This window comes from Colwellia sp. 5_MG-2023 (genome assembly GCF_030547795.1).
Lineage (GTDB): Bacteria > Pseudomonadota > Gammaproteobacteria > Enterobacterales > Alteromonadaceae > Colwellia.
Genome location: NZ_JAUOPW010000001.1, coordinates 57,672 through 173,014 on the forward strand (window position 1 = coordinate 57,672; position 115,343 = coordinate 173,014).

General features: G+C 35.2%; 92 protein-coding genes (2 of these 92 cut by a window edge). 41 read left to right on the forward strand and 51 right to left on the reverse strand.

Annotation, left to right across the window (positions count from 1 at the left end):
* Window positions 1–401, forward strand: partial view of a proline--tRNA ligase gene (locus Q4496_RS00245; protein ID WP_215972463.1) — the end only. 1,309 nt of this gene lie to the left of the window's left edge; only the last 401 of its 1,710 coding nucleotides appear in the window; its start codon lies beyond the left edge, outside the window; its stop codon occupies window positions 399–401.
* Between the two features lie 206 nt (window positions 402–607).
* Complete coding sequence (locus tag Q4496_RS00250) at window positions 608–1,825, forward strand: pyridoxal phosphate-dependent aminotransferase (protein WP_215972462.1); 1,218 nt, start codon at window positions 608–610, stop codon at window positions 1,823–1,825.
* Window positions 1,826–1,883: 58 nt separating this feature from the next.
* Here the strand turns inward: Q4496_RS00250 and yfbR are convergent, their stop codons facing one another.
* The 3 genes from yfbR to Q4496_RS00265 form a co-directional block, all read right to left on the reverse strand.
* Window positions 1,884–2,498, reverse strand: a complete 615-nt coding sequence (yfbR, locus tag Q4496_RS00255) for a 5'-deoxynucleotidase (protein WP_215972461.1) — start codon at window positions 2,496–2,498, stop codon at window positions 1,884–1,886.
* Between the two features lie 12 nt (window positions 2,499–2,510).
* Complete coding sequence (locus tag Q4496_RS00260) at window positions 2,511–4,052, reverse strand: response regulator (RefSeq protein WP_215972460.1); 1,542 nt, start codon at window positions 4,050–4,052, stop codon at window positions 2,511–2,513.
* 122 nt (window positions 4,053–4,174) lie between these two features.
* A complete protein-coding gene (locus Q4496_RS00265; RefSeq protein ID WP_215972459.1) occupies window positions 4,175–4,738 on the reverse strand; it encodes a DUF4136 domain-containing protein in 564 nt (187 codons plus the stop codon).
* A gap of 511 nt (window positions 4,739–5,249) precedes the next feature.
* On the opposite strand from Q4496_RS00265, the gene Q4496_RS00270 reads away from it, so the two are divergent.
* The 3 genes from Q4496_RS00270 (at window position 5,250) to Q4496_RS00280 (ending at window position 7,858) form a co-directional block, all read left to right on the forward strand.
* Window positions 5,250–6,977 carry an acetolactate synthase 3 large subunit gene (locus Q4496_RS00270; RefSeq protein ID WP_215972458.1) on the forward strand — a complete coding sequence of 576 codons (1,728 nt, stop codon included), beginning with the start codon at window positions 5,250–5,252 and terminating at the stop codon, window positions 6,975–6,977.
* Between the two features lie 85 nt (window positions 6,978–7,062).
* On the forward strand, window positions 7,063–7,560 hold the full coding sequence (gene ilvN, locus Q4496_RS00275) for an acetolactate synthase small subunit (protein WP_303601677.1): 498 nt from the start codon (window positions 7,063–7,065) through the stop codon (window positions 7,558–7,560).
* 88 nt (window positions 7,561–7,648) lie between these two features.
* Window positions 7,649–7,858 carry a DUF1653 domain-containing protein gene (locus tag Q4496_RS00280; RefSeq protein ID WP_215972456.1) on the forward strand — a complete coding sequence of 70 codons (210 nt, stop codon included), beginning with the start codon at window positions 7,649–7,651 and terminating at the stop codon, window positions 7,856–7,858.
* A gap of 39 nt (window positions 7,859–7,897) precedes the next feature.
* Here the strand turns inward: Q4496_RS00280 and Q4496_RS00285 are convergent, their stop codons facing one another.
* The 7 genes from Q4496_RS00285 to Q4496_RS00315 all read right to left on the reverse strand — a co-directional run bounded on the left by Q4496_RS00285 (window position 7,898) and on the right by Q4496_RS00315 (window position 16,008).
* Entirely contained in the window at window positions 7,898–8,167 is a 270-nt protein-coding gene (locus Q4496_RS00285) for an acylphosphatase (protein WP_215972455.1), read from the reverse strand.
* Window positions 8,168–8,258: 91 nt separating this feature from the next.
* A complete protein-coding gene (locus tag Q4496_RS00290) occupies window positions 8,259–9,113 on the reverse strand; it encodes a LytTR family DNA-binding domain-containing protein (RefSeq protein WP_303609733.1) in 855 nt (284 codons plus the stop codon).
* Between the two features lie 44 nt (window positions 9,114–9,157).
* Window positions 9,158–10,222, reverse strand: coding sequence for a sensor histidine kinase (locus Q4496_RS00295; RefSeq protein WP_215972453.1), 1,065 nt, complete (start codon window positions 10,220–10,222; stop codon window positions 9,158–9,160).
* Between the two features lie 121 nt (window positions 10,223–10,343).
* Window positions 10,344–10,694, reverse strand: a complete 351-nt coding sequence (locus Q4496_RS00300; RefSeq protein ID WP_215972452.1) for an HIT domain-containing protein — start codon at window positions 10,692–10,694, stop codon at window positions 10,344–10,346.
* Between the two features lie 205 nt (window positions 10,695–10,899).
* Window positions 10,900–12,201, reverse strand: a complete 1,302-nt coding sequence (deoA, locus tag Q4496_RS00305; RefSeq protein WP_303609734.1) for a thymidine phosphorylase — start codon at window positions 12,199–12,201, stop codon at window positions 10,900–10,902.
* Window positions 12,202–12,257: 56 nt separating this feature from the next.
* Window positions 12,258–12,824 carry a cytidine deaminase gene (locus tag Q4496_RS00310; protein ID WP_368411005.1) on the reverse strand — a complete coding sequence of 189 codons (567 nt, stop codon included), beginning with the start codon at window positions 12,822–12,824 and terminating at the stop codon, window positions 12,258–12,260.
* A 64-nt stretch (window positions 12,825–12,888) separates the two neighbouring features.
* The gene (locus Q4496_RS00315; RefSeq protein ID WP_215972449.1) at window positions 12,889–16,008 is read right to left on the reverse strand and encodes a TonB-dependent receptor; all 3,120 of its coding nucleotides are present in this window, start codon (window positions 16,006–16,008) and stop codon (window positions 12,889–12,891) included.
* 482 nt (window positions 16,009–16,490) lie between these two features.
* Between Q4496_RS00315 and Q4496_RS00320 the strand changes: the two genes are divergently transcribed.
* The 3 genes from Q4496_RS00320 (at window position 16,491) to Q4496_RS00330 (ending at window position 19,814) form a co-directional block, all read left to right on the forward strand.
* Window positions 16,491–17,114: a TetR/AcrR family transcriptional regulator gene (locus tag Q4496_RS00320; protein ID WP_215972448.1), complete on the forward strand. Its 624-nt coding sequence runs from the start codon at window positions 16,491–16,493 to the stop codon at window positions 17,112–17,114.
* A gap of 77 nt (window positions 17,115–17,191) precedes the next feature.
* Window positions 17,192–18,352 carry an endonuclease/exonuclease/phosphatase family protein gene (locus Q4496_RS00325; protein ID WP_215972508.1) on the forward strand — a complete coding sequence of 387 codons (1,161 nt, stop codon included), beginning with the start codon at window positions 17,192–17,194 and terminating at the stop codon, window positions 18,350–18,352.
* A gap of 22 nt (window positions 18,353–18,374) precedes the next feature.
* A complete protein-coding gene (locus Q4496_RS00330; protein ID WP_303609735.1) occupies window positions 18,375–19,814 on the forward strand; it encodes an alkaline phosphatase in 1,440 nt (479 codons plus the stop codon).
* Window positions 19,815–19,900: 86 nt separating this feature from the next.
* Here Q4496_RS00330 and Q4496_RS00335 read toward each other — a convergent pair whose 3' ends face one another.
* The 3 genes from Q4496_RS00335 to Q4496_RS00345 form a co-directional block, all read right to left on the reverse strand.
* Window positions 19,901–21,073: a cystathionine beta-lyase gene (locus tag Q4496_RS00335; RefSeq protein ID WP_303609736.1), complete on the reverse strand. Its 1,173-nt coding sequence runs from the start codon at window positions 21,071–21,073 to the stop codon at window positions 19,901–19,903.
* 220 nt (window positions 21,074–21,293) lie between these two features.
* A complete protein-coding gene (locus Q4496_RS00340; RefSeq protein ID WP_303601671.1) occupies window positions 21,294–21,854 on the reverse strand; it encodes a hypothetical protein in 561 nt (186 codons plus the stop codon).
* A 215-nt stretch (window positions 21,855–22,069) separates the two neighbouring features.
* Window positions 22,070–24,520 (reverse strand): DNA polymerase II, encoded by a 2,451-nt coding sequence (locus tag Q4496_RS00345; protein ID WP_215972444.1) that lies wholly within the window; start codon window positions 24,518–24,520, stop codon window positions 22,070–22,072.
* A gap of 90 nt (window positions 24,521–24,610) precedes the next feature.
* Here Q4496_RS00345 and dinG point away from each other — a divergent pair, with 90 nt between their 5' ends.
* Entirely contained in the window at window positions 24,611–26,740 is a 2,130-nt protein-coding gene (dinG, locus tag Q4496_RS00350) for an ATP-dependent DNA helicase DinG (protein WP_215972443.1), read from the forward strand.
* A gap of 20 nt (window positions 26,741–26,760) precedes the next feature.
* On the opposite strand, the gene Q4496_RS00355 is transcribed toward dinG, so the two are convergent.
* The 3 genes from Q4496_RS00355 to Q4496_RS00365 all read right to left on the reverse strand — a co-directional run bounded on the left by Q4496_RS00355 (window position 26,761) and on the right by Q4496_RS00365 (window position 29,906).
* Window positions 26,761–27,948: a YbfB/YjiJ family MFS transporter gene (locus Q4496_RS00355; RefSeq protein ID WP_303609737.1), complete on the reverse strand. Its 1,188-nt coding sequence runs from the start codon at window positions 27,946–27,948 to the stop codon at window positions 26,761–26,763.
* Between the two features lie 561 nt (window positions 27,949–28,509).
* On the reverse strand, window positions 28,510–29,130 hold the full coding sequence (locus Q4496_RS00360; RefSeq protein ID WP_303609738.1) for a PEP-CTERM sorting domain-containing protein: 621 nt from the start codon (window positions 29,128–29,130) through the stop codon (window positions 28,510–28,512).
* Window positions 29,131–29,276: 146 nt separating this feature from the next.
* Complete coding sequence (locus tag Q4496_RS00365; protein ID WP_303609739.1) at window positions 29,277–29,906, reverse strand: PEP-CTERM sorting domain-containing protein; 630 nt, start codon at window positions 29,904–29,906, stop codon at window positions 29,277–29,279.
* A 673-nt stretch (window positions 29,907–30,579) separates the two neighbouring features.
* Between Q4496_RS00365 and Q4496_RS00370 the strand changes: the two genes are divergently transcribed.
* Window positions 30,580–31,158: a hypothetical protein gene (locus Q4496_RS00370; protein WP_303609740.1), complete on the forward strand. Its 579-nt coding sequence runs from the start codon at window positions 30,580–30,582 to the stop codon at window positions 31,156–31,158.
* A 147-nt stretch (window positions 31,159–31,305) separates the two neighbouring features.
* On the opposite strand, the gene Q4496_RS00375 is transcribed toward Q4496_RS00370, so the two are convergent.
* Window positions 31,306–32,760, reverse strand: a complete 1,455-nt coding sequence (locus Q4496_RS00375) for a hypothetical protein (protein ID WP_303609741.1) — start codon at window positions 32,758–32,760, stop codon at window positions 31,306–31,308.
* A gap of 408 nt (window positions 32,761–33,168) precedes the next feature.
* Between Q4496_RS00375 and Q4496_RS00380 the strand changes: the two genes are divergently transcribed.
* Window positions 33,169–33,366 (forward strand): hypothetical protein, encoded by a 198-nt coding sequence (locus tag Q4496_RS00380; protein WP_215972439.1) that lies wholly within the window; start codon window positions 33,169–33,171, stop codon window positions 33,364–33,366.
* 262 nt (window positions 33,367–33,628) lie between these two features.
* Here Q4496_RS00380 and Q4496_RS00385 read toward each other — a convergent pair whose 3' ends face one another.
* Window positions 33,629–34,624 (reverse strand): helix-turn-helix transcriptional regulator, encoded by a 996-nt coding sequence (locus Q4496_RS00385; RefSeq protein ID WP_215972438.1) that lies wholly within the window; start codon window positions 34,622–34,624, stop codon window positions 33,629–33,631.
* 126 nt (window positions 34,625–34,750) lie between these two features.
* Between Q4496_RS00385 and Q4496_RS00390 the strand changes: the two genes are divergently transcribed.
* Together Q4496_RS00390 and Q4496_RS00395 are read left to right on the forward strand one after the other, a co-directional pair.
* On the forward strand, window positions 34,751–36,412 hold the full coding sequence (locus tag Q4496_RS00390; protein ID WP_303609742.1) for an FAD-dependent oxidoreductase: 1,662 nt from the start codon (window positions 34,751–34,753) through the stop codon (window positions 36,410–36,412).
* Complete coding sequence (locus tag Q4496_RS00395) at window positions 36,412–38,148, forward strand: thiamine pyrophosphate-binding protein (protein WP_303609743.1); 1,737 nt, start codon at window positions 36,412–36,414, stop codon at window positions 38,146–38,148. The genes Q4496_RS00390 and Q4496_RS00395 overlap by 1 nt, the downstream gene beginning before the upstream one ends.
* On the opposite strand, the gene Q4496_RS00400 is transcribed toward Q4496_RS00395, so the two are convergent.
* Both Q4496_RS00400 and Q4496_RS00405 read right to left on the reverse strand, forming a co-directional pair.
* A complete protein-coding gene (locus tag Q4496_RS00400) occupies window positions 38,149–40,173 on the reverse strand; it encodes a tetratricopeptide repeat-containing sulfotransferase family protein (RefSeq protein WP_303609744.1) in 2,025 nt (674 codons plus the stop codon).
* 165 nt (window positions 40,174–40,338) lie between these two features.
* Window positions 40,339–42,990, reverse strand: a complete 2,652-nt coding sequence (locus Q4496_RS00405; RefSeq protein ID WP_215972435.1) for a TonB-dependent receptor — start codon at window positions 42,988–42,990, stop codon at window positions 40,339–40,341.
* A 228-nt stretch (window positions 42,991–43,218) separates the two neighbouring features.
* On the opposite strand from Q4496_RS00405, the gene Q4496_RS00410 reads away from it, so the two are divergent.
* Entirely contained in the window at window positions 43,219–45,168 is a 1,950-nt protein-coding gene (locus Q4496_RS00410; RefSeq protein ID WP_215972434.1) for a choline BCCT transporter BetT, read from the forward strand.
* Between the two features lie 2 nt (window positions 45,169–45,170).
* Here Q4496_RS00410 and Q4496_RS00415 read toward each other — a convergent pair whose 3' ends face one another.
* Together Q4496_RS00415 and pdsO are read right to left on the reverse strand one after the other, a co-directional pair.
* Window positions 45,171–45,668 (reverse strand): MarR family winged helix-turn-helix transcriptional regulator, encoded by a 498-nt coding sequence (locus Q4496_RS00415; RefSeq protein ID WP_215972433.1) that lies wholly within the window; start codon window positions 45,666–45,668, stop codon window positions 45,171–45,173.
* A gap of 158 nt (window positions 45,669–45,826) precedes the next feature.
* The gene (gene pdsO / locus Q4496_RS00420) at window positions 45,827–46,699 is read right to left on the reverse strand and encodes a sortase-associated OmpA-like protein PdsO (protein WP_303609745.1); all 873 of its coding nucleotides are present in this window, start codon (window positions 46,697–46,699) and stop codon (window positions 45,827–45,829) included.
* 301 nt (window positions 46,700–47,000) lie between these two features.
* Here pdsO and pdsR point away from each other — a divergent pair, with 301 nt between their 5' ends.
* From pdsR to Q4496_RS00440, 4 genes are all read left to right on the forward strand, one after another.
* Window positions 47,001–47,720 (forward strand): proteobacterial dedicated sortase system response regulator, encoded by a 720-nt coding sequence (pdsR, locus tag Q4496_RS00425; RefSeq protein ID WP_215972431.1) that lies wholly within the window; start codon window positions 47,001–47,003, stop codon window positions 47,718–47,720.
* Complete coding sequence (gene pdsS / locus Q4496_RS00430) at window positions 47,710–49,929, forward strand: proteobacterial dedicated sortase system histidine kinase (protein ID WP_215972430.1); 2,220 nt, start codon at window positions 47,710–47,712, stop codon at window positions 49,927–49,929. The genes pdsR and pdsS overlap by 11 nt, the downstream gene beginning before the upstream one ends.
* Window positions 49,930–50,044: 115 nt before the next feature.
* Entirely contained in the window at window positions 50,045–51,361 is a 1,317-nt protein-coding gene (locus Q4496_RS00435; RefSeq protein WP_303609746.1) for a 3-oxoacyl-ACP reductase, read from the forward strand.
* Between the two features lie 320 nt (window positions 51,362–51,681).
* The gene (locus tag Q4496_RS00440; protein ID WP_215972428.1) at window positions 51,682–53,202 is read left to right on the forward strand and encodes a hypothetical protein; all 1,521 of its coding nucleotides are present in this window, start codon (window positions 51,682–51,684) and stop codon (window positions 53,200–53,202) included.
* Window positions 53,203–53,330: 128 nt separating this feature from the next.
* Here the strand turns inward: Q4496_RS00440 and Q4496_RS00445 are convergent, their stop codons facing one another.
* The 3 genes from Q4496_RS00445 to Q4496_RS00455 form a co-directional block, all read right to left on the reverse strand.
* Window positions 53,331–54,089, reverse strand: coding sequence for a Nif3-like dinuclear metal center hexameric protein (locus tag Q4496_RS00445; protein WP_303609747.1), 759 nt, complete (start codon window positions 54,087–54,089; stop codon window positions 53,331–53,333).
* 592 nt (window positions 54,090–54,681) lie between these two features.
* The gene (locus Q4496_RS00450) at window positions 54,682–57,093 is read right to left on the reverse strand and encodes a TonB-dependent siderophore receptor (protein ID WP_215972426.1); all 2,412 of its coding nucleotides are present in this window, start codon (window positions 57,091–57,093) and stop codon (window positions 54,682–54,684) included.
* 328 nt (window positions 57,094–57,421) lie between these two features.
* Window positions 57,422–58,207, reverse strand: a complete 786-nt coding sequence (locus Q4496_RS00455) for a class I SAM-dependent methyltransferase (RefSeq protein ID WP_215972425.1) — start codon at window positions 58,205–58,207, stop codon at window positions 57,422–57,424.
* Between the two features lie 80 nt (window positions 58,208–58,287).
* Here Q4496_RS00455 and gloB point away from each other — a divergent pair, with 80 nt between their 5' ends.
* Both gloB and Q4496_RS00465 read left to right on the forward strand, forming a co-directional pair.
* Complete coding sequence (gene gloB / locus Q4496_RS00460) at window positions 58,288–59,103, forward strand: hydroxyacylglutathione hydrolase (protein ID WP_303609748.1); 816 nt, start codon at window positions 58,288–58,290, stop codon at window positions 59,101–59,103.
* A gap of 76 nt (window positions 59,104–59,179) precedes the next feature.
* Window positions 59,180–60,823 carry a LysM peptidoglycan-binding domain-containing protein gene (locus tag Q4496_RS00465; RefSeq protein WP_303601647.1) on the forward strand — a complete coding sequence of 548 codons (1,644 nt, stop codon included), beginning with the start codon at window positions 59,180–59,182 and terminating at the stop codon, window positions 60,821–60,823.
* A 99-nt stretch (window positions 60,824–60,922) separates the two neighbouring features.
* Here the strand turns inward: Q4496_RS00465 and Q4496_RS00470 are convergent, their stop codons facing one another.
* On the reverse strand, window positions 60,923–61,405 hold the full coding sequence (locus tag Q4496_RS00470) for a hypothetical protein (RefSeq protein WP_215972422.1): 483 nt from the start codon (window positions 61,403–61,405) through the stop codon (window positions 60,923–60,925).
* An 880-nt stretch (window positions 61,406–62,285) separates the two neighbouring features.
* Here Q4496_RS00470 and ccoN point away from each other — a divergent pair.
* The 11 genes from ccoN (at window position 62,286) to ttcA (ending at window position 72,698) form a co-directional block, all read left to right on the forward strand.
* Window positions 62,286–63,710: a cytochrome-c oxidase, cbb3-type subunit I gene (gene ccoN, locus Q4496_RS00475; protein ID WP_215972421.1), complete on the forward strand. Its 1,425-nt coding sequence runs from the start codon at window positions 62,286–62,288 to the stop codon at window positions 63,708–63,710.
* Between the two features lie 11 nt (window positions 63,711–63,721).
* Window positions 63,722–64,366, forward strand: coding sequence for a cytochrome-c oxidase, cbb3-type subunit II (gene ccoO / locus Q4496_RS00480; RefSeq protein WP_215972420.1), 645 nt, complete (start codon window positions 63,722–63,724; stop codon window positions 64,364–64,366).
* 10 nt (window positions 64,367–64,376) lie between these two features.
* Window positions 64,377–64,598: a CcoQ/FixQ family Cbb3-type cytochrome c oxidase assembly chaperone gene (locus Q4496_RS00485; protein WP_215972506.1), complete on the forward strand. Its 222-nt coding sequence runs from the start codon at window positions 64,377–64,379 to the stop codon at window positions 64,596–64,598.
* The gene (gene ccoP, locus Q4496_RS00490) at window positions 64,591–65,562 is read left to right on the forward strand and encodes a cytochrome-c oxidase, cbb3-type subunit III (RefSeq protein ID WP_215972419.1); all 972 of its coding nucleotides are present in this window, start codon (window positions 64,591–64,593) and stop codon (window positions 65,560–65,562) included. Before Q4496_RS00485 ends, ccoP begins: the two co-directional genes overlap by 8 nt.
* Window positions 65,563–65,746: 184 nt before the next feature.
* Complete coding sequence (locus Q4496_RS00495; protein WP_215972418.1) at window positions 65,747–66,241, forward strand: FixH family protein; 495 nt, start codon at window positions 65,747–65,749, stop codon at window positions 66,239–66,241.
* A gap of 3 nt (window positions 66,242–66,244) precedes the next feature.
* Window positions 66,245–68,737 carry a heavy metal translocating P-type ATPase gene (locus Q4496_RS00500; RefSeq protein WP_303609749.1) on the forward strand — a complete coding sequence of 831 codons (2,493 nt, stop codon included), beginning with the start codon at window positions 66,245–66,247 and terminating at the stop codon, window positions 68,735–68,737.
* A 27-nt stretch (window positions 68,738–68,764) separates the two neighbouring features.
* Window positions 68,765–68,962 carry a cbb3-type cytochrome oxidase assembly protein CcoS gene (ccoS, locus tag Q4496_RS00505; RefSeq protein WP_303609750.1) on the forward strand — a complete coding sequence of 66 codons (198 nt, stop codon included), beginning with the start codon at window positions 68,765–68,767 and terminating at the stop codon, window positions 68,960–68,962.
* Window positions 68,963–68,997: 35 nt separating this feature from the next.
* Window positions 68,998–69,735 (forward strand): sulfite exporter TauE/SafE family protein, encoded by a 738-nt coding sequence (locus Q4496_RS00510; RefSeq protein ID WP_303609751.1) that lies wholly within the window; start codon window positions 68,998–69,000, stop codon window positions 69,733–69,735.
* An 80-nt stretch (window positions 69,736–69,815) separates the two neighbouring features.
* A complete protein-coding gene (fnr, locus tag Q4496_RS00515; protein WP_215972414.1) occupies window positions 69,816–70,535 on the forward strand; it encodes a fumarate/nitrate reduction transcriptional regulator Fnr in 720 nt (239 codons plus the stop codon).
* A gap of 152 nt (window positions 70,536–70,687) precedes the next feature.
* Window positions 70,688–71,626: a universal stress protein UspE gene (gene uspE / locus Q4496_RS00520; RefSeq protein ID WP_215972413.1), complete on the forward strand. Its 939-nt coding sequence runs from the start codon at window positions 70,688–70,690 to the stop codon at window positions 71,624–71,626.
* A 190-nt stretch (window positions 71,627–71,816) separates the two neighbouring features.
* Window positions 71,817–72,698 (forward strand): tRNA 2-thiocytidine(32) synthetase TtcA, encoded by an 882-nt coding sequence (gene ttcA, locus Q4496_RS00525; protein WP_215972412.1) that lies wholly within the window; start codon window positions 71,817–71,819, stop codon window positions 72,696–72,698.
* 154 nt (window positions 72,699–72,852) lie between these two features.
* Here the strand turns inward: ttcA and Q4496_RS00530 are convergent, their stop codons facing one another.
* The 3 genes from Q4496_RS00530 to Q4496_RS00540 form a co-directional block, all read right to left on the reverse strand.
* Window positions 72,853–74,151 (reverse strand): Ig-like domain-containing protein, encoded by a 1,299-nt coding sequence (locus Q4496_RS00530; protein WP_303609752.1) that lies wholly within the window; start codon window positions 74,149–74,151, stop codon window positions 72,853–72,855.
* Between the two features lie 64 nt (window positions 74,152–74,215).
* Window positions 74,216–74,746, reverse strand: a complete 531-nt coding sequence (locus Q4496_RS00535) for an outer membrane beta-barrel protein (protein ID WP_303609753.1) — start codon at window positions 74,744–74,746, stop codon at window positions 74,216–74,218.
* Window positions 74,747–74,957: 211 nt separating this feature from the next.
* The gene (locus Q4496_RS00540) at window positions 74,958–76,778 is read right to left on the reverse strand and encodes an acyl-CoA dehydrogenase C-terminal domain-containing protein (protein ID WP_215972409.1); all 1,821 of its coding nucleotides are present in this window, start codon (window positions 76,776–76,778) and stop codon (window positions 74,958–74,960) included.
* Window positions 76,779–77,069: 291 nt separating this feature from the next.
* Here Q4496_RS00540 and Q4496_RS00545 point away from each other — a divergent pair, with 291 nt between their 5' ends.
* Window positions 77,070–77,474, forward strand: a complete 405-nt coding sequence (locus tag Q4496_RS00545) for an RNA-binding S4 domain-containing protein (RefSeq protein ID WP_215972408.1) — start codon at window positions 77,070–77,072, stop codon at window positions 77,472–77,474.
* Window positions 77,475–77,502: 28 nt separating this feature from the next.
* Here Q4496_RS00545 and Q4496_RS00550 read toward each other — a convergent pair whose 3' ends face one another.
* From Q4496_RS00550 to zwf, 4 genes are all read right to left on the reverse strand, one after another.
* Complete coding sequence (locus tag Q4496_RS00550; protein WP_215972407.1) at window positions 77,503–78,150, reverse strand: bifunctional 4-hydroxy-2-oxoglutarate aldolase/2-dehydro-3-deoxy-phosphogluconate aldolase; 648 nt, start codon at window positions 78,148–78,150, stop codon at window positions 77,503–77,505.
* A gap of 111 nt (window positions 78,151–78,261) precedes the next feature.
* Entirely contained in the window at window positions 78,262–80,076 is a 1,815-nt protein-coding gene (gene edd, locus Q4496_RS00555; RefSeq protein WP_215972505.1) for a phosphogluconate dehydratase, read from the reverse strand.
* 89 nt (window positions 80,077–80,165) lie between these two features.
* Window positions 80,166–80,861, reverse strand: a complete 696-nt coding sequence (gene pgl, locus Q4496_RS00560; protein WP_215972406.1) for a 6-phosphogluconolactonase — start codon at window positions 80,859–80,861, stop codon at window positions 80,166–80,168.
* Window positions 80,862–80,863: 2 nt separating this feature from the next.
* A complete protein-coding gene (gene zwf / locus Q4496_RS00565) occupies window positions 80,864–82,333 on the reverse strand; it encodes a glucose-6-phosphate dehydrogenase (protein WP_215972405.1) in 1,470 nt (489 codons plus the stop codon).
* A 528-nt stretch (window positions 82,334–82,861) separates the two neighbouring features.
* Between zwf and Q4496_RS00570 the strand changes: the two genes are divergently transcribed.
* Together Q4496_RS00570 and pyk are read left to right on the forward strand one after the other, a co-directional pair.
* Complete coding sequence (locus Q4496_RS00570) at window positions 82,862–83,710, forward strand: MurR/RpiR family transcriptional regulator (RefSeq protein WP_215972404.1); 849 nt, start codon at window positions 82,862–82,864, stop codon at window positions 83,708–83,710.
* 80 nt (window positions 83,711–83,790) lie between these two features.
* Entirely contained in the window at window positions 83,791–85,242 is a 1,452-nt protein-coding gene (gene pyk / locus Q4496_RS00575; RefSeq protein ID WP_215972403.1) for a pyruvate kinase, read from the forward strand.
* Window positions 85,243–85,415: 173 nt separating this feature from the next.
* Here pyk and Q4496_RS00580 read toward each other — a convergent pair whose 3' ends face one another.
* The 8 genes from Q4496_RS00580 to Q4496_RS00615 form a co-directional block, all read right to left on the reverse strand.
* Window positions 85,416–86,873: an NAD-dependent succinate-semialdehyde dehydrogenase gene (locus Q4496_RS00580; protein WP_303609754.1), complete on the reverse strand. Its 1,458-nt coding sequence runs from the start codon at window positions 86,871–86,873 to the stop codon at window positions 85,416–85,418.
* 1,030 nt (window positions 86,874–87,903) lie between these two features.
* Entirely contained in the window at window positions 87,904–88,464 is a 561-nt protein-coding gene (locus tag Q4496_RS00585) for a CBS domain-containing protein (RefSeq protein ID WP_303609755.1), read from the reverse strand.
* Window positions 88,465–88,709: 245 nt separating this feature from the next.
* Complete coding sequence (locus Q4496_RS00590) at window positions 88,710–89,000, reverse strand: hypothetical protein (protein ID WP_215972400.1); 291 nt, start codon at window positions 88,998–89,000, stop codon at window positions 88,710–88,712.
* Between the two features lie 129 nt (window positions 89,001–89,129).
* A complete protein-coding gene (locus Q4496_RS00595) occupies window positions 89,130–90,014 on the reverse strand; it encodes a glucosaminidase domain-containing protein (protein ID WP_215972399.1) in 885 nt (294 codons plus the stop codon).
* A gap of 32 nt (window positions 90,015–90,046) precedes the next feature.
* Entirely contained in the window at window positions 90,047–90,880 is an 834-nt protein-coding gene (locus Q4496_RS00600) for a hypothetical protein (RefSeq protein WP_215972398.1), read from the reverse strand.
* A gap of 118 nt (window positions 90,881–90,998) precedes the next feature.
* Window positions 90,999–91,643, reverse strand: a complete 645-nt coding sequence (locus Q4496_RS00605; protein ID WP_303609756.1) for a LysE family translocator — start codon at window positions 91,641–91,643, stop codon at window positions 90,999–91,001.
* A 15-nt stretch (window positions 91,644–91,658) separates the two neighbouring features.
* Complete coding sequence (locus Q4496_RS00610; protein ID WP_215972396.1) at window positions 91,659–92,249, reverse strand: DUF1415 domain-containing protein; 591 nt, start codon at window positions 92,247–92,249, stop codon at window positions 91,659–91,661.
* A gap of 96 nt (window positions 92,250–92,345) precedes the next feature.
* Window positions 92,346–94,133: an ABC transporter ATP-binding protein/permease gene (locus Q4496_RS00615; RefSeq protein WP_215972395.1), complete on the reverse strand. Its 1,788-nt coding sequence runs from the start codon at window positions 94,131–94,133 to the stop codon at window positions 92,346–92,348.
* A gap of 591 nt (window positions 94,134–94,724) precedes the next feature.
* Between Q4496_RS00615 and Q4496_RS00620 the strand changes: the two genes are divergently transcribed.
* From Q4496_RS00620 to Q4496_RS00630, 3 genes are all read left to right on the forward strand, one after another.
* Window positions 94,725–94,973 (forward strand): DUF3297 family protein, encoded by a 249-nt coding sequence (locus tag Q4496_RS00620; protein WP_215972394.1) that lies wholly within the window; start codon window positions 94,725–94,727, stop codon window positions 94,971–94,973.
* 125 nt (window positions 94,974–95,098) lie between these two features.
* On the forward strand, window positions 95,099–95,404 hold the full coding sequence (locus tag Q4496_RS00625; protein ID WP_215972393.1) for a DUF962 domain-containing protein: 306 nt from the start codon (window positions 95,099–95,101) through the stop codon (window positions 95,402–95,404).
* Between the two features lie 133 nt (window positions 95,405–95,537).
* A complete protein-coding gene (locus tag Q4496_RS00630) occupies window positions 95,538–96,134 on the forward strand; it encodes a 3'-5' exonuclease (protein WP_215972392.1) in 597 nt (198 codons plus the stop codon).
* A 720-nt stretch (window positions 96,135–96,854) separates the two neighbouring features.
* On the opposite strand, the gene Q4496_RS00635 is transcribed toward Q4496_RS00630, so the two are convergent.
* From Q4496_RS00635 to Q4496_RS00670, 8 genes are all read right to left on the reverse strand, one after another.
* Window positions 96,855–97,802, reverse strand: coding sequence for a M14 family metallocarboxypeptidase (locus Q4496_RS00635; protein ID WP_215972391.1), 948 nt, complete (start codon window positions 97,800–97,802; stop codon window positions 96,855–96,857).
* Window positions 97,803–97,836: 34 nt separating this feature from the next.
* Window positions 97,837–98,412, reverse strand: a complete 576-nt coding sequence (gene yeiP, locus Q4496_RS00640) for an elongation factor P-like protein YeiP (protein ID WP_215972390.1) — start codon at window positions 98,410–98,412, stop codon at window positions 97,837–97,839.
* Between the two features lie 252 nt (window positions 98,413–98,664).
* A complete protein-coding gene (locus Q4496_RS00645; protein ID WP_215972512.1) occupies window positions 98,665–98,802 on the reverse strand; it encodes a hypothetical protein in 138 nt (45 codons plus the stop codon).
* A 142-nt stretch (window positions 98,803–98,944) separates the two neighbouring features.
* Window positions 98,945–99,496, reverse strand: coding sequence for a DUF2058 domain-containing protein (locus Q4496_RS00650; RefSeq protein WP_215972389.1), 552 nt, complete (start codon window positions 99,494–99,496; stop codon window positions 98,945–98,947).
* Between the two features lie 406 nt (window positions 99,497–99,902).
* On the reverse strand, window positions 99,903–103,151 hold the full coding sequence (locus tag Q4496_RS00655) for a S41 family peptidase (protein WP_215972388.1): 3,249 nt from the start codon (window positions 103,149–103,151) through the stop codon (window positions 99,903–99,905).
* 544 nt (window positions 103,152–103,695) lie between these two features.
* Entirely contained in the window at window positions 103,696–104,196 is a 501-nt protein-coding gene (locus Q4496_RS00660; RefSeq protein ID WP_215972387.1) for a GNAT family N-acetyltransferase, read from the reverse strand.
* Between the two features lie 354 nt (window positions 104,197–104,550).
* A complete protein-coding gene (locus Q4496_RS00665; RefSeq protein ID WP_215972927.1) occupies window positions 104,551–105,192 on the reverse strand; it encodes an NTP transferase domain-containing protein in 642 nt (213 codons plus the stop codon).
* 107 nt (window positions 105,193–105,299) lie between these two features.
* Window positions 105,300–105,647, reverse strand: a complete 348-nt coding sequence (locus tag Q4496_RS00670; RefSeq protein WP_215972928.1) for a hypothetical protein — start codon at window positions 105,645–105,647, stop codon at window positions 105,300–105,302.
* 222 nt (window positions 105,648–105,869) lie between these two features.
* On the opposite strand from Q4496_RS00670, the gene Q4496_RS00675 reads away from it, so the two are divergent.
* The 3 genes from Q4496_RS00675 (at window position 105,870) to pheA (ending at window position 110,099) form a co-directional block, all read left to right on the forward strand.
* Complete coding sequence (locus Q4496_RS00675; RefSeq protein ID WP_215972929.1) at window positions 105,870–108,305, forward strand: penicillin acylase family protein; 2,436 nt, start codon at window positions 105,870–105,872, stop codon at window positions 108,303–108,305.
* A gap of 74 nt (window positions 108,306–108,379) precedes the next feature.
* Window positions 108,380–108,766, forward strand: coding sequence for an MAPEG family protein (locus Q4496_RS00680; protein ID WP_215972930.1), 387 nt, complete (start codon window positions 108,380–108,382; stop codon window positions 108,764–108,766).
* Window positions 108,767–108,923: 157 nt separating this feature from the next.
* Window positions 108,924–110,099, forward strand: a complete 1,176-nt coding sequence (gene pheA / locus Q4496_RS00685) for a prephenate dehydratase (RefSeq protein ID WP_215972931.1) — start codon at window positions 108,924–108,926, stop codon at window positions 110,097–110,099.
* 505 nt (window positions 110,100–110,604) lie between these two features.
* Here the strand turns inward: pheA and Q4496_RS00690 are convergent.
* Together Q4496_RS00690 and Q4496_RS00695 are read right to left on the reverse strand one after the other, a co-directional pair.
* Entirely contained in the window at window positions 110,605–113,721 is a 3,117-nt protein-coding gene (locus Q4496_RS00690) for an efflux RND transporter permease subunit (RefSeq protein WP_215972932.1), read from the reverse strand.
* Entirely contained in the window at window positions 113,718–114,821 is a 1,104-nt protein-coding gene (locus Q4496_RS00695; RefSeq protein ID WP_215972933.1) for an efflux RND transporter periplasmic adaptor subunit, read from the reverse strand. Before Q4496_RS00695 ends, Q4496_RS00690 begins: the two co-directional genes overlap by 4 nt.
* Window positions 114,822–114,956: 135 nt before the next feature.
* Here Q4496_RS00695 and Q4496_RS00700 point away from each other — a divergent pair, with 135 nt between their 5' ends.
* Window positions 114,957–115,343 carry the 5' portion of a hypothetical protein gene (locus Q4496_RS00700; RefSeq protein WP_303609757.1) on the forward strand. Its footprint extends 357 nt past the window's final position, so 387 of the gene's 744 nt are visible here — the first part of the coding sequence; it begins with the start codon at window positions 114,957–114,959; the stop codon falls past the right edge of the window.

Below are 115,343 nucleotides of genomic sequence, written 5' to 3' on the forward strand. Positions count from 1 at the left end.
AAAACCAAACGTTAACCATGGGTTGTTATGGTATCGGTATTTCTCGTATTGTGGCTGCTGCAATAGAGCAAAATCATGATGAATATGGCATTAAATGGCCTGAAGCTATTGCCCCATTCCAAGCTGCGATTGTGCCAATGAATATGGCAAAATCAGCACGCGTAAAAGAAACGGCTGAAGCGTTATATGAAACATTAAAACAAAACAATATTGATGTTTTGTTTGACGATAGAAAAGAACGTCCAGGTGTTATGTTTGCTGATCATGAATTAATGGGGACACCATATTTATTGATTGTTGGCGAACGCAACCTCGATGCTCAACAAGTCGAATTGAAAAACCGCATTACAGGTGAAAAATCACTGATTGCTATTGATGATGTTATGTCACTTTTTAGTTAAATGTTAGTTATCATTGTGATGTGAATAAAAAGGAGCTTAGGCTCCTTTTTTGTTATGTTAATACCAATAAAATTGCTTTTTATACTGTTTTATACAAAACAATCACAAATTATCATTAAAAACTTACTCTTAGCTATTTCAATGCGTAGCATTTTTAGCAACAATGGACTATACCTTAACCCCTATACAAAAGAAGTACCCTTGCCATGAAAGCTATTATCAAGTCATCTAAATTAAACAATGTTTGTTATGAAATTAGAGGGCAAATAGCAGCCGAAGCGCGTCGCTTAGAAGATGAAGGCCATAAGATTCTCAAATTGAATATCGGTAACCCTGCCCCATTCGGTTTCGAAGCACCTGATGATATATTAAAAGACGTGATCTATAATTTACCTAGCTCTCAAGGATACAGTGAATCAAAGGGAATATACTCTGCTCGTGTTGCTGTTATGCAATATTTTCAACAACAAGGCATTAAAGATGTCAGAGTAGATGATATTTTTATTGGTAACGGTGTTAGCGAGCTTATTGTCATGGCAATGCAAGGCTTGTTAAATAATGGCGATGAAGTCTTAATTCCAGCTCCTGACTACCCATTATGGACAGCAGCAGTTGCTTTATCAGGCGGTACTCCTAAGCATTATATTTGTGATGATGAAAATTTTTGGTATCCAGATATCGAAGATATGGAAAGTAAAATCACAGATAAAACTAAAGCCATTGTCTTAATTAATCCTAATAATCCAACCGGCTCTGTATACCCTGCGGAAGTACTTCAAGGCATTATAGCGCTTGCCAGAAAGCATAGTTTGATTATTTTTAGCGATGAAATTTACGATAAAATATTATACGACCAAGCTAAACATATTCCTACAGCATCACTTGCACAAGATGTGTTGATCATCACCATGGGTGGCTTATCTAAAAATTACCGTATTGCCGGTTTTAGAGCAGGTTGGATGGTTGTTTCTGGTCCTAAAATACATGCTGAAGATTATCTAGAAGGCCTTGATATATTAGCGTCAATGCGATTATGTGCCAATGTGCCGTGCCAACATGCTATTCAAACAGCTTTAGGTGGTTATCAAAGTATTAATGAGTTAATCACCGGAGATGGACGCTTATTAAAGCAACGTAATATTGCTGCAAAAATGATTAATGATATTGATGGTTTATCATGTCACCCTGCGATGGGCGCTTTATATCTTTTCGTGAAAGTAGATGCTGAGAAATTTAACATCACTAACGATGAAAAAATGATTTTAGATCTACTTAAACAAGAAAAAATTCTACTCGTTCATGGTAGTGCTTTTAATATTGAAGCTAATAACTATTTCAGATTAGTATTTTTGCCACATGTAGATGAATTAGTGCCAGCATTAGTAAAACTTAAAAATTTCTTTGCCACTTACCAGCAAGTATAGGGCATAGACTAAGGTAAGCGAAGGTTAACCTTACCTCGCTTACCTTAAAACTTGCTAACTAATCTGGACGAGAAAGTTCATCTAATGTCTGCATACAAGCAGGGAATTGAGATTGGAAATATTCTTTAACTTCTGGCCATTGTTCGCAATGCTTGCTTACTCTACCTTCTAACAGTTTAGCCGCGTCGATAAATTCTCTATTACCCACATTTACTTCTGATAAACTATAATGATATGCAGCTAAATCATCTGCCGATTTAACAATAGCTTTCGTCTGCTTATCTACATTTGCTTGAATCACCAACGGCGCCATAGCTTGGTGTAAATATTCAGGCAACCCTTGGTATACCATAGAGTGCTCAACTTCACTTTCTATTTGCTTTATTTGCTTGGTTAATTCAGGATTATAATATTTTAATGGACTAGGAATATCCCCCACGCCTCCAGATTCACTGGCTTCATGATACAGTGCAGCTAAAGCTATTGCAGAAGGGTCATAAGTTCGTTTAAATTTTATTTTGCCAATTAAAGCAATTTGATGACTAATTAACGCGACTTCAAATGAGTGTTGTGCACAGGTTTCTGGCTCTCTTGAGGCCATTAATGGCCAACGTATTATTTTTCTTAGTCTTAACATCCACGCGCTAAAACTACCTTTTTTGTGGTGAAACATACAATCCTTTAACTAATTATTAGAAAATTTTTCTCTAATTGCAGTGAATTCATCAAAATTTTCAACAATTAAATCAACCAGCGAAGCATCAAACTTCTTATTTTTTTCTGAAATAATAAAGTCTTTTATTCTCTCATCTGACCATGGCTCTTTATAACACCGTTGCGAGCCTAATGCATCAAACACATCTACAACTGCCATAATTCTAGACTCTATAGGAATGCTCTCTCCTTTTAACCCATCTGGAAAACCAGAGCCATCCCAGTTTTCGTGGTGATAATGCGCCAGCCTCGAGGCTAATTTAGACAAGTTTGCAGTAGATTGTTGTAACATATCGCCGCCAATTTGGGTATGGGCTTTCATTATCTCCCATTCCTCATGGGATAAATTTTTAGTTTTAAGTAATATATCTTCTGGCACTGCAATTTTTCCTAAATCATGCAATGGCGCAGCTAAATATAATGCTTTAACAAAAGAATCTTCTAACCCCGCTTTTTTTGCTAATAATTCACAAAGCGATGCCACCCGTTTTACATGTGAGCCGGTTTCTTGACTTCGAGCCTCAACTGCTTCACTAATAATGAACAGTAGCTCTTGTTGTGATTTTTCTATTTCTTTTTGTTTGCTTAAACTTTCTAAGATTAACGCGACATTATTCGCAAATAATTCTGCCAAATTTACATTAAAGTGCTCTTTGTCATTTTCAAACTCGATATACAAAACAGACGCAGCATTACCCGGTGACTGATAATAGCCAACAAAGCAATTTTCATTGCTGTAATGGCTTCTATCTTGAAAGACCTTTTTAATTTTTTCTTTGACATCATCTGGTATATTTGAAGACTCTAGAGAATCAGACTTACTGACATATCGACCAGTACAAGCAAGTATTAAACTCGAAGATTGCAGATCAAAATCAATTTGCGTTCGAGCAATGTATAAAGCAGAGCTATCAACATTCATTAACGATAATAAATGACTTAATGCCGCAGAGCCAAAAGCCTTCAATTGATCTTTCTTAAGTAAATCATGCGTCGCTTCAAGTAACTTTTTAAATGCATCTAAGCTACGTTGAATAGTCATAATATCTCGGTATGCTCGAATACTAGCATACACTGTGGTGATCATTTTATTAGAAGTAAAATCTGTCTTTTCTTTATAATCATTAATATCATATTCTTTAATGACTTTTGCTTCTGGGGCAGTTCCCGCTTGCCCTGTTCTAAGCACTAAGCGTATAGCTTGATTCTTTAGCTCCCTTCTTATCCATTGTACTAAATCTAAACCAGCGTGATCGGTTTCCATCACAACATCAACAAATGCCATACAAAAATCATTATCTGCTAATAATGTTTCTTTCGCTTCCTCCATAGAGTAAACCGACACTATTTCTAATTGGCGATTTTCAATTTCAATTTCATTTAACACCAGCTTAGTAACTTGGTGGACAGAATCATCATCATCAACAACCAAAATGCGCCATTTTTTATTGCATTTATGTCCACTTGCACTTTTACTTGCTTCTGATTCTTCTTTAAAAATAAAATCATTCATAGGGTTAATTTTTCATTTTCCGTTTAGCCTTATTAATCAGTGTAATGCACAAAATAAAAAAAGCATTAAAAATATACAAAAAAAGCGGCAAAAGCCGCTTTTAATTTAAAAACAAAAAGTTATTAATGAAATTGTGCCACTACATCATTGACAACTTCTTGGATATTATCTAAATGTATTTCATCATTGGTGATGCGTTTGGTTGCCCAGCCATGCCATACCGGTTGGTGTAATTTAACATCATATACATCAATACCTAATTTACCTTCAGTATATTGGCGAGCTATCGTTCTATATTCATCTGATCTAAACATACTGCCATAATAACCAGGCCACCAGCCAAAACGAGTACGATAAATTGCTGGGTAATTCATTATTTTAATCTTATCTCTATTACCTACAGTATAAGAAACGGTAAAGTCTGCTTTTTCGGCATCTTCAATCAATTGATAACCTTTCGCAATAAACGCTTTTTCAATCGCTTCATCTACACGAAGTTTCATTACTGGGTTAAAATCTTCACTTGCTGCCATGACTTTCTGTGATGTTAGCCAAGCAAAAGTTTTATAGTCTGCGGTATCAATATTTTCATTCTTATCAGAACCCACTTTTACTTTATAATTACTTGCACAGCTTGCAACAAGTAAAACTAATACAGTAACTAAGGTTACTTTTATAGCCTTCATATTTACCACCTTTTGCTTATTTCAATCAAAGTATAACTACAACATTTAGCACTATTTTAAATACTAACGTAAATACCAAAATACTACTGCTTATTAAATGTAACATTGCGTTAACTATAAAACATTACAAGAGACTAAAACAATCAAATTAAAGAGCGAATATATAATATTTCTTATATTTCAAGTAATTTATAATCGAATATTAAAAAAATATTAAGAAACACTATGCATTATTGTAATTAAAGGTTGACAGACTTTACTAAACCCTTTAAAAATAGAGCCAAGTATTATCTTTTTATAAAAATTAAATTTATCTAAGCATGTATTCAATTAATCAAAACAATAAATTAAATGTCGTCCTCGTGGTCGTAGTGATAGTTAAATCACTCCGAGGATTAGGTTGTTTTAAAAATTAATTTTTAATTAAAGCAGATATACAAATAAATAACCAAACCCTCGCTCTATTTTAGACCGAGGGTTTTTTATGTATTAATCATTAATAGGTATCAATATGACAACAGAACTTTTTACTGGTGCAGAAATGGTAGTAAAAGCATTATCAGCACTAAAGGTTAAATATATTTTTGGCTATCCTGGAGGTTCAGTTTTAGATCTTTATGATGCTATTTTCCAACAAGATGAAATTGAACATATTTTAGTTCGCCATGAGCAAGCTGCAACTCATATGGCTGATGGTTACACTAGAGCGACCGGAGAAGTAGGTGTGGTTTTGGCAACATCAGGTCCAGGTGCTACAAACTGTGTTACAGGAATAGCGACAGCCTACATGGATTCAATTCCAATGGTAGTACTGGCAGGCCAAGTGCCAACAACCTTAATTGGTAATGATGCTTTTCAAGAAACTGATATTGTTGGTTGTACACGCCCTATCATTAAACATAGTTTTAATTGTCGTGATTTAGCCGATATACCTAATGTTATTGCTAAAGCATTTTATATCGCCAGCACAGGTCGACCTGGACCAGTCGTAGTTGAATTACCAAAAGACTTGCTAATACCACAAAATAAAGCCCCTTTTGCTATTGAAACCAACCCGACAATACGCTCTTATAATCCGAATATTAAAGGCCATCCAAAACAAATTCGTAAAGCAGCTAAAGCAATCAGTGAAGCGAAAAAATTAGTGGTTTATTCTGGTGGTGGTGTAGTTATTGCCAATGCTTCGGAACTATTAACAACACTAGTGGAAACATTAAAAGCCCCCGTAACGAATACCCTAATGGGTCTTGGTGGTATATCAGGAACTCATGACAACTTTATTGGCATGTTAGGTATGCATGGTAGCTTAGAAGCAAATAAAGCAATGGCTAATGCTGATGTTATTCTTGCCCTTGGAGTTCGCTTTGATGATAGGGTAACGAATAATGTTGAAAAGTTCTGCCCTAATGCAAATATTATTCATGTCGATATCGATCCAACGTCAATCTCAAAAACTATCAATGCACATATTCCAGTAGTCGGTTTAGTTGATATTGTTATGCAACAATTGCTTGATGAACTTAGCGCAATTAATTTCATACCTGATGAAATAGCTTTAAAAGATTGGTGGCACCAAATCAATACATGGCGCGATGTAAAAAGTGTGAGCTACAAACAAGTTGAAGGTGAAAAAATCAAGCCTCAACGTGTGATAGAAGCTATGTATCGAATTACGAACGGTGAAGCTTATGTGGCTTCAGATGTTGGTCAGCATCAAATGTTTGCAGCCCAATACTATCCGTTTGATAAACCTCGTCAATGGATAAACTCAGGTGGCGCAGGAACTATGGGGTTTGGTCTACCCGCAGCCATGGGAGCTAAGCTTGCCTTTCCTGATAAACATGTTATTTGCATTACCGGTGACGGATCAATTCAAATGAATATTCAAGAGCTATCAACCTGTAAACAATACAATCTACCAGTAGTGATAATTACGTTAAATAACCGATCTCTGGGTATGGTACGCCAATGGCAAGATATGGTTTATGATGGCAGACATGCCTCATCTTACATGGAATCACTACCTGATTTCATAAAAGTTGCAGAGGCTTACGGCCATGTAGGTATTCAAATTGATACTTTAGATGAATTAGAGCCAAAACTAAAAGAAGCCTTTAGTATTAAAAATCAATTAGTGTTTGTCGACGTGTTAGTTGATGAAAAAGAACATGTGTATCCTATGCATATTCGCCAAGGTGGTATTGATGATATGTGGATCTCTAAAGGAGTTAAAGCCTAATGAAATATTTATCAAAATGTAAAAATAACACAAATAATATTGATGACATGTGGGCTGATATAACCACTAAAGGAGATAAGGCATAATGCGACATATTTTAGCCATTTTACTGGAAAATGAAGCCGGTGCTCTATCACGTATCGTAGGGCTTTTTTCTCAACGCGCTTTTAATATAGAGAGCTTAACTGTTGCTCCAACGGATGATAACAGCTTATCTCGAATCACCATTTCAACCATAGGTGATGACAAAGTTTTAGAGCAAATTGTTAAGCAAGTAAATAAGTTAGTTGACGTTATTAAAATATCTGAGCTAACTGATAGAAAACATGTAGAACGGGAATTACTACTGGTTAAAGTTGCGGCTGTAAATGACAAAGCACGCACAGAAGTTAAACGAGTTACAGATATTTTTCGGGGTTCTATTATCGATATTGGTAAACAGGTTTATACAATAGAATTAACAGGGAATAGTGATAAACTTAATGCCTTTATTGAAGTATTAAGTAATGAAACAGAAATCATAGAATCAGCTCGTTCAGGTTGTGTTGGCATGGCACGTGGCGATAAGTCTTTACGAATATAACATTAGCTTAATCTCCTTAAAAATAAGATGTTGTAAAGTATATTTACTTTACAACATTATTTTAACTTTACATTATTGGAAATATTTAATGATTAAATTAGGAAAATATCAACACTTTAAAGGGAATTATTATCAAGTACTTCACCTTGCAAAACATAGTGAAACAGAAGAATATTTGGTTGTTTATCACCCCTTCGACAACGTAGATGATATTTGGGTTCGCCCTTTAGCAATGTTCAACGAAACGATTGTTAGAGATGGAAAAAAAATACAGCGCTTCAAATATATAGAAGAATGATCACTATCTATTGAAAGTGTAGATTACACTTAGCAGCTATTAGCTGATAGAAAAAAAATTATGCTCTTGCCAATCGACTTGTTTGTGTTGAATTTTGGTAACCTCTGCTAGTGTAGGACCAGTTTCTAACCACACTAGCATTTTTTGGACATCAACATCTTTCCCCGAAAGAAAGACTTCTACGTCACCATCAGCTAAGTTTCGAGCATAACCACTAAGTCCATATTCAATTGCCTTTTGTTGACTTGATACCCGAAAGTAGACCCCTTGGACTTTCCCTGATATATGACTAATGTAACTAACATTCATTATGTAGACTCTTTTAATTATATTATTGATACTTACATAAACTAAAGTATAGACGCTAATTTTAAATTAAAAATTAAACTAGACAATAAAATTAGCTATTTATAGCTTGTTTAACTTTTTCTTTATAGCTGCGACTTACCTTTAATTCTTTGCCATTTTTCAATACCAACAAATACTCACCACTTGCTTGGCTACAAAATTTTTCCACATAATCTTTATTAACAATGGTAGAACGATGGTTTCTAATAAACACTTTAGGATCAAGGTGCTCTTCAAGTTGTTTCATTGTTTTTCTTAAGATATGTGTGTTTTCTTGTGGGATATCTTGCGACTGTTGCTGCATAGTATTAGTGGTATGAACACACATATAATCTCCTGCAGCATCGATCCAAATAATATCTTTGACTGGGACTCTGGTCACTTCACCAACATCTTTAATCGCTAATATATCGGAATAATTAGACAAGCTAACAGGCTGATTATTAGTAAGCTCGGTTAAAATCTGTTGGTAATCATTACCGGTAACATCACTGACTAATCGAATCAATTTAGACTTATGCTCTGCATCGGTACTTGATCTGAAGTGTTGTCTAATTTTGTCGAGTGTCTGAGCAAGACGATCTTCATTGGTTGGCTTTAAAATATAATCGAGCGCCAATACTTCAAAAGCTTTAATCGCATACTGATCAAACGCTGTGGCAAACACCACCATTGGCATTTTCAACCCTTGCTTTTCAATTTCATCAATAACCTGAAAGCCAGTTAATCCAGGCATTTGAATATCAAGAAACATTAAGTCGACCTGACATTCTTTTATTGTTTCAATAGCTTTTCTACCATTACTGCATTGTTTAATGATATGGATATCGTTAAAGCTCTGTAGACGTATACTTAGTCCCTTTCGAGCAAGTGGCTCATCATCTACAATAATTGTGCGAAAAATCATAACTCAACCCTGATAATGTGTTGTAAATGGTTTTATTGAACACATTATAATAATTCAAACGGCATACGAATACTTACTTTAACACCAGAAGGAATATTATTAGCAACAACAAGCGAATAATTGTTACCATATAGAGCATTTAAACGTTCACGAGTATTCACTAACCCGACCCCATTTTCTCTATATAAATTACCATCAACTATCTCTGCACCAGGCCCATCATCCGCTAGCTCTATCATTAAATCGTTTGCAAATTTATTTACCGTAATTGTAATACTACCGCCTCGTTCTTGCGTGGCTACTGCATGCTTAATTGCGTTCTCAGCAATCGGTTGTAAAATCATGCTAGGTACTAATGCCTTTTCGCAATTTTCATTGATAGAAATATGAACTTGCAACCGTTCTTCAAAACGGACTTTCTCTATATCCAAATATAGCTCTAGTGCTTGAATTTCACTGTTTAGGCTAACTTTTTTCATCGGATCTTTATCAAGAGAATAACGTAAAAATTCACTTAATCTAGTAACCATGCCATTAGCCGTAGCATTATCCTTTAACAGTATGAGGGTTGAAATAGCATTAAGTGTATTAAATAAAAAGTGCGGATTAAGCTGATATCGCAACATTTTTAATTGAGCTTGATGGGCAACTGAATTTGCTTTTAATACATTTTGCTTTTCAACTTGTAACATTTGATAATACTTAGTACCAAAGTACAAAACACTCCAACTGAGAATAATATAAAATGACCAAACACTTGATTGGGTATACATCAATATAAAATCCGGCTTATAACCATGTTTATATATTTCCCAATAATTTAGGTTTTTAACGACTTGCCATAAAACACCGGTGATGTAAGAAGAAAAAATCACCACCAGCGCTATTTTAAATGGCGGAAGATTCCAAACTCTACGATATATATAGCGAAGAGGAACAGAAAGCAACCAGCCAGCATAAGCATTTAAAAAAATAATAACGACAAATATATCGCGCAAATCATGAAGCAAGGACCCCAAATAATGCACTAAAGCAAAGCCAAACCAACCTGCAGAATGTACAAGCCAGAATAGGCGATTTCGATTTTCGAGCAATGCTTTCCAATTCACATAAAATCCTAGAAAGTATAATATCTACATATACCTTAATTATGCGGTAGCCAACAATTAAGTGCACTGTCTTTAATCTTACCAATATAACTACTTATCGTTTTTCCCACTTAAAAGAGAATCAAAGCGCTAACATTTCACCTAAACGTTGACCTCCAAGTAAATGCATATGAATATGATAGACTTCTTGTCCACCATCTTTATTACAATTTACAATCAAGCGATAACCACTTTCATCAACCCCTTCTTGTTTAGCTAACTTTCTAGCAACAGTGAACATACGTCCCATGGTTAACTCATCAGCGTCAGTAACATCATTAGTGGTCGGGATATGCTTATTAGGTACAATTAAAATATGAGTACTTACGCGCGGGGCAATATCTCTAAAAGCGCTTACTAATTCATCTTGGTAAAGTAATGGGGTTGGGATTTCTTGTCTAATAATTTTAGAAAAAATAGTTTCATCTGTCATAGTGGTCTCTACAATATAAGTTACTTTATGATTTCTTTCTATTTTACGTTAAAACAACGTCCGGTAAACAACTAAATTATCCTTCATAAAAAACATCGGTAAAAGATAAAAATTTTACCCTGATTGCTTACACTCACTGTTCTTTATACAATTTATTTCTACTCAAACGGCAGAGTAGAAATAAAAGTAAATGGTGATTTAAACATTAATAAATAATTTGTGCTTCATCTACTGGCGTATCTGAAAAACTTACTGCATCTGTATATTGTTTACTAGCAAGTTCAGCGCTATCGAGAGAGCTTGCATGCACCCTTGCAATAACATCACCTCGGTTTACACGTGTGCCAATAGGTAAAATACGATCAAAACCAACACTATGGTCAATTTTTTGATCATTACTAATACGCCCACCACCTAAACCAACAACAGAAAAACCAATGTCACGCGTTTGCATTGCTTTAATATATCCATTGCAAGGCGATAATATTTCAATGATATGCTCTGCTTTATTCATTGAACGCCAAGGCTGCTCAAGTAGATCTGTTGGTCCACCTAAAGCACTGATCATTTTAGCAAAAATTTCAGCCGCTTTACCTGAATCTAATGCATTGTCTATTTTTACTTGTGCTTCATCATCACTCTTAGCAAGTTTACTATTGATTAACATCGCTTTAGCTAAAGTTACAACCACTTGATGAAGCCTTGGCTCACGAAGCTTACCCGTTAAATATTTTACGGTTTCATACATTTCTAACGCATTACCCGCAGTATTACCAAGCACTTGATTCATATCAGTAATAATAGCTTGAGTGTTCACCCCTGCACCGTTAGAAACACTGGTAATACTATCTGCCAACGCTTTTGCTTGACTTAAATCTTCCATTTGAGCGCCATTGCCCATTTTTATATCCATGACTAACACATCAAGGCCCGCAGCAAGTTTTTTAGATAAAATAGACGCTGTGATAAGAGGAATAGACGCCACTGTTGCAGTAACATCTCTAATAGCATATAAACGTCTGTCTGCTGGTGCTAAATCAGGAGTTTGAGCAATGATAGCGACACCGAGATCAGCAACAATGCGTTTAAAATCAGATAAATTAGGCTGAACATTAAAACCCGCTATACTTTCAAGCTTATCTGCAGTGCCTCCAGTATGGCCAAGCCCTCGCCCTGATATCATTGGAACATAACCACCACAAGCAGCAACAATAGCTGCAAGCATAAAGCTAACTTTGTCACCAACCCCGCCAGTCGAATGTTTATCAATAACAGGTCCGTCTAAATGCTGCCAAGATAATACCTCCCCTGAATGCATCATGGCTTTTGTTAATTCTACAGTTTCTTGTGGTACTAAGCCTTTTTGAAAAATTGCCATTGCCATTGCGCCAACTTGCGCATCATTAAAATTATTAGATACTAAGCCATCAACAAAAAATTTAATTTCATCTTGTTTAAGTACTTCACCATCTCGCTTTTTAGCGATAATTTCTTGGGGTAATAACATTGTTTAATCCTTTCTGTCTTTTTTAATTATTATTTTAATTCGTTGTTATATGTTTACTAAGTTTTATTGATAAGGTTGTAGGGAGTAAATGCATCTGGCAATAACTCTGCTACCGTCCAGTGCTGCTGTTGATTCAAATGGTTAGCTGCCATAATTAGCGCATCTTGAGGGAAGAATTCAGCAATTACTTGTCGGCATGCACCACACGGCGGCGTCAATATTTCTTGCTCGGTATAAACAACCAATGCCGTGAACTCAACAGTTTTATTACTTGGATTATGAATAACACCTTGAGCAATACAATTACGTTCAGCGCAAACAGTTAACCCGTAAGATGCATTTTCAACATTACAGCCTTGCACTATTTTAGTATCTGTCGTTAACGCGGCAGCACCTACTCTAAACTCACTATAAGGTGCATAAGCTTGCTGGTAAGCTTGCTTTGCATTGTCGACAAGGTTTTGCCAAACACTAGCATCAATATTGTTACTCATTAATTTACTCACTTTTTCTAGCTTAAGAATATTACTTGACCATACGGTCAAGTATTTAGATATACTAACATCAATTATTAAATTTAGTAGTAAATATTTTTCTAAAAATATAATTAAAATAACTAAAATTTAGACATAAAAAAACCGTGCGATAAAGCACGGTTTTTAAAATGACTTTTTTATAAACTAATGATTAGAAATCGTAACTAACACCGATACGAATTTCCCATAATGATGCATCAGTTTGTCTACTTTTGTAACTAGGAGAAGTAAACTTATTATATGAATATTGACCGTCATCAGTAATTGAAGCTTCTACAGCACCTTGTAAGAAGTTACCTTCTTTAAGTACACCCCAATCATCATTTAAGAAGTTACCAACGTTTTCTATTACAAAGTAAGCACTTGCTTTATGATCTTCAGTGAAACCAGGAATTTCTTGCTCTACACGAACATCAAACTTAGTCCACCAACCACCGTCAAGGCTATTACGCTCCATGATTTCACCGCGAGTTAGACCTTCAGAAGCAATAAAGTTGTTAAATGCATCTAAATCAAAATCAGCACCATAAATAACTTTACTATCACTTTCTGTTGGAACATATAATAACTGGCGATTAGAGTCGTTATAACCAAATCCACTTGAGTTATTAGAGAAGTTATAATCATAACCATGAGTTTGCATCGCTTGACCGAACAAACTAAAGTTTGTGTCTAAGCCATCAAAGAATTCATGAGAGTAATGTACATTTAATGTAAATCTATGTGGAACTTCGTAATTTGAAGTTGCAACGCCTGGAGACTGTGGATCAGAAACTGCAATGCCATGGTAGTTAGAAAAGGCAACTGAACTAGTCATTGGGTGAACATCTTTAGCTTCTGTAAACGCATAAGAAGCTGTCATTGATAACCCATTTTCATACTCTTTACTAACACCGAAAGATACAACAGTTGTTTCGCCATCTTGACCACTAACATTTGTTAAGAAGAAGTCATTATCAAAACCACGAGAACTTTCATAGATGCGTCTGCCATCAGGAGCGACATCAGTTACTACTGCTGCTAAATCATTTACAATCGCAGAGTTTTCTTTGTCTGTGTATAAGTAATCTGCTGTGATTACATATTCTGATTCAGTAACATAAGTAAGACCTAATGAATATTTCCATTCTGAAGGAATTTCAAAACCAGGATCAGTTGAGTTTGTGCTTGAATCTGCAGTTCCTGTGCTCACATTGTTAATTGATTGAACAGGAATATCATACCCTGCTTGTCCAGTACCATCAAAAGCAATAGCATCAGGACCCAAAATATATGCATCTCTTACAGAGCTATCTTGAATATTACGAACACCATCATTTGAATAACTATTAGAAATCCAAACGTTTGGATTACCACCAGAGTAAAGACCAGCACCGGCACGAACTTCTAATTGATCATTAACAACCCAATTCAAACCTAAACGTGGTTGAAGTAAATCAATACCATCTAAGTTTTGAGCGTTTGAAAAACCATAACGTGATTCGAAGTTAGGGTTGTAATTTGGTTTATCATCACTTGTATACCAATCATAACGAAGACCAGCAGTGATGGTGACATCATATGACTCTAACTCAAACTTATCTTGAAAGTATACCGTATTTAATGCATAGCTAAATTCACCAGCAGCATCAGCAGGATTAAGTGAAGCCGCATTACCATAGTAAACATCATCAGCTAAACCATTTTCAAAGTCGGTAACATTATTAAAACGCGTTTCAGTTTGAGAATGTTGAACAAATAAATTGAAAACATCAAGCTCTTCTCTTTCAAAGCCAAAATATAACTCATGTTCATCTAGATAATAAGTACCGGCAATTTTTAATGATAGCGTATCGTAGTTCAATTCATTTGATTGACGAGAATCATCTGGCCCTAAATAAACATCAACGCCTCCAGAACCAACATCTTCAATTCTAAACTCACCAAAACCACTTGATTCATCTAAAGACGTTTGACGATTATCTAATTTAGAATAACCTAAACGAAACTCAGTAGAAAAGTTATCTGTCCAATCTGAATATAAAGATGAAACATAAGACGTAAATTCTGCACCACGTTCATAAAAATGGTTAGATAATGATAGTCGTGTAGAACCTTCGTCAGATTGACCAATTTCATAACCATCATTGTAGTTATAAACAAAGTTTAAACGATGTTGCTCATTAATGTTCCAATCTAACTTAACTAAGATTTTTTCATCATCAACTGGAATACTAGGTACCATTGTACCTGGATCATAATTATAATTATCTTTTGATATTTGAATAATGTTATCAATATCACTTTGTGAAATAGCGCCATTATCAAATGCAGTATATTGCATGATTTGAGAGCCATCTAACTTTTCATAAGCAGCAAAGAAGAATAATTCATCTTCTATTAATGGGAAGCCAACATTAAAACCATAACGTTTTTCGTTATAACTACCTGTATCAATAGAATCGCCTTCTAAACTATCACCTTTTAACGAGTCGCTTGTGTAATCAACAAAAACACTACCATGTAGCTCATTACCACCAGATTTAGTTACAGCATTAATGTTACAAGAGGTAAAGCCACCATATTGAACATCAAAAGGTGCTAGCTCAACAGAAACTTGATCAATTGCATCATATGAAAATGGAATACGAACTGTTGGATAACCATTGCCATTCAAACCAAAGTTATCATTCATACGTGCGCCATCAACAGTTAGACTGTTAAAGCGTGGATTACCACCGGCACAAACAATTGCATTTGAGCTAGATTCATTAATATATACACGAGGATCAACACGAATAACGTCTTTCAGATCACGATCAACGCTTGGTGCTAGTTCAATATCTTGTAAATTAAAATTAGAAGCAGGACTAGTGCTACCATAATTACTATTAACTACACGTCCCGTTATCTCGATAGTTTCTATAGATTGTTGCGCTTCTAATGAAACACTAACAGGGTAAGTTTCACCTAAGGTTAAAAATACATTCGATAACTCAGTATCTTTAAAGCTATTTGAATCAATAATAATGTTATAAGGTCCGCCAACACGTAGACCCTTAGCAGAGAATTGACCTGATTCATTTACAACGGCTGTTTTCGTCGTTCCTGATGGTACATGTACAATCGTAATTTTTGTACCAGCAGCAGCATTGCCGTTAGGACCGACAATTTGACCTTTAATACCCGAAGAAGTTGTGTTTGCAGCAACATCTGTTGAAATAACAGAGGTTGACAAACCAAGCGCAACAACAAGGGCGCCCGCTATTCGAGAGATAGAGTGGGTTTTCATGTTAATATTCCTATGTGTTTTATGTATAAATTATTATTTTCTTCAGACAATACTCATCTAAAGTTTGTTTACCGTTTTTATCTGACCTAAAGCAATGTAGTCAATTTAACCAAAGTTTCATTACATTTTTATTACATACCTGTATAAATTAACTCAATTTCACTTAAAAAAAAAGCGTTATGATAAAAAACGAACCAAAAGGTCAGCTTTTTGCTTTTTATAGACAAGATCTATAGGATTAGCAGATTATTTAGAAATAAATAAATAGACCAACAGGACAAGAAACTAAAAATAGTCAGAAATATAACCACTAAAAAAGTACATATTATTGGTATTGATTATGGTAGATGTAACCATAAAAATCCCCTTTAACTTCAGTGTAACCTTGCTATGATTTAATGGAAAAATGGTTAATAATCACCAGTAAAAGTTATGTAATCTCTTATGAAAAATAGTCAATATTAGTTAAAAATCAAATAAAAATGAATAAAAACTCTAAATCACAAAAAATACGAACAATCAGTACCGATAAAATACTGATTGCCGCTCAAGACGAATTTATATTACAAGGATATAAAGGAGCCACTGTGCAATCTATCGCAGATAACGCGGGGTTACCTAAAGCTAATGTTTTATATTACTTTAAAAATAAAGAAAATATATATCATGCTGTTTTAGAAAAAACCCTTAACATGTGGGATGAAGGCATCGGTGATATTTTACTCGAAGATGGTCCAAAGCTTGCGATAGAAAAATTTATTCGGGCTAAAGTTGCTATGTCTTTCAATAACCCAAAAGCGTCTAAGATTTATGCGATGGAAATTATTCAAGGTGCTCAACACCTAAAAGATTTTGCCCGCACCTACCTTCGTCAATGGGTGAGAGAGAAAGCAAAAATATTTCAGCACTGGATTGATAACGGTGAAATGCATGCAGTAGACCCAGTCAACTTAATATTGCTTATTTGGTCGTCAACTCAACACTATGCTGATTTTGACAATCAAATATTAACCATTATGAATCGTGCTGATTATGAGAGCGATGATATTGAACATGTTACAAATTTTCTGACAGATATAATTTTACGAGGCTGTAAATTAAAATGATAAAAAACTTTTTTAAGTTAAATGGGTTAATACTATTTAGTGCTTTTCTATTAAATACAACTATTGCGAGTAAAGCTATGGCTGCAAATAACACACAACTAAATACAGAAGCAACAACTAAACTACGTATCGCAACCTTCAATGTCAGTATGGAAGCATTCAACTATGCAAAACCGTCACCGAATAGAACACCTAACGTAACAGGTGATGAACTTACGCAAGCGTTAAGAGGTAATAATCCACAAATTAAAAATATTGCTGAAATAATCCAACGTGTTAATCCTGATATCATTTTACTAAATGAATTTGATCATGTAGATAAAAATCATGAAAACATTCTTTATTTTATGAAGAACTATTTAGGTAATGGACAGAATAAACAAAACGAGATTCATTACCCTTACTTTTATCAAGGTACTGTTAATACCGGTGTAAAAGTAAACAAAAACACCAATAATGACAATAAAGATAATCAACCAACCACGAATAATTTACATGGTTATGGCTATTTTGAAGGTCATTATGGCATGGTATTATTATCAAAATACCCTATTGATGAAAAAGCAATTAGAACTTTCCAGCTCTTCAAATGGCGTGATATGCCAGGCGCTTTGAAGCCAATTGATCCAAGTACTAAAGAGCCTTGGTTTAGTGAAGATGTTTGGAGTAACTTAAGGTTATCATCAAAATCACATTGGGATATTCCAGTAAATATTAATGGCCAGACAGTGCATGTTCTAGCTAGCCACCCGACACCACCTGTGTTCGATGGCCCAGAGAATCGTAACGGTAAACGTAATCATGATGAAATTCGTTTTTGGTTTGATTACATTAATAACACACAAGCTAGCTACATCTATGATGATAATGGCAACAAAGGTGGATTATCCCCTAATCAACCTTTTGTTATAGTAGGCGATCAAAATGCCTCTAGTGTTGAAGGTGACGCAATTAATTCGAGTATTGAAGCGCTAATTACCGACAGTAAATTACAAGATCCTATGCCAACAAGCTTAGGTGGCCAGTTACATAAAAGTGATAATATAAATGCTAAATATCATACAGCATACTGGGGAATGCGAGCAGATTACGTTCTTCCTTCTGTAGTTGGCTTTACAATTAGAGATTCTGGCGTATTTTGGCCACAGAAAAATGACGAAGCTTTTCGATTAATCAAAGATAGACAAGCTTCATCAGATCATAGACTTGTCTGGGTTGACCTTGACTTAACTAAATAATTTTTTATAAACAGGAAAAAAGATGAAACTATTTTTATCCGCTATTTCACTGTCATTACTTTGTGTTTCTTGTGCGAACACGGCTCACGTTAATGACAATATAGCAGCGCAAGAGACAACGAACACACTAACAACGGTCATGCCAGCTAATTTACCCAAAAATATTATTATGGTGATTGGTGATGGTATGGGACCAGCTTACACAACTGCTTACCGCTATTTTAGTGACAACCCAAAAACAACAGTTGTAGAAGAAACAGTATTTGATCGCCACCTTAAAGGTTTATCAAGTACCTACCCTGCTCCGGTTTCTGGTGTAGTCACTGACTCCGCAGCAAGTGCAACGGCATTATCTACAGGCGTGAAAAGTTACAATGGTGCTATTGGTGTTGATGTAAATAAGAAAGAAATACAAACCGTATTAGAATGGGCAAAATTACAAGGTAAAAAGACAGGTGTAGTCGTAACGTCTCAAATTAATCATGCCACACCAGCTTCATATCTGGCACATAATGAAAGCCGTAGAAATTACAATGAAATTGCCGATAGCTATATCGACAATGGCATAAAAGCAGACCTTTATCTTGGTGGCGGTTGGAAGTACTTCATCCGCGAAGATAGAAACTTAGTCGATGAGTTTAAGCAATCGGGTTTTCATTATGTCGATAATTATCAAGATTTAAATAGTTTTCCTAAAGATAAACCTGTTTTAGGTCTTTTTGCTGATGTTGGTTTACCTTGGGCATTGGATGATACCAATAAACATCGCTTATCAACTATGACTAAAGCAGGTATTCACCATTTAATTGACTTACAAGAAACTGATGATTTAGCTGATAATGGCTTTTTCATGCTCATTGAAGGCAGTCAAGTTGATTGGGCTGCTCATGGTAATGATATAAGCGATGCTATGGCTGAAATGGATGATTTAGCAAAAACAATTGAATATTTAGAGCACTTTGTTGAACATCACCCTGATACACTTGTGGTAGTAACTGCCGATCATAGTACAGGTGGTTTTACTATTGCTGCCAATGGTAAATATGAATGGAATGCTGAAACTTTACGCACAATGAAGCACTCTGTTAATTATATCGCTAAGCAATTAACAACCAATGAAATAAACGCAAAAATCACAACAGAATTATTTAATTTTGAATTATCTGAAGAAGAGCTGAGTTTACTTAATGATAGTAAAAATAACGCTACAATAGAAAAAACTGCGAATATGTATCAAAGTAAAACTACACCTGCAAGTGAATTAGCATTAATAAAAAGTGTAAAGAAGGTGATGGATATGCGTAGTAATAGTGGTTGGACTACTGGTGGTCATACGGCCATCGATGTACCTGTATTTTCTTTTGGACAACACAGTGAGTTATTTAAAGGTCTACAAGACAACACCGATATAGCGAAAAAAATATTCATGTTGTTAGGTAAGGATAACTCAAAGATTAACTAACAGATTTATTAAGTTAAATCATTGATGCTCGTTATAAACCTATAACGAGCATCAATCAATGCGACTTTACAATAATGTGCTTATGGCTAAAGTTTGGCATTAAAACGAGCAAAACCCTGCTCTAAATCAGCAATTAAATCATCGACATCTTCTAGACCAATATGCAAACGAATTAACGGAAACTCTGCCGTCCACTTAGTTGCACTTCGAATTGAATCAATACTCGTAATACCTAAAATAAGTGATTCGAACCCTCCCCATGAATAACCCATTTTAAAATGCGATAAGCCATCAAGAAATGCCGTAAGTGCTTCTCTATTGCCACAGTTTAAGGTAAAAGAAAATAAACCATTAGAGCCGGTGAAGTCACGTTTAAAAAACTCATGTCCTGGACAAGACTCAAAAGCAGGATGTAAAATAGTATCAACCTCTGGTCGCTCTTTTAACCAGCTAGCTACTGTTAACGCACTCTTTTCATGTTGCTTTAAACGTACACCAATCGTTCTAATACCACGTAACGCAAGATATAAATCATCTGGTGAGGTGCATTGCCCCATTAAATAACTATTATCGCGTAATTGTGGCCAATATTTTTCTGTTGCTGTCGCGGTGCCTAACATAACGTCAGAGTGTCCAACAATATATTTAGTGGCTGCTTGTATACTAATATCAACACCGTAATCAAAGGGCTTAAAATTAATACCTGCGCCCCAAGTATTATCAAGCATTACAATACAATCATGTTGATGTGCTATTTTGGCAATGGTTGGTACATCTTGTACTTCCATCGTAATTGAACCCGGAGACTCTAAGAAAACAATACGTGTATTGGGCTTTATTAATGCTTCAATACCAGCACCAATAAGTGGGTCATAATAAGTTGTTTCTACACCCATTTTAGCTAAAATTTTATCGCAATAGTCACGTGTTGGCTCATAAGTACTATCAACCATTAAAATATGATCGCCACTTTCTACAAAAGAGATTATTGCATTGGTTATCGCTGCCGTACCTGATGGATAAAGTGCACAACCTGCACCACCTTCTAATTCAGTCATTGCATCACTAAAAGCAAACGCTGTTGTTGTGCCTCTTCTACCATATACCATGGTTTGATTATTACGATTCTTTAAAGCATCATTCATTTCAGCCACAGTTTCAAACACAACAGTTGAAGCCCGTGTAACGCTTGGATTAACTACACCATTTGTCCATTTTGCTTTGCGACCTGCAGTAACAATTTTAGTATCTTGTTTCATTTAAATCTGACCTTTAGGTTTAATTACTTCAAATAGCTATCTAGCCATCTAAACTTATTTGTATTTATACAGGGAAATGAAAGAAAATTCACCTGTTATCTGTTAAGTTTTAAAACTGATAACTAATAAGAGAGAACTGAAATAGATATCTAGAACAACTCATTAGGTTAATCGTTAATAATAAAATTATTGAGATAAGTTTTAGGTTACTGCTATTTTGTTAGGATTGATACAGAACAGCATCCACTTTATTACTTGCCTTTAATTTATTATTTTCTTCATTTAAAATAATATTATCTGCCATTAGCTCTTCTAATTGGCTTTGTAGCTGAATAACTTTACTCGTAGTCGCGATTTTCTCTTGTTTATACTGTTTTTCTCTTTCTAGCGATTCTGAAAGTTTTAGTTGAGCACTTTCAAGTGTTACCATTAGTTTTTTAATGTTCACGTCGTTGTCATGCTTGGCGCTATTACTATTTTGTAATAACGTAAATTCTTCACTATTGTCATCATCCGCTAAAATTTGTGTTAAATAATCAAACCCATAAATAATAAGTGTCAGCATTATCGTTAAAAATAAAACAACTATATATTGATTGGCACTAACAGAGTCAAGGGCAGATTGTAGCCTTACGTACAGCCCCCCATTAGTCATCACCAGTGAACTAATAAACTCATTATGCCAAACAAACCAAATGACAATATACGACATAAGAAAATGAAAAGACGGTTTTAAATTTAAGATGATTCTAAGAAACAATTTTGTTTTATCTGACAACATAAAATTCCCTTTTATATACTTAAGCTCAGCTTAATAAATGTTCATTAAATCATGCCAGTTTTAAAATGGACAAGCAACCAGCATGCACCTAAGTAACTTGCTTAGTAATAAAGAGCTTAAAATAATTGCAGTATAAAAAGACAGAGTACACAAGTGGTAAAATAAAAATAGCGGCTAAAATATCAAATCAGTATGAAATAACGAACAACAATCGATTAAAATAAATTAATTTGCTTACTAACAATCTCATCAAAAGATTTCCCGAGAAAAGGTAAAACATCATCGGCTATTGGCTTAATCTGTTTATCGATATAATGCTCATAATCTAAATTCCCTTTCGATAACTCTATTGGCATTACACCATTTAAGGTCATCACATATTCAATAATACTTCTTTTTCTATACTTAGGTGATTGACCTGAGTCTATTGAAGCTTTATTAGCAATTAAACATGCCTTAATATGAGGTGGCGTATTAACATAATCGTTAAGATCTCTTCTTATTTTTTTCATATAAACTAGATTATTATCATGCTTTCCAGCCCTTATCTCGCTCAATAGAGTACAAATGTACTCATCTATAGGTAAATCATCAAATACTCGTCTGAACAATTCTTGCTGGAACACTTTACTCGCTTGAGTCCAGTCACTTCTAACCGTTTCTAGTCCTTTAAAAATTAATTTTCCATCACTTAACCCAACATACCTTTTTTTCGTACCAACCTTTTGTCCTTTAATTGCTTCCTGTCCACGAATTGTTGGCATTAAAAATTTGGTGAAGTGTGTTTCAAATTCAATTTCTAAATCACAAGGTAAGTCAAAAACTGCTTTTATATAATGTTGCCACTTTGCATTAATAAAGCCTTGTAAATCTCGACCTAAACTTTTACATTCAGCAGCAGCTCTATCATCACCAACATGCACAAAGATTGAATCGGTATCACCGTAAATAACACGAAAACCATGTTCTTCAATCCAGTGAGTTGTCTTTTTTAAAATTTCATGACTACGTTTAGTAATAGAGCCAGAAAGCCTAGGATCAAAAAAACGACACCCTGTTGAGCCTAAAACACCATAAAAACTGTTCATGATAATTTTAATTGCTTGTGACAATGCCGCATTTTTCTGCAATTTCGCCTTATCTCGCTCTAACCAAAGTGAAGTGATTATATCGGGTAAAAAATGTTTATCGCGCGAAAAATACGCGCCATCAAACCCCTCTACCACTTTTTTATTTTGAACGGGTAACGTGGTATTAGCCTCTTCTTTTTCGACAACTAATAAGCCTTCAACTAATCCCATAGGATCTATCTTAAAACTTCGAATAATACTCGGATATAGTGATTTAAAATCGAGCACTAACACATTGCTATACAGACCAGGTATTGAATCCATAACATAGCCACCGGGAGATATTAAGCCAGAAACACCGTCTCCCATATTAGGCGCGACATAACCACTACGGTGAAGTTTAGGTAAGTAAAGGTTAGTAAAAGCGGCAACAGAGCCACCTATTCTGTCAATTGCTAATCCGGTTAATTGCGCACGCAATTGGGCAAATTCTAATAATTGAGTTTTTTCAAAAATTAGCCATACTAATCGGCAATCTTCAAGGTTATAAGCCGCCAATGCTGGTTTATTATTTAAAAAATTATCGGTGATTTCATCAACTCTATTTTCAACATTATCAACTTTTTTCCCTATACCTAATAACGTATTGGCAACGTTGTCTAGGGAAAAACTAGGAAAGCTATAGGTTGCTGTTTTTAGTAAATCAATACCGTCAAGCACGACTCTGCCAGCAATTTCAATAAACTGCTGATCAGTATTATTACTATTAGTTCGCCAGCGAGGTTCACTACCATCACGTCCAATGGAAAATTTTACTTGATGAAGATCGCAACGTTTTTGTAATAAACGAAAGTCAAAATTAATCACATTCCAACCAATAAAAATATCAGCATCAATAATGTCTACTTGCTTAATGAGTTCAATGAGTAACTCTTTTTCATTGGCAACCCAAACAATATAAGATTCGGCATCATACTGAGGATCACCTATCATTAAAACACGCTTCAATTCTTCATTATTATTAGCATAAAGACCAATTGAATAAAGCTCTCCTGCCATAGAACATTCAATATCAAGTGATAACATACTCAAATGAATTGCTAACGGCTGCGCTGATTTTTTACACTTAACTTTAAGAGGATTAAGATAAGTGTTATGTGTTTCGTAATTCATGCTATTACGGCTAAATAAAAAATCTATATCAGCAGTAATAAATCGCTCCATTAAATAACGATCATCAGGACGTATATCATCTTCATAACACTTAATTTTTTTTGCTCTAAGACATTCTCGCGCACGATAAAACTGCGATAAATTAGCAAAATAAAATCCATGAACATATAGTTGAGTAAAGGTTTTTAATTCTAACAGCTGCTGCTTAACAAGCGATATTCCTTGGTGTTGTAATATAGCCTCTGCTTGCTTTGCCTGCGGTTGCTCAACAAAAAAAACGGCTAATTCATTATAAATAACAAGTTTTTGTGCTCCTTTTTCAGTTTTTAACCACAATGTTATCTGTAAATCGTTACCTTTATCTTGCACTTGGCGACTAAGTAAAAAGCCCTGTTGTATTTGTTGTGGCAGATTAGTTTGCATATTTTTTAAAATTAAATAGAGAGAAAAAACAAAGCCTGTTAATATATACAGCAGTGTACTTTATAATCTTACCTTTGGAAACTGCCTTAAATGCTAACTGACAAGTTAAAACTCATAATCCGTCAATCATATAAAGCAATTGGTGAGAATTTAAGTAACTTTAACCCTAGAAAGCAACAAACGTTTTTGATTGCTGAAATAGCAAAAACCTTAGCCGGTGAATACAGTAAAGATAGAAAAATTATCGCGATAGAAGCTGGCACGGGTACAGGTAAATCTCTTGCTTATAGTTTAGGTGCTATTCCTTTAGCCTTAGCGCGTGACAAAAAAGTTTGTATTTCTACTGCAACCGTAGCATTACAAGAGCAACTGGTTGATAAAGACTTACCTTTTTTAAAAAAATATGCCGGCTTAAAATTTGATTTTGCCTTAGTTAAAGGCCGACAACGTTATGTATGCAGACAAAAACTAACACAAGCTGTCGCGACTGATTCCCCTCAAGCAGGTTTTACTTTTGCTGAAAAACCACAAGCGAGCGATATTCGTACATTAAATGCTATGCATAAGGCATTAACTGACGGCTCTTGGCACGGTGACATAGATTCATGGAAAAGCCCTATCCCGCACCATATTTGGTCTCAAGTACAAAGTGATAAACATAGTTGTTTAAAAACGTTATCAGAACATCATCACTGCCCATTTCATAAAGCTCGAGAAACAATGGAACAGGCTCACGTGTTAGTCGTCAATCATAGCTTATTGTTAGCGGACCTTGAATTAGGTGGCGGTAAAATATTATCCCCTCCCGATGAAACTTTTTATATTATTGATGAAGCGCACCATTTACCTAAAGTGACCCGAGACCATTCGAGTGCAAGCGTTACCTTACGTGGTGCTATTGATTGGCTAACTAAGTTAAGGGAGACGGGTGATAAAATGGCGAAGTTGATTAAATCTCAACGTGCTATTTCTCCGGCATTAAAGCTTAGCGATGACTGCCAAGATTTATTAATAGAAATGCAGAAAGTACTTACGTTTGTTGATAATAATGCAAAAACCTATTTTCTAGAAAATAATGCCACAGACAATAGCAACAATTTCAAAAACAATGACGATAAGGTTTACCGCTTCGACAATGGCATAATTCCTAAATCATTAAAAAATTGGGCTGAAGATTGTAATGAATTAAGCAAAAAATCATTAAGCCACTTAAACAAACTTTATAATGCCTTAATTGAAGCAGTAAAAGATGGTGATTGCCAAATGTATCTTGCTGAGCCTGTTTTAAGTGAGGCTGGCTTTATGATACAAAGGTTAGAAAATTTACAGTCGCTTTGGCACATGTACGCTAAAACAGACAGTGATAAAGCGGCACCAATGGCAAGGTGGATTCAAATTCAAGATCCTGTTAAAGCTAGTGCTCGACAAGACTATTTATTGTGTGCTTCGCCAATAGAAGTCGGATTTACGTTAGAAGATAAACTTTGGAGTCAATGTGAAGGCGCTGTATTATGCTCAGCGACATTACTTGCCTTAAATTCCTTTGATAACTTTCGTTTTCAAGCTGGTTTAAGAAACGATGATGGTAGCCAGTATCAACAGGTAACGTCACCATTTGATTATCAAAATAATGCTCAACTGGTTGTTGCAAAAATGACGAACGAACCTAGTGCCATGCAATTCACCGACGAACTGATAGATAAACTACCTAAGTATTTAGAGCAAGGTAGTGCCAGCTTAGTACTTTTTTCTTCTTATTGGCAAATGGAAAAAGTTGCACAAGCGTTACGAGAAAAAAATCAACTTGATATTGCGGTACAGGGAGAGCATTCTCGCCAACATATCATTGAAAAACATAAGAAGAATTGTGACAACAATAAAACCAGTATTATTTTTGGCACACAAAGCTTTTCTGAAGGTTTAGATTTACCTGGTAATTACTTAAACAATTTAATTATCACAAAGCTGCCTTTTTCTGTACCAACCTCTCCCGTTGAACAAGCTCAAGCCGAATATATTACGGCAAAAGGAGGTAATCCTTTTATGTCATTATCAGTACCTGACACCTCTAAAAAACTTGTACAAGCCTGTGGGCGATTATTGCGTAATGAAAAAGACGAAGGCGTAATCACTTTGATGGATAAACGGGTAGTAACTAAAAGATACGGTAAGCAATTACTTGACTCTTTACCACCATTTGAACGTGTAATTGAAAGATAGAAAACACCATAGTAAAGATACTATTGAGCAGTATCTTTAGCTTCTTTATAATTAATTTTTGCATAAGTTAATAGTAAAATACCCATAGTAACAATGGCCGCGGTTAAATATAACGCCTCATTATAATTACCAAATTGTTTTATTAATGCAACTGAATATAATGGACCTAAAATTTGCCCTATGCCATAAGCAGATGTAATTGCTCCCATAATAAACACAGGATTTTTCTTAGAAAGTTGACCACCAAAATTCATAAATAAAGACACTAATCCGATAAAGGTAGCACCAAAAAGCAAACCACTAATAAGGTTCATTACAATATTGCTAGAAAGGGTAGGAATTATAATACCAACAATCTGTAATAGCATAGCAACAATCATAATATTAATGCTGCCAAAACGGTGTGCTAAACGCATCCATATAATACATGATGGAACACCAGCAATACCTACTGCTAACCAGACATATCCACCATAGCCGTCTAGCCCTTGTAACGAATTGACAATGTCGGGTAGAAAAGTTGCTTGTACAACCATACCAATACCTTCGGTAAAATAAGCCAATATTAAAATGATCACCATCGGAGAAAATAACGACTTATCAAATTTGTGTTTAACCACTTCATTGTTAGGCTGTTTATCAAACCGTAAAACATAAGCGGAATAACACGATAACAATGCTCCTAATATCGCTAAGATGATCCATGCATCTTGCCAATTTCCGCCAGCATAAAATACGCCCCTCATAACCAGATCAGTAATGAGTATTGAAAAGCCTAAACCACTAAAGTGTATCCCCATCGCTTTGGTTTTATTTACCGACTTTAGCTTTAACATGACAACGGCCGATCCTACAACCAAGGCCATTGCTGCTCCAAACCCAGCAAATAGCCTTCCAATAAACCAGATTGTACTATTGTCAGTAACGCCTAAAATAAAAGAGGAGATGACACAAATAAACAGTCCAAACCTGAAGTATTTAACTTTAGAATGAATATCTTTAATAAAAACAGAGAAAATAGAGCCAGTTAAATAGCCGACATAGTTGATGGAAGCCAGCACGCCAGCATAGGCAATAGTAATACTATCTTCTAACATTGCAGGTAGCAGCGAAGTAAACACAAAACGAGCCACGCCAACGCCTACAATAAGCGCAAATATACCTGCTAATAAAATAGCACTGTTACTCTCTCGATTAAATATAAGCATACTTCCCCATATATTTTTTTACGGTATATTACAGTCTATAACCAATTAAGTTGCATAAAGAAATCATTAATAATGATAAGTGGTATATAAAATACAAATTTAATCGATAAATTAGATAAGCGAGATAAAATAGTTAACATATTTCAATTAACGTATTTCATTGATGAATTTGTATCTTTCTAGTTTATTTTTAGATTGTTGCAATAAATTAATATTATTGACAACACTTTCCTCAATTCTTCGATTATTAACTTTCTACGAAAAAAGATAACAACCATAAATTCACCTAAAATTTAACGTGAAAGTTTAACGTGGACAGAAAATTTAACGTGATTTAACGTGGATATGATTTAACGTGGACACCCACCTTTATTTATAAACAAAATTAAAGCAGGTGGAAGATAAAATCGCTAGGCGAGGGCTAATTTTTCAAAACTAACATAGCGGTCTATATTAGTTTTGAAGGCCAATAATACCAACTTACTTACGCGATCAACCTCACTGGTTATTGGTTATTGGTTATTGATTATTGATTATTGATTTTAAACAAGCAATATTTATTTAAGACTCCTTATTGCAACGACGCAATGTCAAACCTATTAACCCTAATGCAAAAATAGTCAGTGTCGTTGGCTCTGTTACCGCTTGCAACGGCTTAGGGCTGCTCCATACTGCGTAAGTTGAGGAGTTAGAAATACCGGTATTTAAACCTATACCCACTGTAAAAGGACTCGTTGTGTCCCAATTAGGATTGCTATTATTTAATGCCATTACGCCAAAGAGTGTGTTATTTGTATTACTTTTGTATGGCGTGATTACAAAACAATCATTGTAGGTATTACTACTGCAACCAAAAGTTAAATCAGGTAACGAATCAAATAAACCATCAACTGAATCTACAAAGACATCATTTAATAATGCCAATGATGCGACTTTACTTTCTTCTTCGGTTTTCCAGAAAAAATCGCTCTGTTCATCACATCCGCTAAACAAGTCAGGACAAGTGCCATCAACAAAGCTTACATCATAAAGCTTACCGTTGATGTTTATATTAGAAGCACCTAATAACTTACCGCTGGTCAGATCTATATTCAACATGAGCGTCGCATTGGCCAAGTTAAATAAACTACAGGCCGATATGAGCAAAGATAATATCATTACTTTAAAATATACTTTTTCCATTTTATTTTTTCCTTATGAACTTAACTCAATGTAACTTGGATGAATTTAACTTAGACACCCATTTTTATTTATAATCAAAATGGGTGTCTAAGTTAGTTAGGCTAAACGGATGAAGTAATTACTATATTCAGCACTAACGGTAGTGCTTAGATGCTTATTTTATGACGAGATACCAATAACATTATACCGAATGCTAAAATGGCAAATGTTGATGGTTCAGGTACCTCGTGTATTATCGGATCAGCGATTGAATCATCAATAATCTCAACCCAATTAGGAGAGCTACCAAAATCTTTTGAACCATGTGCCCCGCCACTACCGCCACCAGTGTCAGGTTCAGTGTCTCTGCAGTTTATACTGCCGGTTATTGCACCAAATACACAACCTGTTTCCCATGCGGTTACTAATGGATCACTAAAACTGAGCGATTCAAAGAAAAACTTACCTGCTGTAATTTCAAAATCATTGTTAATAAGAGTACCTGAAAGACTATCGATACTATTAATATCAGTAACTGAAAATCCACTGAATAAATCGGTATCGAAGTATTCGAAAGAAACAAAATTAGTGAGTAAAATGGCATCGCCCCAAGTATAATCGACTAACTCTAATATCGCCTCAGCGGTTCCATATGAACCATCAGCGTTTGCATAGCAATCTTGGCATTGCCCAGTAAAATAATATGAGGTGATAATTCCGGCATTAGCAAATGGCACAATAATCATGAGTATGATTACGGCATAAATTTTACTCAAATAATTTTTAATATTTTGCATGAAACTCTCTTTTAATGATTAATTAATTTTTTAATTGTAATCATTATCCTCAAATATTTTATTTAGTCCTTACGCTTTCCTTACCATTATCAATAAATCATATAGTCATCTGATATATAGACTAATATTAAATAAAAAAATTAAAAGTTTGTCGTGTTCTGAATCCGTTTTTTAAATTTTTTCGTTATTTAATCTTTTGAAACGAAAAGATTTACGTGAGTCTTTGAGCTATAACTCAAGCACGGCGAGCACAATGGGAAACAAAAGGAAATTAAGTAAACTAATGAGTTACTTTCTAGCGGTAGTCATCAATAAAATCCTTTTTTTGATAGGTCCTCTAATCCTAATTGAGAGGTTTAACGTTTCAAATAAAGATGGATGTTCAAATTAACTTTACCACTGTGCGTTTAAAAAAGATGATTGCTTATTACGTAAAAAGTAGGTGTAATGGCTGAATAATAAGCGCTGAGTGATGCAGGGATAGTTTAAAAGTGATAGGTAACCCCCATTAAATTGGCTTGATGTAACTAACGTTATAAAAAGCAAATCCCCATAGCATAAACAACACCAACTCTGACACACCGAGCAGGTAACGCCTCAGTCCAACAAGCGATTATGCAACACAAACTGCGTGTTGCATAAATACTAAATTATTAGTACTCAAGGAGAGGTGATGGGACCGCTGAAAATTTCAGAATACAAGAAAAGTATAAAATTCGAATTTGTACGAGCTCAAATGGCTCAAAAAAAGTTTATGAAACTTGTCGAATATAAGTACTCCCAACTGTCGCAGAATCAAAACCACAAAGCCTCTACGATAATAAAGCTTCAATACTTTGATACATATGCACTATGGTGTGGTCATGTATATGAGGTAATAAAAGCACTAGCAATTATCGATCAATCTTTATCTATAGAAGAAGATTCAAATGCATCTGACTTTGATTCTATCCTTCAGGAGGAAGTTGAAAAATTGATTGCAACTGCTGTTTCAAAGCCTGGGATTATCCATCCATCTTTGAAACCTAGCTTTTCTTCTGATTTACGTACAGTCAGAAATAAGTGTTCTTTTCACTGTACAAATAAAAGAGTGAAAACAGATATTTTGTCAAAATTTATGAAACAACATCATCAGGAAATATACTTTGTTTATGACCTGTTAGCCAAAAAAAACGAGTTATTTGGCATCGAAAGTCTAAATGATTTTGGTGCTATCGAAGAATTTTATAGTATTAACTTGAGTGATGAGTAAATTGAGTACTAAAAGAAAATCCGCACGTTATTATGGGTGGCCTGATAAATTTACCCCGCTCACGAAGTGAGTTCTGCGTTAGCAGAAGGGCTTGCCCCGGGGATGTTTACTTACTCTTTAATATTGATTTACAATAGCTTTTTCAATCTATGGGTGACTATTAGGATCTGTTATAGAAGTATTAGCATTATATTCAGCCAAGTTACTGTAACCATCGTTATCATTGTCTAAGTTGGCATCATCTGGATTTTCATCATTTAGGCCATTTTGTGCTTCAAACCAGTATGGTAAATCATCTTCGTCTAAATCCTGACTTAAACCAAAGTTCAATGTTATATTATCGTTGAAAAATCGGGTACTTGTGTTAGAAAAATCAGCATGATAAATAGAATATTTAACGGTTACAGGGCTAACATCTTTCCTATTAATGATAGTCTGGTGTGAATAAGCACATTTATTAGAGGTTATTATCTGATTGTTTTTATCGAGAAACTCTAGGTCACAATTGATTCCGGTTGTCATGCCGCTAGCAGAAGATATATCAACCATGCTTATTAAGTCATCATAGCTATTTGGTGGTGTGAATGTTGCCTGTTTGTCAATTTGCTGTTGATGGGCAATAAAGCCACTAAAGTTTTTTACTACCGAAGTTTGAGCCGCTTTTTGACTAGCACCTAAGGTTAACCGGTAGTTTTTAGTTGCATCTTGAGTCACCGCTGGGTTAGGGCGAATCCGTACATCTACAACAGTATTGGCTAATTGGTTAGGAAAAGTATGGTAACTGCCATCACCTGTAGCAAGAGCTTGCCAACTGCCGTCTAAATATAGCTCAAGGAGCCATTGACCCGGATTTTCCATATCATTCAGTTTTAGTTCTATGCTACCGTTAGCAGGTAATTGATAAACAAAATAATCTATGTCATTGCCATCTTCATGATTACCCATAACAAAGTTGCGTTCGTCATAAAGTTCGGTAGCGGAATCTCTAGTATCATTAACTTCGTATCGATCAAAGTTCGTTGCTTCTAATGCAGCAAACTGAATAGTTGCGTCAGTTGCTGAGTTTGCCTGCATGTACCAATAATATTCGCCTGGTTCAGTGATCGCTTTGATAATTTCATCTGTATTTGCCAAATTATTAGAAGTACCTAATGTGTATAGTGTTCCGCCAATATCTTGATATACCGTTAATGTAAAGTCCGTTGCAGCATCCTGACCAAGCAGTACCGCGGTAGTTTTGGCTCTCTCGCTAATGTTAAAGTGATAACAATAAGCGCCACCCGTTTGAGTGCTATTTAATGTATATAACAAATTAGTTGAAAGCGTAGTACAAAGTGGAGCATAAACTTCAGTTACTGCAGCTGTCACCATTGACTGAGTTGTAAGAGATCTACCGGCACGTAGTTTAGATTTCTTAGAAAATGAGGTTGCAATGACTTGGTCCACTTCACTATTAGCTAATACATTTTTTATATCATTATAATTCGATGATACTGCTGGAGAAAGGGAACCTTTTAAATCAACCTCAAGTGCATTTGCAACAGAAATTGAAAGGGATGAGGCTACACATACAATAGTTAGTAATTTACTCTTATACATCATATATTTTTCCTTGTGTTATAATACCAATTACACTAATAGCGTTCAAGAATTAGGGTTGAACCTTAGGTTAACTTTTAGTTGAATTTTTTACTTAATTATTAAGCAGTTTTAAATTATCTGAAACACGCCAGTAAGTCAACAAGACAGGGCAAGAACATAAGCGTTTAAAAAACAGTCGCCATGTTTTCAGCACCATTAATAAATTTTAATCATGCCAGCCATAATAACGACAATAGGCCCCCTATTAGACTGGCTTGATGTAACTAACGTTATAAAAAGCAAATCCCCATAGCATAAACAACACCAACTCTGACACACCGAGCAGGTAACGCCTCAGTCCAACAAGCGATTATGCAACACAAACTGCGTGTCGCATAAATAATAAATTGTTAGGTGTAAGGGATTTATATGCCGGATTCAACTAAATTAGCCAAATTCGTAAACGCTCTTGCTATTCTTTTATCAATATTTTCTATAGTGGATATTGCTTACTACGCAGTTACATTAAATTTAGGTTTTCCAATTATCAAAAGTTTAGGTACTCTTTCTATATCAGCTTTTCTATATTTATCTATTAATAAGCCTGAAATTTTTAATAAAAGTTAACAAAACTAACAAAGACGCTAGCTTATAAAGTATCTTAAAATAAAAAATTTGAGCAACTATCCCTGTTAATTGTTAATTTGAAAAGTCCTTGCTATTCGCTAGTAGTTAGCGTTTTATAAAACTCATTAAATGGTGATCTTCCTACAGAGGACTTTCTCCTCATTAGTTCATGCCCATGCTAAGTTTAGTAGCGTAGTTAATTTGGCCACCTACTTAGCAATGCTGTTGTGCATTTCATATCAACACAGTCACCCTTTTATATTTATGTTAACAACTTAAATAACTCACTTTTACTGCCAATATTCAGTTTTTGATAAATGCGGTAAAGGTGGTTTGACACCGTTGACGGAGAAAGCCCTAACTCTTTTGCTGCTTCTTTAAACGTTAATCCTTTCGCGAGTATTTGTACAACTTCATGTTCTCTAATCGATAAACTATCTAAAGGGCCTTGTGGCCAAATTTCAACAATGATTAAATCATTAAAGGGTTGGAGTTCAACTTGCAGTCCATCTACCGCATAACTTTTTCTAGCTAGATCTAAAGCGAAAGGTAATTTCAGTAAACTGCTCTCCAATTCAGTTTTGTTAGCATAATTCTCTTCAAGTAAATCAATAAAACTACTTTGTACTTGATGAAAGTAACCTTGTTTATCACAAATCGCTTTATGACTATTAGAATGTAATTTACTGTTAGTTATTGTCGTTTGGTTATCATCAGTACGTGCAAGTTGTAAGAAAAGTGCATGTCTCGCTGCGGTGAGTAAATGATATAGCGCTTGTTTTTGTATTTGTTTATCTTGATCAGAAAAAGGCTTGTTACGCTTAAATCGATATAAGCTTAACAACGTAAATAACCCTGTTCGGTCATCAAGGTGAATTGATGATAAAACTCTTTCTATATTGTGTGGTTTAAAGCAAGTTAGATAAATTTCAGAACGATAAAAGTCTTCATCAGCCATTAAATCACGCATATCTATTGGTGAGCCTAAATTCTCAAACAGACTATTTACCAGAGGGTTTATTGACAAATTATCAAGTAAACACTGCGCTAATGATTCAGGTACATTTATCAAGGTATGATTATGAAAACGAACCGTTTGTTGATGTCCGTTACTCCAAATAGCTCCGTCAAAACTAATTAAGTGTTGTAGCTTTGATAATGCCCAATCACGATATTCAGATAAATCAATTTTACTGGTGCCTAAATAAAGATCACTAATAAACCGGTTCAATTTATCTTGTTCAATAATAGCAGTCACAAGTAAAGAGCCTGATACACGTTAGCGATTTTTTTATCGAGTCGATTCATTGGGTAATTTTTACTATAGCGTTAAAAAAATGACGAGCTATGATAATGCTATGGCAACCAAAGTGATGCAAGACATATGTCTAATGACAAGAACAAAAATACAGGTGGCATGAATAGTAATAACAGCAAAGCAACTTACGACACTATTATAATTGGCGCAGGTATTGCTGGCCTAACCGCAGCTCTCGAATTAGCAAAAGCCGATAAACAAGTACTGATACTTGATGCACAAGATGAAACAAAAGTTGGTGGCTTAGCCAGAAGTGCATTTGGCGGTATGGCATTGATAGGCACGCCAGAACAAAAACGAAGTAATATTATCGATTCACCTGCCATAGCATTAAAAGATTGGCATGATTTTGCTCATTTCTCCCAAGATGATATTTTCCCAAAACAATGGGCGAAGCTTTATGTGGAAAGCAGTTATCAAGCTATTTACCACTATGTTAAAGATCTCGGTGTTAAGTTTTTACCGGCAGTAAATTGGGTTGAACGAGGCTTATACTCAGGCGGTAACTCAGTACCTCGTTACCATGTAATTTGGGGAACATCACTAGAGCTTGTTAATAAAATGCTGCTTGCGATTGCTCCCTTTAAAAATAAAAACATTCACTTTAATTTTAATTGCAAAGTTAACAAACTTATTAAGTCTGATGAAGCGGTTATTGGCTGCCAAGACGCTAACAGTAACCTGTACTTTGCTGATAACACTATCGTAGCAAGCGGTGGTTTTACCGGTAATTTAGCAAAAGTAAAAGAACATTGGCCTAAACACTTTAAACCAGCACCTGAAAACCTATTAAACGGAACTCACCCTAGTTGTGATGGTGCCATGCATGACGAAGTTAATAGTATCGGCGGAAATCTTACCCATTTAGATAAAATGTGGAATTATGCTGCCGGCATCCCTCACCCTAAAGCAACATTTAACCAACAAGGTTTAAGTTTAATTCCTTGTAAATCGGCTCTTTGGCTTGATAGCAACGGAAAACGAATTGGTCCAGACCCTATGGTAACAGGATTCGATACTCATGAATTATGTCGGCGTATGAGTGAACAAAAAGACGGCTATGCATGGCAAGTACTTAATTGGAAAATAGCCAGTAAAGAGTTTGCTGTTTCAGGCGCAGAGCATAATCCAATGATCCGTGATAAAAAATTATTTACTATGCTAAAAGAAACTTTATTAGGGAATCATCGACTAGTAAAACAGATGCAAGAAGAGTGTGACCACTTTATCGTTGCGAATACTGTTAGTGAATTAACTAATAAAATGAATGCATTAACTCAAAAAAAACGTGTTAATAACGAAGTTTTACAACAAACATTAGACGATTACGATGCCATTTTATCTCGACCTTCATCACAATGGAATGATGATCAAATAAGACGAATAGAACATGCTAGAAAATGGAAAGCAGATAAATTAAGAACATGTAAACCACACCCTATTCAAGACGAAAAACACGGCCCTCTCATTGCTATTAAAGTAGCACTGATCAGTCGAAAAAGTTTAGGGGGTATTCAAACAAATCTAAACTCTCAAGTAGTCAACCAACATGCCCAACCAATAACCGGTTTATATGCTATTGGCGAAGCATCTGGATTTGGTGGTGGCGGCTCAAATGGTGAAAAATCTTTAGAAGGTACTTTTTTAGCCGGTTGCATACTAACCGCTCAGCAAGCCGCAAAAAATATCAATAACTTAACGAGTATAAACACACAGGGAACCAAATAATGAAAAAAACAGCTGCATGGTTAACACGATACGCGTTAGAGCAAATTGGCGTAAAATATACTTTTGGTATTCCTGGGGTTCACAATACTGAACTTTACGATGAATTAAATAATTCTGATCTAATTACACCCAACCTAGTCATGCACGAAGGTCATGGTGGTTTTATGGCTGATGCGATTAGTAGAGTCACTGATTCCATTGGCACATTAGTTATCGTTCCTGCTGCCGGCGTTACCCACGCAGCAAGTGGAATTGCTGAAGCTTACCTTGATGGTATACCTATGCTTGTTATTACTGGCGGTATTCGTAACGACTCCAAATTTGATTATCAACTCCATGAACTAGACCAACTTAAACTTGTTGCAGGATTTACCAAAGCAGCGTTTAAAATCAACAACCATGATGAAGTTATCAACACTATCTATAAAGCTTATGATATCGCGATCTCAGGAGAGCCTGGTCCGGTATTTATCGAGATCCCTGTAAACTTACAACTTGATAAAGCAGCAATTAATGCATTACCAACTTACGTTAAGCCCGAACAAGCAGCTTTATCAGCGAGTATGCTAACGCAAATTGAAAATGCAGCTCAGATGCTAATGAAAGCGAAAAATCCTGCTATCTTTGCGGGCTGGGGCGCGGCTCATGCGAGTAGTACCTTAATTGAGATTAGTGAAGTGATTGGCAGCCCTGTTGCGACGACTATGCAAGGAATCAGTGTATTTCCGGCAAACCATCCGTTACATACAGGGTTTTGTTTTGGCCCTGCCGCTGTCCCTGCGGCTCAAAATGCATTTGATAATGCTGATTGTGTGCTAGCTATTGGTACGCGTTTCGGAGAAATAGCGACCGGCAGCTTTGGTGGTCAATTACCGCAAAATTTAATTCATATCGATATCAACCCTGATGTTTTCGATGCCAATTATAAAAGTGCAATTGCTATTGAAGGTGATGCTAAACAAATTTGTCAACAACTGCTTAGCACGCTAAAAACTTTAGGAGTAACTACAGACTTTTCTGAGACAGCTAAAAAAATTGCGGCGGATAAAAAATCTTATCGTGAAACATGGTATCAACATGACTCAAAAGAGAAGGTAAATCCAGCTCTATATTTTGACGAGCTTAGAGCACAACTTAGTGATGATGCTCATATTGTTGTGGACGATGGCAATCATACATTTTTAACAGCTGAGCTGATGCCTATTCACCAAGCCTATGGTTTTATTTCACCTACAGATTTCAACTGTATGGGTTATGCCACGCCAGCAGCTATTGCGGTAAAAATGGCTAAGCCACAACAAGAAGTGCACGCTATTGTTGGCGACGGTGCTTTTATGATGACGGCAACTGAATTAGCGACTGCAGTTAGCCAAAACTTAGGGCTTGTTATTGGTGTATTTAACGATGGAGAGCTATCTCAAATAGCACAAGCACAGCAAATTCCTTACAACCGAAAAACATGTACAGTATTACCACAAACTAAACTTAAAGGCTTAGCGATGGCAACGGGTGCTGAATATGTACGTATTGAGAATAATAATGAGATTAAAACGGGGTTAACGAAGGCAAGAGCGTTAGCCCAGAATAACAAAACGGTTATTCTTGATATAAATATTGATTATTCTAAAGCAACCGCTTTTACCGAAGGCGCCGTTAAAACCAACTTAACACGTATGCCTCTACCAACCAAAGTACGTATGGTTGGTCGCGCCTTGGTTAGAAAAGTAACCGGATAGCTACTCTTTGCTATGTTCAATATTTAGCACCTTTTTTAAAGGGTCTAAATATTGTTCAAAATGCTTCCATTGTTCGGTAGCGCTTTTATATATCGGCTGTCGAACTTGTTCCGAGCTGGGTGTTTTAATATTACGTTTAGTTTTATGAAAATCAATACATGACTGTTCAAATGGTAGGCCACAAAAATCAAGTATTCGGTGCACCTGTTTATCTAAATCATCAACAACATCTTCATGGTTAACCGTTAAAACAAAATCAGGTAATACTTCATGCCAATGGTTCATTAACTTTAAATAAGCTTGATAGTAACGACCAATATCTTCTAACTTGTAACTAAAATCTTGCCCTTCAGCAAATAATTGCTTAAATCCGCTAAAACAACAAGCCATTGGCGAGCGTCTAGCATCAATAATTTTCGCATTTGGCAGTATTAATCGGATCAAGCCGATATGAAGAAAATTATTAGGCATTTTATCAATAAATAATGGCGCTTGTTCGCGGTAGACACGCGTTTCATCAATAAATTGCTGTCCAAAACGTTTAAAGTAATCTGGGTTAATCTCATGTAAATTTTTAGGATATTGATTTTCTTTATTTGTATCTACGTTTGAATTACGCCCTCTTAACCGAGAAGCTAGACCTAAGATATTATGCAGTTCCATGGTGCCATCTACTTGGCTATGCGAAGCAAGTATTTGTTCAAGCAAAGTAGAGCCTGCCCTTGGCAAACCGACAATAAAAATAGGATCGGGTGAAGCTAAGCCTAAATGACCTCGTTTTTCAAATAATTCTGCAGTGCAGTATTTTATTTGTTCTTCGACTTGTTGTTCTATTTTACTGATATCAAAACCATTTATTTCATTCTGAAGTTTATTGCCTTGTTGATAATATTGAAAGGCTTGTTGGTATTGAGCTCTATCTTCAAAAGCTTTACCTGTAGCGAAGCTCAATTGAATTTCATCTACTATTGGTAAGTTTTTCTTATCTTGTTGCGCTTGCATTTGGGCTATTTCATCATCGCTAAAGCGATAGGTTTTTGTATTCGCTAAACTCCAAAAGGCATCTCCATAACTTGGATTTATTTGATAGGCTTTTTGGTAAGCTAAAACCGCTTGCTTTATTTCACCTTTAGCTTTGAGTGCGTGGCCTAATTGTAAATGAAATCCTGCTATGTTATTTCCTTGTGAAATAGATTGCGAGATAGCTTGCTCAAAAAGAACAATAGCTTCTTCTATTTTACCCAACCCAGTTAACACATTAGCTTTGGCAACTTTAAAAGTAATATTATTGGGCTGAGCATTGAGTAATGTCTCAACTTGCTGTTCAGCCGCTTTATATTTACCTAAGCGAATAAGTAAATTGAGGTACTGAGAACGCGCATAAAGGTGAGTTGGCTCTAGCTCAAGCGCACTAGCGAGAAGAAATTCAGCATCATCATAGACTTTAAGCTCCATCCCTATTTCAGCTAACAAACACATTCCATCAATATGACGCTTATTGTTCTGTAAAAAATGTCGGCAAATCTGCTCTGCTTTTAATAATTTACCTTCATGCATTAATTCAGTTACCGCAAGTAAAGCTGGCGGTAATTTTTTTAATTTTTCTAATTGATTTGCTGTTTTTTGAACATTGTCTTGTTGTCCTGCATCTCGGTACAGTTCAATCAATTCTTGCCAACTTGCCACTAAACTAGGATTAAGTTTCACAGCATGTTCAAAGGAGCTCATCGCACTTTTAGACTCTCCTAAAGCAAGATTGATAAAACCTTTTTCTTGATTCGCTCGACTGTGATGATCATCAAGCTTAAGTAACGTATTAATACTTGTTAATGCTTGAGCATAGTTTTTTGCATAACGCTGTGCAACAGCAATTAAATACCATAGCTCAACTTGTTGTGCTTTTTCTGTCGTTTTTGTTTGGAGTTTTTTACTTGCTAAAATAGCATCATTGAATTTTGCTGTTTGGATCAATTGTTGAATTGATTTTAATTGTGTTTCAAATGATTGAGGCGATGTGGTGTCCAATGACTTAGCTCCGTGAAATATAAGGCTTAATAGCAATTCAATTAATTACTTTGTACTTTATCAATAAAAAACCGCTTGAGACAAATATCAAGCGGCTTTAGTACACTTAATTAAGTATCAGTTTTATGACTTTTACTTAACTTTATTTTCTACTTATCTTTTTATTTAATAGAAATCATACGAAAATCTAAAGCCAATAGTACGAGGTCTATTAGAGACCACTTTAGGCGTAAACTGCTGAGTATCAATATACAATACTGCACTCTCATCCGTTACATTATCGATAAATATTTCTGCTTTCCATTCATCATTAGTAACACCAAAGCTTAAATTAGCCAAAACATAACTATCTTGTATGTAACGACCACCGGCAAAGGTTTCACCATTTCGGTCTTGATAATTAACACCTGAGAAAACATCGGCTTCTTTTTGTATACTTAAACCTGAACCCGTACCGTAAATCAAATTAGTAGCGTCTTCTACCACATAAGCATCCATAGACATACCAGCAAGTCTATCGCCAGTGTAACTTATCGAGCCGTTAATATAACCTGTCATATCATTAGCAATTGAATAAAAATATTGTGCTTGTAAATTACCTGAGAACTCGGCGGAATAAGGTAATTGACTGCCAACCGCTGGAGCAATACCGGCAAGTTGACTATTAACAGATGTTAGCTCACTATCAATAAAGCTAAAGGCACCGGATATAATTAAGTTATCTGTTGCTGCCCATGTAAAGTCACCATCAATACCTCTTATTTCTGCTTCACCAACATTGTCGGTAAACACTAAGAAACTAATGTTAGTAGGGTCATAACGCGATGTTTGTAAATCAGATATCTCTGAATAATAAGCTGTAGCATTAAAACGTAGTGATTGATCAAATAATGTTGATTTAAAACCAATTTCAAAGTTATCCAAACTATCCGTTGTTGAGTACACTGGAATACGGAAGCCATCAAAAGCGCCTTCTTGACTTGTCGCTGCTCCGCCGCCTACTCGGTTAGTCACTGGAGGTCTAAAGCCTTCTGAATATGAAGCAAATACCATCACTTCATCTGATATTTTCCAATCAATTGAAGCTTTTATAATGGTATCATCTACAGTTAGTGTACCGTCATCGTCAAGTAAGCTAGTGTCTAATTGACCGCTAGCAATAGCTGCTTGTATAGCAGCAGCTTCTTCTGCGCCGAAAAACTCAGTTAAGGCTTCATCGCTACCATCACCAAAGGCTCTTAATCGACCACTAACATCATCCCCGGTAGTCGCGCCTTTATAAATATCATCTATTTGATACCAACGGGCACCAAAACTTGCTGTAACCGTATCAGTTATATCAAATTCTAACTGACCAAAGACAGCAATTTGGTCAATAGTATGAGTAACATCATTGACAAAACTTACTTCTGAAGGAAAAGGTCCTCCATTACTATTAGTGCCTTCAGAGCCAGCAAGCGTTCTTGCCATATCAGGGAATTTATCTGTACTCGCTATTTTGAATTGACCCACAGTTGATAATTCTTGAGAATCATAAAAAACACCAGCAGTAACACGCCAGCGGTTTTCAGCAGCGGTGCTAAATCTAAGTTCATGCGTAATTCGTGAGGTACTAGTTTCTTCTTTATAGTATTTAGTTGGGTCAAGACATTCTTGTTCTGATTCAACTATGCCTGCATAATTACAAACGTAGTAAGCAGAGAATGAACCACCATTAGTATAACCAGTGTAATCAATCGTTGAATTGATATCTCTATCTAGATAACCACCCGTATAAACAATGTCAAGATTCTGAAGACGACCTTCAAGGGTCCAGGTTGTAAGACCAAAATCATCATTATTGTTTTCTGGGATAAAACGATTCGTTGAAGTTTCACCTTCCAAGTTAGGATCGTAAGCAAAAACACCTTCAGTATCGAGTGACTGCTGAGTATGTTGAACTAAAAGGTTCCATTCATCATTAATAATGTAAGATAAGCCAAAACGTGCACCAGCGTAATCCGCAGTATTAAAGTCATCCTCTACTAAAGCAGCATTTTGTGGAGCGATAACAGGCACGTCTTGAGGATTTGTTAAAACACCACCAGAAATTCTGCTAATAACTTCAGCACTGCCAGTATAGCCACCTTCACCAGGAGTGTTGAGTATATTGTCTATCCAACCACCTTGATGATCATTATACGTTGCAACACGTATAGCTAATGAATCTGTTAACGACATATTAAAGTAGGCTTCAACAGAGTTACTCATATCACCGCCTGACGTAGAGCCAGTGCTCGTATCAAAACCAGCAGAAAAACCATCATGGCTAGGTTTGTTAGTGATTATACGTACTGTACCTGATTGAGAGCTAGCCCCAAAAAGCGTGCCTTGAGGGCCAGGTAAAACTTCCACACGCTCAACATCACTCGCATAAACATCTAAATTACGACCTTGCATTGATACAGGTTGTTCATCTAAATAAAAAGCAACTGAAGGCTGTAATGCTTGCACTGATGAAACTGAAATATTTGTTTGTGTCGTTGCAGCGCCACGAATATATATTTCATTTTGCCCAGGGCCTGTCCCCTGAAAAACAACATTAGGTAAAAACTCTACATATTGGTCAAAGTTTGATACACCTAGTTTTTCTAAACTATCACCTGTTAAGGCTGTAACAGTAACAGGTACTTCTTGAATAGACTCTGCTCGTTTAGTTGATGTGACTTCAATAACTTCAATTTTTGATTTTTCTTGTGTTTTTACTTCTTCAGCATAGAGAGAGCCAGAAGCTGCTATCGCTGTTAACACTGCCGCATGCAGCTTTGTTAATTTCATATTATTATCCCTTTAGTATTGTGATTCTATTTTTTAATTATGTTTCGAGTTGATATTATTAGTGTACTAATTAAATTTTTATGAGCGCTAGCTTAACAAAATAAGCGTTCTTTTTCAAAGACGCATATAATGTTAAACTTTATGGAGAAGTTATATATAATGTATGATTATCTACAGCGTGACTAAGATAAAAATAATATCAATACAAATTAAATCAGAGGAATTAAATTGCCTACTACAGTTCAGGGCCACTTAAATAAGAAAGTATTTGTTGGGGCTTCGTCAGTGATCATTGCCCTTTTACTTTATACCGCTTTGCTTCCTAAACAAGCACAAAACTTATTTACACTTATACAAGCGAGCATTATCGATAACGGAAGTTGGTTTTATGTACTTACCGTTGCTTTTATTTTCTTTTTTGTTGTCTTTTTAGGCTTCTCTCGTTATGGAGATATTCGTTTAGGGCCTGATCATGCTACCCCCGATTACTCTATAACCACCTGGCTTTCTATGCTTTTTGCTGCAGGTATGGGCATTGGTTTAATGTTTTTTGGTGTCGCTGAACCATTAATGCATTATTTATCGCCGCCAACAGCTGAAACAGGTTCAATTGAAGCCGTTCGTGAAGCAATGAAAATGACATTCTTCCATTGGGGACTTCACGCTTGGGCAATTTATGCTGTTGTAGCATTAGTATTAGCCTATTTTAGTTATCGTCATAATTTACCGCTAACTTTACGCTCTGCTTTATACCCTTTAATTGGCGATAGAATTTATCAATGGCCAGGGCATTTAGTGGATATTTTTGCCGTTGTTGGTACCGTGTTCGGCGTTGCTACTTCGCTCGGCTTAGGCGCTTCTCAAGTTAACTCTGGTTTTAGTTATTTATTTAATATTGATATATCGCTCACAAACCAAATTATTATTATGTTCGCTATAACTGGATTAGCTGTTATCTCTGTAGCAACGGGGCTAGATAAAGGTATAAAGATCCTATCCGAAACCAACATGATTCTGGCCGTAATATTATTATTATTAGTTTTTATTCTAGGCCCAACCGTGTTTTTATTGCAGGCATATTTGCAAAACATGGGCGACTATTTGGCTGATATAGTACACAACACTTTTAATTTATTTGCTTATAAAAAGACGAACTGGATTGGCGGTTGGACTATTTTTTATTGGGGATGGTGGCTTGCTTGGGCGCCATTTGTTGGCTTATTTATTGCCCGAATTTCTCGTGGACGTACCATTAGAGAATTTATTATCGGCGTAATGCTGATACCAACAGTATTTACCTTATTTTGGATGACTATTTTTGGTAACAGTGCGATTGATTTAGTTCATGATCAAGGAGTTGTCGCCTTAGGCGAAATGGTAAGTAAAGATTCTTCTGTTGCTTTGTTTGTATTTCTTGAAAATTTCCCACTAAGCCAAGTACTTTCTTTTTTTAGTGTTTTAATGATCATAATATTTTTTGTTACCTCATGCGACTCAGGTGCCATGGTGGTTGATATGCTTTGTTCTTATGGCAAAAACAATACACCTCTTTGGCAGCGTATTTATTGGGCTGTAGGGATTGGTGTAGTTGCCAGTATACTTTTACTCGTTGGAGGACTAAATGCACTACAAACAATGACCATTGCCAGCGCATTACCTTTTTCTGTGGTGTTATTATTAGCCATTTTCGGTTTAATCAAATCATTAAGGATTGAAGCCTTTAAGCAAGATAGTCAACTAATTTCAGCCATCCCTCATACAAATAATGAAAATAACGATAGTTGGCAATTACGTTTAAAAAACATTGTCGATTTTCCAAATAAAACCAATGTAAATAAATTTATTAGTCAAACGGTTAAACCTGCATTTGATTTAGTCGCTAAAGAGCTACAAACAAATCAAATACAAGTAGATATATCTAATGATGATGGCCTGACATTAATTGTTAATCATGGTGAAGAGCAGGAGTTTATTTACCGTGTACTTGCACGCAAATATGCGCAACCTGACTTTATCAACGAAGCCGATGATGATGAACAAAGTTATTACCGTGCAGAAGTTCACTTAAGTGAAGGTGGGCAAGATTATGATATTATGGGTTGGTCTAAAACCTCAGTGATCAATAACATTATTGATCAATATCATAAACATTTGCACTTTTTACATTTATTACGTTAGTCCTATGAAACGTCAGTTTTGTTAGCAATACTGGCGTTCATTGCATTTAGCTCTAATACGGGCGCAGCATCAATTTCATTAGCATCCATCATTTCAGCAAGGCGCTCAAGTGAAGATAATAATTGTGACTGTTCCCAACCAGCTAAACTCGAAAATTTTTCAATAAAATGCTCTTGAAGTGCTTGTGGTGCATTAAGTAAAAGTGCTTTGCCTTGATCCGTTAAATACAAACCAACTTTACGTTTATCTTGTGTATCTCTAACTCTTGAAACAAGATTTTTATTTTCTAAACGGTCAAGAATATTAGTTACCGTTGCCGCACTTAAGTTAACACTTTTGGCAACTTGACTAGAGTTTACCCCTGACATTTTATCAATTTCTAACATAATTAATAATTGTGGGCTGGTTAAACCTGAGGTTTTACTCAAGTGCTTGGAATGTAAATCTATCGCTCTAATCACTTTTCTTAAAGCAATTAATAATTCTTGGTGCTTTTCCATGACAAACTACTTTTACTTAAATTTCTGTTAGTTTAATCAAAATTAAAAGTAGTGCCTAGACATATTATGAAATAGACACCTTTATCAAGTAAAAACATAGTTTTTCTATTCATTACACAAAATATAGCTAACTATGATGGCTAAGTTAACTCTAATAATTAGTGATTATTTGCCATCTGGTTATGCTCTAACATTGATGGTTTATATAATTTGAGTAATACTCGGCGATCATAAAAACTCATTTTATGTTCGTTATTTGCGACAACAGGTGACTTTTCTCCAAAAGCAAAAGTGGCAATTTGTTGCTCATCAACACCTTGTGCCATTAACAGTGTTTTTACTGAATTAACCCTAGCTTTCGACAATGCTTGATTATGTGCTTCTTCTCCCGTTAAATCGGTATAGCCTGACAAATCAATTTTCATGCTTGGAGAGTTATTTAATATGCTTGCTAGTGCAGCTACTTGCTCTTGGTAGTGGGCAGCAATATCACTTGAACCTGTCGAAAATTGTAGGCTCATTAATAGTTTATCGGCTTGTAACTGACCTTCTTGTTTTTGTTGATTTTCAAGTGCAGCTAACTGGTATTGATAAGATTCTTCTACGTGCTGCAATTTTTCTTGATATTGTTGTTCGGCCTGTTTACTCGATAGTTGATAAGTTTGCTTTTCTTGTAATAGGGTTGCAGTTAGTGCTTCATTTTCATCGTTTGCATTCATTAGTTTCGCAATTAAAGTGCCACCTAAACCTGCAATAAAAGCACCTACAGGTCCAGCAGCAATACCACCAATTAAAGCTCCAGTACCAAAGCCGATGTTTTCATTATTCGTTTTTGATTGTTGCTTTTCAGTTAATGTTAATTGTTTATCAATATCATTTTCAAATGCTGAAACAGAGGTGCTGGTAATCACAGTAACAAGCATTGTTGAAAGTAATATTTTTGTATAATTACGTGAGGAATTATATTTTAAGTGTGTTGTTTGTTGCTCTTTTAGTTGCTCTTTTAACATAGTAGATTGCATCTTGGTCATCATATTTTCCTTTTTTATATCAGTTTTAATTAAGTAAAGTTTGCTTGTTGTTGGTTGACGTAAGCTATTAAAACGTAATAAAAAGGCAGTGATATGCTGTAATAAAGGCAAATTGCTGAGCAATTGTGGCAACAATATGGCAATTTCAAAAATAAGGCGCGAAAAGAGTAAAAGTTAGATATAGTCCGAGACAGCGCTATTGTTTGCAATGTATTGACCATTCAAGGCATTGTTTTCTGTAACATAGAGATAATTGTTGTTAACTACTTATCTCTATCAAAAATTATTAAAGTATTTATAAATGACCAAACGAATTGCTATTGTTGAAGATGAAGCCGCCATACGTGAAAATTATGCTGATGTATTGCGTAGCCAAGGTTATCAAGTGCAAACTTATGCCTGTCGAGAAACAGCGACACAAGCTTTCAATTTACGTTTACCTAATTTAGTTATTTTAGATATTGGTTTGAATCAAGAATATGAAGGGGGATTTGTTTTATGTCAGCAATTGCGGGCCAAATCAGCGAGTTTACCTATCATTTTTTTAACCGCTCGCGATAACGACTTTGATACGGTGTCCGGGCTTCGTATTGGTGCCGATGATTATTTAACAAAAGATATTAGTTTACCGCACTTAACTGCGCGGATATCTGCCCTATTTCGTCGCCAAGAAGCTTTTAAACAGCCTATTAATAATGATCATATAACCCAAACAGGATCCTTAACAATTGATAGTCAACGCATGACCATTACATGGCAAAGTAAAGCCATTGACTTAACGATTACTGAGTTTTGGTTAGTACATGCACTAGCCAAGCACCCAGGACATGTTAAAAACCGTACGCAATTAATGACTGATTCAAAAATTTACGTTGATGACAGCACCATAACATCTCATATTAAACGTATTCGTAAAAAGTTTATTAAAACCGATGAACATTTTGACTGTATTGAAACAGTTTATGGTATGGGCTATCGCTGGTTAAGTGAAATGACTAACACAGACCCATATGCCCAATAACAAGTTTTTTCAATTACGCGTTGGTTTAAGAGCCAAAGTATTATTACTTTCTAGCTTTCTATTTGTCATTCCTTGGTTTGGCTATCAATATGTATGGGAAATGGAAAAGTATTTACGTTTTGGACAAGAGCAAACACTGGTAGGTACTGCTAGAGCACTAGCGACAGCATTACATGAACGTGAAAATTTATTTAACAACCAAGCCAGTTTTTTACCTAGCGTAGAGCAAGGTAAAGATTTATATGGCTATCAGTTCACTGAAGCGATCCAACTCGATGGCTTATCTAATGATTGGACAAATTTTTCACAACGAGCTCATTTTTATAATCAACAACAGCAACTATTTGCAAAAGATGCATTAAGTTTAAACTTTAAGGCAAGTGTTGGTAAATATGACAAATATTTATATTTATTTTTTCAGGTCGTTGATAATAAAGTTATATTTCGTGGTAAAAATAACCGCAGCATCACCAACAATGATCATTTAGCTCTATCATTTAGCGACACTAACAATGAATTAAATCGTTTTATTATCAGTAATAAACAAGCCGGTTGGATATCAGCCTTTAACATTACAGATGATCCTGATGATATCCCAAAGCCAGCGCCTCAGATCCAAGGGCATTGGTTAATAACTCCCCAAGGTTATAATATTGAATTACGTGTTCCCTTAAAAACGCTAGGCGATAAAATTGCCTTTGCTTTTTTTGATGTAGATAGCCCTGGTGGCGAAGTTACTTCAGCTATAGGCTCTGCTGATCCAAGCAAGCTCAATAGTTTAGGCACCATATTAGTTCCTTCGCCTGAAATTGAGCGTATTGTAAAAGGTATGCGCTATACTAATTCGAGTATTTGGGTTGTTGACCAACATCATAGAGTACTCGCCAGTGCAGGCTCGTTAAAATCAGCTAGTGGCGTTTGGCAAACAAAAACCGACCCCTTAAATGATCAAGAAGAAAAAAGTCTTTGGTATCGATTTAAACAGCATTTATTACTTCCTCTGTATTATAAAATACTGACTAAACCGCCAACAGATTTCATTGACAAAATTTACGATGCTGGGCACTTAAGTGGCGAACATATTGTCCATGCCTTATCAGGCAAAGCTAAGTCTCAATGGCGATTAACAACAGACAAACAAGCATTAGTGCTATCTGCTGCTTACCCTATTTTCATTAACAATCAAGTGCAAGGTGCTGTAATTGTAGAAGAAACAACAAATGGTATACGCACATTAAGAAATAGAGCTTTAGAAAAGTTATTTACCGTAATTTTAGCCATAATGACTTTAGGGGCATTAACCTTTATTATTTTTGCCACACGCATTTCATCACGTATTCGACACTTATCTAACCAGGCAGAACATGCTATTGATCCCCAGGGACGTATTATTGGCAAAATATCGCCATCTAACAGTCATGATGAAATAGGTGATTTGTCGCGTAGTTTTACTACTGCCGTTAATCGACTTAGCGAATATAATCACTACTTAGAAAGCATGTCATCACGTTTATCTCACGAATTAAGAACACCGATTGCGGTAGTAAAAACATCTTTAGAAAACCTGGCGATACAAGAAAAACAAAAATTATTAGCTGATAACTCAGCAGATAAATCAATCGAAAGTAATCCTTATATTGAACGAGCACAAACAGGCATTAATACATTAAATTTAATTTTAACAAATATGAGCGAAGCGACCCGGCTTGAGCAGATGTTATCGAGTACAGAAAAAATTGATTTTGATTTAAAAACCGTTATTTCTGGCTGTATTGCTGGATATCAACAAGTATATAAAGAGCATACTTTTATATTGAATACTGATCTTGCTAAGTTAACATTTAAAGGCTCACCTGAGCATATTGTACAATTACTAGATAAAGTCGTTAATAACGCCGTTGAATTTAGTGAAGATAATGTTATCACCTTTGACTTAAAACGACATGATGAACAAGTGACTTTATTAGTTCATAACAATGGTATTCTATTACCTAAGCAACTAAATGAAAGCTTGTTTGATTCAATGGTTTCCTTACGTGAACATTATTCAGCTAATAAAAAAATCACCGAACAGCCTCACCTTGGCTTGGGTTTATATATAGCTCGATTGATCTGTCAATTTCACCAAGGTAAAATTAGCGCATATAACCATCGCTCACCTGATGGTGTAACGATAGATATTTGCTTACCATTAAAGTTTAACCGCTAAGTATAATGGCTAAAACTAGGTGAATTAAGTGAAGCACTAAAGTTAAAGAAAAGTTAGGCACTTATACAAAATAATTTGTTAAACTGAAAATATCACCCTATTAAAAATAAAACGCATGAGCTTAACAAATAAGTTTTTTTCGTTGCTTGGCTTTCCTGAGCCTATTGCTCTGCAGCGCTTCAATAGTAAAAATTCACTGCCTGAAAACGTTGCCCTATTAAGTATAAGTCAGCATATTAACCCAAATATTGAACAGGCCTTATTCCAGCTACCAACGCATATAATTAAAAGTATAGCTGATTTAACCATAAGGCCTATTAAAGCGGTTATTATTGATGCAACCGATTATCTTGATGAAAGTAGCTACCAACAATTATATACAACGATTAAAAGCACACTTAAACAGCTAGATAACAATGCAAAAATATTAATTATTGCTCACCCACAATCAACCAATAGAAGTGAAGATGAAAATACCTTTAGCCAGTCATTAATCGGCTTTAGTAAAAGTTTAGCGAAAGAAGTTGGCAGAAAAGGCAGCACCACTAATGTTATTTTTATTAATGATGAAGCCTATGCGACTCACTCAGCATTATCAAATCCTATAAACTTTTTTTTATCGAGCAAATCTTCCTTTATTAGTGGTCAAACCTTAACAATAAACGCTGAAAATAATTTAATAACCCCTCCTTCGGTGACATCAAAGATTAAAAAAACTGCGGTAGTCACAGGTGTTGGGCAAGGTATTGGCGCAGCGATAGCGACAAAGCTATCTGATGATGGATATTTTGTAATCGGCATTGATATAGAGCCAATGAAGATACAGCTAAACAAGGTAATGAATACCTTACAAGGTGAAAGTGTCATTTTAGATGTCTCCGCAAAGGAGGCAGGAAATAAACTGGTCACCTTAGCTCAAAAGCACGGCGGTTTTGATTTAATCGTACATAATGCCGGCATAACCCGAGATAAAACATTAGCTAAAATGTCAGAAAATTTTTGGCAACAAACCCTAAATATTAACTTACTTGCCGTCATGCGTATTAATAAAACGCTATTATATGAGCAAGCTATTAATCCAGGAGGGCGTATCATTTGCTTATCTTCTATGAATGGTATTGCCGGTCAAGGTGGTCAAACTAATTACGCTTGCTCTAAGGCGGGCATAATTGGCTATGTTCAGAGTATGAATACCAAGTTAGCCCGTGAGAAAATTACGATCAATGCCATAGCTCCAGGTTTTATCGAAACACAAATGACGAAAAAAATGCCTTTTTTTACTCGAGAAATGGGAAGAAGAATGAATGCCTTAGGGCAAGGTGGTTTACCTATTGATGTTGCAGAAGCCGTTAGTTTTTTAGGTGATGAACATAGTTTTGCTATATCAGGACAAACTCTTCGAGTTTGTGGGTTAAATATAATAGGGGCTTAACATACGACTAGTGACAATTTTATGGGCGACTACCGCTAGATTAAAAATTATAGCCTGACATTTATAAATGACCGAAGAGTAGTGTTATTTGCTTTTAATCATGCTTGTAATACCGTTAATATTGTAAAGTTATGTAAAGTTATGTAAATTTCACTAAATCAGTTATTATATGATGAACTTATTACGAGCAATACACTCTATCTGCAAGTACAATAATAACCAGGTTAACTTAACTGCTTAAAATTTGAGTAATCTAGCTAAGGGTGCATATTGCCCTAAATTTAATGTTCTGATAGTGGTAATTTACAAAAGGTAAACAAATGACAAACAATAATTCTCTATATTTTCAATTTAAACAAAATATACCGCTATGGTGTGTTCTACTATTTTCATTCACCTTAATGAGTTGTGGTGGTAGTTCAAGCTCTAAAACAGGCTATGTGCAGTTATATAACTTATCGCCAAATGCCCCTGGAATTTATTTAACAATAGATCAGTATGATGATGACGATTATGTTGAACAAACATATTCTGCAATTACATTTTCTAATACTAGTAGTCGTTTCTCTTATGAACCTGACACTTATGATATTGAATTAGCTTGGCAAAATGAGTTTGGAAATCAAAGCGATTTAGAAATTGTTTATCAAGACCAACTAAAAATCAGCAACGAGAGTGTTGAATTTATTGTTATCTCAGAAGATATTAAAGCGCCACAAGTTTTAGTTTATGAAATTCCTGTTAGAGATGATGATGAACTAAATGATGATAGTGATGATGATCTTTTCAATATTAAAGTTCTTAACATGCATAACTGGTCTGCTGGTTTAGACTTTTATTATTCTGAAGCTGATGAAACATTTAATGAAGCTCAATTACTAAATAAAACAAGCTATACTGAATTATCTGAGAATCAAAAATTAGATCAAGATAGCTATATTTTCTACATCACCTCAGCAGGTGAAAGTGACGTTTTATTCACTTCAGAAGATATCTCATTTCCTTATGCATCTGAGTATATTATTGTAATTAGAGAAAACACAGGTGTAGGTTCATCGCCATTCCTTATTGATATCGTATCTACTTCAACGACACAAGAATTTACAGATTCTGGTGCTGAAGCAAGCTACCGTGTATACAATGGTATTGTAGAAAATGATTTACTACCTGGTTATGAAAAAAATATCGACTTTCATATTAATGCAATTGATGATTCACCGGAAGTTGCTTCACTTGGTTATGGCGAATTTAGTCCATCAACAATTATTGAATCAGGTGATTACAGCATGAATGTCGTTTCAACTGAGAATCAAACTAAAATCATCAGTAACCACTTATTACCATTGAATGAAAATACTGATAAAACAATCTTCCTTTATTTATTAGAAGAAGCTGTAGATGAAGATGGTGATGGCGATATCGATGAAAATGGTGATGGTTATATTGATGAATTAGACATTACACTAAATTCACTTGTTGTTACTAATAGTACTTCTGAGAATATTTATAGTCATGAAATGACTGTAATTAACTTAATTGACCAAGATGAAATCATTGATGATTTCTCTAGTGTTAAAGTATATTTTGTTTTAAATGATGAAATCATTGAAACAGCATCACAAAGTTTAACGACTATTTTTGCAGTACCTACTACAGCTCAACTACTTAACAATACATATTCTATTTATGCTATTGGTAGCCTTGATAGTAGTAACATAGTGCTAGCATCAACTCAGTTAACACTTGATGAAGATAGTACAAACCAATTTATTATTTTAGAGAAAGATGCTGATAGTGCAACTGGATATAAAATGACATTTACTAATCAAAGTAATAATTAATATTATTAGATAAGTAACTGAATATAGAAATGAAAAAGCCTACTTAAAATAATTAAGTAGGCTTTTTTTATGCTAAAAAATCAATAATGGTAAACTAATAACAAGGTCTATCGGCTCGTGCTTACACGCTAGACTGGGTTATCGATATCCACAAAAACAACATCGATATTTTGCTCTTTTGCTAAGTATTCACCTAAAGCTTTAACGCCGTAACGCTCAGTTGCATGATGACCTGCAGCAAAAAAATGTATATCCATTTCATGAGCAATATGTGTAGTCTTTTCTGAAGCTTCACCAGAAATAAAGGCGTCAATGCCCTGCTCTGCTGCTAACTCAATATAATCTTGTCCACCGCCAGTACACCAAGCAACCGTTTTAATTGGCTTATTTGATGGAGGCGCAATATGTAAGCAAGTTCGATTAAGTTTTTCACTAATTTTTTGAGCGAATACATCACTTGAATATTCTTCAGTTAACTCGCCTTGTATAGCAACACTTAACTTATTACCTAACTCAAGTGGTCCAGTGATATCAATGTTTAACAGTTTTGCTAATTGTGCGTTATTACCTAACGTAGGATGAATATCTAATGGTAAATGGTAGGCGAATAAACTAATGTCATTATCAAGTAACGCTTTAATACGCTTATGCTTCATACCTCGAATAACATAAGACTCATTCTTCCAAAAATATCCATGATGAACAAGTATTGCATCAGCTTTCTCATCGATAGCTTTATTAATTAATGCTTGCGACGCTGTTACACCCGTAACTATTTTAGTTATTTCTTCTTTACCTTGTATTTGCAGCCCATTAGGCGCGTAATCCTTTATTATTGCAGGCGTTAATAACTTATCTAAATATTGCTCTAACTCATTTCTATTCATTATTTTTAATCTTTTATAAAACGTACTAAGAATAAAAATATGATACTAGATCATCAGGCATTTATCATGCGTTAACATTAGATCTAACCACTGTACATGATAATTAGTTAGGTAAAAATAATATGTAAATTTGGGATAAGCGACTCTTTAGCTCCGTAATGAATAGCTGTAGTGAATAGTTATATAACTTTGTAGATGATTATTTTTTTGCCGAAACAGAACTGTAAATAAGCACTACAAATAAAGTATTAACAGACAAAAAAACAACTAATAAGCAAGCCAGAATAGGTATTTAGCCAAATCATTGACTTTCTAAAGTCAGGTTTCATACGTCATCCATCAACCAAAAGTAATCAATAAAAGGCAAAGAGATAACACCATACCTCACCAAAGTAGCCATGAGCTTTAACGACTAAAGCTCATAATAATAATAACGGTGAAGTAAACAAGGTAACTGAGCATATTTATAACCAAACTAAAACAGGAACACATGTGAAACTAAAAGCAATCGAAATAAAATAACCGCCAAAAATGGCGACTATTGTACGTAGCAAAACATCATGTTTATGTTCATAATTCAACTAATTAAGTATTAAAAACTATACGTAACTGTCAGCTTAGCATTTCGGCTTTCACCTGGTAAGCCACCTAAGAACATAGCCTTACTATAATAAGTTTCGTTGGCTAAATTTCGTAGATTTAGTTGAACATCAAAGTCTTCACCAGCATAGCTAATCGCACTATCCCAAACAGTATAAGCTTCGATAATTGCATAGTTAATACCAAATGAAGATGAAGAAATAGAGCGTTCATCTTCATAGGTCATACCTATACTAAATTTTATCGGGCTAGCTAAACCATCAAACTGGTGGCTATAGTTGGTCCAAATACTTGCAAATTTTTCAGCAATACCTTTTGTTTGTTCATCGGCCAAACTTAGTGCATTTCCACCTGGCTCAGTAACAGGCTCTTGGTAAGTCGCATTAAAATTCATTGACCATTGTTCGTTAACAGCAAAGTTAATATCAACTTCAATACCCTGCGTGCTATCTTGCTCGTCATAATAATATTCTGGTACATCAATATTAAAAGCAGCATCAGCTGGATCATCTTCATACAATGGATTGTCGTAACGTAAGTTAGTCCGAGCAGTATCAAACAAGACGATCGATCCTAATAAATCTTCATCTAAAGCGGTAAAACGTACACCTAAATCCCAAGATATCGACTCCGAATCTGGACGGTTATCATCTTCAGTCAAACTGCCCAAAACACTGTAAGCAGTTCTCCCTTTTGAATGGTTAATAAATGCGGAGAAATACTTAGAGAATTGATAGTTCACTCCTAAATTATAAGTAAAACCATCATCATCAGCATCAAGCTCAGGACTACCGTCACTAAATTGATTTTGATATGTTTGCTTAACAGAACTATAAGCACCGCCTATTCGCGCCGTTAGTGCTTCATTAAAATAAAGAACTTCCTGTAAACTCAAACCCCAGGCTGTTGCAGATTTATCATATTTACTACGTAACGACGGGCTATAATCTTCGAAAGTTCCCGTTGGCCAATTAGGATCACGAATATCTAAAATATAAGGAACAGCATCACTTCTGGTGTCATCAGCATCCCAAATTGAATATTGTTGATATTCCATGTCACGTTTTTCGTAATTAGCACTTAATAAGTGTTCACCTCTTAAGTTACCAAGACTCCAAGTATTAGATAAATCGGCAAAATACTGTATTGTTTTTTCATCAGCATTTATTTTTCGATATTCTTGGCGGCGTGCGGCATAAGGATAAAGTACGTCATCAAGCACTAAAGGTGCTCTAGGATCAAGATTGATAGTGCCATTACGATCATGATAAATATAATTGTAGGCTGATGTTTGACGAATATAATCTGTAGAGTAAGTTCGATATTGCAATTGATGAGTAAGGGTCCAATCATCGGTAATATTAAGATCTTGACGAAGTTTGATTCTAAACTCTTTACCTTCATTCGGCGTAGAGATAGGTGAAATCAAACCAGTTTCACCTAAATCAAAAGGTTGCCAACCATCAGTAGAAGCTAAAGTACCTGCAAGCTCTTGGCGTTGTGAATCAGTTAGCTGTAGGCCGCCACTGTCAATGTCGCCATTTACCAAGTCAGCAGCAGTAATATTTCCAGGTAATGAATCCACTAAAGTTAAATCAATTAGTCGAACCGGATCACCGATAGAATCTATTTGTACCGCATCATCAATATAAGCAGCAGATAAAAGTATTGTATTGTCGTTTGAAAATGCATGGCTTAATGATGTGTATAGCTCTGAACGTTCAGAGCTTAAACCACGATACCCATCTGAAGTTTCATAATTAGCTACTACGCGATAAGCAGTATCTTCTGTTATACCCGCTGTAGCATCGAACATAACACCGTAATTATCCCATTGACCAACAACGGCTCTTATTTGATAAGCTTCTTCTTGTTGTGGTTTTTTTTCAATTAAGTTAATTACACCACCCGCTGATCCCATGCCATAAAGCCCGGTAGCAGGACCTTTTAATACTTCAATACTTTCAATGTTTGTCATTGAGCGTGTAGGGTTGTAACTATTGTCTAAATCTGCGCCACCATACATACCATCGTACGCGTAGTTTACACCTAAGCCCCTGATAGCTAAATTATCTCCAACGCCATAATTATTACCATCTTGAGATAAACCACTTACATTTCGTAAACTTTCTTGTAATGTAGCCCCTGCTTGTTCACTAATTAACAGTTTGTCGACTACAACTACAGCTGCAGGTGTTTGCATCAAACTCATATTAGATTTAGTTGCAGTGCCTGACTCTAAGATCAATTGATTGTGTCTGCCGTAAATGGTTATTTTTTCAACTTTCTTTTCTTCAGAATTAACTGTATTAGTTTCACCGGCGAAAGTTGGAAGAGAAACAGTTACTAGGATACTGGCGACTGCAGCAGCAATAGGCCATGTTTTTTTCAATTTAAAGTTCATTATGTATAGTCTTTGGGGTTAAGCACCAATTTTTCACGAATGATAATGATTTGCATTAATCATTGCAACAAATTTAGTGATAGATTAGAAAGTTTCTCTCTAAATTTTACCTAAAGACAACGTTTGGAATGTACTTGAAGAATTAATAAACAAATACGTCGATTATAATGACATGGAATTCAGTCAATTCTCGTGTCTTTTCATTATAAGTAACGTCTAGTAATAGAATATGAATTATTTTGAGCATTCAATATTAAGCTTATTTAGCTGATTAACCACCAAGCTTCAATATTATCAAAATAGTTCATTTATCAATAATAGGCAGTTTTTATTTATGGGGAATATTGTTCTTATTTTCGGAGTTAACATTCATGCTAGGAATTTTAACAGGATTAAATTTAGCTCTTATTTGCCATTTCGGTTTTATTGGTGTCAAAGGTAACACCCTTTTTTTCGCTATAATGACATATACTGAACCGACACTTGTTAAATAATTTTTTGCAAAACTATGCCAGTAATTAGCCAAACCATGCTCATTCATTTTTCCTGCTAAACTACTATACAGACAACGTTCATCACTAAGAATTTCAAAACCCATTAATTGTAACCAGTCTTTTACCCGCATAGGCGAAAAGAAATGTTCATTCCAAGGCATTGTTTTTCTTCTATAAGGAATAATACGATTAAGTCCAGCTAAAGAAAATGGGTTAAAACCAGTAATAACAAGATAACCATTAGGAATTAATGCTCTATTTGCTTCGCGAATAACATGATGAGGATCAAGAGAAAATTCTAATACATGGCTAAGTAAGCAAACATCGACACTATGCTCAAGTAAAGGTAAATCATCAAGCTCACAAACAATATCTGTATTGTAATTTTGTTGCGAACCAGAACAAGGATTCGGGCTACAGCTAACCTGGTTTTTTATTGGGCTGTGCTCGCAAGATATTTCATGACTTAAAGCACCTATTTTCAATAAATGATAACCAAAAAACTTTTGCCACCATGGTTCTAAAACGTTTTCAATAGCTGATAAAATTATATCGCCATTGGGTAAGTCTTGCCAAGATTTAGGATAATGGGGTTGTCGAAATGCTAGAGCAGGTTTCATAAATACAAGTTATTTCAATTGGTATTACTGATAATCTCAGTATAATTAACTCTGATTCTTAAGCAAGTTGGAAATTATAAATGAGCACAATCAAATCGAATAATACAGATATCATCAAGGCTTTGCCTGCATTCGCTGATAATTATATCTGGGGCATTACTAATAGCACTAAAGCTGCATTCGTTGACCCTGGTGATGCTGATGTTTGCATTACTTTTTTAGAAGAAAACCAACTCATACTTAATGCTATTTTAATCACTCATCATCATGCAGACCATACAGGCGGTATAAAGAAATTAGTCGCTTATTGCCAACAGCAACAATGGCCTCTCACCATTTATGGGCCAGCAAAAGAGACCATACCACACTGCGATGTTAAATTAACTGAAAATGACATTGTCACGTTACCTGAACTTGAAGTAAGTTTTACCGTTATAGATTTACCTGGACATACTGCTGGTCATATTGCTTACTTTACTCAAGAACAAACTACACCAATTCTGTTTTGTGGTGATACTTTATTTTCTGGTGGTTGTGGTCGACTTTTTGAAGGCACTCCCAAACAAATGCTAACGTCACTAACCAAATTAGCAAACTTACCTGAAAATACAAAAGTCTACTGTGCCCATGAGTATACAGAAGCTAATCTAAAGTTTGCATTAGCAGTAGAGCCAAACAACGAAAATTTAATAAACTATAGTCAGCAAGTTAATAAGTTACGTAATAATAAACAAAGCACTATTCCAACCACTATTAAAGTTGAAAAACAAATTAATCCCTTTTTACGAAGTAATAAGGCGACAATTCAATCCAGTGCTATGGCTTTTGATAATAACACTCAAGCGAATAGTTTAGATGCTTTCACTACAATTAGACGCTGGAAAGACCAATTTTAACGTGTTAGTCTAAAAGCTTGTGCGCTGTAAAGTGCTACTTAATGTTCTTTCCCTTACAAATTATCACTGGTTATTCATGAAATATTTTTTATTCCCTGCATTCATTTTTCTTAGTGGCTGCCAAAGCACATTATTGTCGCACGATAATAACAACACAGAAAACAACACTAACCAAGCAGAATATATAGCTTCTGCCACTGAAATAAACCAAGCGCTACTCTTTGATGAAAATATTGATGTTATGCATCCTGTTGACGATGTAGATTTTTCATTGTCAAACAAAACGACATTACAACAAAATAATGTTTGGCATCGAATTAGGCAGCAATTTACTTTTGATGTACCTGAAAACGAGCGTGTTATAGCGCAACGTGATTGGTACGTAAAACACCCAAGCTATTTAACACGAATAGGTAAACGAGCTGAGCCATTCTTGTACTATATCGTAGAGGAATTAGAGAAAAACAATGTTCCTATCGAACTTGCTTTATTACCGATTGTTGAAAGTGCATTTGACCCTTTTGCTTATTCTCATGGTAGAGCTTCCGGGATGTGGCAATTTATTCCAGGTACCGGAACACGTTTTGGTATGAAGCAAAACTGGTGGTATGACGGCCGCCGTGATGTTATTGCATCTACTGAAGGTGCTATAGCGTATATGAAATATTTGCATAAATTCTTCGATGGAGATTGGCTACTTGCCCTAGCAGCTTACAACTCAGGTGAAGGCCGAGTACAACGTGCGGTAAGAAAAAATAAAAGAATGGGTAAAAATACAGACTTTTGGTCATTAGATTTACCTAAAGAGACTAAAGCCTACGTCCCTAAATTATTAGCGCTCGCTGATATCATTAAGCGTCCTGAACAGTTTAACCTTAGCCTTTATAAAATATCGAATGAAGAAGTAATTAGCCAAGTTGATATAGGATCACAGCTCGATTTAGCTAAAGCCGCTAGTTTAGCTGGCTTATCATTAACTGAATTACAACGTTTAAATCCCGGTTTTAACCGCTGGTCAACAGATCCTGAAGGCCCTCACCGCTTAGTTTTACCTAAACATAAAGTTGATAGTTTTGAAGTTAACTTAGCAAAACTGGAAAAAAGTGAACGATTAGATTGGCAACGTTATAAGATAAAGTCAGGTGATAATTTAGGTCGAATTGCTAAAAAGTTTCATACTAACATAGACTTAATCCGAAAAGTAAATAACATTGAAGGTAATCAAATAAGAGCTGGAAAGCATTTATTAATTCCTGTTGCAGCCAAATCACTTGATAGTTATATTTTATCTCAAGATCAACGTATTGCTTCAAAACAAGCTAAACCACAGCAAGGATTGAAAAAAACTCATACTGTTGTCGCTGGAGATAACCTTTGGGATATTGGACGCCGTTATAAAGTTAACAGCAATAATATAGCTAAATGGAATGGCATTGCGCCACGTGACACATTAAAACTAGGCCAAAAACTTGTTATTTGGCAAAAAACACAAGCATCCACTAAACGTGATGAAGTAACAAGAATTAATGCAAGTGTAGAACAAGCTGTTATGCGCAATATCACTTATAAAGTTCGCAGCGGAGACTCTTTTGCACGAATCGCAAGTAAGTTTAATGTGCGTATCAGTGATATTGAACGTTGGAATAGTTTAAGCAGAAGTAAATATTTACAACCTGGACAAAAACTAAAACTGTCTATTGATGTGACAAATAATATTTAAATATACGCTTAAAGCTTTAAGGGTATTTATTCATCTATTTTAATAAGATGTCATATTAAACGTGAATAAATACCTTTTACTCATATAACTTAGTTAGCGTTATAAGCGCTGACTATCAAAATCAATGAAAAAATCTTGTTGTTGAACCTTGTCTGCAATAAGAATTTTTACCGTAAACCATAATCGCCACGTCATCACATCTTCACTACAATTAGCAAGTAAACTTTCAGCAACCATGCCATTATTTTGGCCCTCTTTGAAAAAAACAGGTATCTTTCCCATAAACATACTTTTACCTTCAAGATAACTTGCGATGCTCTGTATTTTATATTTTTCACCTAAAGCATCAAAATGCAACTGTATATAAAAAGGCAATTCTGTTTTAATTTTTCCTTCTTGAGCCACTTGCGAAAATTGAATATCAAAATGACCTGTATCAACACTTACCCGACACTGGCTTTGACTAGCTAAACAAACAAATGAAGAAGGTTGCAATTTGATATCATTGGTAGAAACTGGTGTTACTGGTTTACAAGCAAATATCGTAAAAATAAATGCTAAAAAAACAAAAATTCTGTTCATTATAACTTTCTAAGTTCAAGCAAAAAGCGAATACTTACTTGACTCCATTAAACTAAAAAAATACATACTTATGCCACTTCAATTAACATAAACATACACGTAATAACATTAAGATACCATATCGTCCTAGTTACCAACATTGAGACAACCAAGAGTGAAATAATCAGACCTAAAATAATGTCAGGTTATGATACCTCAAGCCCGCAACTATTTATAAGAACATTACAACTAAGGTTTCATTTCAATAATTAGTGCTTTTATTCAAAAAATATAAAAATCAATTTAAATAAAGCCCATTACTTGCTTTATAACTAATATTTTTTTTCTATATTATCAAAAGAAATATTAGTTATACTGATAACTATAAAAGATTGCGCTTTTACACAATAGTATTGAAAGAGAATAAACTTAACATACGCGTTTTATTTCACATTTAAACAAAACCGACAATATGCCCCTAAAAAACAAAAAACTTAAAATAAATAAACTTTTCATCAACTTAAGTCAACATATAAAATTATGAACGAATGAGATGATTGTTTTTTACTGGCTAATATTGTCTGGCTTTTATATTTTTTATTTATCAAAACAATAAGTCAGTAATTAGACAACAAGTTTAAATGTTTTGTTTTAATGGAGTTAATAGCCCTGTAACTTGATCTAAGTCAAATTTAAACGAATGCAACAGTTGATTTATAACACCACCAAGAGGTAAAATTGCTTTGCATATATACCATTTAGCTCGATTTTTTGAATATATCAATGCCATTTGACATGCAAATATAAATAGTAAAAATATAGTTCGTTTTTATAACTGAATTTAATGATAACGACGTTGTAAAAACTATTCTCTTAATAATAACACTGCGGAATACAAAACATGACTCAAAGTAATACGTCAGCAGTAGACTACAACTTCAATGTTGTACGTCAATTTACTGTAATGACCGTAATCTGGGGGATCGTTGGTACACTCGTAGGTGTACTCATCGCGGCACAATTAATTTGGCCTGCGTTAAACTTCGATACACCTTGGTTAACCTACTCTCGTCTTCGCCCACTTCATACTAATGCGGTAATTTTTGCCTTTGGTACAAGTGCCTTATTTGCAACTTCCTATTATGTGGTACAACGAACCTCTCAAGTACGATTGTTTGGTGGTAAGTTAGCTGCTTTCACTTTTTGGGGTTGGCAAGCGGTTATTCTATCCGCGATTATATCCTTACCTTTAGGTTATACTTCAACGAAAGAATACGCAGAGTTAGAATGGCCAATCGACATTCTTATTACTATCGTTTGGGTTTCATACGCTATCGTATTTTTCGGTACGTTAATTAAGCGTAAAGTTTCACATATTTATGTTGCTAACTGGTTCTTCGGCGCTTTCATTATCACTGTAGCTGTTTTACATATTGGTAATTCAATGGTTATTCCTATTGCAGGTATGAAATCATACTCCATCTATCCTGGAGCAATTGATGCCATGATGCAGTGGTGGTATGGACATAATGCCGTAGGCTTCTTATTAACCGCAGGTTTCTTGGGCATAATGTATTACTTTGTTCCAAAACAAGCGGAACGTCCTGTATATTCTTACCGTTTATCTATTGTTCACTTTTGGGCATTAGTTTCACTATACATTTGGGCTGGTCCACATCATTTGCATTACACTGCTTTACCTGATTGGGCTCAATCTGTTGGTATGGTTATGTCTATTGTATTATTCCTTCCATCTTGGGGTGGTATGATTAACGGTATAATGACACTATCTGGTGCTTGGCATAAACTTCGTCATGATCCTATTTTACGCTTCTTAATCGTTTCTCTTTCTTTCTACGGTATGTCTACCTTCGAAGGACCAATGATGGCAATTAAGTCAGTAAACGCGTTATCTCACTACACAGATTGGACTGTTGGTCACGTACATTCAGGTGCTTTAGGTTGGGTTGCAATGGTTTCAATTGGTGCAATGTATCACTTAATTCCGTTACTATTTAATCAAGGTCGCATGTACAGCATACGCTTAATCAACGTTCATTTTTGGATGCATACAGCAGGTATAGTACTTTATATTGTGGCTATGTGGATTTCAGGTGTTATGCAAGGATTAATGTGGCGTGCAGTAAATACTGACGGTACCTTAACTTACAGCTTTGTTGAGAGCTTAACAGCTTCATACCCATTCTACTTTATTCGTTTCTTAGGTGGTGTTCTCGTTGTAGCAGGTTTCATCTTAATGGCTTACAACATGTTTAAAACTATTGGTGCTAAAGACGGAAGTCTTAAAGCCATTGAAACAGCTTAAGGAGAATAAACATGAAAAATAACCATGAAAAAGTTGAAAAAAATGTTGGTTTGTTCTTTCTTTTCACTGTGTTGGCTATCAGCATTGGTGGATTAGTAGAAATAACACCTTTGTTTTTTCAAAAAGAAACAACAACACCTGTTGATAATTTAAAGCCATATACAGCATTACAAATGGAAGGCCGTGATATTTACATACGCGAAGGTTGTAGTAACTGTCATAGTCAAATGATCCGTCCATTCAGAGCTGAAACTGAGCGTTATGGTCACTATAGCGTTGCCGGTGAATCAGTTTGGGAACATCCTTTCTTATGGGGTTCTAAACGTACTGGTCCTGATTTAGCTCGTGTTGGCGGTCGTTACAGTGATGATTGGCATATTGCTCATCTAACTGATCCTCGTTCAGTTGTACCTGAGTCAAATATGCCTGCTTATAGCTGGTTAAACGTTAATACACTTGATGGTGAGTTAACAGGTAAAAAGCTTGAAACATTTAATTGGTTAACACGTAATCGTAGCCATAAAGATGAGAATGGGAACCCTATTCCTCTTTATACTCAGGAAGAGATTGATGGCGCTAAAGATGCGGTTAAAGGTAAAACTGAAATGAGTGCCTTGATTGCCTACTTGCAATCACTTGGCCACGCATTGAAGTAAACTGATTATGATGGAATATGGAACACTTAGAGGGTTAATTGCCCTCCTTATATTGGCATTATTTATTATAATTGTAGTTTGGTCATATTCAAAAAAACGTAAGTCTTCATTTGATAAAGTTGCTAACTCTATTTTTGAAGAAGACGACGTTTTAAAAGAACAAACTATGAAAAACGATAAAACACGCCATTTTGATACAGATAGCAAACAGGAGACTAATAATAATGTCTAGCTTCTGGAGTATTTGGGTTTGGGTTCTTACCTTGGGATCACTAGTAGCTTATGTTTTTCTACTACGTTGGTGTTTAAAGAACTTTACAGGTGTTAAAGAAGGTGAGTCAATGGGACACAGCTTCGATGGCATTGAAGAATTAAACAATCCGCTACCTAAGTGGTGGAGTACGTTTTTCTTATTAACAATTATTTGGGCATTTGGTTATATTGCTCTTTACGGGTTAGGAGGCTGGTCTGGTCTTTTAGGTTGGAAGAGTTCAAACCAAGGTATTCTAAATATTGCTGAATCAAAGGCAAAAACAATAGAAAATTTAGCTAAAGATTCAGGTGTTTTAGTTCAATATGACCGTGAAGTTGCGCAAGCAAACGAAAAATATGGTCCAATTTTTGAAGCTTATGCTGCACGTACAATTGAAGACTTGTCGACAGATAGCGAAGCATTAAAAGTAGGTCAACGTTTATTTATTCAGAACTGTGCTCAATGTCATGGCTCTGATGCTCACGGTACAACAGGCTTCCCTAACTTAGCTGATAAAGATTGGTTATATGGTGGTACACCAGAGAAAATCAAAGAAACTATCATGCATGGTCGAAAAGCATCAGGAATGGCGGCATGGTCTAACGTTCTTGGTGGTGAATCAGGTGTTAAAGAAGTAGCAGCTTATGTTATTAGCTTAAGCGGCCGTTCAGTTAACCCTGATCTTGCAAAAGCAGGTAAAGAGAAGTTTGCTCTTTGTGCAAGTTGTCATGGTCCTGATGGACAAGGTAGTTTAGCACTTGGTTTACCTATGGGTGCTCCAAACTTATCTGATAATATTTGGTTATATGGTGGCTCTCAACGCGCAATTGAAGAATCAATTCGCAATGGTCGTGCTGGCGTTATGCCTCCTTGGAAAGATATTTTAGGTGAACAGAAAGTACATGTAATAAGTGCTTATGTTTACTCACTTTCTCAAGATTAAAATTTAAGAAATAATCAAAACATTACATAGTTTGTAACAACCTATGTAAGTTACAAAAACCCTAGGTAACACATTGTTAACTAGGGTTTTTTATTATTAAATCTTACTAAAGAAAAGTAGCTCAAAAGGTAGATAAGCGCTATAATATGCGTCAAATTTAACCTATTGAATATTGTTATATATTATGAAAACATCTTGGTATCGTGAGCCTTGGGCTTGGTTAGTTTTTTTTCTTCCATTTTCTGCTGTTGTTGCAGGAACTATCACTTATGTAATTGCCAATACTGATCCGGATACGCTTGTTGTTGGTGACTATTACAAAACAGGTAAAGCCATTAATTTACAAGTTGCAAAGGTTAAACGAGCACAAAAGCTAGGAATACGCTTTACATTACAGCTTACTAATAATGAACTTATAATAGAGCCAACGGGTATTGAAAAAACATTTTCATTGCTCAATGTTAGTTTTTTTCACCCAACGCAAGAAAGCAAAGACTTTTCTTTAGCTTTAACACCTGATGGTAATGGTTATTTTAGACATAGTTTTGATCATGATATTTCGGGGAAATGGAAAATAACTATGTCTCCATTTGATAATGACTGGAAAATCCAAGAAACCATTGTATTACCTCAAAGTACTGTTATTGACATCATTCCCGATCCAACTAAAGCACAATAAACTATGTCCACTTCTTGTTTTCATTGTAATGAAGTTATTCCATCCGGTATAAACCTTTACGTTACCATTAATCAAAAAGAACAACCTATGTGTTGCATAGGTTGTCAAGCTGTTGCGCAAACTATTGTTGATAATAACTTGACCCAGTATTATCAATTTAGAACTGAGCCAGCCCAAAAAGGCGCCGAGCTAATACCTGAAGAATTAAAAAGCTTACAATCGAAAAAAAATAAATTACTTAATGAAGAAATGCTGCAAAGTGAATTTATTTATCAAGATCAAGGTGCAAAAGAAGCTATTTTAACGATTGAAGGGATTAATTGTGCTGCTTGTGCTTGGTTAATTGAAATGCAACTTACCAAGCTTAAGGGGATTAACGAAATAAGTGTCAATGCAACGACACAACGTGCAACCTTAAAGTGGCAAGATAAGGTTTTACAATTAAGTGAAATACTTGATGCCATAGAAGACATTGGTTATCAAGCCCTTCCCTTTAAAGCAAATGAAATAGAACAACGTAATAAGAAAACCAGCAAAGTATTTATCAAGCGTTTAGGCATCAGTGGCATTTTAATGATGCAAGTTATGATGATTGCTGTCGGGTTATATTTTGGCGCTTTTTCTGATATGGATGAAGATCATAAAATATACCTGCGTTGGGTTAGTTTTATTCTAGCCATCCCTATTGTTTCATACGGAGCTTTCCCTTTTTATATTGGCGCAATAAATGCTTTAAAGATTAAAAGATTGTCGATGGACGTTCCGGTATCAATTGCTATTATTTTAGCCTTTACTGCCAGTGCTTGGGCAACAATAACTGAGCAAGGAGAAGTCTATTTTGAGTCCGTATCTATGTTTACTTTCTTATTGCTTATCGGTAAGTTTTTAGAATTTAGAGCACGCTCATATGCTGCTCAAGTTTCAGCAAATTTGTTAAAGTTGATGCCAATGACGGCGACTAGATTAAAAAAAATAGGAAGTAACTCTCCTGCAATTAATGAAACAGTTCACACAAAGAATAGTGAATTACAAAAGTCAGCGAATGATGTTGAAAATATAAGTAATGAAGAGCTTATTGCTGCCAAACAATTAATTAAAGATGATCTAGTGTTAATTAAACCAGGTGAAGCTATTCCAGCAGACGGTATTATTATTAGTGGCGCCAGCCAAATTAATGAAGCAATGTTATCTGGCGAGCAAACGCCAGTATCAAAAACAATTGATGATGTGGTTTTTGCAGGAACCATTAATGGTGATGGAAACCTTACCGTCAAAGTACAACAACCAAGTAATCAATCATTTTTAAGTCAATTAATTCGTTTAAGTGAGAAATCTCAAGCATATAAGCCTAAATTGGCACGTTTTTCTGATAAGGTAGCACAATATTTTGTCGCTATTATTTTACTTACAGCCATTGGTACCGCACTTTATTGGCATCACCATTTACCCGAAGAAGCTTTTTGGATTACCTTATCCGTATTAGTTGCGACCTGCCCCTGTGCATTATCTTTGGCAACACCAACTGCCTTAACTTGTGCCACAACTCGATTAAATCGTGATGGTATAATGATAAAGTCAGCTCATGTCATGGAAACCATGCCTAAAATAGATTGCTTCGCTTTTGATAAAACAGGCACGTTAACAACAGGTGAGTTTGCGATAGATAGAGTTGAAATCTATGATAATCAATACACTAAAGCCGAAGCATTAGTGATAGCGGCAGCTTTAGAATCTCATTCTGAACATCCTTTAGCTAAGCCTTTCAAACAACATAGAGACTTTAATCTTCCGACAAAAGAAATCCAAGTTCAGTCTGGATTAGGTGTAACTGGTATTGTTAATGAGCACCCTTATCGTATTGGCAAAGCTAGCTGGCTGTTAACAGCTACAGAGCATAAAAATGATCAATCGTTAATGAGCGCTTCTTGTGTACTCGTTTTTGAAAATAAACTTATTGCAGCATTTTATCTGGTCGATAAGATCAGAGAAGACGCCTATATTTTATTAAACACGCTTAATGCCAGCCATCAAACAATGATGCTGTCTGGTGACAATCAAAGCGCCTGTGACAAAGTAGGTAAAACCTTATCTGTAACTCAATGTCATGGTAACTTAAGCGCCACAGATAAAATGTCAATAATCAAAGAACAACAAAAGAACAATATTAACATTGCTATGGTAGGCGATGGTGTTAATGATTCTCCAGTATTTGGTGCTGCACATGTATCTATGGCAATGGGCTGCGGAACTGATATAGCCAAAAGCGGTGCTGATGTTATTTTACTTAATAGTAAACTAACAAGTATTAATACCTTAAATGATGTATCAATAAAGACTAAACGCATTATTTTTCAGAATTATTTATGGGCTTTTGGCTACAATGCTATTGTATTACCATTAGCTGTAGCCGGTTACATTACACCTTACATGGCTGTTATTGGTATGTCTGTTAGCTCAATTTTAGTGATCAGTAATTCACTACGCTTACTCAGATAATAGCCCTTAAGATCAAGAGAAACAAAAATGAGCATTATTTATTTTTTAATTCCAATCGCAGTATTACTAACAGCACTGGGTATTTATATGTTCTTTTGGGCAGTAAAAACTGAACAGTTTGATGACCTTGAAAAAGAAGGTATGAGTATTCTTTTTGATAATAAAGAGGATGATAAAACAACCAAACAAAGTAGTGATAAACCTGACAGTAAAAATCATGGCTAACAAAGTCAGCAGTTCTCATAACGGTAACTAACTCAATGAACCTAGACTTATTCTCCGCATTTGTAATAGGATTACTTGGCTCAGGGCATTGTATTGTGATGTGTGGTGGGATTACCACCATGCTCACTTCAGCCCTTCCTGAGTCAAATAAATATAATAATCAAATACCTGTTAATAATCAGAGACCGATTAAGCACTCAACAACATCCTCAATTACTCGTAGTAAAACCGCCTTAGTAATTTTATACAATATTGGTCGTATTTCTTCCTATGCTTTTATCGGTGCAATTGTTGGATTTACCGGCTCTATCGCGGCAAAAAATATTGGAATGCCACTTGCTGGCCTACGGTTAATTTCGGCAACCTTTATGATCTTACTTGGTTTATATTTAGGTCAGTGGTTGATGTGGTTAAATCGAATAGAAGCCCTAGGTAAGTATTTATGGCGTTACATATCACCTTTAGCCAGTAAAGCCATCCCTGTAAATTCACCAATAAAAGCACTTACTCTTGGCGCCATTTGGGGCTGGTTACCTTGCGGATTAGTCTACTCAACCTTAACTTGGGCACTAGCAAGCGGTAGCATATATACTGGGGCGAGTATTATGTTCTTTTTTGGCTTAGGTACTCTTCCCGCACTGTTAACTCTTTCTATTGGGTTTAGTAGCATTAAAAATACTTTAACTAAACCATCGTTCAAAAAGGTAATGGCGTTAGTACTAATAACCTTTGGTATTTATAGTTTTATTGTTGCATACCACCAGATGTTCTAATACCATAGCATTATCCTAGAAATTAGAGTAAATACATAAATGAAAATTTACCCTATTCCTATAAAATAAATGAGTAGCCTATGTTAAATAATAGTTCCCCTGGTGCACAGCATATTAACTGTCAAAACTGTAGTATTAGTGAACTTTGTCTACCTTTTACCTTAAATGATCAAGAACTTAATACGCTTGATCAAATTATTGATCGTAAACGTCCTTTCCACAAAGGTGATAAAATATTCACTGATGGTCAAGAAATGCAGGCGCTTTATGCTATTCGTTCTGGTACATTTAAAACTTTTACCGTTAATGAACAAGGTGAAGAACAAATCACTGGCTTTCACTTAGCTGGAGATTTACTAGGATTTGACGCTATTGCCGAATCAGAACATAAAAGTTTTGCTCAAGCTTTAGAAACATCGATGATATGTGAAATTCCTTACGATAATTTAGATACTTTATCTAATACTATGCCAAAACTTAAGAAACAAGTTTTACGCTTAATGAGTAACGAAATTAGAACCGATCAAGAAATGCTTACGTTGTTGAACAGAAAGAATGCCGAACAGCGTGTTGCTACTTTTTTAGTCAGCTTAAGCAAACGCTATCGTGCCAGAGGTTTATCAGCCAATGAATTTCGCCTTACAATGACACGAAGCGATATTGGTAATTACATTGGACTTACCGTTGAAACAATCAGCCGTTTATTAAATCGTTTTCATAAAACAGGCTTAATTAAGGTTGATGGTAAACTTATTACTATCATAAACCTCAATGAACTTGTTAATTGTGCCGAACTTTAGCTCCTCAAAGGCTTTCTAGCGTTATAATTTATAATGCTTGTTTTAAATCCCTTATACTTTGATTTAAAACAAGCATTAATCTCACACTTTTGATATAAATTACTTAAGCTTTAATAAAGTTTAACCAATGTATAACAACAGGGAGAATTATCATGAAAACCTATCAAAAAATTCTAGTCGTTATCGACCCATCAACTGATGAACAAAAAGCATTACAAAGAGCAATAGACTTAGCTGCCAATATTAAAGCAAGTGGCGGTCAGGTGGAAATAACTGCTTTTCTAAGTATCTTTGACTTCTCTTATGAGATGACTACTATCCTTTCCAACGATGATCGTGGCGCTATGCGACAATCTGTTATTAAAGATAAAGAGCTTTGGCTAGAAGGTATTATAAGTGATTTAAAGCCTGATATTGATATTAGTAACTTAGTTGTTTGGCATAATCGCCCTTTTGAATCTATTATTGAACAAGTAATCCAAAATAATTACGATCTAGTCATTAAAGGGACTCATCAACATGACAGATTCAAATCGGTAATTTTTACTCCTACCGATTGGCATATATTGCGTAAATGTCCATGTCCAGTATTATTAGTAAAAGAACATGAATGGCCAAGCAATGGGAACATACTTGCGGCAATTAATGTCGGAAGTGATGAAACAGAGCACAATTCACTTAATAATAAAATTACTAAAGAAGCAAAAAATTTAGCACAGCTGATTCAAGGAAACGTTCATTTAGTAAATTCATTTCCTGGCACACCTGTTAACATTGCAATTGAAATACCAGAGTTTAACTCTAGTGAATACAATAATACTATGCTGCAACATCATAAAAAGTCGATGGCAGCACATGCGACTGAATTTGAAATTGATATCACTAACACTCACGTTGAAGAAGGCTTACCTGAAAGAGTCATTGAAGAAGTCGCAGATAAAATTGATGCTGAGCTAGTTGTGCTAGGCACAATAGGCCGAACGGGTATTTCTGCAGCATTAATTGGTAATACCGCAGAGCATGTCATTGACCAACTTAACTGTGATGTACTTGCGCTAAAACCTGAAGGTTATGTGTCGCCACTACAGTAAAAGTATTCTCTCATACTGAAATCAAAGACTGAAAGAGGTATGTAACCTTTTTCAGTCTTTATTAAGCTAATATAACGTCGAAATAATCCCCTTTCAAACAACTTTAATAGCACTTTAAACTTTTAACCTATGATAGAATTTACCATCGAAAATAAAATATCTAATGTGATTAAGTGGTAAGTAGTTTTTAATGAATACTCAACAAGCTATTAGCAATAAGCTAGAAAAAAAAATCAGACACCTAACAGGCAAAGCCGTTTCTGATTACAACATGATTGAAGAAGGCGATAAAATTCTTTGTGCCATAAGTGGAGGTAAAGATTCTTTTGTCATGCTTGATACCCTTTTACACTTAAAACGTGTAGCGCCCATTAAATTTGACGTTATAGCTGTCAATCTCGATCAAAAACAGCCTGGCTTTCCTGAACATATACTACCTAATTACCTCGAAGAAAAAGGCATTGACTACTACATTATTGATAAAGACACCTACTCAGTAGTAAAACAAAAAGTACCTGAAGGAAAAACAACGTGCGCTTTATGTTCAAGACTCAGAAGAGGATCATTATATGGTTTTGCTGAAAAGATTGGTGCAACAAAAATAGCATTAGGTCATCATATGGATGACATCGTTGAAACCTTAATGATGAACATGTTTAATAATGCAAAATTAAAGGCTATGCCACCTAAACTACTAAGTGACGATAAACGAAATGTAGTCATAAGACCGCTATCATATTGCAGAGAGAAGGATATTGAGCAACTATCCGAGGTAAAGAGCTACCCTATTATTCCTTGTAATCTCTGTGGCTCACAAGAAAACTTACAAAGAAAACAAATAAAAAAAATGCTCAATACTTGGGACCAAGAGTCTCCAGGGCGCGTAGAAAGTGTTTTTAAAAGTACGCAAAGTGTTAGTCTTTCTCAATTATCTGACCATAATTTATACGACTTTTCAGCGCTTACCATCGATAGAACCGCCGAGCCAAAAGAACAAGAGTTTGGAGGCGCTGACATCTCGTCGTCAAATTTAATTGACGTTAAAAACATAGAAATAATCGACGCTTCTTGATCGAATATAGGGAACACACAAACGTGTGTTCCCCTATTGAATGCATCTGGTGTAACTTATAAACCGTCTGAACCATCAAAACCTTACTATATTGAGATAACCTTTATATAAAGCTAAGTGTTTGGTTGGGTTTATTCGTTTTTATTACCTGTATTTATTCAAGAGTGATATTTATAGTGCTACTTTCTCCAGCATAAGTCACCGTAACAATCACTTCATCGGTACTTTTTGAAATATTCGTTAACTGATAACTCGCTGTGTTTGTACCTAAATCAATCAATTCCACCGTGACTAAACTAGTATCGCTAACTGACCAATGTGCAAACTCAGAAACATTCAAGCTTGTTGGGGTGTCGGTATAATAAGCCGTTAAGGTTAAGTCTACCGACTCTGATGATGCCAAGGTAATATCACTACCTTTATTAATTTTTATAGAGTCAAGTTCAGCTGTTCCTGTTACTGATACGGTTGCCGTAGTTTGATTGCCTCCACAAGAGCCAACAAGTTGCGTTGTACCCGCAATAAGGCCAACTAGGGTGCCTTTGTTATCACCTGTTGTCGTAATGCCGAGATAGTCACCACTTTCTTGTGACCAAACAATAGTATTATCAATAGAAGATGGCAAAGTAGTATTGGTTAACGTGGCCTGACCGTTAACTAAAATACGTTCTCCTATTGCGAGCGTAATATCATCGGTAACTATATCATCAAGTAAAATATCAAGATGGCCTACATTGAGTGGGTCGGCAACAACGGTTAATGAGTCGGTAATATCGTCTAAAGTCCCCGTTATTATGGTGGTTTCAATGTCAGGTGATGAGGTATACAAGGTACCGTTTTTATCAATAGTCGCACTAGTATTGCTATCAAGACTAAAGCTGATATCTTTGATCGTATTCATTGAAATATAACCATCTTCATAATTTACATTTGCAGTAATGTTGGTCGCCACACAGGTACCAATAGTACCCTCTTCCGGCTGAGGATGAATTAAGTTAATAGCGCTTACCGCAACGTCACTAACTGAAATTTCTCCTTCATCCACAATCCCATTAATGCTTGTTCCCATAATAATAACAATACCTTGATTATTCGAGGAATTGGCAACAGCGGTAACTAAACCTTGCTCATTAACAGTAGCGATGCTGTTATCACTTGAACTCCAATCAATACTTTCCGTTACGTCGATAACATCACCACTATTAGTTAAAGCCATTGCGCTAAGTTGATGAGTTTCACCTTTCGTTAATCGAATATGATCATCGTTGATCGTAAGTGACTCAATAAATAGCCCTTGCTCACGCAATTTTTCAAACGTAACTGCTTGACCGAGTTCGCTAGCGTTATTATCCGTATCGCAACCAAATAACATGATGTTCGTTAGGCATATAGCAATAAAAAAAGCTATAGCGTTGCTTTTGATTTTGTTACTTTTCATTGTATTAGCTTTCATTGTTTAATTTTCACCGCAAATGCTTTTTATGAACTTTTATACATTCAAATAGCATGATTAATAACTAGAATTGGTAGATTACACCAAGAGAAATACCAGATATGGATATATCATCATCTTTATAGAGTGATTGATAACCAAACCTAAGTTGGGTATTTTCGATATAAGATATTTTTTGATGAAAAGTGATGCCCCAAGAAAAACCAGAATAGGTATCTTCGCCGTTATACGTTTCTGCAGGCCCCTGCACCGTCATATCGGTTACAGCATAGCCTAGTGATACATCTAAACCAAAACCACTGATAGTCTTTGATTGCAGTACAAGGTAAAGAGCAATACTTTGTTCTAAATCGAATTCCATACGATAAATATTATCGGTATTGTTACCTCTTAGATACTGAGCTTCCAAGCCAATACGTTCTTTATTTGCTCCTATGCGAAAGGCAGTTGTACTAGGTTTCGCACGTTCATCACGAAGTTCAATAGAAGATAATATATAATCAACACCAACATAAGTTGAGTCGACAAGGGGTGATTTGGCAGTACTGGGGAATGAAAAGCTAATTAATAATAGCCAAGAAATAATTTTTATCATGAAGATCCATCTACATTTTATATCCTATTTAGAAGTAGATAGTATAGAACTTAGCGAATCTAATCAATACCTTTACTATAACGGCCGATGATTAAAGAAACATATAGTAACCGTAGGTTAAAGAAAAAACCACAATCAATGATTATAACTATTGATTGTGGTTAATATCTATTTAAGCGAATAAAGGTTGTTTAATTACCGGAGTATCCCCCTACAAAAACGATAACAACTCTTGGTCAAGCTGCATCAAGGTTTTAGGGTCTGCCATCATAGTTTTCGCTAACGACTTAGTTCTTGGTAACATGCGTTCAAAATAAAACTCTGCTGTTTTAATTTTTGCACGGTAAAAATCACGATTTTCAACATCTGTTGCTAACTTCTCGTAAGCAGCTTGTGCCATTTGAGCCCAAAAATAAGCCATCACGATATAACCAGAAAACATTAAATAATCAACTGACGCTGAACCAATGATATCTCTATCTTTCTTTGCTTTAAGTGCTAACCTAAGAGAATACTGCTGCCAATTAGCTGTTGCTTTACTTAATGGCCAAATAAACTTATTCATTTGACGCTTATGCGGGCTATTTGAAATCATACTTTTATCTTTACAAAACGTTAGTATTTCTTTAGTAAAGGCTTTTAATGATTTTCCACGCGTTAGTAAGATCTTACGACCCAGCAAATCTAACGCCTGTATACCTGTTGTACCTTCATACAGTGTTGCAATACGTGCATCACGAACAATTTGCTCCATTCCCCACTCTTTTATAAAGCCGTGACCGCCGAATATCTGTAAACCATGGTTCGCACTTTCTGAGCCAAGTTCAGTTAAGAAAGCTTTAAGGATAGGTGTAATAAAACCTAAACGTTCATCTGCTGCTTCTTTTTCAGCATCAGTTTTTGCCATTTCAATTTCATCAACAATTTTAGCCGTATAATAGATCATGGCACGACCACCTTCAGAAATAGCCTTCTGCGTCATTAACATTTTACGAACATCAGGATGAACAATAATAGGATCTGCTACTTGCTCAGGAAATTTCTTACCTGTAAGCGAGCGCATTGATAGACGCTCTTTTGCGTAAATTAATGAATTTTGATATGCCAATTCTGCAGTACATACACCTTGTAATGCAGTACCTACACGGGCGGTATTCATAAAAGTAAACATACATTCTAGACCTTTATGTTCCGGTCCAATGAGCTCACCAACAGCATTATCAAAATTTAGCACCGCAGTTGCAGAAGCTTTAATACCCATTTTATCTTCAATAGAGCCGCAAGTAACATGATTGCTTTCGCCTAAATTACCTTGCGCATCCGTTTTAACTTTAGGAACAATAAATAAAGAGATCCCCCGTGTACCTGCTGGCGCATTTGGAAGCCTAGCTAACACAATATGGATAATATTCTCTGTTAGGTCATGCTCACCCGCTGAAATAAAAATTTTAGTACCGGTAATATTATATGTGCCATCTTCATTTGGCTCAGCTTTCGTTTTAACTTGCCCTAAATCAGTACCACATTGTGGCTCAGTTAAGCACATAGTACCTGTCCAGCTACCTTCAGTTAAACGCGTTAAATAAAGCTCTTTTTGTGCTTCGCTGCCATGCGATTGTACTGTATTCATGGCACCATGGCTTAATCCTGGATACATAGCCCAAGACCAGTTAGCGGTACCCATCATTTCTGATTTAGCCATACCTAATGACGGTGGTAAGCCCTGACCGCCATGTTCAATAGGATGAGATAAGCTTTGCCAACCACCTTCAACATATTTGTTATAAGCTTCTTTAAAGCCCTTAGGTGTCGTTACAGCCCCATTGTTAAAGGTACAACCTTCCTTGTCACCACTTTGATATAAAGGTAATAGTTCATTTTCACAAAACTTTGCACATTCTTGTAAAATTGCATCATTTAAATCAGGGGTTGCTTCGACAAATTCAGGGTATTTTTGGTAATGTCCATAATAATCAAATACATCTTCTATTAAAAATTTAATGTCTGCTATCGGTGCTTTATAACTAAGCATAGTTTTCTCCTACCACTGAAGTAATTGATGATGCGGTGATCATATTAATAATTGCCGTTAACTAAACACCTTTTAGTTATGTTTACTTAACGGTGATCACTATAAATAATAACAGAGATTAGAACACTGGTCATACCACCAACACAAGTTGTTTTTTAGTATTTTTTCTTATCAACATTAATATTTATTAATAACGTACTGTTTTTTATAAAATAAAATAGTCAAACCTTAGTTTGAAAAAGTGATAAAATAAGCAGTAGAAACAACTCTTTTTAAGGGCTAAAAAGATATATGTCAGAAAGTTATTTAGAAATACAGTTAGATAAACAACCAATAGAGTTATGTAAATTACTTAAAATTGCTGATCTTGTTGCAGGGGGTGGTGAAGCGAAAGTTGTTATTAGTGAGGGATATGTTTTACTCAACGGTGAAGTCGAATATCAAAAAAGGAAAAAAGTTTACCATGATGATATTGTTGAGTTTAATGGTGAAAGAATACAAGTTGTTATAAATGAAGAGCTAAGTGAAGATGATGTTTTTGATTATGTTCCTAATGAAATAATAACAACTGCTGAAGATTTAAATGAAAATACTCAATCAGTAAGTACGAAATCATCAAAAAATGAAGTAAAAGCAGCAGTACCAACAGTTGATGGCACCGCTAGGCTCTCTAAAAGAAAACCTATTTCTTTTTAGTTTCGTACTAAAATATCAATATAAGAAATTATTTAACGAGGTTAAGTACTTCGTTAGATAGTTTCGTTATTTCAGACCAATTTTTCGTTGCTACAACTTGACTAGGAACCAACCAAGAGCCACCACAACAAGCAACATTTGATAATGCTAAATAATCACGAACATTCTTTAAATTAATTCCGCCTGTAGGGCAAAAAGTAATATTAGGGAATGGACCACCAATAGCTTTAATAGCATTAACACCACCTGAAGCTTCTGCTGGGAAAAATTTCAAGTGATCATAACCTAAATCTGCTGCGCTCATTAAATCTGAAACAGAAGAAACACCAGGAATTAAAGCAATACTACTTTCACTCCCTGCTTTTAATAAATCTGGCGTTAAACCTGGGCTTAAGGCAAACTTAGCTCCTGCATCAATTGATTGCTGTAAGTGTAGACGGTTAGTAACAGTACCTGCCCCAACAACGGCCTCAGGCAACTCTTTAGCAATAGTGCTAATTACATCTAATGCAGCAGGCGTACGTAAGGTCACTTCTAATACTTTAATACCCGCAGCCAAAAGTGCTTCCGCAATGGGTAAAGCATCTTCAACTTTATCAATCACTAGTACAGGAACGATAGGTCCCATTGCAAAAAGATCTTTTGGCATAATTTGCCAATTATTTATTGATGTCATAAATCCTCTATTCTATTTTTTATTTAATATAATTCAATTTAATGTGTAATTTTTAGTTTTTTAAATGTATTAATTTAGCTTGGTTGACCAATACTTTTCTTTAGCAGAGGCTTACTCATCAAACAGAGAACATGCACCTGTTTCTGCTGAGCTTAAGTTACGACGCATAAACCCAAACAGTTCACGCCCCATGCCTTGATGATGTCCATTTTTTTGGAATAGAGCATTATCACGAGCAGCTAATTCTTGTTCGTCAACTAATAACGTTAATTCTCCCGTCACACCATCTACATTGATCATGTCACCCGTTTTAACTTTGGCAATTAGACCTCCATCTAAACCTTCAGGACATAAATGAATGGCTGCAGGTACTTTACCTGATGCACCAGACATACGACCATCAGTCACTAAAGCAACTTTAAAGCCCTTATCTTGTAACACTCCTAATGGTGGCGTTAATTTATGTAATTCAGGCATGCCACGAGCTTTGGGTCCTTGGAAACGAACTACCGCAACAAAGTCTTTCTCTAACTCACCGTTATCAAACGCCGATTGAAGCTCATGTTGATCTTCAAAAACAATCGCAGGAGCCTTTATTACAAGATGATCATCACTTAAAGATGAAGTTTTTAATACTGACGTACCTAAATTACCTTTCAACGTTTTTAAACCGCCATCAGCTTTAAATGGTTTGGCAACGGTTGTAATTACCGCTTCGTCTAATGATTTTTCAACGCCATCAACCCACTTAAGTTGACCATTATCCAATATTGGTTTTTGGGTATAACGTGTTAAACCACGACCACAAATTGTTTCAACATCTTCGTGCAATAACCCCGAGTTAATAAGCTCTTTGAATAATAATGCCATACCACCCGCTTCTTGGAAGTGGTTAATATCAGCGTGACCATTTGGATAAATACGAGTGATTAACGGTACAGCTTGAGATAAATCATTAAAATCCTGGAAATTAATAATAATACCGGCAGCACGCGCAAATGCGATAATATGCATCGTTAAATTAGTAGAACCGCCTGTTGCTAATAACGCTACAATTGCATTAACAATAGAGCGTTCGTCAACCATTTTACCAATAGGCATATAATTGCCTGACTGTTGTGTTAGACGAGTTACTTGACGGGCTGCGGCTTTTGTTAATTCTTCACGTAATGGCGTATTAGGCGCAACAAAAGAAGCACCCGGTAAATGTAACCCCATCACCTCAACGACTAACTGATTAGAGTTAGCTGTACCGAAGAAAGTACAAGTACCTGCAGCATGATAAGACGCAGACTCAGCCTCTAACAAGGCAGCTTCGTCAACTTCACCTTGTGCATATTGTTGACGTACTCGTGCTTTTTCTTTATTAGGAATACCTGATGGCATAGGTCCAGCAGGAATAAAAGCTGTTGGCAAATGGCCAAATGTCATACTGGCAATAAGTAAACCGGGTACAATTTTATCGCAGATACCCAACATTAATGCGCCATCAAACATGTTATGAGATAAGCCAACTGCTGTGGCCATAGCAATAACATCACGGCTCATTAGGCTTAAATCCATGCCAGGCTGACCTTGTGTAACACCGTCACACATTGCAGGAACACCACCTGCAAATTGAGCTACACCACCTGTCGCTTTAATTGCATCTTTGATAATTTGAGGGTATGTCTCATAAGGCTGATGTGCACTCAACATATCATTGTATGCGGAAACAATGGCAACATCTGAATGGTTTAAGCCTTTAATCGCTTGTTTATCTTCTTTATTACAAGCCGCAAAACCATGCGCTAAATTACCACAAGATAAACTTGCACGATGAACAGTATTTGATTTTGCTGCCGCTATTTTAGCTAAGTACTCTTTTCGAGTTGTCGCACTTCGAGTGATAATACGTTCTGTAATATCTACTATTTCTTGCTTCATTGCTATTTTCATAGGCCTACTTCTTGATTTTTAACGGTAAATTATTAAATTAACATTTTTAATGAATATTAATTTGCAGATAATATTCCTTATTTAGCCCAATATATTTGGGTATCTATCACATCATTGTGTAAAAAAGCTCTAATTGGCATTTCAAAAATATCGTGAGTGCTCAGAGCTTTATCTAATACTTGTTTTTTATTATCACCACACACATGCAAAAACACATTTTTACTGGCTTTTAATGCCGAAAAACTAAACGTTATACGTTGATGAGGCGCTGTTTTTGGTTGAACTTTCATTAATGAATTAACATTATTAACATCTAGGCCTTGTTCAATTTCATCACTACAAGGAAAAAGCGATGCAGTGTGACCATCTTCTCCCATACCTAAAATAACAACATCTAATGGTAATAATGCATGATTAGCAGCCAAATTAAGATCTGCTAAAGTCTCGTCACATAATTCATCACCCTGCTTAAGGTGAAAAAACTTTGCCGAAGCAGCTTTATTAATGAGTAGATTTTCGTGAACTAATTTAGTATTACTATCATCTGAATTTATATCAACCCAACGTTCATCAGCCAGCGTAATCGTTACTTTCTTCCACTCAATTGACTTATTAGAAAGCGCCTTAAAAAAACCTTTAGGGGTTGAACCACCTGAAACAGCAAGACTTGCCTTGCCTGTTAAGCTAATAGCCGACTGCAGTATTTTACTAATCTTATCTGCTAATGACTCGTCTAATTGTTCTCTGCTATCAAAGTTATTTAATTGATACATGATTATTCAACCCACTGGCGATCATCTCGCGCAATTAAAGAAATAGAAGAAACCGGTCCCCATGATCCCGCAGCATATGGCTTAGGTGCTTCATTCGTTGATTTCCATGCATCAATAATACTATCAGCCCATGTCCAAGCAGCTTCAACTTCATCGCGACTAACAAATAACGACTGGTTACCATTTAAAACTTCAAGCATTAAGCGCTCATAAGCATCAATAACACGTTGATCTTTATATGTATCATTAAAGCTTAAATCTAATTTGTTTTCCTGAATGTTCATTTGTGAAGCAATACCAGGAATCTTATTCATCATTTGCAATTCAACCCCTTCATCAGGTTGCAGACGAATAGTTAATTTATTTGCAGGTAAATCACTGTAGCTATCTTTGAAGATATTATGTGGTTGCTCTTTAAAATGAACAACTATCTCACTATGTTTAGCTGGCATACGCTTACCAGTTCTTAAATAGAAAGGTACACCTGACCAACGCCAATTATTAATTTCAGCTTTAATAGCAACAAAGGTTTCTGTTTTACTATTAGTATTCGCACCTTCTTCATTCAAATAACCAGGTACGCCAACACCATTTAAATAACCATCAGCATATTGGCCACGTACTGTTTTTTCTTTTACATTAGTACGATCAATAGGGGAAAGTGCTTTAACCGCTTTTAATTTTTCAGCACGAATACTTTCTGCACTTAAATCAGCAGGCGGTTCCATAGCTAACAGAGATAATACTTGTAATAAATGGTTTTGAATCATGTCGCGCATTTGTCCAGCTTCGTCGTAAAAGCCCCAACGCCCTTCTATACCAACACTTTCAGCAACAGTAATTTGAACATGGTCAATGCTATTTCGATCCCAATTGGTCGTAAATAGTGAATTAGCAAAACGCAGAACCAACAAATTTAAAACTGTTTCTTTACCTAAATAATGATCAATACGGTAAATTTGATTTTCTTTAAAGAAACGGGCTACTTGATTATTAATGACTCTAGAAGATTCTAAGCAATGACCAATTGGCTTTTCCATCACCACACGATCTTTATCAGTAACAAGATCTGCATGATTCAAACCGTCACAAATATTGCCGTAAATGGCAGGTGATGTAGAGAAATAATAAACACGGGTATCATTCCCAGTTGATAATGTTTTTGCTAAATCTTTGTAGGCATCAACTTTTACTAAATCAAGTTGTTGATAAACTAAACGCGCCATAAAGCGGGCCAACACAGACTCATCTAATGATTCTTTAACAAAAGTATTGATATTTTCTAGCACAAAAGCTTTAAATTCATCTAAATCGTGCGTTGGGCGAGCAACTCCAACAATACGGCTATTCTCATTAATTAACCCACACGCTTCTAATTGATATAGTGCCGGCAATAATTTACGGCGAGATAAATCACCTAAAGCACCAAAAATAACGATTTCACTGGCAGATTGACTATCTAATTTATTCATAAAAACTCTCTGACCTCTTAATACCTCAGTACAATTATACTGATGATAACTATCATTTTACTTCATGGGAATGATGAACAGTAAAATTCTCACCCATATACAACGACTCTCTCATAATTTAAATAAAACAGTAGAATTGTAACTTAGCTACATATGCATCTAATTTAGCGTTTGAGTGTTAATCAGTAAAGAACTTTCTGTAATTTTACTACATTTTATTTATAAAAAGCCTAAAAATATTAAAAAACTGACCTGAACTATAAGATTGTTCGAATTTAATGCGTTAATATTACAAACAAAACAAATCAAATCTCGCTTTATTTATTAAAAATTTGCAAAGTCACTGTGTTTTACATTATATTAACGTTAATTTATGAAATAAAATTTCATTTTTTATGTTACTAAAAAAGAAAATAAATTACAGTAAGCATATACAGTTATAATGCAGTAACTATTATTAGTTATATAATTTCAATATTATCACGCCAATAAGTGGCTAGTAATAAGTAGGGCCAAGGTCACAAAATAATGAATATATTAGAAAAGATCACTAACGAGCTGGACACCCTAAGTAAATCTGAACGAAAAGTGGCAGAAGTTATACTCTCTTCACCCAATACTGTTATTCACTCAAGTATAGCTGCGTTAGCAAAACAAGCGAATATAAGTGAGCCAACAGTCAATCGTTTCTGCCGTCGATTAGATACAAAAGGTTATCCTGATTTTAAACTACATTTAGCACAAAGCTTAGCTAACGGTACTCCTTATGTTAACCGTCATGTAGATGAAAATGATAGCGCTGAAGATTATACCGATAAAATTTTTGAATCAACTATGGCTAATCTTGAGTTAGCACGTAAAAGTTTAGATTCATCCTTGATTAACCGCTCTGTCGATGTGCTTACCCAAGCTAATAAAATATCGTTTTTCGGGTTAGGTGCTTCAGCCATTGTTGCTCATGATGCCCAAAATAAATTTTTCCGCTTTAATGTTCCTGTCGTTTATTTTGATGACATATTAATGCAACGTATGAGTGCTATAAATAGTCGTCAAGGTGATGTTGTTATTGTGATATCACATACAGGAAGAACAAAATCATTAGTTGAGGTTGCTAGTTTAGCAAAAGAAAATGATGCTACCGTCATTGGGATCACAACTAAAGACACACCACTTGCTAAAGAATGCAGTATTGTTTTATCTGTAGATGTTGCTGAAGATACTGATCTTTATATGCCAATGTCTTCAAGGATAGCGCAATTAGCACTGATAGACGTGCTTGCAACAGGTTTTACTTTAAGACGCGGTAGTAAGTTTAGAGATAACCTAAAGAAAGTAAAAGATAGCCTAAGAAGCTCACGATTCGACCGAAAAGATTAATAGTAAACTCATTGTACAAAAATTGAAAAAACCAAAATAAAATATATTTTTAGACACATTAAAAAGTTATAAGGATTAACATGCCTAGAAGAACGAAGATTGTTGCTACCCTTGGTCCAGCAACTGATGATAAAGCAAAATTAAAAGCAGTTCTTGCTGCCGGTGTAAACGTAGTAAGACTTAATTTTTCTCACGGCGTACCACAAGATCACATTGACAGAGCAAATAATGTACGTGAAGCGGCGAAAGAATTAGGTATATATGTTGGTATTTTAGGTGATTTACAAGGACCTAAAATCCGAATATCTACGTTTAAAGATGGCCCTATTAAATTAGCTATTGGTGATAAATTTGAACTTGATGCAACATTAGAGAAAGGCCAAGGCTGTCAAGAAAAAGTAGGCATTGATTATAAAAAACTTGTACAAGATGTTAACGAAAATGACATTTTATTACTTGATGATGGTCGTGTTCAACTAAGAGTATTATCAACTTCAGATACCTCAGTATTTACTGAAGTAACTGTTGGTGGACCATTATCAAACAATAAAGGCATTAATCGCCAAGGTGGCGGTTTAACGGCTCCAGCATTAACAGCAAAAGATAAAGAAGACATTAAATTAGCCGCTAAAATCAATGTTGACTTCTTAGCTGTTTCTTTCCCTCGTGATGCTGCCGATATGCGAGAAGCTCGCTCTTTAGCAGAAGCAGCTGGCTGTGATGCACGCTTAGTTTCAAAGATTGAACGTGCAGAAGCTGTAAATGACAATGACGTGCTTGATGGTATTATTTTAGCCTCTGATGTTGTTATGGTTGCTCGTGGTGATTTAGGTGTTGAAATTGGTGATGCTGAACTTGTTGGTAAACAAAAACACATTATTGCTCGCTCTCGTCGATTAAACCGTGTTGTTATTACAGCCACACAAATGATGGAAACCATGATTGAGCAACCAATGCCAACACGTGCTGAAGTTATGGATGTTGCAAACGCAGTGCTAGATGGTACTGATGCTGTAATGTTAAGTGCTGAAACAGCTGCTGGTAAATATCCAGTAGAAACAGTGACGGCCATGGCCAATGTTTGTGTCGGTGCAGAAAAACACCGTTCGGTAAATATATCAAATCACAGAATGGATCTAACCTTCGATGAAATATCTGAAACGGTTGCCCTTTCTGCTATGTATGCAGCAAACCACTTAAATGGTGTTACTGCAATTATTGCATTAACAGAATCAGGACAAACCAGTAAATTAATGTCTCGCATTACTTCTGGCTTACCTATTTATTCATTATCTCGCCATGCTAAAACATTAAATAAAACAGCTATTTACCGTGGCGTTTACCCTATTGCTTTTGATTCAACTGACAGCAGTGTTGAGGCATTAAGTGATGATCTATTAAAAGTTGTTTGTAAAAACTCAGAGTTGGCCGTTGGCGATAAAATTATATTAACCCACGGTGACTTAATGGAAACAGTTGGCGCTTCAAATACATTAAAAGTATTAACGCTTGCTGAAAAGCACTTTAGTTAATTAGTAATAGTTAAATACTAGTCTTTAGCTACTATACTAATGGTCAGTTACTAAGACTAAATAGCTAACCTAATAAAAAAAACAGCTAGATTATAGATTTACTCTATAAACTAGCTGTTTTTATTTTTCAGTACTATATTAATCACGACGCCAATTTGACGATCATAATTGCGCTATTTATCTAAACCGCCCATACACAAGTATTTTATTTCTAAATAATCATCTAAGCCATACTTAGAGCCTTCGCGACCATTACCTGATTGTTTCATACCACCAAACGGCGCGGCTGCATTAGAAATCAATCCTTCGTTAATACCAACCATACCAAAATCTAAACCTTCAGCAACACGCCAAATTCGACCAATATCACGAGAGTAAAAATAAGCAGCTAAGCCAAATTCTGTATCATTCGCGATACTAATAGCTTCACTTTCATCTTTAAAGCTAATAATTGGTGCTACTGGGCCAAAAATTTCATAATGCGCTACTGGCATATCGTTCGTAACTTTAGAAAGTACTATAGGCGCTAAAAAGTTTTCGCCGATAGATAAATCATAATCACCAAAAGACATCTCTGCTCCCTGACTAATAGACTCATCTATAAGCTTTTTAACATCTTTAACTGCCTGTGCTGTGATCATAGGGCCAACCGTAACGCCTTTATCTAAACCATTCCCAATAGATAAACCTTTGACTGCTTCAATAAATTTTTCAGTAAACTCTACTAATACATTTTCCTGCACTAGAATACGATTAGTACAAACACACGTTTGACCAGTATTTCGGTACTTTGATACTAACGCACCAGCAACAGCGGCATCAATATCAGCATCATCAAAGACAATAAACGGCGCATTACCACCTAACTCCATTGATACTTTTTTCACGGTAGAGGCACATTGACTAATAAGCGACTTACCAACCTCTGTAGAGCCGGTAAAAGTAAACTTAGCTATATCTTTATGCTCAGTTAGCACCTTTCCCATACCACGAGCATCATCACCAACAACAACATTAAAAACACCTGCTGGAATACCAGCCCTTTCAGCAAGCTCTGCCATAGCAAGTGCAGATAAAGGTGTTTGTGTTGCAGGTCTAACGACAAATGTACAACCCGCAGCAAGTGCCGCTGCTGCCTTACGAGCAATCATTGCATTAGGAAAATTCCATGGCGTAATAGCAGCAACCACACCGATTGGTTGTTTGATCACAACAATACGCTTATCACCTGATGACGCAGGAATTGTATCACCATAAATTCGCTTACCTTCTTCAGCAAACCATTCAATAAAAGCAGCACCATAAGCAATTTCACCTAAAGCTTCAGTTAAAGGTTTACCTTGCTCTAGAGTTAAAATACGACCTAAATCATCTTGATTTTCCATCATTAAGTCAAACCAATTACGTAATAACGTAGAGCGTTCATTTGCTGATTTTGCTGACCATGCTTTTAACGCTTTTTTAGCTGACTGTATCGCTAATTCAGTTTCAATTACGCCAGCATTACACACTTTAGCCACTTGCTTGCCTGTAGCAGGATTCAAAATTTCTATTTCATTTATACCTGTGTGCCAACAGCCATTGATATAAGAAGCGTATTTTACTAATTTTCGATCGTTTAAATGTTGCATACTTTTTGACCCCTTAACTAATATAACATGGCAGAAATAATGCTTTACAGCCGTTATTATAACGTACAATAAAAATTATTTAGAGAAGTCTACCAGTAGCATTTCATTAGATGCATATGTTTATTGCGTTTCTTAAGATAAATCAGGGGAAAAACTCTTAATTGGAGCACTGACAACACGGCTTATTTCAGCCATCATAAGTTAACAATAATTTAATGTTATTGAGGTAACTATAACCTTGCTTATTAAGATATTAGCGGTATTGAAACTGGCTTACTGATTCGTGAGCGAGTATTTTGATTAAGTGATTACTTGAGGGAAAAGAATAGTAAGCATGAACAACCGGTGAAGTATAGATAAAAGGCTATTACCTATACTTCTTTTGTTATATGTTCTTTGTGTTCTTTATAGGGGGCGATTAATTTAAAAACTAATTAACTTAACAAATTAATTATAAATTTATTAACTGTTATAGATCCATGCTAAAAAACATTTTGAATCGATTACATTAGTAAATTTAATTAATTTTGAACCGTTTTGATCAGTAACAACAATATTATTTTTGTTAACTGAAATAGATTGTACAGGTGATTTAATTGAATAAATCATACCTTTATATGTATAAGACATAATAAAACTCTTTTAATTTGCGTTTAAACGCATGAATAATAAAAGCTATATTATTGTGTGAAAACTTTTCGATATTTATAAATATCAACTCAATACGAGAATATATCTCGATAACTCAGACAATAATTGAAGCTTAATAATTTGAGTGATGACTAACTGTGAAAGGGAAAGACAAAACAATGATTACCGTGGAAGGTAAACTGTTAGATAAACGAGAGGAGAGTAAATAACACGGCAAGTATATAGGTTAATTATGGTGAAGTAAACAACTTATATTAAAATACCGTTATTTAACTTAATAAAAATAAAAAAGGTGCTAATGAATAGAACCTTTTTAAGTTATTGATCGAGCCATACTGTTTTTATATTTAAAATAAAAACAGTATGGCTGTTCTAGTAGTTAATCATTTATAGAGTTAAATATTTTACTAAACGATGTTGCTACATCGATAGTAATTGGCAATTTTAATTTTCTAGCAATATCACTAGATGAAATTACCCCTCGAATATGATGATGACTTTGATCGAGCACCAAACAATGGCGAACTTTATAATGTTTTAATGCTTCAATAACATCACTCACTTTAGCTTTTTCCAGCTCTTCAAAGTTAAATGCATTTAATGACGCTCTGGTAATCATAACATCAGACACTAATAACTCTTCGCGTGTAAAGCCTTGTGCTATTTTTGCCATAATATTCTGTTCGCTAACTTCATTACTGGTGATAACACCTAAAAATTCATCTTCATCTGTCACTACTATTTTCATATGAACATGTTCTTTCATCATTAACTTTATTGCATCGACAGCTAACGTACTCGCGTCAACCATAAGGGGTTTATGCTGATTAAAATCAGTGAAAATATTAATTGCAGGTGAATGCATATTTATATCTTGAAACTGTTCAGGTGTTGCAATTTGATCGATTTTGTCTAAATCAAGAAGAGAAAGTGTTTTCATAATAGCCTCTTTATCTGTTCTAATTTACTACAGATAATTCAATAAATTTTATGAACGAAGCAACCAAAATCATAACTATATTTTCACAATAATAACTACAATTTGATTAATTCGTTGTATGTTTGATAAAAAAATTTGACTACGCTAAAAAATATGAAGGTCGCTTACACAGCATTATCACTATTGATTATTGTTAAATAAAATAGTTAAAGTTATAAGGTCTATTTATATTTCAGCATAAAGAATTATGAAATAGGTGGGGCTCTAGGATGAGCTACAAAACGAGTAGCGGTAACAAACGACGTACTTTTATTTAAAGTACGTACTGGATGATATTTGTTGATTTGATAAAGACCCGATACTGTAGGTAATGCATCGGTAGGTTGGTCGTTTACTTCACTATTATCGATAGATAAGTGAACAATAGCAGAATCAGCATTTTCAATATCAAAGGCGTTTTTATTCTCTGCAATACTATATGCAGTGACTAATACCAATAAAATGGCGCAATATCGAAAAAGGTAATTTAAGTTCATAACTTCATACTAAGTTAACTTAGATTAAGAGTAAATATAAATTTTCATATAATTGCAACCACTAAATAAATGTTATTCGGTCAAACTAAATAGGAAATAAATACTTCATATTATAGCTGACCGTAAAATTTATCCTTCAAGAAGCTCAGCAGGCAAATCATCCTTTTCTTCCTCCCTTAAAAAAGGTGCATTTTGTCTAAGCATTTTGGTAATGTCGATAACATAATCAACACCACGTTCAGAGTAAGGTAATAAGCCTGTAGCTAACACTTCAGGATTTAACTCCTGCTCTTGTGATCTTAATTCAAACCGAATAGTTCGAAACACACGATATGCATTATGAGAATTAATATTATCAAAATAACGGGTAACGGCTTCATCTAAGCTTTGAAAAGCGGCAACCTCATGACTTGCACCAGTATTTCTACTATTTGGAACCATGCCACAGCCCTCTTGATAGCACCAAATTCCAAAGAAATTTAATCCAATACGAGAAAAACGTGAAGTGCCCCAAGCCGATTCATTTGCCGCTTGTACTAAAACTAAAGGCATAGGAATAATGTCTACACGCAAGAGTAAAGCGTTTAATTGTGACAAAGTCGAAGCGTTTTTATTAACCCGATATTTTTTAACTAAACGCTTTAATTCTTGATGTTCTTGCTCTGATAGAGGTAATTCTAATGAAACATGTTCAAGCCAAGTATTTAGTTTCGCTCTAGTTTCTAATAATTTTTTATTCTGCTTGATAACAGCAGGTTTTATAAAATCAAAAAACTTTTTCTTTTTAGTTTGTATATCTAAAATCGCACCAAAATCAGGTAGTTTCACCTCATGTAAAGGCTTCTCTATTACTTTTTCTATTGGCGCTTTTTTTGCTTTACTTGTTATAACTTTAGTTAATGGCTCATCAATCGTTATATCGACTACCGTTGGTTTCAAGAAGGTGAAAGGAGCGAGCAAAGCAAGCATTAAAAATAATATTAATACAACTTTAATTAATATTGTGATCTTCATAAACAATCCATAATCTATTGAATTTACTGAGCTTAGGCTGAGAATGTATCATCTGAATCAGATTTAATCGTTTTAGGCGCTACTTTTGTTACACCTTGCAGATTACCGACATACTTATCAGTTGCAATGCTAATACCAAAGATTTCACGGTATAAGATCCCTTTAATATTATAATAAAGCGGAGCAAGAAATGAGAGACCAATCAATAAAACAATAATACCTAATGGGGCGAAGCTTGATTCAATTAATAATGCTAAAGGCATAAATAACAATACTAAGGAGAGGAATAAAACCACATAAATATAGAGTAAAGAAAAAAACTTAAAACGTAGCGTTTGAATAGATAAAATAATCGCTTTCATTGGTGTCATTTTTTTCTCAATTACCAAAGGAATTGTTAACGATAATGTTATCGCTAAAAATATACCTGGTAATACAAGTAACTGAAAGCCAATGCTAATTAATACCGAAGTAAATAAAGCACATAACACAACCCAACTTGCTCGTTGTAAAAAAGAAAAAATCATTTTCGCATGAGTTTTCATCCCCACAGCGTGTGATACCCCCATCATTTCAACAGCACCAAGAAAAGGCCAGACGGCAACAGTAACAACTACATTTAATAACATGCTTGCTTGAGGATCAGCTAATACCGCTTCAATTCCACCAAGATAATTGCTTCCAATAAAAGAAACCAACATACCAAGTAACACAGAAAACAATAAACCAACATTCATTGAAATTCTAGACTGTAATGTTTGTTGCCATGCCTCGGTAAAAATACCTTTAACATCAATTTGATAGTCACCTTTAAGGGCACTTTCAATATTACCGCCGACTTGTACAATAGTTATTTTTTCTGGCAAAACAATGATCCTTTTATGCTTTTTATCGTTAGATTTTATCACTAACATACGTGTGAAGAATTAAATGGCTAGATATTATACCCGAATATAAAACAGAATGTTGACAGAGGTATGTTATCTAGCTCAAATCACTGGCTACAATTTGTATCGCTAATAGCAATAATACTAGACCCATCAACCGATCAATAAGGTAACCTTTTATTTGTAAGAAATTTCTCATTTTATGGTGGGTTAGTAAGTAAGATAAAAAAACAAACCAAATTGCAGTAGCGACAGCCATATATAAACCATAGCCAAGTTTAATTGAAAATGGTGTTTCTGGTGAAATAACAACTGAATACACACTAACAAAAAACAAAGTTGCTTTGACATTTAATCCATTAATCAAAAAACCGGTAAAAAAAGCATTTTTTGCCGAAGGTTTTTTCTCATCACTCAGCATGGAAACATTTACATCATTTACAGTGTTCAAAGGCTTTTTCGCGCGTAAACCGTGCCAAGCAATGTAACAAAAGTAACTAGCGGCAATATATTTTAGAGCCGTAAATAAGCGCTCATCACTAGCAATAATCACACCTACCCCAACAAGTGAATAAATAACATGTAATAAAATGCCGGTACCTATACCTAAACTTGTAAAAATGGCAATTCGACGATCGTATCGAATACTTTGCTTTAATATAATAGCAAAGTCAGGACCTGGACTTGCAACAGCAAGTAAATGTACTGCTGCAACAATAAAAAACTGTTCTAAATATGACATACTGGTTCTATTTACTTAAGGGTGCTTCGAATGGATACGTTGAAGTATTTCCTGAAAAAAGTTACTGCCTTTTTCATTGGCCAACGCAATATTATTTTCAGGAATTTTTTCTGGTTCATTATAAACAGATAAAACTCGAGCCATACTCGCTTCGCGAATTATATGAATAATAGGATATGGTGAACGGTTGGTAAAATTACTACTATCATCATAATCTTCCCCTTCAAAACAATATTCTGGATGCATACTTGCCAGTTGAAACAGACCTTCAAAACCAGATTCAACAAGTAGATCATTACCATAATCAACCAAATCTAAATAACGATCAAAACTACGAAAGCCATCACTATAAACAATTAGCGTGGTTTCTATTTCATCATGGGCTTGTAAATAACGACACTGCTCTATTAATTCATGTAAAGCAGCCTTTACTTGATCAGCCTTAGAATGATGATAATGAATAGTGTTATTCACAAATTCTTTTTTAGCGAACGGGCAAAAATTAAGCGCTATTATAACTTCTTCTAGCCATTGTTTAGTCGCCTGAATTTCTGAAGGTATATCTGTACTTCCAATGTCCAAACTGTTCGTTTTACCTGTAGGCATAAATGTAATTCTAATTAAACTAAATACGCGCTAGTTTATCCTGAATATCAGTAAAATCATACGGTGAATACTCAATAACAAATGAGTACTAGTTCTTTAGTTAATAGATTGCTGTAATTGCCACATTTTGCTGTATTTACCTTGCAAGGCCAACAATTGTTGATGACTTCCTTGCTCCACAACTTCTCCATCATTCATTACAATAATATTATCACTATCAATAATGGTTGATAGTCGATGGGCAATAACCAAGCTTGTACGGTTTTTGGTAACATCATTAATCGCCCTTAAAATAGCTTGTTCTGAATGGCTATCTAATGATGATGTTGCTTCATCAAACACCAAAATTTGTGGATTTTTTAAAATAGTACGTGCAATGGCAACCCGTTGTTTTTCACCACCTGAAAGCTTTAAACCTCGCTCCCCTACCATAGTTTCTATACCATCAGGTAAACTATTTACAAACTTGGTTAAGTGCGCTAATTCTATAGCGTGCATCACTTGTGCTGCACTAGCGTCTGGATTACCATAATTCACATTGGCAAATAAAGTATCATTAAATAACACAGTATCTTGCGGTACTATACCGATGTTTTGACGCAATGAATGTTGTGTCACTTTGCTAATATCTTGATTATCAATACTAATAGAGCCTGAACTCATATCATAAAAACGAAATAGTAATTTAACCAATGTTGATTTTCCTGAGCCACTTTCACCAACAACGGCAACCTTGTCTCCTCCCTTTATCTTAAAGCTGACACCCTTAATAATCGGCCGTTTGCTATTATATGCAAAATGGATATTATCAAAACAAATCTCAGCTTGATCAACAATTAACTCATTTGCATCAACGCAATCTTGTACTTTTGGTGATTTATCTAATAAGCCAAATAAATTTTCAATATTCGCTAACGAGCCTTTAATCTCACGATAAACAAAACCTAAAAAATTCAACGGCATAAATAACTGCATCATAAAAGCGTTAATCAGAACAAAGTCACCTAATGTCATTTTATCTTCACTAACATGTACCGCAGCAAGTGCCAACATTGACGTCATCGCTATAGCGATAATAAGCGCTTGTCCACCATTTAAAGCAAACAAGGATAAGCGATTTTTAATTTTGGCTTGTTCCCACGTACTTAATTGTTTGTCGTACGCCTGCGCTTCATAATCTTCATTGGTAAAATATTTAACTGTTTCATAATTAAGTAAGCTATCAATAGCACGTGTATTACTAGAAGAGTCAGCTTTATTGGCCGCTCTAACATAACGTGTTCGTAACTCTGTTGCGTATACTGAATAAGCAATATAACTAAGAATTGATCCTAAAGTAATTAATGCAAACCAGATACCGTAATTAATAAATAAAATAGTCACCACCATAACGATTTCAAGCAAGGTAGGTACAATATTAAAAATCATAAAGCGCATTAAAAAGCTAATCCCCGAAGTTCCACGATCAATATCGCGAGATAGCCCACCCGTTTGACGGTTTAAGTGAAAATCTAAATCAAGTTGATGCAAATGACGAAAGACTTTCAAACCAATGCGACGTATTGCTCGCTCGGTTACTCGCCCAAATAAAGTGTCGCGAATTTCAGCAAAGACCACAATAGATAACCGTACAAGGCCATAAGCTAGCACTAACCCTATAGGTACAACTAAAGCTTGTGCATTTTCAGGTGCTTTAGCGTCTAAGGTATCAACAATATCCTTTAAAATAAAAGGTAAATAAACACTCGCAATTTTTGTCAAAATTAAACAACAAAAAGCTATAGCAATTCGTGTTTTAAATTCAAATAAATACGGTAGGATAAGTTTAAAAGCTTTCCAATTTAGCGTGGTAACTTCGTGTTCAGGATAGCTTGAGCGACGCATAATCTATTAATATCAATGTGGTTTACAGGCATTCTATGCCAACTTGCCATGTTTATCACTCGCTAATACTTAAATAAGTTATTTATTCTTGCAATAACTTAAGCACGCCACTAAAACACCATACTTATGTGGTTCAAAGTCACCTTAGTTATTTCACTTTTTTTAGCTATATACAATGTTTTATCTGTTTGTTTATATAAAGATTCAATTGAAGGGTTACCTTTAATCAAGTCAGTATCTTTTTTTCTGACTCATTCGGTGTTAATTCTCGGTTAAAACGCTAATAAGACCTGCCTCATAGACTATAAATTCTAGATTAGAAGCTAAGCTAAACGGATTTAAACTAACTTAACAATTATTTTAAATATGGTTACCCATTCAATTATATACTAATAAGTTTATAAAGCTTTGTAGGTAGAGTAATAGTTCAAATATAAACTTATCTATATAAACCATGCTATTAGCAAGGTTAGCAACAAATGCAAGTAAAAATTTCGAATATTTTCAGTATGTTTAGCTATGCTAAGTGCTTGAGCACTAGGTTGATATTGTCTAAAATAACGTACTTTTTATTTTATTTAGGTTAATTATATGAGCGATACTAAATCATTACCCGCTTTACCAGATCGCCTTTCAGGTAATCCTCGTAGCCCACATCATGTGGAAGAAATTTTTGAACACAACATTGGCATTCGATTAAACGGTAAAGAGCGTAACGATGTTGAAGAGTATTGTATTAGTGAAGGCTGGGTTAAAATTGCTTCACCAAAAGCGTTAGATCGCCGTGGACAACCGCTTTTACTAAAATTAAAAGGCACTGTTGAAGCTTTTTATAAATAAGTTTTTATAAAAGCATATAACAAGTTGTCAGCTTATTGCCTGGCAACTTAATATGCTTTTTGTTATTTTACTTTATATACTCGGCTAGTTACCCTCTATTGTGCAACAATTAAAGGCGAGAAAAAATGACAAAAAAATACACAACTTTTAACGAATTTTATCCGTTTTATTTAAGTCAGCACACTAATGTAATGTGTCGTCGACTACATTTTTTTGGCTCTTGCTGCATTATTCTGTTGATATTATATGTTTCGATATCTAGCAAGTTACACTTATTATGGTATATCCCACTCATTGGCTATGGCTTCGCTTGGGTAGGACACTTCAGCTTTGAGAAAAACAAACCCGCTACATTTACTTATCCTATATATAGCTTAATAGGCGACTGGGTTATGTTTAAAGATATACTAACGGGTAAAATTAAGTTTTAAATTAATTTATATTGAACGAAAGTTAAAATCAGCACTATTTCCTTAATCCTTCTTTATCTACAGTTTCCCCGATAACTACAGTAGTTTAACGAAAATAAAAATTTTCTGAGCGTTAACAATTAAAGGCAAAACTATGATTCGCCCTACTAAAGAAGAAATAAGAGAACTGCCCTTGTATAAAGGCCTTGCTCTTAACGATATTAACATCATTGAAAACAAACATGATGCTGATGATGCATTAAAAAAATTGCAAACTGAAGTATGCCTTGGTTTTGATACAGAAAGTAAGCCAATCTTTAATAAAGGTGAGAAAAGCCCAGGTCCAACCTTGATACAGTTATCAACACCAGAAAAAGCTTACCTTTTTCCAACACGATTTCCTGTTGCAGTTGCAGCAGCTAGGAAGATATTGAGTGATCCAAAAATAGAAAAAGTAGGTTTTGGTATTAAAAATGATAACAAAGAGCTACGTAATAAACTAAATATTGAAATAGCAAATACACAAGACCTATCTATTACATTGAAAAACTTAGCCGATGAAAAAAATAGTGTTGGAGCTCGTGCTGCTGTAGCAATGGTACTTAAATTAAGACTAGGAAAAGGTGCTCAGAAGTCTAATTGGAGTGCCTACCCACTTAAGAATAGTCAGATTTTGTATGCCGCAAACGATGCGCACTCCGCTATTTGTGTACAAAAAGCTTTAATGACAAATTATAAAATTAACACATAAAAAAAGTGCAGCTTTAATGGCTGCACTTTTTAACTAGCTTGTTATGCATCCTGCATTTATTTAGTGTTCTCATTCATCCTTAAAAACTGTCCTTAGTATATCCTTTGAGTAAAACCCTACTCATTGTCCCTAGCTATAAATCCTTTTACTTCCTTGCAAATTATATTCTCAATCATTTTGAGATTAATTCCATTTAAATGTGCTTCCTAAGCAATATCTTCCTAATATCAATTATCCTTAATTGATCACATCCTTGTTCGTTATCCTTTGGTAGAATCCTATTCACCTGATTTATCCCTTAAATCGTCCTTAAAATTCTAGTAATCCTTACTTTATAAATAATTACCTAGGCAATCCATACTTTAGCAATACTTATAAAAAGCTTCCTGCTTTCTGTCTTCCTGACAAGACTAATAATACACTTAAAAATATAATTTAGGACGACACGAATAAATAGGTTTACGCTTGGAGCTTATCGACAACAGCAAAAAACAAATAAATCCTTATTAAATCAATGAGGTATATTGAGGTAGAAATAAATCATGAGAAAAAAGACAATATATCTCACACCTATGTAAGAGATCTCTCACAAAATAATAAGCAAATGACTATTTAAAAGTTGTTGAAAGAATATAAATTAAAAAAGATGTTTAGATTGTGCTTAAAAAAGTAGCTGATAATAATTAAAAAGCCTAGATAACTAGGCTAATAGATCAAAATTTAACGTGATATTGAATCATTATTTTTGAGAATAAAATCAAGTGCGCCAGTTATTGCCGCTACTTGAGCAAGAATACAGTTTTCAGCATCAGATTTAGGACTGTCTGGATAAACTTCAGTTGTAGTAACATAATTCGCATCAGTTAACCCCATACAAAGACCGAGCTCTCTGCCTGGATAATTTATAACGCCAAACTGCTCTATATCAACCCCAATTAACTTACCACTGTCATCGGCTGGAGCAATATGTGTCACTTTTTCAACAGCATCAATTATCGCTTGTTGAAATTGAGCTTGAGGGTTAAGAGTATTGCCAACCAAATAAAAGCCGTCTGGAATATTCCAAACAGTTTGTTCAATTGCATCGCGTGCTGAAAGTGCAGGTCTGAAAACAGTATTGTCTGTATCAGTCGTTTCATGTAAATCTATGTGCACTAAAATATCAACATCCAGTGATTGAATAAAGTCTATTAAGGCTACAGATTCTTGGGCAGGACTCCCTTGATAAAATGATCGGTTAGGATCAATTGCATCAGGGTTCCATCGATTAATCGTTTCATACCCCCAAGGGCTGACACAAGGAACAACTAACACATTAAAATATTCACTGTAGTCTGAATCTAGATTAGCGGCTTCATTTTGTAAAAAACGTAATGCGCCTTGTACTCCACTCGTTTCATAACCGTGTACTCCACCTGATATTAGCACTGTACTTTTATCACTTTGCCAGTGCTTGCTTTTTAATGCAAATAATGGGTAGCGCTGTTCATCAACTGACAACGCCCCATATTGCACAATATCAAAATGCGAAGATAAAGCATTAATTTTACTAATAACCTCATCTTGATACGAACGCTTTATTGTTTGCAACTCAAACCATTGCTTTTTATCAGCTGCATCCCACTTCTGGCCTAATGTACCAATGGTGCATTCAAGATTATTAGTCATATTACCTCGTTATCTTTACCTTTAATTTGTGAACTTACTTAGAATCTGAGCGACCCATAAATTTATGTTCACTTGTATTCACTTTAATTTTATCGCCTGTAGAAATATGCTCAGGTACTTGTACGATTAAACCAGTTGAAAGTGTTGCTGGTTTAGTACGAGCACTTGCCGATGCGCCTTTTATTGATGGATCAGTTTCAGTAATAACCAAATCGACACTCGCAGGAAGGTCAACAGCAACAGGTACATCGTCAACAATTATAATTGACATACCTTGTGTTTCTTCATTAATAAATAAAAGTTCATCGCTAAGGCTATCTTTGTGTAAGTTATAAGGCGTGTAATCTTCATTGTCCATGAAAACATATTCATCACCATCGATATATGAAAACATTGATGGACGGCGACTTAAATCAGCAAAATTCAGCATATCTTCTGCTTTAAACGTTTCATCTACTTTTGCACCAGTAACCACATCATATAAACGCATACGATACAAACTACCGCCTGCTCTACCTTGAGGTACTGAACGAGTTATATCTCGTACTATTAACACTTTACCATTGTGCTCTATCGCTGCGTTTTTCTTTATTTCGCTAGCCTTTGGCATGAAAAATTCCTTAAATAATGAATAATTAAATTTATATAGGGTTGATAATTAGCAAAGAAAATACCACGAACACAGGGTAATGCAAGTATTCGATAAAACAAATGAGTATTAATTATCACTGCAACGTAATATAAAAAGTAAACTTTCATACATTAGATCATATAAATCTGAGATTTTAACCAATAAAAAAGGCTAGTATAAATAAATATACTAGCCTTCGATTTAAAATTTATTTTTATTCGTTACCGAATGTTATTCATAAGAGCGCTCTAACCATGCCAACTGTAGCTTTAAATCAGCAATTTCATTATTTGCATCAGCTAGTTGTTGTTGTATAGTTTTTTGATCATTATCACTGCTTTCAACACTTAACTCAGTTTTTAATAACATATTATTTCTATCCTCATAGAGCATAAAGCCCATCAACATTGGTTACTACACATGTATTATTACATAGTGAGTTACAGAATTAATAGTATTACTAAGCTATGACAAATATTCACATCAGAAATAATGCTGAATTAATAAGATATTACCACATTAAATCATCTGGAATTTGATAATCCGCATAAGGATCATCTTCGTCTATTTGTTCATCAACTGCCTTATCATTTTGTACTAATATCACGTCCTTATCTAATTCAGCTAGTTTTTCAGCTGTTTCTCGAGTAACAATATAAGTCACATCTTCTAAACCACACAAAGATAAGCGTCCATTAACCAATGCTTTATGCGTAGTAGAATCTAAAGAAAGTTTTTTAATTTTACTACCAAAAGTGTAATTATATTCATTATCACCATCAGTACGCGTAAGTTGGTGGTGCGTTAAGATTTGTTTAATACGTAAGTTTTGTTCTTTATCTGCAAGCAACTGTTTTTTCTTTTCATTTAAAGCATTATCTCTTTCTTGCTTCTCTGCTTTAGCTTTTTCTAAATCTTGCTTAACTTGCTCTTGCAAAGACGCACCATGCTGCACACCACTACGCTTTTGCTTATTTTTTTTTCGTTTATCAGCATTTGCTTGACGTGTTTTTTGTTTGGTTGTTAAACCGGCATTAAGTAATTGATCTTGAAGTGAGGACATTATAATTTTCACTGAGATTTATTGATGCTTTATTCTAACAATAAAAAATGATGAGACAACCCCTGGATAGTTTATCCCATTATAAAAAGATCAAATATAAAACTAAATAACTTATAAACAAACAACAAAACCAAGTGCTTTTTCTTAGCTTAAAGGCTATCTTTACAATGCTATTAATTTGGTTAATTTAAGCAAAGTTTTTGTGATCGATCACTCTGTAATTTCTTGTGGAAAACTCATCAATTGCAAATAAATTTAACGATAAGTCAGGAAAAATAACTACTAGAGAATACTTGTTAGGCCGAGCTTAGCTTAACAAGTAAGTTTTATTGCTTGTAGCAGGTAATAAAAAATCCGCGATAAACGCGGATTTTTATATTAATGAAGCTTATAAAATGAGAACTTATTATTTTAATTTGTTAAGTAATACTTCAACAGCTTTCTCAATTTGCTTGTCTTGACCATTTGCAGATGATTCTGGATCATTTTTGACCATGTGATCAGGTATAGTTTGATTGTTTTCTAAGTAATTACCTTTAGTGTCTTTCATACCAACTTGTGGTACACCTGCACGAAAGTCACCAGATATACCTGTTTCCCACCATACTGCTGTCATTGTGCCAGGTACTGGCATACCTACAATATCACCTAAATTCAATTCATCATAAGTGTAAGAGAAAGCATGTGCATCACTGTAGTTACCTTCATTGATAAGTAATACCGATGGTTTATTCCATTGATCTATAGGGTCACCAGCGTATTTACGACCACGAACGTGCATGGTGAAATATTCATTCCCACTAAGCAGTTTAGCTAAGTCGTTGTGTAACCAGCCACCACCGTTAAAGCGTGTATCAACGACTACCGCTTCTTTATCAAAATGCTTTCCTAATAAACTAGAATACACCGCTCTAAAGCTTGGATCATTCATACTTCTTACGTGAACATAAGCAAGGCGACCATTGGAGAGTTTTTCAACTAACGCTTCTCGCGTACTTACCCAACGTTCATATAACAGATTACTGATTTCTTCTCCGGAGACTGGTTTTATTACTTCCTCAAAACTATCACCTTTAGCATTTTCAAAGGTAAACCTTACACGTTTACCATTTGTATGATTTAACAATTGGTATAAGTTTTGTGTTTTGGTCAATTCAACGCCATTTACTGCGACAAGCTTATCCCCAGGTTTAACTTTACTATTCGCTTTATCGAATGGCCCTTTTGCCAGCACCTCTTCAACAAGTAAGCCTTTACTGTAATCAAAAAATAAGCCTATACGACCTGTACTGTCGTTAGTGCTTGTTGATTTTGGTCGATAAGATGAACCTATGTGCGACGCATTTAATTCGCCTGTCATTTCTGCAAACATATTAGCAAAATCACGACCATGGCCAATTGACGGTAATTTCTGACGGTAAGATTTGCCAACATCATCCCAGTCTATGCCGTGGAAGTCGTCACGGTAGAACTTATCTTTGATTACGCGCCAGCTATGGTCAAACATAAAAGCACGCTCTGAAGCGGTTTTCAGCTGCATAACAGGATTAGCACTAATTGGCTTTAAGCTGATGGTTTCACCAATATCGCCTTGCTTTAACTGACCGTCTGCAAGAATAAAGATTTTTTTACCATCTTCGCTAAAAGACATACTAGCCGATCTTGCATTAAGCTTTGCCACTAGCTCTGTTTTATTATCACGAATAGACTGACGCCATAAATCATAACCTTTCTCAAAGCGGGCTAAATAATATAGCGCGGTAGTATCCTTAGTAAGGTATGCTTCGCTTAAGTTTGAAGAATGAACAGTAAGACGAACAGTGCGACGTTCAATATTATCCCATTCAATATCTACAACTTTTGACGCTTCAACTTTCTCTTTTTCAGTATCTTCGCTAGTCTCTTTAGCGCTATCTTCTTGGTCTTTATTCGATGCTTTTTCTTCTTTGGTTTCTAACTCTTTTTGTAGCTCATATTCTTCCTTCGACATACGGAATTTATCGTAACTATCTTGTGTTAAAAATGCCGCTAAAACATCACCTTCACGACCCCAACTACCGTGGTCACGCATACCAAAACGAGAACTCCACCAAAGCACAGCTTCACCATCTTTATGCCAGGTTGGAGCACCATTATTATAGCCAGATAAGCTAATATCTTTAGGCTGAGCTGAACCGTCTGACGGGAAAACCCCAATATTATTAACAAATAATCGGCTTCGTGGTGAGAAACTTGCGGTCATCCAATAACTGTCAGGTGCCCAAGCAAACGATATGTCACCATCTGCGTAGGAATAATTGTGCTCTTTTCCTAAAGCAACATTTACCTTTTTACTTTCACGGTCAATAACCTGAATTTCATCACGATTTGATAAGAAAGCTATTTTTTTACCATCGGGAGAATAAACGGGTTGGAAGCTATCAGAGTCAGCTAAATGAACCACTTCTTCTTTTAACGTCGTTGCTGCAAAAAAGTATGGTTCAGATTCGTTTGTAATACTTGTTTCGTATAACCCCCAATACCCTTCACGTTCTGCAGCGTATAAAAGTGTTTTACCATCTTTATGAAAAGACACTGAACGCTCTTGTTGCGGTGTATTCGTAATGGCACGTGTTGTCTTAAACTCTGTACTGGCAACAAATACTTCGCCACGGGCGACAAAGGCAACTTCTTTTCCATCAGGCGATACTGAATATTCAGTAATTTTTCCACCTAAAGAAATTGGGAGTAATTCATCTTCTTGTATATCATTAGCTATCGCTATTTTTACATGAGCAACTGAGCCACTTTTACTCGTATACACACTACCATGATGCACAAAAGCTAATGTACCATTATCACTTATCGATAAACTACGAACAGGGTGTTCTTTAAATGCAGTTACTTGTTTTTTATTACTACCGTCTAGGTCTGTTTGCCAAACATTAAAAGTGCCAGACTTTTCTTCAGACGTATAATAAAAGCTGTTTTTGTCTTTCCAAACAGGATTATGATCTCCACCTTCAAATGTGGTTAACTGCTGATGCTTGCCTGATTTAAGATCTTGTAACCAAATGTCACGGGCAAAAGCTGAAACATCATGCTTTCTAAATTGGTTCTCATAGGATTTTTCATCACGATAAAGCACTTGTTTGCCATTGGGAGAATACTGCAGCTCAGATGCTGGAATAGTGGCAAGCATTTCAGGGGTGCTGCCTTTTATTGAAACGGTATAACTTTCAGTTAAACGAGAAGTTGGAAACACCGTTGATTGCTTTGAATCCATACGGCTTGAGATAAATAAGACTTCTTTGCCATCTTTGCTGAAATCTTGTGGAATATCATTCGATGAATGATAAGTTAACCGTTTTGCTTTTCCGCCACTTGCTGGCATTACATAAATATCTAAGTTGCCATTTCTGTCACTTGCAAATGCAATTTGTTTCCCATCACGAGACCAAATAGGATGGCCATCCCAGTCGCTATGAATAGTTAAAGGACGGGCTGTTCCGCCATTAGCTGGGACTGTGTATATATCGCCTTTGTAAGAGAATGCGATCGTTTTACTGTCGGGTGATATACTACTGTGTAAAAACCATTCTTCGCTTTTCTCTGCCGCTGTCGCTGTCGTGGCAAACATAGCCAAAGCCGACAACATATACTTTATTCTGTCCATTGTTACTTCCTTAATAACTTAAAATATTGTTTACACTTTATTATTAAATACTCAACAAATAAATTTCTGATACATAAAAATCAATCCTAATTACATTGAAGCTAAGCTATCAGATTTTTTTCATTGTATTATTCATGAATGATTTTGATATAGTATATCATTGATGACATTATGACATGAATTCCATCCCAATTATCAATGCATTAGTCTTATTTATTCTTATATATCACACATAAAAGCTAATAAAGATATTACTAGGAGAAACCGCAACCAAACTATTTAATTAAGTAGAATAAGGTTCAAGGCGAGGACAAAAGAACCAATACATGGCCCATGTAAAATCATCAGACGAAAAAGTGTTTTATTGTGCGCCTTAATTTATGGTGTTAAACGATAAACTGATTGTTATGTATCAAAAATACAAACTTGAAAAATTTTAGCTAAATCCACACTAACAACTGTACTAAAAATAAAAGACTCCTGATTAAAGTAAAGTAATTAAGCGTAGCTAAAAACTCATAATCCAGTGAGACCAGTTATCCTGTTATGTGTATTTGAATCCAAACTCTGTACAGGCTAATGACTTATTATTTAATGTAATAAAATTAGGTACATTACCAATAATTTCAAATCCTTGTTTTAATAATACATGTTTAGAAGCTGGATTATTTGCTAGTACCTTAGCTTCAAGGTATTGAACACCAAATTCTTTTTTTGCAATTTCAATTAGCGAAGCTAAACAGAGGCTGGCATAGCCTTGAGATAAAAATCGTTTTGAAACCCTATAACCTACAGAAGCTTTATTAGCACTAATATCTCTTAAATTAGCTCTTGCGATAATTTCATTATCTTTAATAAGTAAACCACAAAACGCAGTACTAGAAATTACTTTATCGAGTTCTTCATCAATATGTTGTGCAACACCTTGCTCTGAATAAAAATTATTCTCTCGAGGTTCAATTAATGATTCAAACCATGCTCTATTTTCTAGCTCAAAATCAAATAACGGCTGTAAATGGTGCTTAGATAAAAGTTCAAGCTGCATTGAAATACTCCATACGCATAGACATTATGCTGAATAGATGAGCGCATAACACTCAACTAAAAAACAAATTAAAATCAACAAAATAATATCAGTTTCATTAATTAGGTGAACAAATTTATATGTAGAAAAAATTGCCAAATACAAGGCATTTATTTCAATAACGAGTTGTTCTAATTATTAAATAAATAACGATGTAGTTGGTGATTTTAGCAAGTAGAAATGATCACATAGTTAGTGAGATTGGTATAATATAATAAATCAACCATTTGAAATGACTTAAAACATTAGCTGCTTCTTAATTAGTTTTTAGTACTGCTTTTAATATAGGCTTTTCAAGAGTCTCTTAAATTGATGCTAGCTATTTTTGCTATTCAATTCTTGTAACTGTTCAGGTGTATCTAAATCAATAAATGCTAATGGCATTTTCTTTATATTGACGTATTCTCTATTTTTTTTAAGAACCTTCTTAGCTCCTTCATCGCCAGATAAAACGATAAGCTCCTTAAAGAAAGACCGTGGAAAAATAACGGGTGGACTCAAGTGGTCCCCATCACCCGCGATATGAATTTTTTCGGGTTTTTTTCGCCATTCATTTATTAAGCTTGTTAAATCATTAACCGTCAATTGCCATTGATCCACCAGAAAGATAAGTACCGCATCTATATCATTATCTAGTTCACTTACGCCTTTAGCGATAGAGCTTGATAGACCTTTTGACCAGTTATTATTCTTAATTAACGTTAAGTTTTCTGCAGAAGCTAAACTAGCCAAATCTGCTATTAATTTTTCACTTTGACAACCCAAGACACAAAAAGCTTTCGTGTTATCCGTTAAGCAAATACTATTCATCATAGATACTTGCCTACACAATAAGCTTTGCGGTAATTGATCTTTCTCAGCGATTAATACTAATTGCTTGGGTTGTCCAAGACGTGATGAACTTCCAGCAGCCATCAATAATAAAGCAATTTTTTTATGCTTAAGTTCAGAAACCATTAACAACTTTAAATATAAAATTAATAAAAACGTAGTACTATTATACAATAGCACCGGATAGTAGATATCACTCAAAAAATAGAAAAACGAGTCAAATTATTTAATATCTATTTTACTAAATGTATTCGGCTATCAGTTTTACTAATTTTGGGCTCTTTGGGTGAGGTAATCGACACATCTTTAGTAATAGATTCACCATTTTGATACCTATGATATGAGCAATGTTTTAAACCTATTTGATAACAAAAATCATTAAAACTTTGCAGATCTTCGCGAGTAATACATTCCCCTTCTTGGGTTAATAAGCCATCTATATACATAGAATCACCATTAATATTACAATTAGCAATAGCTGAATACGGCTTACCATATTCATCAACTTTTAATGCTCTGACCATTTTTACTTCGAAAATCCAATCACCAATTTTTACATGTTTTGACATTGACTCTGTCACTTGAAACTCCGAAAATAAAGTACATATAATAAGCGATTAATTATACATTTGATTAACATTAAAATCTAAATAAAACATTATTTTTATATTTTATTAAAAACAGTAACTTAAGCTTTACTTTTATTTACAATTTAATAAAAGCAACAAAAGCTTCGCTAGTTTGTTTTAATCAGTTATTCTTTCTATCATTATTTCTTATCAATATTTTGACTTCTATTTACTATGTTAAAAAGAATTATTGTTTCTTTATTACTTATCAGCTCCCTTATTATCGCTTTTACCGCAACTTGGATATATAGCCAAATAGACAGTGCGTTACCTATTTTAGATGGTAAAAAAACAGTTTTTGGGCTCACAAAAAGTGCAACAATAGAGCGTGATGATCAAGGAATAGTAACGATAAAAGCCAGTAATCGACTTGACGTTGCAGTAGCAACAGGATTCGTTCATGCACAAGAGCGCTTTTTTCAAATGGATTTATTAAGACGTAACTCAGCAGGTGAATTATCAAGTTTATTTGGCTCTGTTGCACTTGAGCATGATAAGTCTATTCGTATTCATCGCTTTAGAGAGAGAGCAACTGACATAGTTAATCAATTACCCACAGAGCAGAAAGAATTATTAAAAGCTTATACCCGCGGCGTAAACCAAGGCTTAAAATACGTAAGTTCACACCCATTTGAATACCTTTTACTTCAACAAGAGCCAACCCAATGGAGCGAAGAGGATTCAATTTTAACAATTTTTAGTATGTATATTGATCTGCAATATACCGATGGACAACGTGAACGTACTTTAGGTCTTATGAAAGCAATTTTATCTGCCGATGTTTATGCATTTTTAAATCCTCTTGGCAATGTTTGGGATGCAGCTATTGATAATAGCCAATATCAACCATCATCAATGCCCAAAAACGCTTGGCCGTCAGCATCAAGTGCTAATTTAATCACTATCGAGAAAAGTCATAATACTGCTATTAATGATGTGTCCAAAAAATATCAAGCTGATGAATTTCCTGGTTCGAATAACTGGGGTGTTTCGGGTGAAATAAGCAATACTGGTAGTGCAATTATTGCTAATGATATGCACTTAGGAATACGTGTACCTAATACTTGGTTTAGAGCAAGTTTTGAATATCCGAGCACAGCGAATAAAAAAGTAAAAATTACCGGAGCAACATTACCTGGTACACCTAACATAACTGTAGGTAGTAATGGCCAGATTGCGTGGGGGTTTACTAATAGCTATGGTGATTATAGTGATGTAATTAAAATAAAAAGTGTTAATAACGACACTCAATATATGACCAAAAATGGTGCTAAAGACTTCAGTTTTCATAAACAAATAATTGCCATTAAAGATGAACAACCTGTTGAAATTACCATTAAAGAAACTATCTGGGGACCTATTATAGGTAAAAATAGCCAAGGTGAATTACTTGCCTATCGTTGGGTTGCTCACGACAAAGAAGCCGTGAACTTTATAGCAACCGAATTAGAACTTGCGACCAGTGTAAAAGAAGCATTTTCTATTGCCGCACATAGTGGTATTCCATCACAAAACATGATGGTAGGTGATAAATCAGGTAACCTTGGCTGGACAATTATGGGCCCTATCCCAAAGAAATTTGGTAACACCGGCGAAACCCCCACCTATTGGCATAATGGTGATAATGGCTGGACGGGCTATTTATCTCCTGCGAATTACCCTCAAATTTTAAATCCAAAAGACAATCGATTATGGACGGCTAATTCTCGTGTTGTTGGTGGTGAAATGTTAGAAAAAATAGGTAATGGTGGTTATGCATTAGGAGCACGTTCTAAACAAATTCGTGAAAACTTATTTGCCCTTAACACATTTAATGAAGAGTCTTTATTAGCAATAGCTTTAGATGATCGCGCTACATTTTTACAACCTTGGGTAAACTTTCTCTTGAGCAAAGTACTTAATGACGACGCTTTAACCGATGAAGTTATCAACAAACACAGACAATTTCAACAAGTTAAAGACTTACTTTCAGAAGATAAAGCATTAAGCGCAAGCATAGATTCAGTAAGTTATCGATTAGTGAGAAACTTTCGAATCAATGTTCGTGATTTAGTTTTTAGTGAATTTAATAGTACGCTCAAAAATGTCGATGATATCTATAGCTTTCGCAGCATTAGCGCTCAAATTGAAGTGCCTTTATGGCAACTAGTTAATCAACAACCTGATAACTTTTTAATGCGACCTTTAAATAGCTGGCAAGCAGTGTTTAACCAAGCACTACAACAAACAATTGATGATATGACTTATCTCGATGAAAACAACAAACAAGCGCTAACCAAAGCGACTTGGGGGCAACAAAACACAAGCGAAATACACCACCCCCTTAGTCAATCAATCCCTTTTATTGGCCGATGGTTAGACATGCCAGCTAAAGCACTGTCAGGCGACAGCTATATGCCAAAAGTGCAAGGTAAACGCTTTGGTGCATCAGAGCGTATGGTTGTTTCACCTGGGCATGAAGAAACGGGTATTTTTCATATGCCAACAAGCCAATCTGGTCATCCATGGAGTCCTTACTACGGTAAAGGACATACAGATTGGGAACAGGGGGTTGCCTCCCCTTTCCTACCAGGTGAAACTAAATATAAACTGACACTACTGAGTTATTAATCATTATTCTTAACTATAAAAACATAAGCGATAAAACATTAACTTTAAAAATACTAACGATACAAAGGAAAAAAATGACGACATTAATTTGGTGCCTCTTTATTGCAGGGCTACTCCCATTAGTTGCTAAAGCCCCCGTAGTTTTCGCAATGAACAAACTTGGTGGTTACGACAACAATCACCCAAGAGAACAACAAAGCAAACTTACCGGGTTTGGCGCCCGCGCTTTGGCTGCACATCAAAATGCGTTTGAATCATTTATTATTTTTGCGCCCGCCGTTTTATTAGCTATTGCGACCCACCATATAGGCGCCAATATTACATTACTAGCTATCATTCATGTTTGCGCGCGCATCGCCTATCATATTTTTTATTTAATGGATATTGATAAGCTCCGCAGTGTAGTGTGGTTTATTTCAACCGTAAGTAGCTTTAGTATTATAGTTTTATGTATCCCATAAAGTGCAATTACAACAAAAAATGGTCTAAATAAACTATTGACATAAATCACTCAAGCTCGCTAGAGTAGTCGCTCTAGCGAAGCAATGATCTAAAACCTTCATTTGGAAGGTTTTTTCATAAACAGAACAGCATAAATTAGCAAAATAGGAAATAAAAGTGAGCGAAAAATTAGATTTAAACGAAATACGTAAAGAAATTACAAGCTTAGACAATGAACTATTAACCTTATTTGCTAAACGTCGCGCACTCACACTTAATGTTGCTAAAAGTAAAGTGCAACAAATTCGTCCTATTCGTGATCAACAGCGCGAACAAGAGTTATTAATTCGCTTAATAAAACAAGGTAAAGAATTAGGCTTAGACGCCCATTATGTTACCAGTGTTTTTCAAACAATTATTGAAGATTCAGTATTAAATCAACAAGCTTACTTACAAAATTTAACCAATCCTAATATACAAACACCTACCGTAAGTGTTGCCTTCTTAGGCGATAAAGGATCATACAGTTATTTAGCAAGTCATCGTTACTTTTCAAGACGCGCTGAAAAAATTATAGAGTCTGGTTGCCAAAATTTTAGTGACATTTTACAACAAGTTGAATCGGGGCAAGTAGACTACGGTATGTTACCAATCGAAAATACTAGCTCTGGCAGTATTAATCAGGTTTATGACTTACTTCAACATACCAATTTATTTATTGTTGGCGAGATAACTCAACCCATTGAACATTGTTTGCTAACCGCGGTTAATACCTCTTTAGACAAAATAAAAACAATTTATGCACACGGTCAACCTTTTGCTCAATGTAGTAACTTTTTAGATAAACAAAACAATATTCGTATTGAATATTGTGATAGTACCGCAGATGCTATGGTTAAAGTTTCAGAATTACAAGATGAAACAATAGCGGTTATTGGTAGTGAAGAAGGTGGACAACTATATAAATTACAAGCCTTAGAAAAATCAATCGCTAATCAAAACGAAAACCACTCACGCTTTATTCTTGTCGCAAGAAAAGCAGTGGATGTTGCAGAGCAAATTCCAGCAAAAACCGCAATTATCTTAGCAACTGGTCAAAAAGCAGGTGCTTTAGTTGAATGTTTGTTAGTACTGAAGGAAAAAGGCATTAACATGTGTAAGCTTGAATCTCGCCCTATCCAAGGCCGTCCATGGGAAGAAATGTTTTATATTGATGTAGAAGCCAACTTGAAGAGCTTTGCTTTACAAGAAGCGATCAGTGAAATTACGGCTCATACAAATTTCATTAAAGTATTAGGTTGCTACCCCATTGAACATATAAGCCCAACCAGTGTTCCAAGCAACAAAATTTAAAGCACAAAAACAATAATGTAGTCTTGCCTATAAATAGACTACATTATTGTCTTCTGTTACTACTTACAAACGCACTTACGACATAAAACACAACAATACAAAACTCAGAAGAGTAAGATGAAGAAAAGTTTAAATTTATCTTCAAACTAATCCTGCTAACTATAGCTAATCCTCCAAATCATTGTAGTCGCTAAATTTGCCTTCGCTTGTTGAACTGTTATTAACATAATAACAAGTCTGTATTTAACCTGAACTCGCTTTAAGATGTTTTTAATTTATTGGCATGATTAATAATATAACTATATTTTATACTCTAACTTGATCGTTTTTCTTAATTCAAGGCAAATTTCGCGTCAATAGCTAGTCTATTGCAAGTAAATTTAACGAGGAAGTAAGGAAAAATAACTGTTAGAGAAAGATTTATTAAACCGAGCTCAGGTTATTTACTATTGTAATTAAACGCGACTAGCCTAATATGATTAAAAGCCTAACCGCGTAAATTCCATTATCCTTTCGTATCTACCCCTGCATTAGTTGTTAATGCTTTTTGCTTTTCTGCTATTTGATTCGCAATTGCTAACGGTGAGCCGGTATTTCTACAAAGCCAGTAATAAGCTCCAGGTACAATAAACAAAGTAAACACACTCGCCAATGAAACACCAGCAAAAATAACAACACCAATAACCATTCTGCTTTCAGCGCCTGGCCCTGATGCAAAAACTAACGGTACTGCACTCGTCACCGTGGTAAACGTTGTCATCACAATAGGCCTTAATCGTTGCTGTGCGGCGCTAATTAATGCTTCCTCGAACATAATACCTTTATCGCGAAGTTGGTTGGCAAACTCAACAATTAATATGCCATTTTTGGCCGATAAGCCAATTAACATCACAATGCCAATTTGACTGTATATATTCAAACTCATCCCCATCAGCTCAAGGCCTGTAAGCGCGCCTACTAAACCTAAAGGAACAGTCAAGAGAATAACCAATGGATGAACAAAACTTTCAAATTGCGCGGCTAAGACTAAAAAGGTAATTAATAACGCTAATAAAAACACCAATAAAATAGAACTACCAGACTCTTTTAATAATAACGATTGCCCTTTGTAATCTATTTGTGTTTCCTCAGGTAGATGCTGTTCGGCAACATTTTCTAAGAATTTTAAAGCGTCCCCCAAAGCGTAGCCATCAGCTAAGTTTGCTGTAATTGTAATGCTACGTAATCGATTATAACGGTTCAATTGAGATGATGTAGCATCTTCAGTAATACTAATTAAGTTTGACAGCGGTATTAATTCGTTTGAACTTGATGAGCGAACATAAATATTGTCTATATCCGTAGGACTTCTATATTGCATTTCATCCCCTTCAACGATCACGTCATACTCTTCACCGCGATCAACAAACGTAGTAACTCGGCGCTGACCTAACATAGTCTCTAATGTTTGTGCTATATCCCCAACAGATACGCCTAAATCATAAGCTCTATCACGGTTTATCTTCACCATGAGTTGTGGGTATGTTTCTTTATAATCACTATCAACAGATGACAGATTAGGATTTTTTTGCGCTTCAGCAATAACGATATCACGCCATTTTGCTAACTCACTGTAAGTATTACCTTGTAATACAAAGGCAACAGGCGAACTACCACCACCACCGCCAATACCACGACGCATAATAGCAAAAGCTCTTACATCGGTAACATCTTGTAATTCTTTGCTTATTTTTCCAATGAATTCAAAAGTATCAAAACTTCGCTCGCCCCAATCAGGCATACCTACAACCGCTGTACCACCTTTACCGCCAAAGCCTGGCACTCGTACAATAACCCGATCAAGCTCACTGCGCTCTTGATATGCAAGAAGTTTATCTTCTATCACTTGCATATTTTTTACATTATTCTCGTAGCTTGCTCCCTCTGCACTCTGCATAACAATAAAAAGGTTACCACGATCTTCTTTTGGTGTGTATTCTGCTGGGAGCTGTATAAATAATAAATACACAGCGACAAGTGATACCGCAATAATGCTAATAATCAGAAATGGTTGATGAATACTCTTTGATAAAGCTCGCCCATAAGCAGCCTCGAAACGGGCAAAATTTCTATCTAGAAACTGTCCAAAAGACGAACTGCGTTTTCGATATTTTAACATTTTTGAACACATCATCGGCGTCAGTGACAAAGCCGTAATACTTGAAAAAATAACAGCCGCTGCAATTGCAATGGCAAACTCGGTAAATAATCGACCGACATTACCCGACAAAAAGACTAAAGGTACAAATACGGCAACCAAAACCAAGGTAGTTGCAATAACCGCAAAAGCAACTTCTCGTCCACCGTCATAAGCCGCCATTAAAGGTGTTTGTCCATTTTCGATACGGCGATAAATATTCTCTAAAACAACAATGGCATCATCAACCACTAAACCAATCGCTAAAACAAGTGCTAATAGGGTTAGTAAGTTAATAGAAAAACCAAACCAAGAAAGTGTCATCATTGAGCCAATTAAGGCCACGGGTACGGTAACGGCAGGGATTATTGTTGCTCTGACATTCCCCAAAAACAAGAAAATAACCAAAACAACCATCAACATAGCAATAATTAACGTACTGTAAACCTCATCAATTGAGCCTTCTATAAAGACAGACGAGTCATAACTGTTAATAATTGTAGTACCAATAGGTAATGAACTACGTACCGCAATCATTTCCTTACGCGCTTCTTTTACCACTTCTAAGGTATTGGCTTTAGACTGTTTTACAATACCCAGCCCAACCATGTTCTTACCATTTCCACGGAACAAATTCTCATCATCTTGAGCGTCAACACTTACATGGGCAATATCGCCTAAACGCACCAAAGAATTATCATCAGCTCGAGCAACCGCCATATTAGAAAAGTCTTCTGCTGTCAAATAACTACGCTGAACTCTTATTGAAAAATCTCGTTCAATAGACTCAACACGCCCTGCCGGCAATTCAATATTTTCACTACGTAAGGTTGACTCAATATCTTGTACAGTTACATTTCGAGCAGCCATAGCTGAACGATTTAATAGTATTTTCATCGCATAGGTACGTCCCCCACCTACACGAACTCGAGCAACACCATCTACAACAGCAAAACGATCAACAATATATCTATTTGCATAATCGGTTAACTCTAACGTGGTCATATTTTCACTTTGCAAGGCAAACCAAACAATAACGTCTTCATCATCATTCGCTTTAGAAACCTCAGGAGGATCGGCTTGTTCAGGGATATTATTTAAAGCACGTGATATCCGATCACGAACATCATTGGTCGCGGCGTCAATATCACGATCTAAGTTAAACTCAATCGTAATATTTGATCGCCCTACTCGCGAGTTTGATGTAATAGTTTTAACACCTTCAACACCACTGATTCTATCTTCAAGCACTTGCGTTATTTTTGTTTCAACAATCGCTGCTGAAGCGCCAGGATAATTAGTATTAATACTGACTACCGGTGGATCAATATCCGGGTATTCTCTTAAAGGTAATAGTAAAAAAGCGACAATACCAAAAGTCACAATAAGTAAATTAATTACTGTTGCAAAAACAGGCCTTTTAACAGAGAGATCAGATAAAATCATTTAACTTCTCCCTCTACGATTGGGCTTTCCAGCTGATTAATTATTTTTACTTTAGTGCCATCACGTAACTTTAATGCACCTTCAATAACAATTAGCTCTTGTTGTGTAACGCCGTCTACTATTTCAACAACTCCGGGTAATCGGCGGCCAATAGTGACACTTTTACGCATAGCAATTTTATCTTGCTCACTTTCTTCAATGACAAAAACATAATGCTTATCTTCTATCGGAATGATAGAGCTCTCAGGTAATTGCAATAATGTTTCAACTTGTCTTACTAATTCAATATTAAGTAACATACCCGGGCGTAACGCTAAATTTTCATTAGGAATTACCGCTCTTACTTTTAAAGAGCGTGTTATTGGGTTGATACGAGTATCAATTGAACTGATTTTTCCAATAAACTCTTGTCCTTTATAAGCAGAACTAAGTGCGGTTATTGATTGTCCTAATTTAATCGTAGGAAGAAACCGTTCCGGCAAATCAAAATCAACCTTGATTACAGATAAATCATCAAGGCTTGTAATCACACTACCCGCATCAATATAGCTTCCAACACTGACATCTCTAAAACCTAGAATTCCGTCAAAAGGTGCTTTTATAATTGAATCATTTACTCGCGTACGGGCACTTCGAAGTTGTGCAGCAATGGCTTTGGTCTTGGCTTCTTGTTGGTCAACTATTGATTTAGAGGTAGCTTTTGAACTTAATAAGTCTTGAAAACGTTTTAATTGCGCAACTGATTCAGATAAATTCGCTTCTAACTCACTTACTTTTGCTAATTCTTCCTGATTATTTAAACGAACAAGTACATCACCTTTTTTTACTAATTCGCCATCATTAAAAGAAATTTTTTCGACTAAATCTGCATACTTAGTTGTAATAAATACTTTTTCATTTGCCCTAGTCGTCCCTATAGCTTCAATACTATCCCTAAATTCGTTCAGCTTTGCGGTGGTCACTTTCACTGAAACAATACGTTGATATTCTGCTTGTGCTTGTTCTTCGTCAGGCCATTGGATATAAACTACAATACTGATAAGTAACAATAGAATAATAAATAAAGGTAAACGGTTCATGATAGAGCTGTTATTAGACATAAATGAAAGTCTCAATTTTTTAATAATTAGTATAGGAAAACTTTTATAGTATAAACTAATGCAATAAACATGACATTTACCTGACCTACTATTTACCTTAGAATATCAACCATTAACCGCAAACGAGATACAACTTTGAATAAACTCGCTGTACTAGCCTTTTCCATACTCTTACTTTTAAGCACCATACTCTGGTATTTAGCTAACGGATCCCTCAATGAATACTTAAAAAGTCAAATCGAGTTACAAGGACACTACTACAGTGGACAAGAAGCATCGTTATTACTCGCTGAATTTTCTGATAATACCAATAGCGCTCAACTTAATCAGCTTACCTTGGCAAACTTAGCTAGCTATCAAGCTAAAAATGTACTCAGTGTTGATCAAGTATTTATTGAATTATCTGCACAGCAAAACAGCAGTTTACTGACCAAAATAGATAAAATAACACTAAACAAACTCATCATAAATATTGAAGAAAATAAAGAGGGTGTCAGTAATATTGAGCAGCTTATTCAAATA

Excerpts from the sequence above, each read along its gene's own strand:
- Q4496_RS00620 (WP_215972394.1), top strand. The coding sequence starts at position 94,725 with ATGAGCGATACTAAATCATTACCCGCTTTACCAGATCGCCTTTCAGGT.
- Q4496_RS00535 (WP_303609753.1), bottom strand. The coding sequence starts at position 74,746 with ATGATAAAAATTATTTCTTGGCTATTATTAATTAGCTTTTCATTCCCC.
- Q4496_RS00330 (WP_303609735.1), top strand. The coding sequence starts at position 18,375 with ATGAAACTATTTTTATCCGCTATTTCACTGTCATTACTTTGTGTTTCT.
- Q4496_RS00485 (WP_215972506.1), top strand. The coding sequence starts at position 64,377 with ATGGAATATGGAACACTTAGAGGGTTAATTGCCCTCCTTATATTGGCA.
- Q4496_RS00695 (WP_215972933.1), bottom strand. The coding sequence starts at position 114,821 with ATGTCTAATAACAGCTCTATCATGAACCGTTTACCTTTATTTATTATT.
- Q4496_RS00570 (WP_215972404.1), top strand. The coding sequence starts at position 82,862 with ATGAATATATTAGAAAAGATCACTAACGAGCTGGACACCCTAAGTAAA.
- Q4496_RS00380 (WP_215972439.1), top strand. The coding sequence starts at position 33,169 with ATGCCGGATTCAACTAAATTAGCCAAATTCGTAAACGCTCTTGCTATT.
- Q4496_RS00495 (WP_215972418.1), top strand. The coding sequence starts at position 65,747 with ATGAAAACATCTTGGTATCGTGAGCCTTGGGCTTGGTTAGTTTTTTTT.
- Q4496_RS00615 (WP_215972395.1), bottom strand. The coding sequence starts at position 94,133 with ATGCGTCGCTCAAGCTATCCTGAACACGAAGTTACCACGCTAAATTGG.
- Q4496_RS00390 (WP_303609742.1), top strand. The coding sequence starts at position 34,751 with ATGTCTAATGACAAGAACAAAAATACAGGTGGCATGAATAGTAATAAC.
- pdsR (WP_215972431.1), top strand. The coding sequence starts at position 47,001 with ATGACCAAACGAATTGCTATTGTTGAAGATGAAGCCGCCATACGTGAA.
- Q4496_RS00280 (WP_215972456.1), top strand. The coding sequence starts at position 7,649 with ATGATTAAATTAGGAAAATATCAACACTTTAAAGGGAATTATTATCAA.
- Q4496_RS00265 (WP_215972459.1), bottom strand. The coding sequence starts at position 4,738 with ATGAAGGCTATAAAAGTAACCTTAGTTACTGTATTAGTTTTACTTGTT.
- Q4496_RS00415 (WP_215972433.1), bottom strand. The coding sequence starts at position 45,668 with ATGGAAAAGCACCAAGAATTATTAATTGCTTTAAGAAAAGTGATTAGA.
- Q4496_RS00345 (WP_215972444.1), bottom strand. The coding sequence starts at position 24,520 with ATGCAAACTAATCTGCCACAACAAATACAACAGGGCTTTTTACTTAGT.
- Q4496_RS00590 (WP_215972400.1), bottom strand. The coding sequence starts at position 89,000 with ATGAACTTAAATTACCTTTTTCGATATTGCGCCATTTTATTGGTATTA.
- Q4496_RS00690 (WP_215972932.1), bottom strand. The coding sequence starts at position 113,721 with ATGATTTTATCTGATCTCTCTGTTAAAAGGCCTGTTTTTGCAACAGTA.
- Q4496_RS00465 (WP_303601647.1), top strand. The coding sequence starts at position 59,180 with ATGAAATATTTTTTATTCCCTGCATTCATTTTTCTTAGTGGCTGCCAA.
- deoA (WP_303609734.1), bottom strand. The coding sequence starts at position 12,201 with ATGTTATTACCCCAAGAAATTATCGCTAAAAAGCGAGATGGTGAAGTA.
- uspE (WP_215972413.1), top strand. The coding sequence starts at position 70,688 with ATGAAAACCTATCAAAAAATTCTAGTCGTTATCGACCCATCAACTGAT.
- Q4496_RS00630 (WP_215972392.1), top strand. The coding sequence starts at position 95,538 with ATGATTCGCCCTACTAAAGAAGAAATAAGAGAACTGCCCTTGTATAAA.
- Q4496_RS00365 (WP_303609739.1), bottom strand. The coding sequence starts at position 29,906 with ATGCAAAATATTAAAAATTATTTGAGTAAAATTTATGCCGTAATCATA.
- Q4496_RS00680 (WP_215972930.1), top strand. The coding sequence starts at position 108,380 with ATGACGACATTAATTTGGTGCCTCTTTATTGCAGGGCTACTCCCATTA.
- Q4496_RS00585 (WP_303609755.1), bottom strand. The coding sequence starts at position 88,464 with ATGAAAACACTTTCTCTTCTTGATTTAGACAAAATCGATCAAATTGCA.
- zwf (WP_215972405.1), bottom strand. The coding sequence starts at position 82,333 with ATGAATAAATTAGATAGTCAATCTGCCAGTGAAATCGTTATTTTTGGT.
- Q4496_RS00405 (WP_215972435.1), bottom strand. The coding sequence starts at position 42,990 with ATGAAATTAACAAAGCTGCATGCGGCAGTGTTAACAGCGATAGCAGCT.
- Q4496_RS00545 (WP_215972408.1), top strand. The coding sequence starts at position 77,070 with ATGTCAGAAAGTTATTTAGAAATACAGTTAGATAAACAACCAATAGAG.
- ccoP (WP_215972419.1), top strand. The coding sequence starts at position 64,591 with ATGTCTAGCTTCTGGAGTATTTGGGTTTGGGTTCTTACCTTGGGATCA.
- Q4496_RS00580 (WP_303609754.1), bottom strand. The coding sequence starts at position 86,873 with ATGCAACATTTAAACGATCGAAAATTAGTAAAATACGCTTCTTATATC.
- pgl (WP_215972406.1), bottom strand. The coding sequence starts at position 80,861 with ATGTATCAATTAAATAACTTTGATAGCAGAGAACAATTAGACGAGTCA.
- ilvN (WP_303601677.1), top strand. The coding sequence starts at position 7,063 with ATGCGACATATTTTAGCCATTTTACTGGAAAATGAAGCCGGTGCTCTA.
- Q4496_RS00675 (WP_215972929.1), top strand. The coding sequence starts at position 105,870 with ATGTTAAAAAGAATTATTGTTTCTTTATTACTTATCAGCTCCCTTATT.
- Q4496_RS00450 (WP_215972426.1), bottom strand. The coding sequence starts at position 57,093 with ATGAACTTTAAATTGAAAAAAACATGGCCTATTGCTGCTGCAGTCGCC.
- fnr (WP_215972414.1), top strand. The coding sequence starts at position 69,816 with ATGTTAAATAATAGTTCCCCTGGTGCACAGCATATTAACTGTCAAAAC.
- Q4496_RS00470 (WP_215972422.1), bottom strand. The coding sequence starts at position 61,405 with ATGAACAGAATTTTTGTTTTTTTAGCATTTATTTTTACGATATTTGCT.
- Q4496_RS00625 (WP_215972393.1), top strand. The coding sequence starts at position 95,099 with ATGACAAAAAAATACACAACTTTTAACGAATTTTATCCGTTTTATTTA.
- Q4496_RS00285 (WP_215972455.1), bottom strand. The coding sequence starts at position 8,167 with ATGAATGTTAGTTACATTAGTCATATATCAGGGAAAGTCCAAGGGGTC.
- ccoS (WP_303609750.1), top strand. The coding sequence starts at position 68,765 with ATGAGCATTATTTATTTTTTAATTCCAATCGCAGTATTACTAACAGCA.
- dinG (WP_215972443.1), top strand. The coding sequence starts at position 24,611 with ATGCTAACTGACAAGTTAAAACTCATAATCCGTCAATCATATAAAGCA.
- Q4496_RS00605 (WP_303609756.1), bottom strand. The coding sequence starts at position 91,643 with ATGTCATATTTAGAACAGTTTTTTATTGTTGCAGCAGTACATTTACTT.
- Q4496_RS00375 (WP_303609741.1), bottom strand. The coding sequence starts at position 32,760 with ATGATGTATAAGAGTAAATTACTAACTATTGTATGTGTAGCCTCATCC.
- Q4496_RS00395 (WP_303609743.1), top strand. The coding sequence starts at position 36,412 with ATGAAAAAAACAGCTGCATGGTTAACACGATACGCGTTAGAGCAAATT.
- Q4496_RS00650 (WP_215972389.1), bottom strand. The coding sequence starts at position 99,496 with ATGTCCTCACTTCAAGATCAATTACTTAATGCCGGTTTAACAACCAAA.
- edd (WP_215972505.1), bottom strand. The coding sequence starts at position 80,076 with ATGAAGCAAGAAATAGTAGATATTACAGAACGTATTATCACTCGAAGT.
- Q4496_RS00360 (WP_303609738.1), bottom strand. The coding sequence starts at position 29,130 with ATGGAAAAAGTATATTTTAAAGTAATGATATTATCTTTGCTCATATCG.
- ccoO (WP_215972420.1), top strand. The coding sequence starts at position 63,722 with ATGAAAAATAACCATGAAAAAGTTGAAAAAAATGTTGGTTTGTTCTTT.
- Q4496_RS00315 (WP_215972449.1), bottom strand. The coding sequence starts at position 16,008 with ATGAAAACCCACTCTATCTCTCGAATAGCGGGCGCCCTTGTTGTTGCG.
- Q4496_RS00445 (WP_303609747.1), bottom strand. The coding sequence starts at position 54,089 with ATGAATAGAAATGAGTTAGAGCAATATTTAGATAAGTTATTAACGCCT.
- Q4496_RS00660 (WP_215972387.1), bottom strand. The coding sequence starts at position 104,196 with ATGCAGCTTGAACTTTTATCTAAGCACCATTTACAGCCGTTATTTGAT.
- Q4496_RS00320 (WP_215972448.1), top strand. The coding sequence starts at position 16,491 with ATGAATAAAAACTCTAAATCACAAAAAATACGAACAATCAGTACCGAT.
- Q4496_RS00510 (WP_303609751.1), top strand. The coding sequence starts at position 68,998 with ATGAACCTAGACTTATTCTCCGCATTTGTAATAGGATTACTTGGCTCA.
- Q4496_RS00645 (WP_215972512.1), bottom strand. The coding sequence starts at position 98,802 with ATGTTATTAAAAACTGAGTTAAGTGTTGAAAGCAGTGATAATGATCAA.
- Q4496_RS00550 (WP_215972407.1), bottom strand. The coding sequence starts at position 78,150 with ATGACATCAATAAATAATTGGCAAATTATGCCAAAAGATCTTTTTGCA.
- pdsS (WP_215972430.1), top strand. The coding sequence starts at position 47,710 with ATGCCCAATAACAAGTTTTTTCAATTACGCGTTGGTTTAAGAGCCAAA.
- Q4496_RS00540 (WP_215972409.1), bottom strand. The coding sequence starts at position 76,778 with ATGCTTAGTTATAAAGCACCGATAGCAGACATTAAATTTTTAATAGAA.
- Q4496_RS00655 (WP_215972388.1), bottom strand. The coding sequence starts at position 103,151 with ATGGACAGAATAAAGTATATGTTGTCGGCTTTGGCTATGTTTGCCACG.
- Q4496_RS00250 (WP_215972462.1), top strand. The coding sequence starts at position 608 with ATGAAAGCTATTATCAAGTCATCTAAATTAAACAATGTTTGTTATGAA.
- Q4496_RS00500 (WP_303609749.1), top strand. The coding sequence starts at position 66,245 with ATGTCCACTTCTTGTTTTCATTGTAATGAAGTTATTCCATCCGGTATA.
- pdsO (WP_303609745.1), bottom strand. The coding sequence starts at position 46,699 with ATGACCAAGATGCAATCTACTATGTTAAAAGAGCAACTAAAAGAGCAA.
- Q4496_RS00595 (WP_215972399.1), bottom strand. The coding sequence starts at position 90,014 with ATGAAGATCACAATATTAATTAAAGTTGTATTAATATTATTTTTAATG.
- Q4496_RS00355 (WP_303609737.1), bottom strand. The coding sequence starts at position 27,948 with ATGCTTATATTTAATCGAGAGAGTAACAGTGCTATTTTATTAGCAGGT.
- pyk (WP_215972403.1), top strand. The coding sequence starts at position 83,791 with ATGCCTAGAAGAACGAAGATTGTTGCTACCCTTGGTCCAGCAACTGAT.
- ttcA (WP_215972412.1), top strand. The coding sequence starts at position 71,817 with ATGAATACTCAACAAGCTATTAGCAATAAGCTAGAAAAAAAAATCAGA.
- yfbR (WP_215972461.1), bottom strand. The coding sequence starts at position 2,498 with ATGTTTCACCACAAAAAAGGTAGTTTTAGCGCGTGGATGTTAAGACTA.
- Q4496_RS00290 (WP_303609733.1), bottom strand. The coding sequence starts at position 9,113 with ATGATTTTTCGCACAATTATTGTAGATGATGAGCCACTTGCTCGAAAG.
- Q4496_RS00340 (WP_303601671.1), bottom strand. The coding sequence starts at position 21,854 with ATGTTGTCAGATAAAACAAAATTGTTTCTTAGAATCATCTTAAATTTA.
- gloB (WP_303609748.1), top strand. The coding sequence starts at position 58,288 with ATGAGCACAATCAAATCGAATAATACAGATATCATCAAGGCTTTGCCT.
- Q4496_RS00665 (WP_215972927.1), bottom strand. The coding sequence starts at position 105,192 with ATGGTTTCTGAACTTAAGCATAAAAAAATTGCTTTATTATTGATGGCT.
- Q4496_RS00325 (WP_215972508.1), top strand. The coding sequence starts at position 17,192 with ATGGCTGCAAATAACACACAACTAAATACAGAAGCAACAACTAAACTA.
- Q4496_RS00610 (WP_215972396.1), bottom strand. The coding sequence starts at position 92,249 with ATGCCTACAGGTAAAACGAACAGTTTGGACATTGGAAGTACAGATATA.
- Q4496_RS00455 (WP_215972425.1), bottom strand. The coding sequence starts at position 58,207 with ATGAAACCTGCTCTAGCATTTCGACAACCCCATTATCCTAAATCTTGG.
- yeiP (WP_215972390.1), bottom strand. The coding sequence starts at position 98,412 with ATGCCAAAGGCTAGCGAAATAAAGAAAAACGCAGCGATAGAGCACAAT.
- Q4496_RS00440 (WP_215972428.1), top strand. The coding sequence starts at position 51,682 with ATGACAAACAATAATTCTCTATATTTTCAATTTAAACAAAATATACCG.
- Q4496_RS00270 (WP_215972458.1), top strand. The coding sequence starts at position 5,250 with ATGACAACAGAACTTTTTACTGGTGCAGAAATGGTAGTAAAAGCATTA.
- Q4496_RS00530 (WP_303609752.1), bottom strand. The coding sequence starts at position 74,151 with ATGAAAGCTAATACAATGAAAAGTAACAAAATCAAAAGCAACGCTATA.
- Q4496_RS00260 (WP_215972460.1), bottom strand. The coding sequence starts at position 4,052 with ATGAATGATTTTATTTTTAAAGAAGAATCAGAAGCAAGTAAAAGTGCA.
- Q4496_RS00435 (WP_303609746.1), top strand. The coding sequence starts at position 50,045 with ATGAGCTTAACAAATAAGTTTTTTTCGTTGCTTGGCTTTCCTGAGCCT.
- Q4496_RS00300 (WP_215972452.1), bottom strand. The coding sequence starts at position 10,694 with ATGACAGATGAAACTATTTTTTCTAAAATTATTAGACAAGAAATCCCA.
- Q4496_RS00335 (WP_303609736.1), bottom strand. The coding sequence starts at position 21,073 with ATGAAACAAGATACTAAAATTGTTACTGCAGGTCGCAAAGCAAAATGG.
- Q4496_RS00370 (WP_303609740.1), top strand. The coding sequence starts at position 30,580 with ATGGGACCGCTGAAAATTTCAGAATACAAGAAAAGTATAAAATTCGAA.
- Q4496_RS00635 (WP_215972391.1), bottom strand. The coding sequence starts at position 97,802 with ATGACTAATAATCTTGAATGCACCATTGGTACATTAGGCCAGAAGTGG.
- ccoN (WP_215972421.1), top strand. The coding sequence starts at position 62,286 with ATGACTCAAAGTAATACGTCAGCAGTAGACTACAACTTCAATGTTGTA.